117 protein-coding genes and 1 riboswitch (2 of these 118 running past the window's edge) are annotated in these 113,096 nt (G+C 68.0%); of the genes, 55 read left to right on the top strand and 62 right to left on the bottom strand.

Annotated features, from left to right (window positions below):
• A protein-coding gene (locus tag H7J06_RS05105) for a sugar phosphate isomerase/epimerase family protein (protein WP_264037528.1) crosses the window boundary here: on the bottom strand, positions 1-430 show its 5' portion. The gene continues 404 nt to the left of window position 1, outside the view; the window shows 430 of its 834 coding nt (coding positions 1-430); the start codon lies at positions 428-430; its stop codon lies off the left edge, out of view.
• Positions 431-627: 197 nt separating this feature from the next.
• Here H7J06_RS05105 and H7J06_RS05100 point away from each other — a divergent pair, with 197 nt between their 5' ends.
• From H7J06_RS05100 to H7J06_RS05085, 4 genes are read left to right on the top strand one after another with little or no spacing between them, the layout of a single operon-like run.
• Positions 628-1,962 carry an MFS transporter gene (locus H7J06_RS05100; protein WP_264037527.1) on the top strand — a complete coding sequence of 445 codons (1,335 nt, stop codon included), beginning with the start codon at positions 628-630 and terminating at the stop codon, positions 1,960-1,962.
• Complete coding sequence (locus H7J06_RS05095) at positions 1,962-2,804, top strand: transketolase (RefSeq protein ID WP_264037526.1); 843 nt, start codon at positions 1,962-1,964, stop codon at positions 2,802-2,804. The genes H7J06_RS05100 and H7J06_RS05095 overlap by 1 nt, the downstream gene beginning before the upstream one ends.
• Positions 2,801-3,784, top strand: coding sequence for a transketolase family protein (locus H7J06_RS05090; protein WP_264037525.1), 984 nt, complete (start codon positions 2,801-2,803; stop codon positions 3,782-3,784). Before H7J06_RS05095 ends, H7J06_RS05090 begins: the two co-directional genes overlap by 4 nt.
• 43 nt (positions 3,785-3,827) lie before the next feature.
• Entirely contained in the window at positions 3,828-4,493 is a 666-nt protein-coding gene (locus H7J06_RS05085; protein WP_264037524.1) for a GntR family transcriptional regulator, read from the top strand.
• 43 nt (positions 4,494-4,536) lie between these two features.
• On the opposite strand, the gene H7J06_RS05080 is transcribed toward H7J06_RS05085, so the two are convergent.
• Entirely contained in the window at positions 4,537-5,169 is a 633-nt protein-coding gene (locus H7J06_RS05080; protein WP_264037523.1) for a TetR/AcrR family transcriptional regulator, read from the bottom strand.
• Between the two features lie 130 nt (positions 5,170-5,299).
• Here H7J06_RS05080 and H7J06_RS05075 point away from each other — a divergent pair, with 130 nt between their 5' ends.
• Complete coding sequence (locus H7J06_RS05075) at positions 5,300-6,178, top strand: NAD(P)H-binding protein (protein ID WP_264037522.1); 879 nt, start codon at positions 5,300-5,302, stop codon at positions 6,176-6,178.
• A gap of 24 nt (positions 6,179-6,202) precedes the next feature.
• On the opposite strand, the gene H7J06_RS05070 is transcribed toward H7J06_RS05075, so the two are convergent.
• The 4 genes from H7J06_RS05070 to H7J06_RS05055 are packed head-to-tail and all read right to left on the bottom strand — an operon-like array spanning position 6,203 to position 8,880.
• Positions 6,203-6,715 (bottom strand): DUF8737 domain-containing protein, encoded by a 513-nt coding sequence (locus tag H7J06_RS05070; RefSeq protein WP_264037520.1) that lies wholly within the window; start codon positions 6,713-6,715, stop codon positions 6,203-6,205.
• An 8-nt stretch (positions 6,716-6,723) separates the two neighbouring features.
• On the bottom strand, positions 6,724-7,866 hold the full coding sequence (locus H7J06_RS05065) for an oxidoreductase (RefSeq protein WP_264037519.1): 1,143 nt from the start codon (positions 7,864-7,866) through the stop codon (positions 6,724-6,726).
• Complete coding sequence (locus H7J06_RS05060; protein WP_264037518.1) at positions 7,863-8,348, bottom strand: peroxiredoxin family protein; 486 nt, start codon at positions 8,346-8,348, stop codon at positions 7,863-7,865. The genes H7J06_RS05065 and H7J06_RS05060 overlap by 4 nt, the downstream gene beginning before the upstream one ends.
• A gap of 55 nt (positions 8,349-8,403) precedes the next feature.
• Positions 8,404-8,880: a DoxX family protein gene (locus tag H7J06_RS05055; protein ID WP_264037517.1), complete on the bottom strand. Its 477-nt coding sequence runs from the start codon at positions 8,878-8,880 to the stop codon at positions 8,404-8,406.
• A 132-nt stretch (positions 8,881-9,012) separates the two neighbouring features.
• Between H7J06_RS05055 and H7J06_RS05050 the strand changes: the two genes are divergently transcribed.
• Entirely contained in the window at positions 9,013-9,651 is a 639-nt protein-coding gene (locus H7J06_RS05050; protein WP_264037516.1) for a TetR/AcrR family transcriptional regulator, read from the top strand.
• 19 nt (positions 9,652-9,670) lie between these two features.
• On the opposite strand, the gene H7J06_RS05045 is transcribed toward H7J06_RS05050, so the two are convergent.
• The 7 genes from H7J06_RS05045 to thiD all read right to left on the bottom strand — a co-directional run bounded on the left by H7J06_RS05045 (position 9,671) and on the right by thiD (position 15,783).
• Positions 9,671-10,897, bottom strand: coding sequence for an APC family permease (locus H7J06_RS05045; RefSeq protein WP_264037515.1), 1,227 nt, complete (start codon positions 10,895-10,897; stop codon positions 9,671-9,673).
• A gap of 19 nt (positions 10,898-10,916) precedes the next feature.
• Positions 10,917-11,756, bottom strand: coding sequence for a polysaccharide deacetylase family protein (locus H7J06_RS05040; RefSeq protein ID WP_372515240.1), 840 nt, complete (start codon positions 11,754-11,756; stop codon positions 10,917-10,919).
• A gap of 129 nt (positions 11,757-11,885) precedes the next feature.
• Complete coding sequence (locus tag H7J06_RS05035) at positions 11,886-12,155, bottom strand: DoxX-related protein (RefSeq protein ID WP_264037514.1); 270 nt, start codon at positions 12,153-12,155, stop codon at positions 11,886-11,888.
• Between the two features lie 15 nt (positions 12,156-12,170).
• Complete coding sequence (locus tag H7J06_RS05030) at positions 12,171-13,658, bottom strand: flavin-containing monooxygenase (protein ID WP_264037512.1); 1,488 nt, start codon at positions 13,656-13,658, stop codon at positions 12,171-12,173.
• A gap of 42 nt (positions 13,659-13,700) precedes the next feature.
• Entirely contained in the window at positions 13,701-14,312 is a 612-nt protein-coding gene (locus tag H7J06_RS05025) for a septum formation family protein (RefSeq protein WP_264037511.1), read from the bottom strand.
• 18 nt (positions 14,313-14,330) lie between these two features.
• Complete coding sequence (locus H7J06_RS05020) at positions 14,331-14,948, bottom strand: alpha/beta hydrolase family protein (RefSeq protein ID WP_264037510.1); 618 nt, start codon at positions 14,946-14,948, stop codon at positions 14,331-14,333.
• Positions 14,938-15,783, bottom strand: coding sequence for a bifunctional hydroxymethylpyrimidine kinase/phosphomethylpyrimidine kinase (gene thiD, locus H7J06_RS05015; protein ID WP_264037509.1), 846 nt, complete (start codon positions 15,781-15,783; stop codon positions 14,938-14,940). Before thiD ends, H7J06_RS05020 begins: the two co-directional genes overlap by 11 nt.
• A gap of 41 nt (positions 15,784-15,824) precedes the next feature.
• Positions 15,825-15,935, bottom strand: a riboswitch (TPP riboswitch).
• A 141-nt stretch (positions 15,936-16,076) separates the two neighbouring features.
• Between thiD and H7J06_RS05010 the strand changes: the two genes are divergently transcribed.
• Positions 16,077-17,822 (top strand): MFS transporter, encoded by a 1,746-nt coding sequence (locus tag H7J06_RS05010; RefSeq protein ID WP_372515234.1) that lies wholly within the window; start codon positions 16,077-16,079, stop codon positions 17,820-17,822.
• 55 nt (positions 17,823-17,877) lie between these two features.
• Positions 17,878-18,813 carry a lysophospholipid acyltransferase family protein gene (locus H7J06_RS05005; protein WP_264037508.1) on the top strand — a complete coding sequence of 312 codons (936 nt, stop codon included), beginning with the start codon at positions 17,878-17,880 and terminating at the stop codon, positions 18,811-18,813.
• 4 nt (positions 18,814-18,817) lie between these two features.
• On the opposite strand, the gene H7J06_RS05000 is transcribed toward H7J06_RS05005, so the two are convergent.
• Genes H7J06_RS05000 through H7J06_RS04990 form a run of 3 tightly spaced genes read right to left on the bottom strand, consistent with a single transcriptional unit; the run spans position 18,818 to position 21,107 of the window.
• A complete protein-coding gene (locus H7J06_RS05000) occupies positions 18,818-19,612 on the bottom strand; it encodes an exodeoxyribonuclease III (protein ID WP_264037507.1) in 795 nt (264 codons plus the stop codon).
• A 4-nt stretch (positions 19,613-19,616) separates the two neighbouring features.
• The gene (locus H7J06_RS04995) at positions 19,617-20,504 is read right to left on the bottom strand and encodes an N-acetylglutamate synthase, CG3035 family (protein WP_264037505.1); all 888 of its coding nucleotides are present in this window, start codon (positions 20,502-20,504) and stop codon (positions 19,617-19,619) included.
• Positions 20,505-20,513: 9 nt separating this feature from the next.
• Complete coding sequence (locus tag H7J06_RS04990; RefSeq protein WP_264037504.1) at positions 20,514-21,107, bottom strand: peptide deformylase; 594 nt, start codon at positions 21,105-21,107, stop codon at positions 20,514-20,516.
• 134 nt (positions 21,108-21,241) lie between these two features.
• On the opposite strand from H7J06_RS04990, the gene napA reads away from it, so the two are divergent.
• From napA to H7J06_RS04965, 5 genes are read left to right on the top strand one after another with little or no spacing between them, the layout of a single operon-like run.
• The gene (gene napA / locus H7J06_RS04985) at positions 21,242-21,550 is read left to right on the top strand and encodes a nucleoid-associated protein NapA (protein WP_149477849.1); all 309 of its coding nucleotides are present in this window, start codon (positions 21,242-21,244) and stop codon (positions 21,548-21,550) included.
• A 52-nt stretch (positions 21,551-21,602) separates the two neighbouring features.
• On the top strand, positions 21,603-22,070 hold the full coding sequence (locus H7J06_RS04980) for a LytR C-terminal domain-containing protein (RefSeq protein ID WP_264037503.1): 468 nt from the start codon (positions 21,603-21,605) through the stop codon (positions 22,068-22,070).
• Between the two features lie 10 nt (positions 22,071-22,080).
• Entirely contained in the window at positions 22,081-22,788 is a 708-nt protein-coding gene (sodC, locus tag H7J06_RS04975) for a superoxide dismutase[Cu-Zn] (protein WP_264037502.1), read from the top strand.
• Entirely contained in the window at positions 22,769-23,920 is a 1,152-nt protein-coding gene (locus H7J06_RS04970) for a glutamate--cysteine ligase (RefSeq protein ID WP_264037501.1), read from the top strand. Before sodC ends, H7J06_RS04970 begins: the two co-directional genes overlap by 20 nt.
• A 40-nt stretch (positions 23,921-23,960) precedes the next feature.
• The gene (locus tag H7J06_RS04965) at positions 23,961-24,593 is read left to right on the top strand and encodes an LON peptidase substrate-binding domain-containing protein (RefSeq protein ID WP_264037577.1); all 633 of its coding nucleotides are present in this window, start codon (positions 23,961-23,963) and stop codon (positions 24,591-24,593) included.
• Between the two features lie 7 nt (positions 24,594-24,600).
• On the opposite strand, the gene H7J06_RS04960 is transcribed toward H7J06_RS04965, so the two are convergent.
• The 7 genes from H7J06_RS04960 to H7J06_RS04930 are packed head-to-tail and all read right to left on the bottom strand — an operon-like array spanning position 24,601 to position 32,198.
• Positions 24,601-26,052, bottom strand: a complete 1,452-nt coding sequence (locus H7J06_RS04960; protein ID WP_264037500.1) for a DUF222 domain-containing protein — start codon at positions 26,050-26,052, stop codon at positions 24,601-24,603.
• Positions 26,053-26,071: 19 nt separating this feature from the next.
• Positions 26,072-26,410 (bottom strand): monovalent cation/H(+) antiporter subunit G, encoded by a 339-nt coding sequence (mnhG, locus tag H7J06_RS04955; RefSeq protein ID WP_264037499.1) that lies wholly within the window; start codon positions 26,408-26,410, stop codon positions 26,072-26,074.
• Positions 26,407-26,688 carry a monovalent cation/H+ antiporter complex subunit F gene (locus H7J06_RS04950; RefSeq protein WP_264037497.1) on the bottom strand — a complete coding sequence of 94 codons (282 nt, stop codon included), beginning with the start codon at positions 26,686-26,688 and terminating at the stop codon, positions 26,407-26,409. Before H7J06_RS04950 ends, mnhG begins: the two co-directional genes overlap by 4 nt.
• Positions 26,685-27,224, bottom strand: coding sequence for a Na+/H+ antiporter subunit E (locus H7J06_RS04945; RefSeq protein WP_264037576.1), 540 nt, complete (start codon positions 27,222-27,224; stop codon positions 26,685-26,687). The genes H7J06_RS04950 and H7J06_RS04945 overlap by 4 nt, the downstream gene beginning before the upstream one ends.
• Before the next feature lie 32 nt (positions 27,225-27,256).
• Positions 27,257-28,852, bottom strand: a complete 1,596-nt coding sequence (locus tag H7J06_RS04940; protein WP_264037496.1) for a Na+/H+ antiporter subunit D — start codon at positions 28,850-28,852, stop codon at positions 27,257-27,259.
• Positions 28,849-29,316, bottom strand: a complete 468-nt coding sequence (locus tag H7J06_RS04935; protein ID WP_264037495.1) for a Na(+)/H(+) antiporter subunit C — start codon at positions 29,314-29,316, stop codon at positions 28,849-28,851. The genes H7J06_RS04940 and H7J06_RS04935 overlap by 4 nt, the downstream gene beginning before the upstream one ends.
• The gene (locus H7J06_RS04930; protein ID WP_264037494.1) at positions 29,313-32,198 is read right to left on the bottom strand and encodes a Na+/H+ antiporter subunit A; all 2,886 of its coding nucleotides are present in this window, start codon (positions 32,196-32,198) and stop codon (positions 29,313-29,315) included. The genes H7J06_RS04935 and H7J06_RS04930 overlap by 4 nt, the downstream gene beginning before the upstream one ends.
• Before the next feature lie 139 nt (positions 32,199-32,337).
• Here H7J06_RS04930 and H7J06_RS04925 point away from each other — a divergent pair, with 139 nt between their 5' ends.
• Entirely contained in the window at positions 32,338-32,787 is a 450-nt protein-coding gene (locus H7J06_RS04925) for an SRPBCC family protein (RefSeq protein ID WP_264037493.1), read from the top strand.
• A gap of 2 nt (positions 32,788-32,789) precedes the next feature.
• Here H7J06_RS04925 and H7J06_RS04920 read toward each other — a convergent pair whose 3' ends face one another.
• Genes H7J06_RS04920 through H7J06_RS04900 form a run of 5 tightly spaced genes read right to left on the bottom strand, consistent with a single transcriptional unit; the run spans position 32,790 to position 38,720 of the window.
• Positions 32,790-35,015: an AAA family ATPase gene (locus H7J06_RS04920; RefSeq protein ID WP_308205706.1), complete on the bottom strand. Its 2,226-nt coding sequence runs from the start codon at positions 35,013-35,015 to the stop codon at positions 32,790-32,792.
• A gap of 3 nt (positions 35,016-35,018) precedes the next feature.
• Positions 35,019-35,876 (bottom strand): CDP-alcohol phosphatidyltransferase family protein, encoded by an 858-nt coding sequence (locus tag H7J06_RS04915; RefSeq protein ID WP_264037492.1) that lies wholly within the window; start codon positions 35,874-35,876, stop codon positions 35,019-35,021.
• A complete protein-coding gene (locus H7J06_RS04910) occupies positions 35,873-36,586 on the bottom strand; it encodes a phosphatidylserine decarboxylase (RefSeq protein ID WP_264037490.1) in 714 nt (237 codons plus the stop codon). The genes H7J06_RS04915 and H7J06_RS04910 overlap by 4 nt, the downstream gene beginning before the upstream one ends.
• Positions 36,587-36,606: 20 nt before the next feature.
• Complete coding sequence (gene moeA / locus H7J06_RS04905) at positions 36,607-37,800, bottom strand: molybdopterin molybdotransferase MoeA (RefSeq protein WP_264037489.1); 1,194 nt, start codon at positions 37,798-37,800, stop codon at positions 36,607-36,609.
• The gene (locus H7J06_RS04900) at positions 37,797-38,720 is read right to left on the bottom strand and encodes an SDR family NAD(P)-dependent oxidoreductase (RefSeq protein WP_264037488.1); all 924 of its coding nucleotides are present in this window, start codon (positions 38,718-38,720) and stop codon (positions 37,797-37,799) included. The genes moeA and H7J06_RS04900 overlap by 4 nt, the downstream gene beginning before the upstream one ends.
• A 42-nt stretch (positions 38,721-38,762) precedes the next feature.
• Between H7J06_RS04900 and H7J06_RS04895 the strand changes: the two genes are divergently transcribed.
• The 4 genes from H7J06_RS04895 to H7J06_RS04880 all read left to right on the top strand — a co-directional run bounded on the left by H7J06_RS04895 (position 38,763) and on the right by H7J06_RS04880 (position 43,066).
• Complete coding sequence (locus H7J06_RS04895; protein ID WP_264037574.1) at positions 38,763-39,260, top strand: PH domain-containing protein; 498 nt, start codon at positions 38,763-38,765, stop codon at positions 39,258-39,260.
• Positions 39,261-39,298: 38 nt separating this feature from the next.
• Entirely contained in the window at positions 39,299-40,759 is a 1,461-nt protein-coding gene (locus H7J06_RS04890) for a PH domain-containing protein (RefSeq protein ID WP_264037573.1), read from the top strand.
• 10 nt (positions 40,760-40,769) lie between these two features.
• Positions 40,770-41,582, top strand: a complete 813-nt coding sequence (locus H7J06_RS04885) for an HAD-IIA family hydrolase (protein WP_264037487.1) — start codon at positions 40,770-40,772, stop codon at positions 41,580-41,582.
• A gap of 116 nt (positions 41,583-41,698) precedes the next feature.
• Entirely contained in the window at positions 41,699-43,066 is a 1,368-nt protein-coding gene (locus H7J06_RS04880) for an FAD-dependent oxidoreductase (RefSeq protein ID WP_264037486.1), read from the top strand.
• A gap of 1 nt (position 43,067) precedes the next feature.
• Here the strand turns inward: H7J06_RS04880 and H7J06_RS04875 are convergent, their stop codons facing one another.
• The 3 genes from H7J06_RS04875 to H7J06_RS04865 all read right to left on the bottom strand — a co-directional run bounded on the left by H7J06_RS04875 (position 43,068) and on the right by H7J06_RS04865 (position 46,719).
• Positions 43,068-44,174, bottom strand: a complete 1,107-nt coding sequence (locus tag H7J06_RS04875; RefSeq protein ID WP_264037485.1) for a helix-turn-helix transcriptional regulator — start codon at positions 44,172-44,174, stop codon at positions 43,068-43,070.
• Between the two features lie 110 nt (positions 44,175-44,284).
• The gene (locus H7J06_RS04870; protein WP_264037483.1) at positions 44,285-45,013 is read right to left on the bottom strand and encodes a Type 1 glutamine amidotransferase-like domain-containing protein; all 729 of its coding nucleotides are present in this window, start codon (positions 45,011-45,013) and stop codon (positions 44,285-44,287) included.
• Between the two features lie 11 nt (positions 45,014-45,024).
• Complete coding sequence (locus H7J06_RS04865) at positions 45,025-46,719, bottom strand: DEAD/DEAH box helicase (protein WP_264037481.1); 1,695 nt, start codon at positions 46,717-46,719, stop codon at positions 45,025-45,027.
• 180 nt (positions 46,720-46,899) lie between these two features.
• Between H7J06_RS04865 and H7J06_RS04860 the strand changes: the two genes are divergently transcribed.
• On the top strand, positions 46,900-47,679 hold the full coding sequence (locus tag H7J06_RS04860; protein WP_264037480.1) for a polysaccharide deacetylase family protein: 780 nt from the start codon (positions 46,900-46,902) through the stop codon (positions 47,677-47,679).
• Positions 47,680-47,683: 4 nt separating this feature from the next.
• Here the strand turns inward: H7J06_RS04860 and H7J06_RS04855 are convergent, their stop codons facing one another.
• The gene (locus H7J06_RS04855; protein WP_264037479.1) at positions 47,684-48,178 is read right to left on the bottom strand and encodes a cupin domain-containing protein; all 495 of its coding nucleotides are present in this window, start codon (positions 48,176-48,178) and stop codon (positions 47,684-47,686) included.
• A gap of 78 nt (positions 48,179-48,256) precedes the next feature.
• On the opposite strand from H7J06_RS04855, the gene H7J06_RS04850 reads away from it, so the two are divergent.
• Positions 48,257-49,003 carry an acyl-[acyl-carrier-protein] thioesterase gene (locus H7J06_RS04850; RefSeq protein WP_264037478.1) on the top strand — a complete coding sequence of 249 codons (747 nt, stop codon included), beginning with the start codon at positions 48,257-48,259 and terminating at the stop codon, positions 49,001-49,003.
• A 4-nt stretch (positions 49,004-49,007) separates the two neighbouring features.
• Here H7J06_RS04850 and H7J06_RS04845 read toward each other — a convergent pair whose 3' ends face one another.
• Both H7J06_RS04845 and H7J06_RS04840 read right to left on the bottom strand, forming a co-directional pair.
• Positions 49,008-49,904: an SDR family NAD(P)-dependent oxidoreductase gene (locus H7J06_RS04845; RefSeq protein ID WP_264037477.1), complete on the bottom strand. Its 897-nt coding sequence runs from the start codon at positions 49,902-49,904 to the stop codon at positions 49,008-49,010.
• Between the two features lie 2 nt (positions 49,905-49,906).
• Positions 49,907-50,836: an SDR family NAD(P)-dependent oxidoreductase gene (locus H7J06_RS04840; RefSeq protein ID WP_264037476.1), complete on the bottom strand. Its 930-nt coding sequence runs from the start codon at positions 50,834-50,836 to the stop codon at positions 49,907-49,909.
• Between the two features lie 96 nt (positions 50,837-50,932).
• Here H7J06_RS04840 and H7J06_RS04835 point away from each other — a divergent pair, with 96 nt between their 5' ends.
• The gene (locus H7J06_RS04835) at positions 50,933-51,490 is read left to right on the top strand and encodes a TetR/AcrR family transcriptional regulator (protein ID WP_264037475.1); all 558 of its coding nucleotides are present in this window, start codon (positions 50,933-50,935) and stop codon (positions 51,488-51,490) included.
• A 181-nt stretch (positions 51,491-51,671) separates the two neighbouring features.
• Complete coding sequence (gene groL / locus H7J06_RS04830; protein ID WP_264037473.1) at positions 51,672-53,297, top strand: chaperonin GroEL; 1,626 nt, start codon at positions 51,672-51,674, stop codon at positions 53,295-53,297.
• Between the two features lie 126 nt (positions 53,298-53,423).
• Here groL and H7J06_RS04825 read toward each other — a convergent pair whose 3' ends face one another.
• From H7J06_RS04825 to H7J06_RS32325, 3 genes are all read right to left on the bottom strand, one after another.
• Positions 53,424-54,278, bottom strand: coding sequence for a DUF559 domain-containing protein (locus tag H7J06_RS04825; protein ID WP_264037472.1), 855 nt, complete (start codon positions 54,276-54,278; stop codon positions 53,424-53,426).
• 131 nt (positions 54,279-54,409) lie between these two features.
• On the bottom strand, positions 54,410-55,717 hold the full coding sequence (locus H7J06_RS04820) for an MFS transporter (protein ID WP_264037572.1): 1,308 nt from the start codon (positions 55,715-55,717) through the stop codon (positions 54,410-54,412).
• Between the two features lie 191 nt (positions 55,718-55,908).
• Complete coding sequence (locus H7J06_RS32325; protein WP_264037471.1) at positions 55,909-56,499, bottom strand: TetR/AcrR family transcriptional regulator; 591 nt, start codon at positions 56,497-56,499, stop codon at positions 55,909-55,911.
• A gap of 120 nt (positions 56,500-56,619) precedes the next feature.
• Here H7J06_RS32325 and H7J06_RS04810 point away from each other — a divergent pair, with 120 nt between their 5' ends.
• Positions 56,620-58,122 carry an APC family permease gene (locus H7J06_RS04810; protein ID WP_264037470.1) on the top strand — a complete coding sequence of 501 codons (1,503 nt, stop codon included), beginning with the start codon at positions 56,620-56,622 and terminating at the stop codon, positions 58,120-58,122.
• A complete protein-coding gene (locus tag H7J06_RS04805; protein WP_264037469.1) occupies positions 58,122-59,084 on the top strand; it encodes a carbon-nitrogen hydrolase family protein in 963 nt (320 codons plus the stop codon). The genes H7J06_RS04810 and H7J06_RS04805 overlap by 1 nt, the downstream gene beginning before the upstream one ends.
• On the opposite strand, the gene H7J06_RS04800 is transcribed toward H7J06_RS04805, so the two are convergent.
• The gene (locus tag H7J06_RS04800; protein WP_264037468.1) at positions 58,979-60,712 is read right to left on the bottom strand and encodes an N-acyl-D-amino-acid deacylase family protein; all 1,734 of its coding nucleotides are present in this window, start codon (positions 60,710-60,712) and stop codon (positions 58,979-58,981) included. The two genes, H7J06_RS04805 and H7J06_RS04800, sit on opposite strands and share 106 nt — an antisense overlap.
• Positions 60,713-60,759: 47 nt before the next feature.
• On the opposite strand from H7J06_RS04800, the gene H7J06_RS04795 reads away from it, so the two are divergent.
• The 6 genes from H7J06_RS04795 (at position 60,760) to H7J06_RS04770 (ending at position 65,619) form a co-directional block, all read left to right on the top strand.
• Entirely contained in the window at positions 60,760-61,143 is a 384-nt protein-coding gene (locus tag H7J06_RS04795; protein ID WP_264037467.1) for a VOC family protein, read from the top strand.
• A gap of 30 nt (positions 61,144-61,173) precedes the next feature.
• Positions 61,174-61,698, top strand: a complete 525-nt coding sequence (locus tag H7J06_RS04790) for a mycothiol transferase (RefSeq protein ID WP_264037466.1) — start codon at positions 61,174-61,176, stop codon at positions 61,696-61,698.
• A gap of 8 nt (positions 61,699-61,706) precedes the next feature.
• On the top strand, positions 61,707-62,273 hold the full coding sequence (locus H7J06_RS04785) for a phosphatase PAP2 family protein (RefSeq protein WP_264037464.1): 567 nt from the start codon (positions 61,707-61,709) through the stop codon (positions 62,271-62,273).
• A gap of 9 nt (positions 62,274-62,282) precedes the next feature.
• On the top strand, positions 62,283-63,794 hold the full coding sequence (locus H7J06_RS04780; protein ID WP_264037462.1) for an aldehyde dehydrogenase family protein: 1,512 nt from the start codon (positions 62,283-62,285) through the stop codon (positions 63,792-63,794).
• 73 nt (positions 63,795-63,867) lie between these two features.
• Entirely contained in the window at positions 63,868-64,734 is an 867-nt protein-coding gene (gene ppk2, locus H7J06_RS04775; RefSeq protein ID WP_264037461.1) for a polyphosphate kinase 2, read from the top strand.
• 30 nt (positions 64,735-64,764) lie between these two features.
• The gene (locus H7J06_RS04770; RefSeq protein ID WP_264037460.1) at positions 64,765-65,619 is read left to right on the top strand and encodes a hypothetical protein; all 855 of its coding nucleotides are present in this window, start codon (positions 64,765-64,767) and stop codon (positions 65,617-65,619) included.
• Here H7J06_RS04770 and H7J06_RS04765 read toward each other — a convergent pair.
• The 4 genes from H7J06_RS04765 to H7J06_RS04750 form a co-directional block, all read right to left on the bottom strand.
• A complete protein-coding gene (locus H7J06_RS04765; protein WP_264037459.1) occupies positions 65,616-65,933 on the bottom strand; it encodes a hypothetical protein in 318 nt (105 codons plus the stop codon). The genes H7J06_RS04770 and H7J06_RS04765 overlap by 4 nt on opposite strands.
• A gap of 29 nt (positions 65,934-65,962) precedes the next feature.
• Positions 65,963-66,202, bottom strand: coding sequence for an anti-sigma factor family protein (locus H7J06_RS04760; RefSeq protein WP_264037458.1), 240 nt, complete (start codon positions 66,200-66,202; stop codon positions 65,963-65,965).
• A complete protein-coding gene (locus H7J06_RS04755) occupies positions 66,199-66,807 on the bottom strand; it encodes an RNA polymerase sigma factor (RefSeq protein WP_264037570.1) in 609 nt (202 codons plus the stop codon). The genes H7J06_RS04760 and H7J06_RS04755 overlap by 4 nt, the downstream gene beginning before the upstream one ends.
• A gap of 118 nt (positions 66,808-66,925) precedes the next feature.
• Positions 66,926-68,938, bottom strand: coding sequence for a prolyl oligopeptidase family serine peptidase (locus tag H7J06_RS04750; protein ID WP_264037457.1), 2,013 nt, complete (start codon positions 68,936-68,938; stop codon positions 66,926-66,928).
• Between the two features lie 73 nt (positions 68,939-69,011).
• On the opposite strand from H7J06_RS04750, the gene H7J06_RS04745 reads away from it, so the two are divergent.
• Genes H7J06_RS04745 through H7J06_RS04735 form a run of 3 tightly spaced genes read left to right on the top strand, consistent with a single transcriptional unit; the run spans position 69,012 to position 71,238 of the window.
• Positions 69,012-69,512 (top strand): DUF779 domain-containing protein, encoded by a 501-nt coding sequence (locus H7J06_RS04745; RefSeq protein ID WP_275078957.1) that lies wholly within the window; start codon positions 69,012-69,014, stop codon positions 69,510-69,512.
• A 45-nt stretch (positions 69,513-69,557) separates the two neighbouring features.
• Positions 69,558-70,952: a dihydrolipoyl dehydrogenase gene (gene lpdA, locus H7J06_RS04740; protein ID WP_264037455.1), complete on the top strand. Its 1,395-nt coding sequence runs from the start codon at positions 69,558-69,560 to the stop codon at positions 70,950-70,952.
• Between the two features lie 13 nt (positions 70,953-70,965).
• Complete coding sequence (locus H7J06_RS04735; protein ID WP_264037454.1) at positions 70,966-71,238, top strand: hypothetical protein; 273 nt, start codon at positions 70,966-70,968, stop codon at positions 71,236-71,238.
• 6 nt (positions 71,239-71,244) lie between these two features.
• Here H7J06_RS04735 and H7J06_RS04730 read toward each other — a convergent pair whose 3' ends face one another.
• Together H7J06_RS04730 and ramB are read right to left on the bottom strand one after the other, a co-directional pair.
• Positions 71,245-71,799 (bottom strand): carboxymuconolactone decarboxylase family protein, encoded by a 555-nt coding sequence (locus H7J06_RS04730; protein ID WP_264037453.1) that lies wholly within the window; start codon positions 71,797-71,799, stop codon positions 71,245-71,247.
• A gap of 20 nt (positions 71,800-71,819) precedes the next feature.
• Positions 71,820-73,247 carry an acetate metabolism transcriptional regulator RamB gene (ramB, locus tag H7J06_RS04725; protein ID WP_264037452.1) on the bottom strand — a complete coding sequence of 476 codons (1,428 nt, stop codon included), beginning with the start codon at positions 73,245-73,247 and terminating at the stop codon, positions 71,820-71,822.
• A 120-nt stretch (positions 73,248-73,367) separates the two neighbouring features.
• Here ramB and H7J06_RS04720 point away from each other — a divergent pair, with 120 nt between their 5' ends.
• From H7J06_RS04720 to H7J06_RS04710, 3 genes are all read left to right on the top strand, one after another.
• Positions 73,368-74,144 (top strand): acyl-[acyl-carrier-protein] thioesterase, encoded by a 777-nt coding sequence (locus H7J06_RS04720; RefSeq protein ID WP_264037568.1) that lies wholly within the window; start codon positions 73,368-73,370, stop codon positions 74,142-74,144.
• A 262-nt stretch (positions 74,145-74,406) separates the two neighbouring features.
• Positions 74,407-75,693, top strand: coding sequence for an isocitrate lyase (gene aceA, locus H7J06_RS04715; RefSeq protein ID WP_264037451.1), 1,287 nt, complete (start codon positions 74,407-74,409; stop codon positions 75,691-75,693).
• Positions 75,694-75,791: 98 nt separating this feature from the next.
• Positions 75,792-76,646, top strand: coding sequence for a 3-hydroxybutyryl-CoA dehydrogenase (locus H7J06_RS04710; RefSeq protein ID WP_264037450.1), 855 nt, complete (start codon positions 75,792-75,794; stop codon positions 76,644-76,646).
• Between the two features lie 15 nt (positions 76,647-76,661).
• On the opposite strand, the gene H7J06_RS04705 is transcribed toward H7J06_RS04710, so the two are convergent.
• Both H7J06_RS04705 and H7J06_RS04700 read right to left on the bottom strand, forming a co-directional pair.
• Positions 76,662-77,534, bottom strand: a complete 873-nt coding sequence (locus tag H7J06_RS04705) for a polyphosphate kinase 2 family protein (protein WP_264037448.1) — start codon at positions 77,532-77,534, stop codon at positions 76,662-76,664.
• A 4-nt stretch (positions 77,535-77,538) separates the two neighbouring features.
• Positions 77,539-78,255, bottom strand: a complete 717-nt coding sequence (locus H7J06_RS04700) for a TetR/AcrR family transcriptional regulator (protein WP_264037447.1) — start codon at positions 78,253-78,255, stop codon at positions 77,539-77,541.
• A gap of 98 nt (positions 78,256-78,353) precedes the next feature.
• On the opposite strand from H7J06_RS04700, the gene H7J06_RS04695 reads away from it, so the two are divergent.
• From H7J06_RS04695 to deoC, 6 genes are all read left to right on the top strand, one after another.
• Positions 78,354-79,655: a DUF445 domain-containing protein gene (locus H7J06_RS04695; protein WP_264037446.1), complete on the top strand. Its 1,302-nt coding sequence runs from the start codon at positions 78,354-78,356 to the stop codon at positions 79,653-79,655.
• Between the two features lie 97 nt (positions 79,656-79,752).
• Positions 79,753-80,163 carry a helix-turn-helix domain-containing protein gene (locus tag H7J06_RS04690; RefSeq protein ID WP_264037445.1) on the top strand — a complete coding sequence of 137 codons (411 nt, stop codon included), beginning with the start codon at positions 79,753-79,755 and terminating at the stop codon, positions 80,161-80,163.
• A gap of 58 nt (positions 80,164-80,221) precedes the next feature.
• Positions 80,222-80,845: a heparin-binding hemagglutinin gene (locus H7J06_RS04685; RefSeq protein ID WP_264037444.1), complete on the top strand. Its 624-nt coding sequence runs from the start codon at positions 80,222-80,224 to the stop codon at positions 80,843-80,845.
• 66 nt (positions 80,846-80,911) lie between these two features.
• Positions 80,912-81,193, top strand: a complete 282-nt coding sequence (locus H7J06_RS04680; protein WP_173007877.1) for a DUF2516 family protein — start codon at positions 80,912-80,914, stop codon at positions 81,191-81,193.
• 12 nt (positions 81,194-81,205) lie between these two features.
• Positions 81,206-81,619 (top strand): DUF2599 domain-containing protein, encoded by a 414-nt coding sequence (locus tag H7J06_RS04675; protein ID WP_372515238.1) that lies wholly within the window; start codon positions 81,206-81,208, stop codon positions 81,617-81,619.
• On the top strand, positions 81,619-82,302 hold the full coding sequence (deoC, locus tag H7J06_RS04670) for a deoxyribose-phosphate aldolase (RefSeq protein ID WP_264037441.1): 684 nt from the start codon (positions 81,619-81,621) through the stop codon (positions 82,300-82,302). The genes H7J06_RS04675 and deoC overlap by 1 nt, the downstream gene beginning before the upstream one ends.
• On the opposite strand, the gene H7J06_RS04665 is transcribed toward deoC, so the two are convergent.
• The 4 genes from H7J06_RS04665 to H7J06_RS04650 are packed head-to-tail and all read right to left on the bottom strand — an operon-like array spanning position 82,299 to position 85,333.
• Positions 82,299-83,222, bottom strand: a complete 924-nt coding sequence (locus H7J06_RS04665; protein WP_264037439.1) for an LmeA family phospholipid-binding protein — start codon at positions 83,220-83,222, stop codon at positions 82,299-82,301. The two genes, deoC and H7J06_RS04665, sit on opposite strands and share 4 nt — an antisense overlap.
• Positions 83,219-84,034: a carbon-nitrogen hydrolase family protein gene (locus H7J06_RS04660; RefSeq protein ID WP_264037438.1), complete on the bottom strand. Its 816-nt coding sequence runs from the start codon at positions 84,032-84,034 to the stop codon at positions 83,219-83,221. The genes H7J06_RS04665 and H7J06_RS04660 overlap by 4 nt, the downstream gene beginning before the upstream one ends.
• A 26-nt stretch (positions 84,035-84,060) precedes the next feature.
• Positions 84,061-84,825 (bottom strand): class I SAM-dependent methyltransferase, encoded by a 765-nt coding sequence (locus tag H7J06_RS04655; protein WP_264037437.1) that lies wholly within the window; start codon positions 84,823-84,825, stop codon positions 84,061-84,063.
• Between the two features lies 1 nt (position 84,826).
• Complete coding sequence (locus H7J06_RS04650; protein ID WP_264037435.1) at positions 84,827-85,333, bottom strand: DUF2505 domain-containing protein; 507 nt, start codon at positions 85,331-85,333, stop codon at positions 84,827-84,829.
• Positions 85,334-85,359: 26 nt separating this feature from the next.
• On the opposite strand from H7J06_RS04650, the gene H7J06_RS04645 reads away from it, so the two are divergent.
• A complete protein-coding gene (locus tag H7J06_RS04645; protein ID WP_264037434.1) occupies positions 85,360-86,424 on the top strand; it encodes a UDP-N-acetylmuramate dehydrogenase in 1,065 nt (354 codons plus the stop codon).
• 15 nt (positions 86,425-86,439) lie between these two features.
• Entirely contained in the window at positions 86,440-87,762 is a 1,323-nt protein-coding gene (locus tag H7J06_RS04640) for a L,D-transpeptidase (protein WP_264037433.1), read from the top strand.
• On the opposite strand, the gene H7J06_RS04635 is transcribed toward H7J06_RS04640, so the two are convergent.
• A complete protein-coding gene (locus H7J06_RS04635; RefSeq protein ID WP_264037431.1) occupies positions 87,746-88,498 on the bottom strand; it encodes an SDR family NAD(P)-dependent oxidoreductase in 753 nt (250 codons plus the stop codon). The two genes, H7J06_RS04640 and H7J06_RS04635, sit on opposite strands and share 17 nt — an antisense overlap.
• Positions 88,499-88,685: 187 nt before the next feature.
• Between H7J06_RS04635 and H7J06_RS04630 the strand changes: the two genes are divergently transcribed.
• The 8 genes from H7J06_RS04630 to H7J06_RS04595 all read left to right on the top strand — a co-directional run bounded on the left by H7J06_RS04630 (position 88,686) and on the right by H7J06_RS04595 (position 96,114).
• Positions 88,686-89,987 carry an ROK family protein gene (locus H7J06_RS04630; protein ID WP_264037430.1) on the top strand — a complete coding sequence of 434 codons (1,302 nt, stop codon included), beginning with the start codon at positions 88,686-88,688 and terminating at the stop codon, positions 89,985-89,987.
• A gap of 55 nt (positions 89,988-90,042) precedes the next feature.
• Positions 90,043-91,362: a D-inositol-3-phosphate glycosyltransferase gene (mshA, locus tag H7J06_RS04625; protein WP_264037428.1), complete on the top strand. Its 1,320-nt coding sequence runs from the start codon at positions 90,043-90,045 to the stop codon at positions 91,360-91,362.
• Positions 91,359-91,901, top strand: a complete 543-nt coding sequence (locus H7J06_RS04620) for a YbjN domain-containing protein (RefSeq protein WP_264037426.1) — start codon at positions 91,359-91,361, stop codon at positions 91,899-91,901. Before mshA ends, H7J06_RS04620 begins: the two co-directional genes overlap by 4 nt.
• A 76-nt stretch (positions 91,902-91,977) precedes the next feature.
• Positions 91,978-92,718 (top strand): phosphoglyceromutase, encoded by a 741-nt coding sequence (locus H7J06_RS04615; RefSeq protein WP_264037424.1) that lies wholly within the window; start codon positions 91,978-91,980, stop codon positions 92,716-92,718.
• A gap of 138 nt (positions 92,719-92,856) precedes the next feature.
• Entirely contained in the window at positions 92,857-94,047 is a 1,191-nt protein-coding gene (locus tag H7J06_RS04610) for a sensor histidine kinase (RefSeq protein WP_264037422.1), read from the top strand.
• A 49-nt stretch (positions 94,048-94,096) separates the two neighbouring features.
• Positions 94,097-94,783 carry a two-component sensory transduction protein RegX gene (regX, locus tag H7J06_RS04605; protein WP_264037420.1) on the top strand — a complete coding sequence of 229 codons (687 nt, stop codon included), beginning with the start codon at positions 94,097-94,099 and terminating at the stop codon, positions 94,781-94,783.
• Between the two features lie 111 nt (positions 94,784-94,894).
• Complete coding sequence (locus H7J06_RS04600; protein ID WP_264037418.1) at positions 94,895-95,089, top strand: hypothetical protein; 195 nt, start codon at positions 94,895-94,897, stop codon at positions 95,087-95,089.
• The gene (locus tag H7J06_RS04595) at positions 95,086-96,114 is read left to right on the top strand and encodes an NAD-dependent epimerase/dehydratase family protein (protein WP_264037417.1); all 1,029 of its coding nucleotides are present in this window, start codon (positions 95,086-95,088) and stop codon (positions 96,112-96,114) included. Before H7J06_RS04600 ends, H7J06_RS04595 begins: the two co-directional genes overlap by 4 nt.
• Positions 96,115-96,208: 94 nt before the next feature.
• Here the strand turns inward: H7J06_RS04595 and H7J06_RS04590 are convergent, their stop codons facing one another.
• The 5 genes from H7J06_RS04590 to H7J06_RS04570 all read right to left on the bottom strand — a co-directional run bounded on the left by H7J06_RS04590 (position 96,209) and on the right by H7J06_RS04570 (position 101,407).
• Entirely contained in the window at positions 96,209-96,988 is a 780-nt protein-coding gene (locus H7J06_RS04590) for a WecB/TagA/CpsF family glycosyltransferase (RefSeq protein ID WP_264037415.1), read from the bottom strand.
• Positions 96,989-97,352: 364 nt separating this feature from the next.
• Positions 97,353-97,742, bottom strand: a complete 390-nt coding sequence (gene acpS / locus H7J06_RS04585; protein ID WP_264037413.1) for a holo-ACP synthase — start codon at positions 97,740-97,742, stop codon at positions 97,353-97,355.
• A 38-nt stretch (positions 97,743-97,780) separates the two neighbouring features.
• Positions 97,781-100,192: a glycoside hydrolase family 2 protein gene (locus tag H7J06_RS04580; protein ID WP_264037411.1), complete on the bottom strand. Its 2,412-nt coding sequence runs from the start codon at positions 100,190-100,192 to the stop codon at positions 97,781-97,783.
• Complete coding sequence (locus H7J06_RS04575) at positions 100,179-101,150, bottom strand: DUF1839 family protein (protein WP_264037409.1); 972 nt, start codon at positions 101,148-101,150, stop codon at positions 100,179-100,181. Before H7J06_RS04575 ends, H7J06_RS04580 begins: the two co-directional genes overlap by 14 nt.
• 20 nt (positions 101,151-101,170) lie before the next feature.
• On the bottom strand, positions 101,171-101,407 hold the full coding sequence (locus H7J06_RS04570; RefSeq protein ID WP_264037407.1) for an acyl carrier protein: 237 nt from the start codon (positions 101,405-101,407) through the stop codon (positions 101,171-101,173).
• A gap of 107 nt (positions 101,408-101,514) precedes the next feature.
• On the opposite strand from H7J06_RS04570, the gene H7J06_RS04565 reads away from it, so the two are divergent.
• Positions 101,515-102,681: an acyl-CoA dehydrogenase family protein gene (locus tag H7J06_RS04565; protein ID WP_372515233.1), complete on the top strand. Its 1,167-nt coding sequence runs from the start codon at positions 101,515-101,517 to the stop codon at positions 102,679-102,681.
• A 33-nt stretch (positions 102,682-102,714) separates the two neighbouring features.
• A complete protein-coding gene (locus H7J06_RS04560; protein ID WP_372515237.1) occupies positions 102,715-103,641 on the top strand; it encodes an amino acid--[acyl-carrier-protein] ligase in 927 nt (308 codons plus the stop codon).
• Between the two features lie 32 nt (positions 103,642-103,673).
• On the opposite strand, the gene H7J06_RS04555 is transcribed toward H7J06_RS04560, so the two are convergent.
• The 6 genes from H7J06_RS04555 to H7J06_RS04530 are packed head-to-tail and all read right to left on the bottom strand — an operon-like array spanning position 103,674 to position 112,202.
• Entirely contained in the window at positions 103,674-104,882 is a 1,209-nt protein-coding gene (locus tag H7J06_RS04555; RefSeq protein WP_264037401.1) for a glycosyltransferase, read from the bottom strand.
• Positions 104,879-106,012: a glycosyltransferase family 4 protein gene (locus H7J06_RS04550; protein ID WP_264037400.1), complete on the bottom strand. Its 1,134-nt coding sequence runs from the start codon at positions 106,010-106,012 to the stop codon at positions 104,879-104,881. The genes H7J06_RS04555 and H7J06_RS04550 overlap by 4 nt, the downstream gene beginning before the upstream one ends.
• Before the next feature lie 11 nt (positions 106,013-106,023).
• A complete protein-coding gene (locus H7J06_RS04545) occupies positions 106,024-106,965 on the bottom strand; it encodes a hypothetical protein (protein ID WP_264037398.1) in 942 nt (313 codons plus the stop codon).
• 1 nt (position 106,966) lies between these two features.
• Positions 106,967-108,163 (bottom strand): glycosyltransferase family 4 protein, encoded by a 1,197-nt coding sequence (locus tag H7J06_RS04540; protein ID WP_264037396.1) that lies wholly within the window; start codon positions 108,161-108,163, stop codon positions 106,967-106,969.
• Positions 108,160-110,013, bottom strand: coding sequence for an O-antigen ligase family protein (locus H7J06_RS04535; RefSeq protein ID WP_264037394.1), 1,854 nt, complete (start codon positions 110,011-110,013; stop codon positions 108,160-108,162). The genes H7J06_RS04540 and H7J06_RS04535 overlap by 4 nt, the downstream gene beginning before the upstream one ends.
• Positions 110,010-112,202 (bottom strand): oligosaccharide flippase family protein, encoded by a 2,193-nt coding sequence (locus H7J06_RS04530; protein ID WP_264037392.1) that lies wholly within the window; start codon positions 112,200-112,202, stop codon positions 110,010-110,012. The genes H7J06_RS04535 and H7J06_RS04530 overlap by 4 nt, the downstream gene beginning before the upstream one ends.
• 228 nt (positions 112,203-112,430) lie before the next feature.
• On the opposite strand from H7J06_RS04530, the gene H7J06_RS04525 reads away from it, so the two are divergent.
• On the top strand, positions 112,431-113,096 hold the 5' portion of the coding sequence (locus H7J06_RS04525) for a glycosyltransferase family 4 protein (RefSeq protein WP_264037390.1). Its footprint extends 594 nt past the window's final position; 666 of the gene's 1,260 nt are visible here — the first part of the coding sequence; its start codon is at positions 112,431-112,433; its stop codon lies off the right edge, out of view.

Below are 113,096 nucleotides of genomic sequence, written 5' to 3'. Positions count from 1 at the left end.
CCGCCGCCGTCGCGAGTTCGTCGGCGACGAGGGCGATGTCGGCCTCGAGCGTCGTGATCGGCTCGTGGTCGAGTGCGCCACAGGGCAGCACCAGTGCGCGCGCCCCGACGGCGGCGGCCAGGGTGGACAACGTGTCGAGGTGTGCTCGGCGATCCGAACGACGCCGACCCATCGCGGGCGCGTTCAGATCGCCGACGTCGCCGTTGACCGACCGCACGCGCAGGCCGGAGGCCGCCACGGTACGGGCCACGTCGGCCACCGCAGTTGAGTCCAGCACGAACGGCACGTGGTCGCACACCCCGGGCAGGGCCCCGAGATCGATCTCGTCGAAGCCGAGGGAGGTGATCGTCGCGAGCGCCTCGGCGAGCGGCTGGTGCCGAAAGCTGATGGACGAGCACCCCAGACGGGCGGCGAAGCGGGTGTTCGGCACGGCGTACCTCGGAACGGTCGGGAGTGTGATGCCAGCCACACTAAGCGGTTGACTGTTAACAGTCAACCCCCGGCCGGCAGCGATGTTGACTGTTGACAATGGGTGTGGGCGGGGTCACACTGAGTGACCTAACGCACTGTTGACCGTCAACAGTGAGGTCGATTGCCCTGGTGGGACCGAATTGAGAGGATGAGCCCATGAGCGATGACGCTCTGGAGATGCGGGGTCCGGTGCGCGGCACCAAGGACGCCAGACGGGTCGCGATCGGTTCCGGCGTCGGCGCCGTCATCGAAACCTACGACTTCATCGGCTTCGGCACGGCCGCGGCCCTGTACTTCGGCACCGCCTTCTTTCCTGGTGCCAGTCCGGTCGCCGGCACCCTGGCGGCGTTCGCCACCCTCGGCGTCGGCTTCGCCGCCCGTCCGCTGGGCGGAATCATCGGCGGACACCTCGGCGACAAGGTCGGCCGCAAGCCGGTCCTGGTGGCGTCGCTCATTCTGATGGGCCTGGCCACCTTCGCCATCGGTCTGCTGCCCACCTACGAATCGGTCGGCATCGTCGCGCCGATCCTGCTGGTCACCGTCCGCATCGTCCAGGGCCTCGCGTTCGGCGCCGAATGGGGTGGCGCCATCCTCATGAGCTACGAGCACGCCCCCTGGAAGCAGAAGGGGCGCTACACCGGAATCGTGCAGGCCGGCTTCCCCGTCGGGCTGCTGCTGGCCAACCTCGTCTTCCTCGTCAGCGTGCACCTCGGCGGCGACTGGGCCTGGCGGGTGCCCTTCCTGGCGAGCATCTTCCTGGTCATCGTCGGCTTGATCATCCGGGCCAGGGTGCCGGAGTCGCCGGTCTTCGAAGAAGTCAAGGACAAGGGCGACATCGTGAGGTCGCCGATCGTCGAGGTCGTCAAGACGGACTGGCGAAACATCGTGCGCGGCATAGGTCTTCGCATCGCCGAGACCGCCGGCTACGCGGTGTCCATCACCTACATGATCTCCTACCTCAAGGGTGCGCAGCTGGCGACCAAGACCGAGACGTTGCTGGCGCTGTGCGTCGCCTCGGCACTCGGCATCGTCGCGACCATGGCCTGGGCCAGGCTGACCGACAAGATCGGAAGGCGGCCGGTCTACCTGTGGGTCACCGCGTTCGGCATCCCGTTCGGCGTCATCATGTTCATGCTGGTGAACACCGGCCTCGTGATCCTGATCGTCGCGACCTTCGTGATCGCCTACGGGGTGTGCCAGAACGCCCTGGCCGGCGCCCAGGGCGCGTGGTTCCCCGAGCTGTTCAACGCCAACACCCGTGCGTCGGGAGCCTCACTGGCATACCAGATCTCGGCCATGGTCTCCGGCTTCACGCCGTTCATCACCACCCTGCTCTTCGAGTGGATCGGCTGGATGGGCCCGGCGCTGCTGTTCAGCGGTTACATGGCCATCGGGCTGGTGGCTGCCGTCACCACCCGGGAGACGTGGGGACCGCGCGAACGTCGGCTGGCCGACAAGGCCACCTCTGAGTCGCACGAGCTGGCCGCCTGATGCGCCGCCAGACCGTCGAAGCCGCCGCGTACCGGGCCAGGCACCATGCCCTCGACATGGGCGAAGCGCAGGGGCAGGCCTACGTCGGGCAGGCCCTCGGCGCCGCCGACATGTTCGCCTGCGTGTACGCCGACCAGCTGCGGTACCGCGCCGACGACCCGCACTGGGCCGAACGTGACCGGTTCCTGCTGTCCACCGGCCATTACGCGATCGGGTTGTACGCCGCGCTCGCCGAGGCAGGCATCGTCGACGTTGGCGAGCTCGAGACCTACGGCAGTGACGACTCCAGATTGCCGATGTCCGGAATGGCAAGCTACACACCGGGAATGGAGATCTCCGGCGGTTCGCTCGGGCACGGGCTCACCGTCGCCGTCGGGATGGCCCTCGGACTGCGTCATCAGGGTTCGGCGTCGCGGGTGATCAACTTCCTGTCCGACGGCGAGCTCGACGAGGGCTCCACGTGGGAGGCGGCGATGGGGGCCAGCCATCATCGACTCGGTCACCTGGTCGCCATGGTCGACGTCAACGCCCTGCAGGCCGACGGCCCCACCGCCGGGGTGTTGCGCACCGAACCGGTGGGCGACAAGTGGGCCGCCTGCGGGTGGTTCACCCAACGCGTCGACGGCAACGACGTCGGGGCGCTTCTCGACGCGTTCGACGCGGTCGCGGAACGGTCGACGCCGACCGGTCAGCCCGCAGTCATCGTGTGCGACACCAGGGTTGGCCGCGGTGTGCCACTGCTGGAGAACAGGGAGAAGGCGCACTTCATGCGCATCGACGCCGACGAGTGGCAGGTCTGCCGTGAGCAGCTGACCCTCGGCTACGAAGGAGTACCCGCATGACCGCCCACGCCCCACTGCGGACCTCGGCGATGATCGCCTCGTTCGCCGAGCCCGGCCAACGCACCACCTCGGCGCCGTTCGGGCATGCCCTGGTCGCCGCGGCTCGCGCCGACGAGCGCATCGTCGGCCTGACCGCCGACCTCGGCAAGTACACCGACATGCACGTCTTCGCCCAGGCCATGCCGGACCGCTACTTTCAGATGGGGATGGCCGAGCAGCTGCTCTTCGGCGCCGCCGCGGGAATGGCCGAGACGGGCCTGATTCCGTTCGCGTCGACCTACTCCGTGTTCGCCACCCGGAGGGCCTACGACTTCATCTGCCTCGACATCGCCGAGCCGGGACTCAACGTCAACGTCGTCGGCGGGCTCCCCGGACTCACCACGGGGTACGGGCCGTCGCATCAGGCCACCGAGGACATGGCCATATTCCGCGGCATCCCCGGGTTGACGATCGTCGACCCCTGCGACTCGGTGGACATCGAGCAGGCCGTTCCGCAACTCGCGGAGACCCCCGGGCCCAGCTACCTGCGGCTGCTGCGCGGTCACGTGCCCACGGTGCTCGACGAGTACGACTACACCTTCGAACTCGGCAAGGCCAAGGTCGTGCGTCCCGGGGCCGACGTGGTCTTCGTCTCCAGCGGGTTGATGACGATGCGCGCGCTGCTCGCCGCCGAGGAGCTCGCCGCCCATCACGTGGACGCCGCGGTCGTGCACACGCCCACCATCAAGCCCTTCGACGAGGACACGGTGTTACGCGAGATCGACACCGACCGCCTGGCCGTGACGCTGGAGAACCACACCGTCGTCGGCGGCTTGTTCGAGACCGTCGCGTCGGCCGTGGTGCGCCGCGGGCTCGGCAAGCAGGTGACGCCGATCGCGCTGCCCGACGAGTTCCTTGCCGCGGGCGCACTGCCCACCCTGCACGACCGGTACGGCCTGTCGACGCGCCGGATCGTCGCCTCGGTCCTGGGCCGGCTGTAGCATCGATGTCGACATTCAGATGTCGACACTCGAGGGGCGGCGAATGACGGTGGAACCCGGCTTCCTGCGCCTGGAGAAGACCAGCCTGCGCGAGCAAGCGCTCTCGGCGCTGCGCAAGGCCATCACCACCGGTCAGATCAAGCCCGGCACGCATCTGGTCGAAACGGAGCTCTCCGAGGCGCTTCAGATCAGCCGCGGGACGTTGCGGGAGGCCATGCGACAACTCCAGCAGGAGGGCCTGATCTCCGCGGGGGCACGGGGCAGGTTGTCGGTCCGGCACCTCGACACCAAGGAGATCCGGGACATCTTCGGCGTGCGCGCCGCGTTGGAGGCCTTGGCCGCAAGCGAATTGGCGTCCCGACCCGACCGGGCCGACGTCGTCGCGAACCTCCGCGCCGCCGTCGAGGACATGGACCGCTGGGCGGCCTCCAACCTCGAGGACCGCATCGAGGCCGATCTGCGCTTCCACAGAATGATGTGTCAGCTCAGCGGCAACGAAACGCTGATGCACTCCTGGTCCTCGTTGGAGGGCAGCATCCGGATGTCGATCATGTACGCCGGGGTCGAGCGTGCGCTGAAGAACATGGACGCCAAACGCCACCTCGAGATCGTCGACGCGATCGAGTCGGGCGACGGCACCGCCGCGGCCGACGCGGTGCGCGAGCACATGGCGGGGGCCGCGTCGGTACTCGTCGACGGCGCTGCCTGACGGCGCACGCCGCCCGGTCGACCGACTGAAACGGAGGACGATCTCAGCGCACCGGTTCCCCATCGGCGTCGGTCACGCCGGCCATCGTCAGGATCGTCTGCAGCGTGGTCCGCAAGGGGCGGACGTCGCGATGAACTTGGGCGAGCAGTAGTCCGCCCTGCAGCGCTGCCAGCATGGTGACCGCGAGGTCGTCGGGATCGACGTCGGCAGCCAGGCGTCCCTGGTCGTGCAGGGCACGCAATCCCTCCTGAATCGCGGTGGCCCAGCGGCCGAATCCTGCGGCGACGAGCGCGCGTGCCTCCGGGTCGTACTCGGCCAGCTGGCTTCCCAACGCCCCCAGCGGGCAGCCGCCCTGGCCGTGGATGGCATCGGCGTGTGCGACGACCAGATCGCGCCACGCCGCGAGGTTTTCGGCGGTCCCGAGGTTGGCCTGTGCGGTGTTGTTCACCAGTGTGTCGGCTTGGTGCTCGACGACCGCGTTGACCAGCTGCTCCTTGTCGGCGAAGTAGTGGTAGAGCTGTGAGCTGCTGACTTCCGCGGCGAGTTTGACGTCTTCGAGCGTGGTGGCGGTCACGCCGCGCTCCCAGATCAATCGAGCCGCCACGTGGATGATGCGTGCGCGCGTCCGTTGCCCCTTGGGGGTCCACCTGACCGGGCCGTTCTTCGTGCTCGTCACCGCGTCACCCCAAGACCGTTTTGGTATTGATAATCCATTTTTGCTGCAGAACAGTGGATCGCATGATCCATTACACGGTACTCAGGCCACCCGCTCGGTTCCACGCACGCGGCCACGACGTGGGTGCGGCATGACCGACGGGCCGATCGTCGTCACAGGTGCCACCGGCAACGTCGGGCGTCCCCTGGTCGCTCTCCTCGTCGACGCCGGAGTCGAGGTTCGCGCAGTCACCCGCACCCCGGCGGGGGCCCACCTGCCCGACGGCGTGCAGGTCACCGATTCCGTCCGCGAGGCGCTGCGGGGAGCGTCGGCGGTCTTTCTCAATTCCCGTGCGCTCGCCGCGGATCTGGCGCAGGTGATCACGGACGCCAGGGACGCAGGAAGTGTCACCCGGCTCGTCGCGCTGTCGGCGGCCAATGCCGACGACGACGTCGCACGGCAGCCCTCGCGTTTTCGCGGTGACCGAAACAAGGAAGTCGAGCAGCTGGCAGTCGATTCGGGGCTCGCGTGGGTCAGCTTGCGGCCTGCGGTGTTCGCCTCGACGTCTGCGGACATGTGGTCGGCCCAGTTACGTGCCGGCGACGTGGTCAGCGGCCCCTTCGCCTGCGCGTCGTTCGCGCCAATCGTCGACGCCGACATCTCCGCCGTTGCCGTTCAGGCCATCCTTGGCGGGCACCTCGACGGCCGGCGAATTCCGCTGACCGGGCCGGAGGCGTTCACCGTGGCCGAGCAGGTCGCCGTCATCGGCGACGCCTTGGGCCGTGCGCTGCGCTACCAGGAAGTCGACCCCGCACTGGTACGCGACCGCCTCGTCGCCGCCGGGGCGGCACCGGAATTTGCCGACGCCTACATCGCTCTGCAGGCCGCCGCCGCGACACAACCCGCGGTCGTCACCAGGGACGTCGAGGAGATCTTGGGCCGGCCAGCCACCCCGTACGCCCGGTGGGTGGACGCACACCGCGAACTCTTCAGCAACCAGCCACGTCTCACGGAAAGGGACCAACCGTGAGATCTTCGGACAAGAACCTGTTCGTCACCGCGACGTCCGGGGTCGACCTTCATCGACTCTGTTATTCCATGACTTGGATCTGATCAATACCCAGAAGATCATCAGATGTGCAACGACGACCGTGGGAGCGTAAAAGGTATAGATGAAATAGGCGGGACCGAGGTTGAAACTGGGAAGATTTGTCTGCACGACACCTCGCAATGTATTCAACAGGTCAATGAATCCCCACGCGCTGAACACCCACACCAGCGGAATGGCGAAACGCCACCCGCCGCGCAGTGCGAAGATGGAAGCCAGGGCCAGCGCCGCCGCCAAGAGATCACCGTATGCAGCAGCGGAAAGTGCCTCTCTGGGCAGCTTCGGATCGACCATGCCCGTAACCAACAAGACCATTCCCACATAGCGGAAAACGTGCACGAAGATCAGTGGAATGAGAGCAGAATCAAGGGGTAGTTTAGTTAGTTTCGGCCATACGTACCACGTGGCGACGAGGGCGCAGACGACACAACTCAAAAGTAGCTGCAGCCAGAAGATCATGGTGTTATTCATCGCGGGGTCGTGCCCTTCATATCGATGACTTCCCAGTCCTTGACGGTCGCCAGCGGCCCGAACAGGTCGGCGGGCAGGTCCGCTGAAAGCGGCTGTCCCGTACGCACGCGATGTGGCCAATCGCGGTTGGCCAGAGCGGGTTTGGCCAGGGCGACGACGTCGGCTGCACCGGAGTCGATGATGGCGGCGGCGTCGTGTGGGTCGTCGAGGTGGCCGTTGGCGATGATCGACAGGCGGCTGTACTGCTTGGCCAGCTTCGACAATGGCTTGACGGTGTTGTCGAAAGCCGGTGCCAACGCGCGGTACTCGGTGGTGTGAATGTAGTCGATCCCGGTGTCGGCCAGAGCGGTGAAGATTTCGGCGGCGTCGTCTTCGCCTCCGGCCCAACGATGTTCGTTGTCGGAGACCTTGCCCTGAGAAATCCGGATACCGACGGCGATGTCGGCTCCGACAGCGGCTACGACGTCACCGCAGACCTCGGTCGCCAGCCGGACCCGGTTGGCGACGCCACCGCCGTATCCATCGGTGCGGGTGTTGAGGTAGTCGGTGAGGAAGGCGTCGAGCAGGTATCCGTTGGCGCCGTGGATCTCCACGCCGTCGAACCCGGCGTCGCGGGCCATGCGGGCGGCGGTGACGAACGCGGCCCGGACCTGCGTGATGTGTTCAGCGGTCATCGCTTTGGGAATCTGATACGGGCCGGACCCGCGGTACATCGCCAGCTGCTCGCCTTTGGGTCTCACGGCTGAGGGTCCCCAGGTGGTGGTGGTGTGCGGGTTGCCTTGTGACTGGCTGCCGGCATGCATCAACTGGGCGAAGAACTTCGACCCGGCCCCGTGGACACCGTCGACGACTCGAGCCCAGGCCGCGGCGTGGTCGGGGTTGGCGATGCCGGGTTGGAAGAAGTAGCCCTGGCTGGTCTTGTCATCGACGTAGAGGCCCTCGGTGATCAACAAGCCAAAGCCACCGTCGGCGAATACCCGGTAATAGGCGCCGATTCGATCGGCGGGCACGCCATCTGCCGCCGCACTGACTCGGGTCATCGGCGCCAGGGCGATGCGGTTGCGCAGTTCCACGTCACCGATGAACGTCGGGCTGAAGAGAGTGTCGTGATGGTCGTGGCGCGACCCGGATTTTGTCATTGTGCGTCCGGATGTGCGGAGACGTATTCGACGAAGCCGGCGACGTCGTCGGGAACGAGCCGTCCGATCGCCCCGCTCGAATACACGGCCAGGCATACCGTCCCGTCCGGTGCCAGGATGACCCCGGTCGACTGCAGATAGTGCGGATCGTCGTGGACGTAGGCACCGATCGCGGCGGCGATCTGGTCGGCGTCCGCGCCGTATCCGACCGGAAAGTTCAGCTTGCGCTTGGCAACCAGTTCCGCAGCAGTGTCCTCGTCGTCGACGGAGAGGGCGACGACCTTGACGTTGAGCTTGCTCAGGATGTCGAGTGCGCGCGAGAACGAGCCGAGTTGCGCGTGGCAATAGGGGCACCAGGACCCGCGATAGATCAAGATGACTCCATAGGAGCCGGCGAGGTCGCCCGGCAGGCTGATCGTGCCGCCCCCCACGGCGGGAACGGTGAGCGGGGGGAACGGTTGGCCATTGTCGAGGCGCGACATGGAGGTCCTTTCATCGTGATTCGTCGACGGACGGGCATCTCGCCGAGTCTGTCGGCTACGTCTGCAATCGGCCGAATCCCCTTGCGGTCTCGGCTTGTCCATGGATCTGGCGGCCATTGCCTCGGCAGGCTTGGTAGAGATTCACGACCGCCAACGACATGACGAACAGCGGGATGAATGGGGGTTTGACCCCGAGGGGCAGGACGTTCGCCGGAACCTCCGGCTGTACGTGCACATAGGTCGCAACTCCCATGTTGACCACGAGCCCAGCCGACGCGACGAACACGATCGGGCGATAGAGATGGGGAATCTCGCGCCTGAAGCTGGCCGGCAACAGTAGGCCCAAGCCGATGGCCAATTCGCCAACCTTGCCCAGGGGGATGCTGAGTCGCGGCATGCCACTTTCGGTGATCTGAGCCTCGAACATGGTGCGAAACGGCTCGAAGTACTTCAAGAACCCGAACATGAACATGAACACGCCGAGGAACATCGAGTTGTTTCTCAATGTCGTGTTGTCTTGCGGGCGATTCACGGGTTCCTCCCAGTTGGTCGGTGACGCTTCAGCGTGGAGTCGACGTCCCTCCGGGCAAGTCGCCGACCACACGTGGGAGATCATGCTGGCGGAAAAGTGGACCGACAATTCCAATTCGGATACTGTCCGTCCGTGGCGTCAAAGGGAAGTGGTTCTCCGCCGCGGCTGACGGCTCGCGGAGCGGTCACCAAGGCTCGCATCGTGGCTGAAGCTACGTCTCTGGTCCGTGAGCGTGGCGTGGCGGGAACGAGCCTCGACGCGGTGATGAATGCCAGTGATACGAGCAGGTCGCAGCTCTATCACTACTTCGCCGACAAGGACGCCCTCATCGGCGAGGTCATCAAGACTCAGCTCGGGCGGATCATCGCGGCGCAGGAGCCACGCCTACGTGAGGTGACGTCCTGGAGCGGTCTGCAGCGTTGGTGCGATCATCTCGTCGCCGCCACCCGCACGACACAGGGTATCGGCGGTTGCCCCCTCGGCTCCCTCGTCAGCGAGCTTGCCGACCGATCCGACTCCGCGCGCCTCGAGCTCGCGCGGTCGTTCGCCGAGTGGCAGTCCTATCTGTCCACTGGCTTTGCGGGCATGCGGGACGACGGCGAACTCAGCCCCGACGCCGACCCGGACGAACTCGCGTTGACGATGATGAGCGCACTGCAGGGCGGACTGCTCATGGCGCAGACCACCCGCAGCGCCCGTCCCCTCGAACTGGCCCTCAACATGGCACTTGGGCACATCGCCGGATACCGGACCATCCCGGCGCCCAAGTAGAGAAGTCGAGGAATCGCAGTCACACTCGACGGCCTACGGCGGCGTAGAGCGCCGCTCCGACCAGCAGGACCGCCATCCCGGTGAGTACCGACGTCACCGGCAGCGTGACCGCCAGCACCAGACACCCGACGAGGCCTGCGACCGGAATGAGCTTGGCGCCCAACGTGAATGCCGAGGCGTTGGCGATTGCGTAGTAGACCAGCACGGCGAACGACGAGAAGCCGATCGCGCCCCGCAGGTCCAGCACGCCGGCGAGCACGGCGACGACGGCTCCGACGACCAGCTCCGCGCGGTACGGCGTCTCGAACCGCGGATGCACGACCGCCAGCGCCGGCGGGAGGTGGCGATCGCGGGCCATGGCCAGCGCGGTGCGCGACACGCCGAGGATCAGGGCCAGCAGCGAACCGAGCGCGGCGATCGTCGCGCCGACCCGCACGACCGGCGTCAGCCCGGGGTGTCCCGCGGCAGTCACCGCGTCGGCCAGCGGTGCCGTTGCAGAAGCCATTGCCGCACTTCCCAATTCGGCCAGCACGGCGCTCGCGATCGCCGCGTAGACCACCAGCACGAGGGCCAGGGCGATGCGGATCGCGCGCGGGATCGTCGTCGTCGGGTCGCGCACTTCCTCGGCCAGCGTGGCGATCCGCGCATACCCGGCGAAGGCGAAGAAGCACAGGCCGGCCGCCTGCAGCACGCCGAGCACGCTCGCGTCGTGCAGCGCCAGGTGCGAGACGTCGGCGCCACCCGAGGTGGCGATCGCGACGACGACCGCGGCCAGCACCGCGAGGACGACGGCGACGATGATCTTGGTGAGCCACGCCGACTTCTGCACCCCGACGGTGTTGATTGCGGTCAAGAAGACCACGGCGGCAACCGCCACCGTGTGCGCGTGGGCGGGCCAGGCGTAGACACCGACGGTGAGTGCCATTGCCGCGCACGACGCGGTCTTGCCGACGACGAAGCTCCACCCGGCGAGGTAGCCCCAGAATGGGCCGAGCCGCTCCCGGCCGTAGACGTAGGTGCCGCCCGACTGCGGGTAGAGCACGGCGAGCCGGGCCGAGGACGTGGCGTTGCAGTAGGCGACGACGGCGGCGACGGCCAGTCCGATCAGCAGCGCCGAACCCGCGGCCGCGGCGGCGGGTGCGAGCGCGACGAAGACACCCGCACCCAGCATCGAGCCGAGTCCGATGGTGACCGCGTCCGCGGTGCCGAGGGTGCGGCGCAGGGCAGGCGGTTCTGGCGCGGCCACGCGTGACAGCGTAGAGCGCTCAGGCGGGATAGGCCGACGTGAGGCGGCTGGCCTCCGGCTTGGAGAAGACGTCGTTGAGCGTCACCGTGCGCAGGCGGCGATCGTGGATGATGTCGACCAGTTCGTGGTAGACACCCGTCACCGGCGGGTGGTTGAGGTGGCCGATGACGATCTTTTGCGGCACGTAGTACTGGTCGGCGTTGGCGACGATGTCCCGGGGCGCCAGGATCTGGTCGTCGCCGATGTTGCCGTCCCACAACGCGGTCTGGGTGTAGCCCAGGTCGGCGGCCACCGACTGGACCAGGTCGTTGTAGGCGCCGTAGGGCGGCCGGTAGTAGGGCGTGGCGTCCACGCCGAAGGTGTCGCGGATGAACTGGTCGGTGTGCCGCAATTCGTCGGCGATCCGGCTGCCGGTCAGCTTCGTCAGGTCGGGGTGCACCCAGGTGTGGTTGCCCAACTGAATCTGACCCGAGTCGACCAGCGGCTGCAGCAGGTCGCGGTTGTCGGCCCACGACGAGAACACCCCGGTGACGAACATCGTCAGCCGGATGCCGGTGTCCTTGGCGAGCTGGGCGTACGCCCGCACCACCCCGGTGTCGACGCCGTCGTCGAGCGTGAGCGACAACAGATCGCCGGGTCCCGGCAGCGCGCTCAGCACGCCCCCGCCGGGCAGGGGAATCCGCGCCTGCGGCGGTGGGGCGGGCAGGAGTTCGGGCCAGGCGGGCGGCTCAGGAAGCGCCGCTGGCGGTGCGGACGCGGGCGGCTGGGCGGCGTGGCTGGACGCGTCCGCGCCACAGCGCACCAGGGCGATGCCGGCGGCCGAGGCGATGGCGCCCGCGAGCAGGTTGCGCCGGGACAGCATTGTCCCATTGGTCACTCTGGTCACTCTGGTCACATCGGGCACAGTCAGAAGGTTAGCTGCCTAGTGGCCGATAGCCGGGGAAGCTGGGCTGGCAGTCGACTGAGCGCCGGTGCTAGCGGTGACCGATCACTGGTTGCGGATGACGTTCACCGCCAGGTAGCCGCCGTAGCCGAGCAGTCCGATCAACGCGAGCTTGCGGGTCTGCGGAATGGCCACGCCGAGGCCCAGCGCCGTCTCGAGCCCGCCGTTGATCTTCAGGAAGCGCGCCGTGTCGGTGGGAAACGCCGTCTTGGTGATGCCCTCGAACAGTTCCGGCCGGACGAAGTGCGCCACGCCGGTGCCGGCCAAGGCCAAGCCTGCGAACGTGGCTGACTTCGAACTCTTCTCCTGCGGCACGAATGGATCCTCTCGTCAGGCAATCTGGTAGTCGGTCAACGGAAACTCGGATGCTTCCTTGATCGCCGCTTCGGTCGACGACGGACGCAGCAGGGTGGGCTCACCCGCGGGGTTGAAGTAGTACGAATGGGCGCTGCCACAGTTGCCGTTGGTGAACAGCGAGTCGCCCAGCAGCTCGGTCATCCGGTTGAGGAACGCGGTGTTGGCTTCCTCGGTCACCTCGAAGGTCGTCGCACCGCGCCGCTTCACCTCGGTCAGCAGCCGGTCCATCAACTGCATCTGGTATTCCATGGTGTTGAAGAAGTTCAGTCCGAGGAACGCATACGGGCTCGCAAGACTCAGGTAGTTCGGGAAGTACGGCATCGACACCCCCTGATACGCCTGGAACCTGGTGTCGCGCCACCACTTTCCCAGATCGCGCCCGTCACGTCCGATGACCTCGATGGCGGGGAAGTTCGCCTCCCACAGGTCGAATCCCGTCGCGAGCACCAGGGTGTCGACCACGTTCTTGGTGCCGTCCTTGCCCACGATGCCGTCGGCGACGATGTGGTCGATGCCGGCGTCCTGCAGGTGCACGTGCGGTTTGGTGAACGCGCGGTAGTACCCGTTGGAGAACGTGGGCCGCTTGCAGCCGAAGTCGTAGTCCGGCGTCAGCCGTCGGCGCAGATCGGGATCGCGGATCACCGCGAAGCGATGCATGCGGGACAGGTCGGCGGCCGAGATGTTGAACCGGCCGCGGAACGTGCGGTAGTGCCGCACCCCGACCGACACCATCACCTCGTAGATCGAGGAGGTCAGCCAGCGAAGGACGCGTTGCGTCATGGGGATTCGCGCGAACATCCGCTTCGCACGCTCGCTGAAGCGCACGTCGATCTTGGGCACCACCCAGATCGGGGTGCGTTGATAGACCACGAGGTCGGCGGCCTGCTTGGCGAGTTCGGGGATCAGCTGCACCGCGGTGGCGCCGGTGCCGATCACCGCGATGCGACGGCCCGCGGGATCGAAGTCGTCCTCCCACTGGGTGGTGTGGACGACCTTGCCGGCGAAGTCGGCGATGCCCGGGATGTCGGGCACCGCGGGCTGGGACAGGAATCCCGTCGCGGTGATGAGATAGCGGGCCGTCATCGTGCCGCCGCCGGCCAGGGCGATCCGCCAGTGGCTGGCGTCCTCGTCCCAGCGCGCACCCTCGACGGTGGTGTTGAAGCGCATGTACCTGCGGACGTCGTACTTGTCGGCGACGTCGTCGGCGTACTGCTTGATCTCCGGGCCCGGGGTGAACAGGCGCGACCAGTTCGGGTTGGGCTCGAAGAAGTACGAATACGTCGTCGTGGGCACGTCCACGGCCAGGCCGGGGTAGTGGTTGACGTACCAGGTGCCGCCGAGGTCGTCCTCGCGATCCAGGATGACGAAGTCGTCGACGCCGTTGCGCTTGAGCTGGATGGCTGCGCCGATTCCCGCGAACCCGGCCCCGACGATGACCGCGTCGAAGTGCTCCGAAGTCATGGCAAGACGGTACCTCAGGTACCGGGAGGTCCGGTTCGGCCGTCAGCCCTTGAGCGATCCGGTGCGCTTGTCCTCGGTGGTGGCGATGCAGACGATCGCCCGGTCGCCCTGGCCCCACGTCTCGGCCGTGGGGTAGAGGACGAACACGCCGACCGAGGAGTCCTGCATGGCGTCCGGGGAGTAGGACTCCAATTCGGCGGGGCACTTGTTCTGCCACTCGGTGATCGTGGCTTCGCCGGGGTAGGCGCCGTCGGGCATGTTCAGCACCGCATAGGCCTCGCCGGCGTGCGGCTGGCTGCAGTCGGTCTTCGGAACCAGCTGGACCAACGAGGCGTCGGGGATCTCGGTGAGGCAGTCGCCGACGGCCAGGTCGGTCGCGACCACCTTGTCCTTCGTGACGACCAGGAAGAACACCGCGGCCCCCACCACACATGCGGCGAGCAGGAAGGCGCCCACCGAGAGCCCGATGATGAGGCCCTTGCGCGACTTCTTCTTCGGCGGCGGCGGGTACGGATACCCGGCCGGCGGCTGACCGTATTGCCCCGGCGGACCGTAGGGCCCCTGCTGATACGGCAGGGGTGGCGGCGGCGGGTACTGCGCACCCGGGTGCTGGTAGGCAGGTGGCTGGTTCGGGTCTCCCGACGGCCAGGTCATCACCGGAAGATAGCAGGATCAGGGCCGCAGTGACCGGACTGCGGCGTCGACGGCCAACGCGGGAACATCGAGCGTCTTGGAGCCCAGATCGTGGCGGGCGCCGGTCACCTCGACGACCTCGGTGGGACCCGAGACCAGGGCGGCCGCGGACCTCACTTCGTCGATGGTGCCGAAGGGGTCGGAGGTGCCGTGGGTGAACACGGTGGGAACCGTGATCCGGGGGAGGTGCTCGGTGCGGGCGCGTTCTGGCTTGCCCGGCGGATGCAGCGGATAGGAGAACAGCGTCAGGACGTCGACCGCGAGACCGTCGGCGACCGCCACCGACGTCATCCGGCCACCATAGGAGTGACCGCCGACGAGCACCGGCCCGGAGGTCAGGGAGCGGGCCAGCGCCACCGCGTGGACGACGCCCGCCTGGTCGGCGGCGGCCGAACCCGACGGCGGCCCCTTCGGACGGCGCCTGCGGTAGGGCAGGTCGTAGCGCACGGCCAGCCACCCGCGGCTCGCCCACTCGTCGCACAGCTTGACCAACATCGGCGATTCGCGGTTGCCGCCCGCGCCGTGGGTCAGCAGGACGATGCCGGTCGCCTCCTCGGCGGGCGCGTGGGCCACGCCCGCGATCGCGTCAAACTCCATCGGCCAACCGGAACAGGGGCGACACCGGGCCGTGGCCGGCGCCCAACGGATAGGCGCCGCGCAGACATTCGGTGACCCACGCCTTGCCGAAGGCCACCGCCTCGGGCATCGAACGGCCGTGCGCCAACGCCGACGCCGTCGCGGCCGCGAGCGTGTCTCCGGCGCCGTGGTCGTGGACCGTGTCGATGCGCTCGGCGACGAACTCGTGGAACTCCGTGCCGTCGAACAGCAGATCGGTGCTGCGCGTGGACGAACGCAGGTGACCGCCCTTCACCAGGGACCACGCCGGACCCATCGCGTGCAGCGCGCGGGCGGCGTCGCGCTGCGTCGCCTCGTCGACGACGTCGATCCCGGTGATCAGGCTGACCTCGTCGAGGTTCGGGGTGACCAGCGCGGCCAACGGGAACAACTCGACGCGCATCGCGTCCAGCGCCGAGGGGTGCAGCAGCGGGTCACCGTGCATGGAGGCGCACACCGGATCCACGACCAGCGGCGGCGCCAGACCCTCGGCGGACAGGTCGCGCCACGTGGCGGCGATGGCGCCGATGATCTCCGAGGACGCCAGCATGCCCGTCTTCGCGGCCTGGATGCCGATGTCCTCGGCGACGGCCCGGATCTGCCCGGCGACGACGTCGACCGGGATTTCGTGAAAAGCCCTGACGCCCAACGAGTTCTGCACGGTCACCGCGGGCACCGACACGCACCCGTGCACGCCGAGCAGGGCAAACGTTCGCAGGTCGGCCTGAATACCCGCGCCGCCACCGGAATCGGTGCCTGCGATGGTCATCACGCGCAGCGGGGTCTGCCCCGGCGGGGTGAGCGGTAGGTAGTTCACGTGCTCAAGGGTAGATAGACGCGGTTGCCACCCTCGGCGACATGGCTCATCTCAACACTCCCTACGCCGGCATTACCCGGTCAGGTTCATACGGTCGACGGCGCGCTAGCCGTCCTCTCAGCGCACTTGCGTGCACTCCCGCGCGGACGGAAGCGAACGTACCCCAGCGTCCGGTCGGCGCGCGAGGGGGAACGGGAATAGGAATTGCCACGAGATGTTTTGTATAGCTAACATATGTGTTTTGGGCAGCGTGGCCCGCGATGCTCCGATTGCCGATACGTGAAGCGAAGCCGATGACGACTGAGATGACGAAGACCGACGAAGCCCTCGCCGACACCGCCAAACGTCGGCGCCGGATGGACCACGACCACCCGCACTACAAGTGGGTCGTGTTGTCCAACACCACACTTGGCACGTTGCTGGCAACGATCAACGCGTCGATCGTGCTGATCTCGCTGCCCGCGATCTTCCGCGGCATCGGGCTCAACCCGCTGGCCCCCGGCAACGTCAGCTACCTGCTGTGGATGCTGATGGGCTACCTGGTGGTCACCGCCGTCCTGGTGGTCCCCTTCGGTCGGCTCGGCGACATGTTGGGCCGGGTCAGGATCTACAACTGGGGCTTCGTCGTGTTCACGGCCGCCGCGGTCGCGTTGTCGTTCGACCCGTTCCACCTTGGCGGTGGCGCCCTGTGGCTGATCGGCTGGCGCGTCGTCCAAGGCGTCGGCGGCGCGATGTTGATGGCGTCGTCGTCGGCCATCCTCACCGACGCGTTCCCCGCCAACCAGCGCGGCATGGCGCTCGGCGTCAACATGGTCTCGGCCGTCGCCGGCTCGTTCCTGGGCCTGCTGATCGGCGGCTTCCTGTCCGAATGGCACTGGAAGGCCATCTTCTGGGTCGGCGTGCCGATCGGCATCGCCGGCACTATCTGGAGCGTCCGGTCGCTGCGCGAGCTGGGCGCCCGCACCCCGGGCAAGCTGGACTGGCCCGGCACGTTGACCTTCGGGCTCGGGCTGACGGTGCTTCTTGCAGGCATCACCTACGGCATCCAGCCCTACGGTGACGCCACGACCGGCTGGACCAACCCGATGGTGCTGGGCGCCATCGGCATTGGCCTACTCCTGCTGGTGGCGTTTTGCCTCATCGAACTGCACGTCGACTCACCGATGGTGGACGTTCGGCTGTTCAAGTCCGCGTCGTTCGGCATGGGCAACCTCGCCGGGCTGATGTCGTCGATGGGCCGCGGCGGTCTGCAGTTCATGCTCATCATCTGGCTGCAGGGCATCTGGCTTCCGCTGCACGGCTACAGCTTCGAGTCCACCCCGCTGTGGGCGGGCATCTACCTGCTGCCCATCACCGTCGGCTTCCTGGTCGCCGGGCCGCTCGCGGGCTCCCTGTCGGACCGCTTCGGTGCCCGGCCGTTCACCGTCGGCGGCATGCTTCTGATGGCGGCGACGTTCATCGCACTGGTGCTCATCCCCGTCAACTTCGACTACTGGGTGTTCGCCCTCCTGGTATTCCTCAACGGTCTGGGCGGCGGCATCTTCACGGCGCCCAACACCGCGGCAATCATGTCGAGCGTGCCCGCCGCCCAGCGCGGCGCGGCATCGGGAGTGCGCGCGACGTTCTTCAACGCGGGCTCGTCGCTGTCGATCGGCGTCTTCTTCTCGCTGATGATCGTCGGCCTGGCCCACACCCTGCCCTCGGCGATGAGCACCGGCCTTCAGGCCCAAGGGGTTTCGGCCTCGGTCGCGAACGACGTGGCCAACCTGCCCCCGGTGGGCAGCCTGTTCGCGGCCTTCCTGGGCTACAACCCGATGGGCGAGTTGCTCGGACCCTCGGGCGCGTTAACCCAGCCCGGCGTCAACGCCGACCTGCTGACCGGCAAGACGTTCTTCCCGCAACTCATCACCGAACCGTTCCACTCCGGGCTGAGCGTGGTGTTCATCGCCGCCGCGGTGATGATGCTGCTCGGTGCGGCGGCGTCGCTGTTCAACCCGGGCCGCTACGGCTCCGAGGCGGGCGCCGACAACGTCGCGTGAGGTGAGTTGTCGCCCGCGGGTGTGACCCCGGGCACATTGGGGGTATGTGACCCCCATGACGACCAGCGACACCCGACCGCCCGAGGTCCGCGCCCAGTCCCGACGGCACGCCGAGGACGCCAGGCGGAAGGTGGCCGAGAGGCGAGCCGACTCCGGCGACGGGGTGGCCGGCTGGATCGCCGAGCGAGCGTCGGAGTGGGACCTGTCCGGCCAGGACGAGACGACCATGCAGCGCCAGAAGTTCCTGTGGAACGCTCTCGTCGACTACTGGTTCCGGATGGAGATGGACGGCTGGGAGAACCTGCCGGAGTCCCCGGTGCTGCTGGTGGGCATCCACTCGGGTGCACCGTTCGTCTGGGACGCCTGGACCGTGGGGGTTCAGTGGTGGCGCCGTTTCGGTCAGGAGCGCCCGTTGCACGGCACCGCCCACGACGCGTTGATGGCCATCCCGGTGATCGGCCCGTACTTCCGAGCGATGGGCGTGCTGCCCGCAGCGCCGGACTCGATCGCCACCGCGCTCGCCGAGGGCCGCGACGTGGCCCTGTGGCCCGGCGGCGAGGTCGACTCGCTGCGGCCGTGGCAGGAGCGCGACGTCGCGAACCTGGCCGGCCGCACGGGCTTCGTCAAGATGGCCATCCGCGCCGGGGTTCCGATCGTGCCGATCGCCACGGTCGGCGGCGCCGACGCCATGCCGGTCCTGATCCGCGGAGATCGGCTGTCGAAGGCGTTGCGACTCGACAAGTTGTTGCGGCTCAAGGTCTTTCCGCTGGCGATATCCCTGCCCTGGGGCATCGCTCCGGCGGCACTGCCGCAGCTCCCGCTGCCCGCGAAGATCAGGACCCGTTTCATGCCGGCCGTCGAGATCGACGCCGATCCGGCCCGAGCCGACGACGACGCCTACGTCGACCAGAAGTACGACGAGGTGCAGCGGAGCATCCAGCGCGGGATGGACGCATTGGCGCGCAAGCGAGCGCTTCCGCTGTTCGGCTGAACTTCTAGGAGAGATCCACGAAGACCGGCGCGTGGTCACTCGGCGCGGGCGTGCCCTTCTTGCCGGGTTTGCGTTCGTCGCGGGCGATCTCGGCATGCGTCACCCGGGCGGCCAGCGCCGCCGACCCGAGGATGAAGTCGATGCGCATGCCCTGGCGCTTGGGGAACCTCAGCTGCGTGTAGTCCCAGTACGTGAAGTTGCCCGGCGGCGGCGCGAACGGCCGGACCACGTCGGCGAACTGGGCCTCGATGGCCCGGAACGCCGCCCGCTCCGGCTCGGTGACGTGGGTGCTGCCCTTGAAGACCTCGACGTCCCACACGTCGTCGTCGGTCGGCGCGATGTTCCAGTCGCCGACCAATGCGATCGGCGCGGCGGGAGCGGCGGCCAGCCAGCCGGCGGCGGTGTTCTGCAGCGCCGCAAGCCATTCCAGCTTGTAGGTGTAGTGCGGGTCCTCGACGGTGCGGCCGTTGGGCACGTAGAGACTCCAGACCCGCACCCCGCCGCACGTGGCGCCGATCGCCCTGGCCTCGTCGGCCTCGTTGAACGCGGGCTGGCCCGCGAAGCCGAGCTCGACGTCGTCGAGCCCCACCCGGGAGGCGATCGCCACGCCGTTCCACTGGTTGTGCCCGACGTGCGCCACCTCGTAGCCCAGCGCGGCGAAGGGCATGGTCGGGAACTGCGCGTCGGTGCACTTGGTCTCCTGCATCGCCAGCACGTCGACGTCGGCGCGTTCCAGCCAGCTGGTCACCCGATCGATGCGGGAGCGGATCGAGTTGACGTTCCAGGTGGCCAGTCGCACGCGGTTACCCTAGCGACACGTACCGGGCGCGGTGATGCTCGCCGAACCCCGTCGACTCGTAGAGCTTCTTCGCGGGCGCGTTGTCGGCGAGAACCTGCACGTAGGCACGGGTGGCGCCCTGGTCGACGGCCCAGCCCAGCAGCGCCTCGCACAGCGACCGCGCCAGACCGCGACGGCGGGCGTTCTCCGCGACGTGGACCGACGACAGGCCGGCCCACCGGGTGCCGTCCGGAGCCACGGTGACCGCCACCCGGCCGACCGCGGCGTCCTCGGCTCGCCCGAACGCCACGACGCCGTCGACGACGGCGGTCAGCACGTCGACCGGCACCTGCCTCGGATGCAGGCGCAACCAGTCGTCGTCCGGCCGGGGCGCCACGTGCGCCGTCGCCGCGGCGACCCCCTCGGTCAATTGCCGTGCCATCACCACGTTCTCACCGTCGGTCGGGTGACCGGGCGGAATGCCGAACAGCCGATCCGGCACCGCGAGCAGCGCCGGTGCGCCGCGGGTGGCGTACCAGTCGGCAATCTCGTCGACGTGCTCGCCGGGCGTGGGCAGCAACGGCACCGCCGAGTTCGCCCGCCTGGTGCTGCCGTGCCCGAACCGCAGCAGCCAGCCGCCGACCCACTCCTGCTCGACGCCCGGCCAGCCGAGCGCCGCGGCGTGTTCGAGGTTGCGGATGTCGCGGTTGCGGACCGGCGCCGCCGACAGCGGCCTGACCGACACCACGTCGGCGGCCGAGACGGTCACCTCGTCGCCGAGCTTGGTCTGCACCCGCAGCGTGGGGCCGATCTCGCGCAGGTGCCCGACGACGTCGCTCATCGGTGGTACCGAGCCCGCGGGCAGGCGGTACCGCAGGCTGACCCTGGTGCCGACCTCGGGAAGCTCAACCACGATGGCTGGTCAGTGCCCGAACGGGTCGGGATCCTCGCCGGGTGTCCAGGTCAGCCCCGGAACGCCCCAGCCGTTGGACTTCACGGTCCGCTTCGCCGCGCGGGCATGCCTGCCGATCAACGTGTCGATGTAGAGGAACCCGTCGAGGTGGCCGGTCTCGTGCTGCAGCATCCGGGCGAACAGCCCGTTGCCCTCGAGGGTGATGGGCGTGCCGTCGGCGTCCAGACCCGTCACCCGTGCCCAACTGGCCCGGCCGGTCGGGAACGACTCACCGGGTACCGACAGGCAGCCCTCGTCGTCGTTGTCGGGATCCGGCATGGTCTCCGGCACCTCGGACGTCTCGAGCACCGGGTTGACGATCACGCCGCGACGGCGGCTCGACAGCCCGCGTTCGTCGGCGCAGTCGTAGACGAACACGCGCTGGGAGATCCCGATCTGGTTGGCGGCCAACCCGACACCGTTGGCGGCGTCCATCGTGTCGTATAGGTCTTGGATGAGATCGGCGAGCTCCGCGGGCAGCGAGCCGTCGTCACCGACGGGGATCGGACTGGTCGCGGTGTGCAGGACGGGATCTCCCACGATGCGGATGGGTACGACGGCCATGCGGAGAAGATTAGTGGGCGACCGCTCCGCCGCCGACTCGCGGGCAAGGGTCACGGCTCCAACCGGTCTGCCATGGTTGAATGTGGGCCGTCACCACCGGAATGTCATCAGTGTTGGAAGGGTCCACAGAGCAAATGGACGGCGCCATTGCGCGGACTGAAAAGTCCGGGGACGACGAGGCTCTCGCCGACGGCCTGACCCGCCGCGAACACGACATCCTGGCCTTCGAACGGCAGTGGTGGAAGTACGCGGGTTCCAAGGAAGACGCGATCAAGGAACTCTTCTCCATGTCGGCGACGCGCTACTACCAGGTGCTCAACGCCCTGGTCGACCGTCCGGAAGCCCTCGCCGTGGACCCCATGCTGGTGAAGCGTCTCCGGCGCGTGCGGGCCAGCCGCCAGAAGGCGCGGGCCGCCCGCCGCCTCGGCTTCGACGTGACGTGATCGGTACCTGAGGGTTTTCGCCCGAGGGCACCGGCTCGATACAGTGAGTGCGATGAATCAACGAGACTCCTCCGGGTTGCCGCTGCGCGCCATGGTCATGGTGCTGCTGTTCCTCGGTGTCGTGTTTCTGTTGGTCGGGTTCCAGGCCATGAATTCCGGGAACGACGACGACGCCGGCTCCTCGAGCGCCACCACCACCGCGACGAGCGCCGCGCCGTCGTCGTCGCAGACCTCCGCACCGGCCGCTGCGAAGCCGGACGTGCGGGTGTTCAACACCTCCGAGGTGGCGGGTCTGGCCGATCAGACCGCGACCCGACTGCGCGACGCCGAGTGGAACGTGACCGAGACCGGGAATCTCACCCTGGAGGGCCTCAACGGCACGACCGTGTACTTCGGCGAGGCGCCAGGGGAGAAGGAAGCCGCCGACGAGATCGGTGCCCTGCTCGGCGCGGCCGTGGAACCGAGGACACCCGCGGTCGCAGAGCAACCGCCCGGCGTGATCGTGGCGGTCACCGGTTAGGCTTTCCGACATGCCGATCCCTGCCCCGCTTCGCCTTCTCGCCGCCGCGGCACTCATCGTCCCCATCGCGGCCGCATGCTCCCCGTATGAGCCGGTCGCCACGCAGCCTGGCACCACTCCGCCCGTGTGGACCGGCTCGCCGCCGCCGTCGGCCGCCGGTGAGGCAGGCCAGGGCGCCGAGGCCACCACGACAGCGGCCGGCGAGACGCTCACCGCCGATTTGAAGACCGCCGACGGCACCTCGGTGGCGACCGCGCAGTTCGTGTTCTCCGGCGGGTTCGCGACGATCACCGTCAAGACCACCGCCTCGGGCCAGCTGACGCCGGGCTTCCACGGCATGCACATCCATTCGGTGGGCAAGTGCGAGCCGGCCTCGGTCGCTCCGACCGGCGGAGCGCCCGGCGACTTCAACTCTGCGGGCGCCCACTTCCAGGTCGGCGGCCACTCCGGGCACCCGGCCAGCGGTGACCTCTCGTCGCTGCAGGTGCGTGCCGACGGTTCGGCGATGTCGGTGACCACGACCGACGCCTTCACCGCGGCGGATCTGGAGGCCGGCACCAAGACGGCCATCATCATCCACGAGAAGGCCGACAACTTCGCCAACATCCCGCCGGAGCGCTACCAGCAGGTCAACGGCACTCCCGGCCCCGACGAGACGACGATGGCCACCGGCGACGCCGGTAAGCGGGTGGCGTGCGGTGTCATTTCCCCCGAGTGAGTCGACGGTCGGTCCGAGACCTCAACGGATCGACTTCAAGGGGTCGGCTCGGCCGACCATCGGGGTCGAGTGGGAGTTCGCGCTGGTCGACCCCGAGACGCGTGAGCTGAGCAACGAGGCTGCCGCGGTGATCGCCGAGATCGGCGAAAGTCCGCACGTGCACAAGGAATTGCTGCGCAACACCGTCGAAGTCGTCACCGGCATCTGCGACAACGCGAGCGAGGCGATGGACGATCTGCGGGCTACCCTCGCGCCGGCCCGCCGCATCGTCCGCGACCGCGGGATGGAACTGTTCTGCGCGGGCACCCATCCGTTCGCGAAGTGGTCGGCCGAGCAGTTGACCGACGCGCCGCGCTACGCCGAGCTGATCAAGCGCACCCAGTGGTGGGGCAGGCAGATGCTGATCTGGGGCGTGCACGTGCACGTCGGGGTCTCCTCGGCGCACAAGGTCATGCCGATCATCACCTCGCTGCTCAACCACTACCCGCACCTGCTGGCGCTGTCAGCCTCGTCGCCGTACTGGGACGGTGGTGACACCGGTTACGCCAGCAACCGGGCCATGATGTTCCAGCAGTTGCCGACGGCGGGCCTGCCCTTCCACTTCCAGGAGTGGTCCCAGTTCGAGCAGTTCGTCCATGACCAGAAGAAGACCGGCATCATCGACCACATGAACGAAATCCGTTGGGACATACGGCCTTCGCCTCATCTGGGCACCATCGAGGTGCGAATCTTCGACGGCATCTCCAACATCGACGAGCTCGGTGCATTGGTGGCGTTGACCCACTGCCTGATCGTCGACTTGGACCGGCGCCTCGACGCGGGCGAGCACCTGCCGACCATGCCCCCGTGGCACGTGCAGGAGAACAAGTGGCGGGCGGCGCGATACGGCCTCGACGCGGTGATCATCCTCGACGAGGACAGCAACGAGCGTCTGGTCACCGAGGACCTCGACGACTTGCTCAACAAACTGGAGCCGGTCGCGACGTCGCTGGGCTGCGCCGACGAGCTGGCACTGGTGTCGAGCATCTATCAGACGGGCGCCTCGTATCAGCGGCAGCGGCGGGTCGCCGAGGACAACGACGGCGATCTGCGGGCCGTCGTCGACGCGTTGATCGCCGAGTTGGTTCTCTAGGTCCTCGGGCGGGTAGGTGTCACCAGTGACCATCAGGCCGATGTTTCCGCTGGAGTCCGTCCGACTACCGGGTGAGGAACTGCCGCTGCGCATCTTCGAACCCCGCTACGGCGCGCTGGTCCGCGAGTGTCTCGGCGACGCGCGGGAATTCGGCGTCGTCCTGATCGCCGCGGGGCGCGAAGTCGGTGGCGAGGACGCCCGGTGCGACGTGGGTTCGATGGCGCACATCGTGGAGTACCAAGACCTGGGCGAGGGCCACTACCTGTTGGCATGCGAGATGCGCGAGCGGATTCGCGTGACGTCGTGGCTCGACGACGACCCGTACCCGCGCGCCGACGTCGAGCCGTGGCCAGACGAGCCGGGCTCGGCCGTCAGCGGAGACGACATCGCCGCCGTGGAGGATCGCCTGATGGAGACCTTCGAGCGGCTGGCGGCGGCGAAGAAGACGACGCTTCCGTCGCGTCTCGAACTGCTCGGCGAACCGGAACCCGGTGACGACGCCGGACGACGGTTGTACGCGTTGTCGTCCCGCGTGCCGATGGGCCAGGCCGACCGGTACGCGGTACTCGCCGCGCCGTCGGCGGCGGCGCGGTTGGACGCGTTGCGCGACGCCGTCGAAACCGTGGCCGCGATGATCGAGTTTCAGCTCGCGGGCGGCGGCACGCCAGACTAGCTCGCACTCACGCCACCTGGTCGGTGGGCGGCGCCGGTCCGCCAGGGTGGTCGGCATCGTCGTCGTGCCACAATGCTTCTGCGTCGTCTGCCGGGTGCAGCAGCCGTTCGGGGCGATGGTAGTGGTTGATCCGGGCCTGTCCGGTGTCCAACTGCGGCGGCGGTATCCACTCGACGTCGCCACTGGCGTTGACGGTGGTGGTCCACCCGTTCTCGGCGCCCACCAAGCGGTTGTCGGGCCCGCAGGCCAAGGCGAGATCGTCGACGTTGGTGAGTCCGCCGGCCGCCCAGTCGCGCCGAGCATGATGGATCTGCGAGCCATACGCGCCGACGGTGCAGCACGGTTTGGTGCACCCGCCGTCGCGGGCGATCAGCATGATCCGCTGCGCCGCCGACGCCACCCGCCGGGTCCGGAACAGATCCAGCGCCGACCCGGTGGCGCGGTCGAACACCGCCAGGTAGTGGTTGGCATGGCCGGCGAGCCGGACGACGTCGCGAATCGGCATGATCGTTCCACCGCCGGTCACGCCCACACCTGCGCGAGACTCCAAGTCCTGCAGGGTGGTTCGGATGATCACCGATACCGGTAACCCGTTTAGCTGACCGAGCCGCCCGCTCATCAGCGCGATGCGGCCGACGGCGACCATCGCATCATGCTGGCGTTGGGCCAGGCTGCGGTGGTCGTCGTCGATCTGCTGCTGGGTCGGTGTCCCGGAGGTGCAGGGTTCGTCGTCGGCGGGGTTGCACATCCCGGGTGCGGCGTACTTCGCGAAGATCGCCTCCCAGACGGACCACGCCTCGGGCGTGAGTTCTCCGGTGATCGGCGTCATCGCGTCGTGGCGTTGCTTGCCCTTCGAGACACCGCGCTTGCGGTCGCGCTCGGTGTCGTCGGGCGGGGGACCGTCCTGGTCGAGCAGGAACAGCGTCAGATCGGCGGAGTCCTTCAACTCCTTGGGGCCGACTCGGCTCGCCGTGCGGACCAGGTCCACTTCGATCTGCCCGCGCGTGTGCGGGTCGACGAAGCCCGGCATGCGCGCCATCGCCTTGCGGATCACCTTGACGTGCTCGCCGTTGAGCATTCCCAGCGCCTGGCCCTTGGCGGTCGCGGGGAGCTCCGGCTCGAGCGGCTCGCCGGATAGTGCTCCCCGCGGTGCCAGCAGCGCGGCGTCGGTCAGCCGGCGGCCGGCCTCGGCGCTCGAGATGCGCCACCGGATGGTGAGCACGTCCCGCCAGGACTTGGCGCCCAGTTCCTTCGCCGTCGTCTCGAGCTGGAGCCGGGCCAGCAGTCGGTGCAATTGGGTGGGCAGCTGACAGGTCAGCGCCTCGAGTTCGTCGAGGGTCGCCAACAATTCGGTGCGGGTCAGCAGGTCGACGTCGCAGGCCGCGAGCGCGTCGTGGGCGTCGCGCAGTGCCGCCATCGCCTCTCGTACTGCCACCCCGGACATGATTCGAACATACATTCGACCACCGACAAGCCCGTCAGTCCTCGGGGCGGTCCGCCATGTCGTCCTTGGTCAGCAGGTCGTCGCGGAAGCTCTGCTCCCGGTAGGCGAGTTGCCCGACCCGGTTGGCCACCACCGGCGCGGTGATCAGGGTGAAGAGGCCGGCCAGGATCAACATTCCGACGTCCGGATGGCCACGCAGCCGCAGGGCCGCGCCCACGAGCACCAGCAACAGCCCGAGCACCTGCGGCTTGGTGGCGGCGTGCATTCGCGACAGGGTGTCGGGGAACCGCACCACGCCGATCGCCGCGGTCAGGGCCAGCGTCGAACCGGCCAGCACCAGGACACCGGCGAGTACGTCCAGAATGCCGCTCACTGAGGCTCCCCGTCCGCCCGGTCGGTGTCTCGAACGCGGAAGCGCGCCACGCTGACCGAGCCCACGAAGCTGATCAGCGCCAGTGCGGTCAGGCTGTAGGTCACCGTGGTGTCGAGGCTGTAGGCCGCCCACGTGCCGATGGAGCACATCGTGACCGCGACGAAGGTGTCCAGCGCCACCAGCCGGTCCAGCGTGCCAGGGCCGGCGAGCAGTCGGAACATGGTGACGGCGATGGCGGCGATCAACATCACCGCCGAGATGGTCCACACGGCATTCACTCGGCGCTCGCCTCCCTCTCCGCGCTGGCCCGCCAGTCGGCGTCCTTCTCGAACGTCGCGATCATCAAGCGCTCGATGTCGGCGACCTGACGGTAGAAGCGCGCGACCGCCTTGTCGCTGCCCGCGTCGATCACGTGTACGTAGATCAAGCGTCGCGTCTGGTCGATCTCCAGCACGATGCCACCGGGGATGAGGTTGAGCGCGCTGACGGTCAACGCCAGCACCAGGTCGGACTTGATCGCCACGTGTGCGCGGAGCACGGCACTGCGCGGTGGCGGGCCCGGCTTGATCGCGAGCCAGGCCACCTGAACCGACGACAGCACCAGGTAGTAGGCGATCAGCGCGACCAACCGCACCAAAGACAGCGGATGCAGCTTGCCCTCGACGGGCACCGGCGGCAACGGCAACAGCAGTGTGATCACCAACGCGACGGCGACGCCACCCACCACGTTGGCCGCGGAGACGTTGCCCCACAACAGAATCCACACCAGCGTCAGCCAGCACACCACCCAGGCCCGTAGAAGGATGGTTCTCAACTGGATTGGTCGGTTCTTCGCGCGAGCGCTCATCACGGCCTCAACACCGCCGACACGTACTGACCCCGGTCGACGACCTCGGCCGCCGCGCGCTCGCTGAAGGCGAAGATCGGACCGGCGAACACCGTCAGCGCCAGTCCGACGGCGATGAGCGCCGTGGTCGGCACCAGCATGCCGACCGGCATGCGACCCACGTCGTCGCGATCGGCGTGGGCGATGTCCTCCTCGGAGTCGTCGATCAGAGACGACGGGGAGACGTCGGCGAGATTGCCCTCGGGGGCGTCGGCGCGGGCCCGCCAGAACGCCTTGGTCCACACCCTGGCCATCACGTAGAGCGTCAGCAAGCTCGTCACCACACTGCCCCCCACCAGTACCCATGCGAGCACCGAGGCGTCCTGGGTGCCGGCCTCCAGCAGGGCGACCTTGCCGATGAACCCGGAGAACGGCGGGATGCCACCGAGGTTGAGGGCGGGGATGAAGAACACCAGCGCCAGCAGCGGACTGGCGGCGGCCAGCCCTCCGAGACGCTGCAGCGTCGACGCACCGGCCTGCCGCTCGATCAGTCCGACCACGAGGAACAGCGTCGTCTGCACGACGATGTGGTGCGCGACGTAGTAGATGGCGCCCGACATGCCGAGTTCGCTGCCCAGCGCGATGCCGAACACCATGTACCCGATGTGGCTGACCAGCGTGAACGACAGCAGCCGCTTGATGTCGCTCTGCGCGATCGCACCGAAGATGCCGACCAGCATCGTCACCAGCGCCGCGACCATCAGCACGTTGTCGAGCGCGCCGCCGGGGAACAGCAGCGTGTGTGCCCGGATGATCGCGTAGACGCCCACCTTGGTCAGCAAGCCCGCGAAGACGGCGGTGACCGGTGCGGGGGCGGTCGGATACGAGTCGGGGAGCCAGGTCGACAGCGGGAACACCGCGGCCTTGATGCCGAACGCGACCATCAGGACGGCGAACATCGCACCGCGAGTGCCGGACGGAATGTCCTCCAGCCGCACCGACAACTCGGCCATGTTCAGGGTGCCGGTGGCCGCGTAGATCATGGCCAGGCCGATCAGGAAGATCAGCGACGACACCATCGAGACCATCACGTAGGCGATGCCGGCCCTGACCCGGTCGGTGCTGGCGCCGATGGTCAGCAGCACGAAGCTCGCGGACAACAGCACCTCGAAGCCGACGAACAGGTTGAACAGGTCACCGGCCAGGAACGCGGTGCACACGCCCGCCGACAGCACCAGGTAGGTCGGCAGGAAGATCGACACCGGTTGCCGCTCGTCGCCGTCGCGGATGCCCTGACCGATGGCGTAGAACACCACGGCCAGCAGCACGATCGCCGACACCAGCAGCATCATCGACGAGAGCCGGTCCACCACCAGGGTGATGCCCAACGGCCCCATGCCCGGAACCGACTGACCCCACCCGCCGACGTGCACCGCGATGGTGCCGTCACGGTCGGCCAGGTGGACCAGCGCCGCGCAGACCGCCACCACCGCGGACAACGCCGCCACCGCGATGGTGCGCTGCAGCCGCGGCGTGCGGCCCGCGAACAGCGTGACCGCCGCGGCCAGGGTGGGAATCAGAACGGGGAGCGGCGTGAGCACCGCGGACAGACTCATCGGGAGCCCTCGTGCCCGGGCAGTGCGTCCAGTTCGTCGGGGGCGTCGGTGTCGCGGTGCGGGTCGTGGGTGACGAGGTCCTCGTCGATGGCGACGGCGGACTTGTCGGACAGCTCGGAAACCCTGGTGTCCTCTGGGTCGTTGGCGACGTCCTCGTCCCGCGACAGCCGGTACGAGCGGTAGGTCAGGGCGAGCACGAACGCGGCGATCCCCATCGTGATGACGATGGCGGTGAGGATCATGCCCTGCGCCAACGGATCGGCGGTGGCGGTGTGACCGTCGGACACTCGGCCGCGGATGGGCGGATTTCCTGCGGGCCCGGCGACGGTCAGGATCAGGATGTTCACGGCGTTGCCGACGAGCAGCAGCCCCAACAGCATTCGCGTGAGGTTGCGCTCCAACAGGAGGTACACCCCGGCCGTGGTGAGTCCGCCGATGAGGATCAGGGGTACGAGGTCGGTCATCGGCGGGCCGCCTGATTCTGCTGGGCCATCTCCACATCGACGCGCGCGCCGAGGCTGCGCAGGACGTCGAGGACCAGGCCGACGACGATCAGGTAGACGCCGAGATCGAAGAAGAGGGCGGTGACGAGCTTGACGTGGCCGAGCACCGGTACGTCGAATTCGAAGACGGCAGACGACAACACCGGTGCGCCCAAGAACAGTGACGTGACCGCCGTGCCCGCCGACAGCGCCAGGCCGACCCCGAGCATCTTGCCCGCGTCGACGGGAAGCGCCTCACCGAGCTCGAATCGGCCTCCCGCCAAGTAGCGCAGCACCAGCGCGAGGCCGGCGGTCAACCCGCCGGCGAAACCGCCGCCGGGGGTGTTGTGGCCGGCGAAGAAGAAGTAGAACGACAGCACCATGATGAGCGGGAAGATGATTCGCGTGGCCACCTCGAGCACCAGCGATCGGTAGCGGGGGTCGCGAAGTTCGCTGCCCCGCAGCCAGGTGATGTCGCCGACGGCCGGGCTGGTCGGCAGCACCGGGATGCGGCCAATGTCGGGTTGGCCGGCGTCACGAACATCCCTCGGCACCCTGGGCGCGCTACCGAAGCGCCTGTTGCGGAACACCATTGACGCCACCCCGGTGGCCGCCACCAGGAGCACCGAGATCTCACCCATGGTGTCCCAGGCGCGGATGTCCACCAGCAGCACGTTGACCGTGTTGGAGCCCTGGCCGCGGTAATAGGCGGCGTCGGGAAGCAGGTCGGCGATCGGTCGGGTGGTCCGTGCCGCCATGGCGAACACCGCGAGCGCGCTGACGGTGGCGCCGACGGCGAGCGACAGCGCCAGCCGGGGTAGCCGGTGCCGGTTGATGTTGCCCTGGTCGGCCTCTGCGGGCAGGGTCCGCAGCACCAGGACGAAGATGACCAGCGTCAGCGTCTCCACCAGGAACTGGGTGAGGGCGAGATCGGGCGCGCCGTGGAAGACGAAGATCGCGCCGCAGCCGTATCCGGTCACGCCGACGACCAGGACGGCGGCGAGTCGGTTGCGGAGCACGGTCGCGCTGATGGCCGCGGCCAAGATGATGAGGCCGACGACCGCCTGCAACGGCGAATCCCACAGCGTCAACTCTGGACGGTTCCGCGTCCCGAGCACCAGCATGGCCGTCGGCAGCAGCACCAGTGTGGAGAGGATGACGGCCTGCGTGGCGGGAATCGAGCCGCGCTGAGTGAGCGCGGTGAGCCGGACCGCGAACACGTCGGTGCCGCGAATCACCGAGTCGTAGATGCGGTCGGCGTTGCCCAGCGGCAGGTATCCGAACCGGGCGCGGCGCAGGCGGTTCCGGCCGAAGAACGCGACCACGCCCGCGGCGAGTACCAGGATCGACAACAGCAGCGGCACGTTGACGCCGTGCCACAGCGCGAGGTGGTAGTCGGCCTCGCGGGACAGGTCGTCGGCGTATTCGGCCAGCACGTGGTCGAGGCCCGTCGGCCAGACGCCGAACACCAGTCCGGCCAGTGCCAGGATCGCCGGCGGGACCAGGAACGTGATTGGCGGACGATGCATTTCGGCGACGCGCGTACTTGGCTCGGGCCTGCCCTTGCGCGCGAACGCCCCATAGATGAAGCGCAGGCTGTAGATGGTGGTGAACACCGAACCGAACACCACACCGCCGAGCACCCACGGTGCGGCGGGGCCCAGCGACGCGCTGTCCGCCAACGTCCCGAGGTCGGCCTCCTTGGCGACGAAACCCAGGAACGGCGGCAGCGCGGCCATGCTCGCCGTCGCGCAGATGGCGACGATCAGCAAGGGGCGGTGTCGGTCGCCGAGCCAGGCCAGGCGGCGGATGTCACGCGTACCGGTGGCGTGGTCGACGATGCCGACGACCATGAACAGGGCCGCCTTGAACATGGCATGGGCACACAGCATCGCCAGGCCGGCGAGCATCACGTCGCGGCCGCCGATGCCGACCATCAGGGTGATGAGGCCGAGCTGGCTGACGGTGCCAAAGGCGAGGATCAGCTTCAGGTCGTACTCCCGCACGGCCCGCCAGCCCGCGAGCAGCATCGTGCCCAGGCCAAGGGTGACGACGATCGGCCGCCAGGCGGGCGAGTCGGCGAAGCCGGGCGTGAGGCGCGCGACGAGGTAGACGCCGGCCTTGACCATCGCCGCGGCGTGCAGGTACGCGCTGACCGGGGTGGGTGCGGCCATGGCGCCGGGCAGCCAGAAGTGGAACGGCACCAGGGCGGACTTCGACACCGCACCGACGAGGACCAGGACGATCGCGACGCTCGAGGCCAGCCCCGTGGGGGGCGCCGCGACGAGTTCGGACAGCCGGTAGGTGCCGGCCAACTCGCCGAGGATGACGATGCCGACGAGCATGGCCAAGCCCCCGGCGGTGGTGACCAGCAGGGCCTGCGTGGCCGCTCGCCGACTGGTGGCGCGCTCGGCGTAGTGACCGACCAGCAGGAACGACAGCACCGTCGTCAGCTCCCAGAACAGGTACAGCATCAGCATGTTGTCGCTGATGACGAGCCCGAACATGGCGCCGGAGAACGCGACCAGTTCGGCGGCGAAGCTGGGCAGCCGGCGTTCGGTGTGGCCGTCGTGGTGGTGGAAGTACTCCGCGCAGTAGAACAGGACCAGCGCGCCGACGCCGAGGACCAGCACGCTCATGATCGCCGCCAGCGCGTCGAAGCGGAACGTGATGTCCATCGACAGTTCGGGCACCCACTGCAGGTGAACCGTCTGCTCGCCGCGGCCCGGCCAGTTCATCGCGACCCATGGCAGTGAACCCAACGGCACCAGCGCCAGCGCGTAGAAGGCGTGTCGTCCCCAACGCTGCACGAGGACCGGCGCCACCAGGGCGGCCACCGCGTGGGCGTAGAGAATGGCGAGCATGGCACTCCGGTTCTGGTCGCGCCGTCGAGCGCGTTGACCAAGTGGGGTGTCAGCCGTCTAAGGCTATGTCTTCACCTAGTTTACGGGGGCCAGGTCGGACCCCGTGCCGGCGGTCGACGTGACCCGGTTCAATGGAGCCATGGGACAGGACGACAAAGTGGCCAGCGCGACCCTCGACGTCGCCGCGCCAGCGAACCGGATCTTCGAGTTGATCGCCGACCCGGCCCAGCAGCCGCGGTGGGACGGCAACGACAACCTCGCCGAGGCGGCCGAGGGGCAACGCGTGCACGGCGTCGGGGACGTGTTCCTGATGACCATCAGTCAGGGCGGCGTCCGGGAGAACCACGTCGAGGAGTTCGAGGAGGGCAGGCTCATCGCCTGGCGACCGTCGGAGCCTGGCTCGCCACCACCCGGGCACCTGTGGCGCTGGGAGCTGACGCCCGTGGACGACGCGCACACCCGCGTCACCCACACCTACGACTGGTCGCGGCTGAGCGACGAGAAGCGCATGGTGCGCGCCCGCGCCACCGGTGAGGACGCGCTGATGTCCTCGCTGAGGGGGCTGGCGACGCTCGCCGAAGGGGCCTGAGGTCAGCGGTTCGCCGCGAACGCGCGTAGCGCGTCGACCTGGGCGGGATCCAGCGACGGCCGCACGGTGGCCCTGGCCTTCGCGACGTCGTCGGCCGTGACGTCCGCCGCGTCGATCGACCGCCGCATCGCGGTCAGTGCCGACTCCCGAAGCAGCGCAACGCAATCGGCGGCACTGTAACCGTCGAGGGTGTCGGCGAGTTGGTCGAGGTTCACGTCGGCGCTCAACGGAATGTTCTTGCCGGCGGTGCGCAGGATGTCCCGCCGCGCGTCGGCGTTCGGCGGTTCGACGAACACCGACTTCTCCAGCCGGCCCGGCCGCAACAGGGCGGGGTCGATCAGGTCGGGTCGGTTGGTCGCCCCGAGGACGACGACCTCGCGCAGCGGATTGATGCCGTCGAGCTCGGTGAGCAGGGCGGCCACCACGCGGTCGGTGACGCCGGAGTCGAAGCTCTGCCCGCGCCGCGGCGCCAAGGCGTCGATTTCGTCGAGGAACACCAGCGACGGTGCGGAATCCCGTGCGCGCCGGAACAATTCACGGACCGCCTTCTCCGAGGACCCAACCCACTTGTCCATCAGCTCGGCGCCCTTGACCGCGTGTACCGACAGTCGGCCGCTGCTGGCCAGCGCCCGGACGACGAACGTCTTGCCGCATCCCGGCGGCCCGTAGAGCAGGACGCCGCGCGGCGGTTCGACGCCGAGACGTTCGAAGGTGTCGGGGTGCTGCAGCGGCCAGAGCACCGCCTCGGTGAGGGCCTGCTTGGTCTCGACCATGTCGCCGACGTCCTCGAGGGTGACCGAGCCGACCGCGACCTCCTCGGTGGCCGACCGCGACAGCGGCCGGATCACCGACAGTGCGCCGGTCAGGTCGTCCTGCGTCAGCGCCGGTGTCTGGCCGTCGGAACTGGCGCGGGCGGCCGCCCGCAGTGCGGCCTCGCGTACCACCGCGGCGAGGTCGACGACGACGAAACCCGGTGTGCGCTCGCCGATCTCGTCGAGCGCGAGATCCTTGGCCGGTACGCCGCGCAGGAGCACGTCGAGAAGCGCCTTGCGCGTCGCCCCGTCGGGCAGGCTCAGCCCCAGCTCGCGGTCGCACAGGTCGGGTGCCCGCAACCTGGCGTCCACGGCGTCCGGCACCGCCGACGTCGCGACGAACGCCACCCCCGGCGTGGCCACCGCGGCCCGCAGCTCGGTCAGGATCAGGGTCGCGACGGGCTCGGGCGGCCGGTCCGCCGAGCCGGGTAGCAGGGCGTCGACGTCGGTGACGAGCAGGACGCCGCCCCCGTCGCGAAGGGTGGCCACCGCCGACGACACCCGCGACAGCCGGTCCTCGGCGCGCAACGCCCCAACCTCGGGGCCGTCGAGTTCGACGAGGCGGCGTCCGGCGCAGACCGCACGCACCAGGGTGCTCTTGCCCACGCCGGCGGGACCGGAGACGAGGACCCCGAGATGAGGCTTTGCGCCCAGGCTTTGGAGCAGTTCCGGTTGGTCGAGGGAAAGCTTCAACCACTCCGCGAGCCGGCCGGCCTGCGTGTGCGCGCCCCGGAGATCGTCGACCGACACCGGGGGAGCGGCCGTCGGCTCGCGGGTGGCTTCGGCGACGGTGTGCGCGCCCGTGGGGGAGTCGGTCGTCAGCGTGGTGCCGTCACCCCAGGCCACCACCGAGTTCGGCTGCACGCTGACCGGGCCGGCGGGGTCGACGCCCGTCACCGTCAGCAGCTCCGAGGTCCAGGTGATGCCGACCGAGGACGTCAGGGCCGACGACGCCTGCGACGTCGACGTGCCGGGGCCGAGGTCGCGCGGCAGCAGCGAGACCGTGTCGCCGACCGTCATCACCTTGCCGAGCAACGCCAGCCGCAGGGTGGCCGACGAGATGGACTGGGTGGCCAGCTTGGATCCGCTCACGGTCACCGACCGCGCACCGTAGACCGTCGCAGGGGCGACCAGCACGATGCTGTTCTCGCGCAGCCCGGCGTTGGACAGCGTGACGTCGTCGAGGAGGGCGGTGCCCGCCGGGATGTCGGGCCCGGTCACGCCCACCACGGCCGAGGTGGTGCGCGCGCCGGTCAACGACACCGCGTCCCACTCCCGGATGCCCAGCGCGGCGAGCGCCTCGGGATGCAACCGGACGACACCGCGGCGCGAGTCGGTCGCCGAGGTGTTCAGTCGGGCCGTCAGGGAAAGGCGACCCCGTGGCTCGTCGAATGCGTCGGTCACGAGATCGGTCACCGGCTAACCCCGCGAGCCGGGCTTGCGCAGCCCGAGGCGAGCCACCGAGCGCCGATCCGGCGCTGCCCGCCGCGCCGCGCGGCGAACCGCCCTGCGCTGCTGTGGCTTGGCGTCCCAGGCTTCGGGGCGGGCGGCCACCCAGCGCTGGCTGCGGATGGTGAACGGCATGAGGCACACGTACCCGACGATGATCAGCAACACCAGCACGTACGGAAACAGCAGCAGCCCGGCGGCGCCGGCAGCCACCAGGATCAGCAGGATCGGCGCGGCGTTCTCGGGCACCGAGATGGCCTTCAACGCCAGCGTCGGGACCCTGCTGACCAGCAGTGCCGCGTTCGCGGCCAACCAGGCGCAGACGAACCAGTGCGACGTCCACCACCCGTGGCCGAACTGCATGTATGCAACCAACGGACCGATCGCCCCGACCGCGCCGCACGGCGCGGGCATGCCCGTGAAGAACTCGCGGGTGTACGCGGGGCGGGTGTCGTCGTCCAGCAGCGCGTTGAAGCGGGCCAGCCGCAACACCACGCAGACGGCGTACAGCAGCACGAAGATCCAGCCGAGCTGGGAGTTCGGCAGCAGCGTCAGGTACACGACCAACGCCGGTGCCACGCCGAAGTTCACCGCGTCGGCCAGGGAGTCGATCTCCGCGCCCATTCGCGACTGGGCGTTCAGCGCACGGGCGATGCCGCCGTCGATGCCGTCGAGGATGGCTGCGGCCCCGATCAGGGCCAGCGAGATCCACGGCTTCTCGTCGAGGGCGAACTTGATGGACGTCAGCCCCGCGCAGATCGCCAGAACCGTCGTCGCGCTGGGCAGGATGCGGAGACCGCGGGCGGGCTGGCCCTTGGGACGGCTCACACCAGCTCCGCGAGGACCGTTTCGCCGCCGATGGCCCGTTGGCCCAACTCGACCATCAGCCGGGAGCCCTCGGGGACGTAGGTGTCCAAGCGCGAGCCGAAGCGGATCAGACCGTAGGTCTCACCGAGGGCCACCTTGTCCCGCGGGTGGACCGAGCAGACGATGCGACGCGCGATGAGGCCGGCGATCTGGACGGCGGCCACGTCGACGCCCTCGGCGGTGCGGAACCACACCGCGTTGCACTCGTTGACCTCGCTCGCGGTGTCCTTGTCCGCCGACTGGAACTGACCGGGCCGGTACTTGACGGTGACCACCTCACCCGCGACAGGCGCCCGCTGCACGTGGGCGTCGAAGATCGACAGGAAGATGCTGATCCTGGTCATCGGCACGTCGGGCATGCCGAGCTCGGCGGGCGGACGGACCCCCTCGATCAGGGTGACCAGCCCGTCGGCGGGGGCGACGACCACGCCCGGCCGCGTGGGCGGCACGCGCGGCGGGTGCCGGAAGAACAGCGCACACGCGCCCGCGGTGGTCAGGCCCGCGTTGCGGAGCCACCGGTGCTTGAGACCGGCGGCGGCCACTCCCAACCCGCCTGCGATGAACGGCAGGCCGGCGGTGTGAATCGGGGGGACGGTGGATCTGACCAGCTCAACGAAACGGGAGATCTCGGACTCGTTGGCGGCATCGGCGGGTCGCGCGGGTCTGGCCATGGGCTTGCGATTCTACGGGGTCAGGTCAGGTCCCATACCTGCACCGGTGATCCGGCGGGCAGTTCGGCGACGTCCTCGCCGATCTCCAGCAGGCAGTCCGCCGAGGCCAGCCAGCGCAGATGATGAGACGCGGGTGGTCCGTAGGTGGTGACTTCTTCGCCGCCGGCCCCGAGCACGCCCCTGCGGAACTGCCGTCGTCCCGGCGGCGACGTCAGCGCCTCGGTCAGAGTCACCGAGAGGTGCGGCCGGTGCGGATGGGGCAACCCCATCGCCGCGCGCAACGGCGCGCGGATGAAGACCTCGAACGACACCAGGGCGCTGACGGGGTTGCCGGGCAGCGTGACGATCGGCGTGCCCCAGACGACGCCCGAGCCCTGCGGCATGCCCGGTTGCATCGCGACCTTCACGAACTCGACCTCGTCGGCCAGGGAATCCTTGACCACCTCGTAGGCCCCCGCGCTGACACCGCCGGTGGTGATCACCAGATCGGCGTCGCGCGCGTGCTTCCGTAGTTCGGCGCGGAACGCCTCGACGTCGTCCTCGGACATCGACGACGTCACCACGTCGGCTCCGGCGTCGCGGACCGCGGCCGCGAGCATGACGGCATTGGACTCGTAGATCTGGCCGGGCCGAAGCGGGGTGCCGGGAGCCACCAGCTCCGAACCCGTCGACATCACCAGGACGCGTTGGCGCGGAACGACTCTCAGCGAGCCCAACCCGAGTGCGGCGGCGAGCCCGAGGGCGGCCGGGCTGAGCACCTGGCCGGCGTGCAGCACCGTCGTGCCCGGGGTGACGTCCTCGCCCGCGTGCCGGACGTGCTGGCCCGGCCGCACGCTGGCGCGGATCGACACGGTCTCCGTGGAGCCGTCGGTGGCCTCGACCGGGACGACCGCCGTCGCCCCCGCGGGCAGCGGTGCACCCGTCATGATGCGGTGCGCGGTGCCGGGTTGCAGCGTCAACGAGTCGGTGCGGCCGGCCGGAATGTCCTCGGCGACAACCAATTTCACCGGTCGGTCCGCGGTGGCCTCGGCGACGTCCTCGGCGACGACGGCGTAGCCGTCCATCGCCGAGTTGTCGAAACCAGGAAGCGCGAGCGGCGCCACGACGTCCGCGGCCAGGACGAGGCCGAGCGCGTCACCGATGACGACGTCGACCGGGGCGCGCGGTGTGATCAGGCCTGCGACGACCCGCTGGTGCTCGTCGACGGACCTCATACGGGATACGTGACGCCGGTGAGCTGCTCGGACACCGTCCACAGGCGACCCTGGACGTCCTGGTCGTGGGACTGCTTGCTCGACTCGACGCGCTTCGGATGGCCGCGCAGTTCGCGGATGCCGTCGGGCCCGTAGTACTCGGCGCCCCGCACGCCGGGGTCGGTGGCCGCCCGCAGCGTGGCGAGCGCGCCGACCTCCGCGCTGTTGGTGACCAGACCGGCCAGCGCACTGAAGCCGGGCAGCCTGGAACCTGGGACGTGCCGCATCAGTTCGGTGTTGGAGATGCCGGGGTGCGCCGCCACGGCGATGGTGTGCTCGTCGCGCGCCGCCAGCCTGCGGTTGAGTTCGTAGGTGAACATCAGATTCGCCAGCTTCGACTGACCGTAGGCGGCAACGCGGTTGTACTTGCGCTCCCACTGCAGATCGTCGAAGTGGATGGCGGCCTGGATGGTGTGCGCGATGCTCGCGACCGCCACCACGCGGGACCCCTCGACGGGGAGCAGGTTCTCCAGCAGCAGGCCGGTCAGGGCGAACGGCCCGAGGTGGTTGGTGCCGAACTGAAGCTCGAAACCGTCGGCGGTCACCTGCTTCGGCGGGTACATCACCCCGGCGTTGTTGATCAGCAGGTCGATGCGCGGGTAGGCGCTCTTGAGCTCGTCGGCCGCCGTTCGCACCGAGGTCAGCGAGCCCACGTCGAGCGGCTGCACGGTGACGTCGGCCCGCGGCACCCGACCGTGCAGTCGGGCCGCCGCGGCCTTGCCCTTCTCGACGTCGCGGACCGCCATCACGACGTGCGCGCCGCGGGTCGCCAGGACCAGCGCCGTCTCATAGCCCAGCCCCGTGTTGGAGCCGGTGACGACGGCGACGCGGCCGCTCTGATCGGGTACGTCGGCGGCCGTCCACGTGCTGTTGGGGCTCATGGGCACGACCATACTGGGCGGCGGCGATACTCAAGGGTGATGGTGACACTCGCCGACCCCGCCAACCCGCCGAGCCGAAGGGCGCCACTGGTGTGGGCGCTCGCGGCGGCCATCCCGTGGGCGGTGCTCGCGGTGGCGCAGGTGGTGTGGTTCGTCCTCGACCGGCGGAGCCCGGGCTGGACGCACACCGTCGCGGCCGCCGTCACCGTGGTCGGCGTGGTGACGTTCGTGGTGGTGGCCCCGCTGTGGCGCTACCGCGTGCACCGGTGGGACGTCTCCGTGGACGTGCCGACGCCCGCGGTCTTCACCAGGACCGGCTGGCTGGTGCAGGAGCGCCGCATCGCGCCGATCTCCCGGGTGCAGACCGTCGACGTCCACCGCGGCCCCCTCGACCGAATCTTCGGACTGGCCAACGTCACCGTGACGACCGCGTCGTCGGCGGGGGCGGTGCGCATCGTCGCGCTGGACTCCGACGTCGCCGACCGGATCGTCGCGCAGTTGACCGACGTCGCCGCGATCGGGGACCGGGACGCCACGTGACGGCTCCGGAGATTCAGTGGCGCAGGCTCAGCCCGCGAATGCTTCTCGTCCACCCCGCGCACGAGCTGCTGCGACAACTACCCCTGTTGATCGGATCGGTGGTGCTCGGGTCGGCCACGGGCAACCAGACGTGGTCGGTCGCGGTGCTGGTGCTGCTGATCGTCTTCGGCCTGGCGCGCTGGTTCACCACCACCTACCGCATCGACGACGAGCAGATCCAGCGCCGGGAGGGCGTGTTGCAGCGCACGGTGACGTCGTTGCCGCGCAATAGGATTCGGTCGGTGTCGACCGACGCCCGGCTGCTGCACCGACTGCTCGGGTTGACGGTGGTCTCGGTGAGCACGGGCCGGGAGGTCACCGGGGACGCGGAGTTCACCCTCGACGCGATTAGGTCGAGCGACGTGCCAGGGTTGCGGGCGATCCTGCTGGCCGACTCGCTGGCCGTCGAGTCCGGGGAGCCACGCGACCGGGTGATCGCCCGGTGGCAGCCGTCGTGGCTGCGCTACAGCCCACTGAGCTTCACCGGCCTCGCGATGATCGTCGCCGGCGTCGGTCTGGTGTATCAGACGGGCGCGGCTGTGGCGCTTCAGGATTCGACACTGGCTCGCCAAGGGGTCGACGCCGCGGAGCGGTTCGGCGTGGTCGTCACCGTGGCGGTCGCCGTCGTGGTGGTGCTGCTGGGATCGGTGGTGCTGTCCGTCGCGCGGTCGCTGGTGACGTTCGGCAACCTGGTGTTGTCGCGGCGTGACGACCACGGCGGGGCGGGCGTCCTGCACCTGGAGCACGGATTGCTGCGAGCGCGCGAGAGCACCTTCGACATGCGCAGGCTGCGCGGCGGCACGATTCGCCAACCCCTGCTCGTGCGGGTGTTCGGCGGCGCTCGGCTGGACGCGGTGATGACCGGCGTCAACGGATCGGGCGAGGCGTCACTGCTGCTGCCGCCGTGTCCGGCGGACACGGTCCGGGGCGTGCTCACCGAGCTGATCGGGCGTCCCGACGTCGTCGGCGGTGAGCTGCACGGCCACGGCCCGACGGCGACTCGCAGACGCTGGACGCGGGCCCTGGCACTTCCGCTGGTGCTGGGCGTCGCACTGGCCGGGGCCACGTTCGTCGTCGCGATTCCACCGGTGGCGTGGTTGGGGTGGGTGGTCGCGACGGCGGTGGCCGCGCTGCTGGCCGCCGATCGTGCGCGAGCGCTGGGGCACCGCAGCGGCGACGGCTGGCTGGTCGCGCGGGCCGGCAGCCTCGAGCGACGCCGCGACTGCATCGCGGCCGACGGCATCATCGGCTGGACCGTGCGTCAGACGTTCTTTCAGCGGCGCGCGGGCGTGGCAACGTTGGTGGCGGCGACCGCCGCGGGGGTGAAGGGCTACCGGGTGCTCGACGTTCCCGCCGAGCTGGCGTGGTCGGTGGCGGCGTCGGCGTCACCATGGCTCGTCGAGAATGACTGGGCTCACCATGGACGGGGCCCGAGTTGCGCTGACACGTTTGCCGTTTAACCTCGGCACCATGGCTATCGGTGGAGTGCTCTTCGACATCGACGGCGTTCTGGTGACGTCCTGGGAGCCCATCGCCGGTGCGGCGGACACGCTGCGCGTGCTCGCCGACCACCAGATCGCCCGGACCTACCTCACCAACACCACCACCAAGACCCGCGCGCAGATCGCCACACTGCTGTCCGACGCCGGGATGGAGGTCAGCGCCGACGAGGTGATCACCGCGGCCGTGCTGACCGCCAACTACGTCCGGGACCGCTATCCGGGGGCGAGGTGCTTCCTGGTCAACAGCGGCCAGATCGCCGAGGACATGCACGGCGTGGACGTCGCCTACCCACACCAGGTGTCCGGGTCCGACGGCGACACCCCGGACGTGGTCCTGCTCGGTGGCGCGGGGTCGGAGTACGACCACGTCACGCTGAGTCGGGTCTACGACTGGATGGCCAAGGGCGTTCCCGTCGTGGCGATGCACCGCAGCACGGCGTGGAACACCACCGAGGGGTTGCGCGTCGACACCGGGATGTACCTCATCGGCATGGAGCAGACGTCGGGGCGCAAGGCCACCGCCGTCGGCAAGCCCGCGCCGGAGGGCTTCCTCGCCGCGGCCGGCAGGCTCGGTGTCGAACCGGAGGAGATGTACGTCGTCGGAGACGACCTCAACAACGACGTCCTCGCCGGGCAGGTCGTCGGCATGACCGGCGTGCTGGTGCGCACCGGCAAGTTCCGGCAGGACACGTTGGATCGTTGGGCCGCAGACGAATTCGCCATGCAGCCCAACCACGTCATCGACTCGATCGCCGATCTGCCGGAGCTGCTCGGCCTGTAGACGCGGGTGCCCACCGCGTCAAGATCAACCGTTTGGATGACGTTTCGCTCTCCCGTGGCTGGTTGGTTGAACGCAGGCCACCCGGGGGGTGTGGCCCCGACATGGGGAGCGGCGCGATGGGTAGACGTGGAGAACATGCGGTAGTCCTCGGCGCGAGCATGGGCGGGCTGCTTGCCGCGCGCGTGCTGAGCGACTTCTACGACCGGGTGTCGGTGGTGGAACGCGACGAGCTGACCGATCAGGCGGTGCCGAGACGCGGCGTTCCGCAGAGCCGGCAACCCCACGTGCTGATGTCTCGCTGCGGCGAGATCGTCGAGGAGTTGTTTCCGGGCCTGCTCGACGAACTCGTCGCCGACGGTGCGCACTGCTGGAACGACGGCGACCTGTCGCGATTCCACGTCTTCTTCGGCGGGCACCTGGTCACGCGCACCGGCTCTATTCCGTCGCCCGGCTCGTTGATCACCCACCACGCCAGCCGGCCGTTCATCGAATGTCACGTCCGGCGTCGGTTGCGGCGCATCCCGAACGTCGCGATTCTCGACCGTCACGACATCGTCGACCTCGCCGCGTCCGACGGCCGGGTCACGGGCGTCCTGCTGCACCGCCACGCGGACCGCCAGGCGGTGAACCTCGACGCGGACGTGACCGTCGACGCGACGGGTCGCGGATCTCGTACGCCCGTCGTTCTACAGCGGCTCGGCTACGGCCGACCCGAGGAACGGGAACTGCCCGTACACGTCACGTATTCCAGTGTGCCGGTTCGCATTCCGGACGGGGTACTGCGGGAACACACCTTCGCCCGGTTGTTCGAGCCGGGGCGTCCCCACGGATTCGTGATGTTCCGCGCGGAGGGCGAGAGGTGGATCCTCGGCGCCGGCACGCTCGGATCGGTCGACCCGCCGACCACCCAGGCCGAGATCGTGGACTTCGGCGCCGACTGGGCGCCCCCGCATGCGCTGGCAGCGGCCCGGGCGGCCGAGCCGCTGGGCGAGGTGTGCATGCACCGGTTCCCCGCCAACCGGTGGCGACGCTACGACAGGATGGCACGGACGCCCGAGGGCTTGCTGGTCCTCGGCGACGCGGTGAGCAGCTTCAACCCGATCTACGGGCAAGGCATGACGATGGCGTCGATGGAGGCGCTGGTCCTGCGCGACTGCCTACGTCACGGCGACGTGGACCTGCCGCGACGCTTTCACCGCGCGTCGGCGAAGAAGATCCGGGTGGCGTGGCAGACGGCGGTCGGCTCGGACCTCGCGTTGCCGGAGATCCCCGGTCCGCGAACGATGACGGCGCGAATCACCAATGCGTACGTGGGTCGGGTTCTCGCGGCCGCGGAATCGGATCCGTTCGTCGCCCAGGAGTTCTTGCGGGTGACCGGAATGCTGACCACGCCAGCGCGACTCCTGAGGCCGGACTTCGTCGCCCACGTCGCGCGGGCGTCCCGTCGGCAGCGGGTGCATCCGGTACTGGCGGCGACCCGATGACTCAGGGGGTGACCGTGAGCAACAACCTGACCAGCTCCGCCTGCCGGTGCGTGCCCGTCTTGGCGAAGACGCGCTGAAGATGGGTCTTGACCGTCGCGAGCGACAAGGTCAACTCGTCGGAGATGGGCCTGAGTCCGTCGCCGCGAAGGACGCGCAGCGCCACCTCGGCCTCTGCCCGGGTCAACCCGAACAGACGGATCAACATGTCCCGGTGTGGTTCGGCCTGCCGCTCCGGGTCGACGACGATCACCAGCGCCCGGGGTTGACGACGGTCGGGTGGCACCGACGTGAAGGGGACGACGTGGATGACGTAGGGGCGCAGTTCCGTGCGAGGGCACAGCAGGGAGTTGCCGTGACGAGCCTGGGAGTCGTTGCCGCCGAGCGCATCTGCGATGCAGCGCTGAAGACGTGCGTCGACCGAGGGCAGGCCCAGCCCGATGCGGCCCCACCGCACCACGGGCCCGTCTCCGACCGCGACAATGGCCTCGGCGGCACGGTTGGCGTAGGTGACGGCGGAGGACGGACCGACCACGAAGACCCCGTGCCGCATGCCGTCGACGGCCTCGGCGGCGTCCTGGGCGCTGTGCACCAACCCGGTGAGGTATTCCTGGGTGCGCAGCGCTTGCTGCAGGTGGGGGACGAGGGCGTTGACGAGGTCGACCCGTTCGGGGGAGGCGAAGGGATCATCCTGCTTTGGTGAGGCGACCAGGAAGCACGTCGGCTGCGGGCCGTCGGTGAGTCGCACGAAGAGACCGTCGTCCATGTGGTGCGGCCGCATCCAGTCGCAGTTGAACTCCGACCGTGGGTTGAGCGCGATGAGGGCAACGCCCGTGTGGGTCGCGCCCACGGGTCCGTGTTCGACGGCGTCGAGGACATAGTCGCACTCGCGGTAGTACTCGAGGTACGTGTCGCGGGCCTCGGGCGCCAGATTGGCGCTCTTGATGTCGCGACTTCCGTTCCCGGCAATGACCAGCGCAGCGGCGCTGACGCCACCCATGCTGGCCCGCACGGCCGCCATCGCGTCGTTCCAGTGGTCCGGCGTGACGGCGGCGTCGTGAATCGCCGAGACCAGGCGCGAGTACTCGTCGAGCGTCACCAAAGTGCCCATCGCAACCCCTTGCTGCGTGCGCCCAGCCGTCACCAACCCCATCCGGGGTCGGCTTCATGATCAAGTGAGACTCGTGCCGACCGGGCTGTCAAGGTGTTTATGGGTCCCGGCTACAGCCTCTCGACGTCCAGTCGGGTCTCGTGGACCCCGTCCGAGGACTTTCTGGTCACGAAGTAGGTTGCCGCGGAGTCGTTTTCGGCGAACGAGCCGGCGTATTCGGTGCCGCGGTACCACACGCCCGCCCCGTCGTCGGTCGCGTACCCGGCGTCGAGGATGCCGTCGGCGACCAACCTCTGAAATAGCGGGCGCCGCTGGGGTTCCGAGTCGTAGTGCACGCCATTGGCGAATGGCACCAACGCGAGGCCGTCGGTGACCGGACGCAGTTGGGGGCCAAAGGAGTCGGTGGTGCCGCCGGTGTGCCAGCAGATCGATCCGGCGGACACCCCGGTCAGCACGACTCCCGCCAGCCACGCCGCCCGCATCGCCCGATCCACGCCGTGCAGGCGCCACAGTGCCAGCAGTGCGGCGACGCTGCCGCCGTAGACCCACACGACGTCCTGCTGCAGCAGATGCCCCTCGACGTCGTCGACGTTCGGCATCGGCACCAGAGACACGTGGCTCGCGGTGAACCCGCGCACCTGGGCGGCGGCGTAGAGGTCGTGCAGCACCACGGGGTTGTCGCCCTGGGCGGTGGCGAGGAAGCAGATTCGGGGCGCGCGACCCGTCACCCCGGCCAGGTCGACCGCCTTCTCGGTGAGGGGGCTGAATTCGTAGCGCGTTCGCACGCCACCGCGGAGGCCGCCGCTGGTGGCCAGAATGGTCGGGCTGTCGGCTGCCATGTCGTCAGACCCTAGGCCCGAAGCGAACGGACCGCCTCGATGCGCGCCGTGATCTGGTCGGAGTTGGCCGCCGCCAACACCGGTCCGCCGCAGATCCGTCGCAGTTCGTTGTGAATCCAGCCGTGCGGCTTGCCGGTGCGGTGATGGGCGAGGGTCACGAGCGCGTTGAGTTCACGACGCAGATCGCGCAACTGGCCGTGGGTCGTGGACCGCACCGGGACGGTGCCGCCGGCGGCCGTCCGCTTGTCCAGTTGCTCTTCCTGCCTGCGCCGCAACAGATCTCGCATCTGCGCGGAGTCCAACAGGCCCGGGATGCCGAGGTAGTCGGCCTCCTCGTCGCTGCCCGAGGGCGTCGCCGTGCCGAACGACGAGCCGTCGAAGATGACCTGATCCAATTCGGCGTCGGCGCCGAGCATCTCGAAGCCGTTGTCCAGCTCGCTCGGCTCGTTCCTCTGCTTCTCTTCGTACTCCTCGTCCCACTCGTCGCCCTGGGACTCGCGGTGTGGCTTGCCGAGCACGTGGTTGCGCTGCGCTTCCATCTCGCTGGCCAGCTGCAACAGGTTGGGCACCGACGGCAGGAAGATGCTCGCGGTCTCGCCGGGGCGGCGGGAACGCACGAAGCGGCCGATGGCCTGGGCGAAGAACAGCGGAGTCGACGCGCTGGTGGCGTACACGCCGACCGTCAGCCGGGGCACATCGACGCCCTCCGACACCATGCGCACCGCGACCAGCCAGCGGCTGGTGCCTTGGGAGTACGCCGTGATGCGATCCGAGGAGCCGGGGTCGTCGGAGAGCACCACCGTCGGCGCCTCACCGGTGATCGTGGTGAGCAACGCGGCGTAGGCCCTGGCCGCCGTCTGGTCCGAGGCGATGATCATGCCGCCGGCGTCTGGCACGTGCTGGCGCTTCTGCTGGAGTCGCTTGTCGGCGGCGGCGATCACCGCGGGCATCCACTCGCCCGCCGGGTTCAAAACGGTGCGCCACGCGCGGGCGGTCTGTTCGGCGTTGAGCGGTTCGCCGAGCCGGGCGGAGTGTTCCTCGCCCGCGCTGTCGCGCCATCGCGATTCACCCGAGTAGGCCAGGAAGACCACCGGCCGCACCACGCCGTCGGCCAGCGCGTCGGCGTAGCCGTAGACGTGGTCGGCGCTCGAGCGCTCCAGCCCGTCGGGACCGCGCTCGTAGCTGACGAACGGGATGGGGCTGTCGTCGCTGCGGAACGGCGTGCCGGTCAGCGACAGCCTGCGCGTCGCGTCGTCGAACGCCTCGCGGATCGCCTCGCCCCAGCTCTTGGCGTCACCGCCGTGGTGGATCTCGTCGAACACGACGAGGGTCTTGCGGTTCTCGGTGCGCACCCGGTGGCGTCCCGGGTGGCTGGCCACCTGGGCATAGGTGACGACCACGCCGTGGTACTCGTCGGAGTTCTGCGCGGAGCTGTTGCTGAACTTCGGGTCCAGCGAGATGCCGAGCGCGGCGGCCGACTTCGCCCACTGGATCTTGAGGTGCTCGGTGGGCACCACGATCGTGATGCGTTCGACGGTGCCGTCGCCGAGCAGTTCCCCGGCAATGCGTAGCGCAAAGGTCGTCTTGCCTGCGCCAGGGGTCGCCACGGCCAGGAAGTCCCGCGGCGCGGCCGTCAGGTACTTCACCATGGCCCGACGTTGCCAGCCCCGCAACGCCTGGGTGCTGGGCGCTGCATAACCCTGCACCCGGAGCCTCCTCACTGATCGAAGGGCAGTCTAGGGCAAGGGGTTCCGCGTTCGCATTCCCGCAGGGCGTGTCCCTTGCTGGCGCCTGCGTGTCCCGGCCGCGCACGCGCCGGGCGGGCGTTCAGGGATTTGCCACCTCGCTGGCATCGACGGCCCAGGGTGCCCGCCTACGGTTCGCCCATGCCCACCCGCCGCGCGTTCCTGACGGCTCTGACCGGCGTCACGGTCGTCCTGGGCGCCGGCTCCCGGATGCCGACCGCGTCCGCTGCGTCCGGGGCGGTGCCCGCCGCCGACCTTGCCCGCCGACCCTCGCAGTGGGGCATGGCGCTGCCGGGGATCGCGTCGACCTTCGCGCCGTCGGGGCGGCAGCTCGCGCTGACCTTCGACGCCTGCGACCACGCCTGCGACGACGCATTGCTCGACACCCTGGAGCGCAACGGCGTCCCCGCCACCCTCTTCGTGTGTTCGAAGTGGATCGACGCCAACCCCGGCCGGACGGAGCAATTGGCGGCCAACCCGCTGTTCGACATCGGCAACCACGGCACCCGTCACGTCCCGCTGTCGGTGACGGGCCGGTCGGCCTACGGCATCGCGGGCACGAAGTCCGCGAGCGAGGTGGTCGACGAGGTGTCGGGCGAACAAGCCCGGCTGACGGCGCTGACGGGCAGGGCGCCGGCCTTCTTCCGCACCGGCACCGCGCACTACGACGACGTCGCCGTCCAGATCGTGCGCGACCTGGGTCTCACCCCGGTCGGCTTCTCGGTCAACGCCGACGCCGGCGCGACGGCACCGGCCGCCGCGGTGGGCACCGCCATCTCGCACGCGGCGCCGGGGTCGATCGTGCTGGCCCACATGAACCACCCCCGCTCGGGCACCGGCGCCGGTGTGGCCGCCGCGGTTCCGCCGATGCTGGCGGCCGGGTGGCAGTTCGTCCCGCTGGCCGGTCAGGCGCTTTCCTGATCGCTCAGACGAAGTGGTTGTCGTTGGCGAAGAACCACGCTGCGCGTTCCTCGTCGGTCAGCTCACCGAGGTGTGCCAGACCCTCGAAGTAGTGCTCCCGCGGTGCGCCAGGGGCGAACAACATCAGGATCGACGCCGGCTCGTCGGCCTCGTTGCGGAAGCCGTGAATCCCACCGGGTGGCACGTAGAGATAGTCGCCCTGGTGGCCGTCGACCCAGTCCGTGCCGTCGTGCAGGCGCATCCGGCCGGACAGGACGAAGAACGACTCCGACATGGCGCGGTGGAAGTGCGGGCCCGGTCCACCGGCGTTGGCGGCCAGGTTGACGCGGTACAGGCCGTAGTCGCCGTCGGTCTTCTTCTGGTCGGCCAGATAGTGGTATTGCACCAGCCCGAAGGCGTCGTAGTCCGCGGGTTGGTCGGCCCGCCGCAGCGACGCGGAGACCTCCGGTTGGTCGTCGGTGTAGCGGTCGGGCGGATAGGGCGGCACGATCAGCGACACGGCGTCCAGTCTGCTATCCGCCGGACCGGAAGCACCACCCCCGTGTGGTCGTCGGCGGCGGACCGGTAGACAGAACCGGTGAGCACCCCCGACCAGCCGCTGAGCCCGTTACCCACAACCGGCTACGTCTACGAGACGTCATGGCCGGTGGCGACCGGTGACGTCGACGACCGGTTGCGGCTGCGGCTGGACGGGGTGGCCCGCTACATCCAGGAGGCCGGCGCAGAGAACCTGGTCGACTCCGGCGAGGCCGAGGCTCACCCGCACTGGATCGTCAACCGGACCGTCGTCGACGTGCTCGAGCCGATCGAGTTGCCCACCGAGGTCACCCTGCGGCGGTGGTGCTCGGCACTGTCGTCGCGGTGGTGCACCATGCGCGTCGACCTGGTCGGGGCCGAGGGCGGGCGGATCGAGACCGAGGGGTTCTGGATCGCGGTCAACGCCAAGACGATGACGCCGTTGCGGGTGTCCGACACCCTGATCGAGAAGTTCGCCTCCACGACCACCGAGCACCGGCTCAAGTGGCGCAAGTGGCTGGCCGACCCCGACGGCGTCGACGTCACCACGGCGTTTCCGTTGCGCCGCACCGACGTCGACGTCTTCCAGCACGTCACCAACACCGCCTACTGGCACGCCGTCCACGAGGTGATGGCGATGGAGCCCGACGTCTGCGTCCCGCCGTACCGAGCGGTGGTCGAATACCGCCGACCGATCCAGTACGGGGAGGACGTGACCATCGGCTACGTACGGCGTGGCGGCGAGGTCCACATCGCGTTGAGCGTCGGCGACGACGTGCGCGCCGCGGCGCTCCTGCGCAAGCTGTAGGCCGCTAGACCGGGTACGTCACGCCCGTCAGCTCCTCGGACACCGACCACAGCCGGCGTTGCATGGCGAGGTCGTGGGACTTCTCGCTCGACGCCACCACCTTCGGGTAGCCGCGCTGCTCCCCGAGACCGTCGGGGCCGAAGTACTGTCCGCCGAGCACGCCGGGGTCGGTGGCGGCGCGCAGGGTGGGCAGCGCTCCCATCGCGGCGCTCTGGCCGAGCAGCGGACCGAACGCGTTCACCACGGGCTGCAGGGCGTCGGGGAGGTTCCGGCCGAGCTCGGTGCTCGAGAAGCCGGGGTGTGCGGCGACGGCGACCGCGGCGTGCCCGTCGGCCAGCCGGCGCTGCAGTTCGTAGGTGAACATCAGGTTGGCGAGCTTGGACTGGCTGTAGGCGCGCAGCCGGTTGTAGCCGCGCTCCCACTGCAGGTCGTCGAAGTGGATGTCGGCGAGCATCTTGTGTCCGTTGCTGCTGACCGTGACCACGCGGGCGCCGGGCACGTCGGCAATGTGGTCGACGAGCAACCCAGTGAAGGCGAAGTGGCCGAGGTGGTTGGTGCCGAACTGCAGCTCGAATCCGTCGGCGGTCGTCGACTTGGGCGTCGTCATCACCCCGGCGTTGTTGATCAGCAGGTCGAGGTGGTCGAACCGGGACGTCAGCTCGGCGGCGGCGGTGCGGACCGCGGCCAGTGACGTCAGGTCGAGTTCGACGACCGAGACGTCGCCGCCGATGCGTGCGGCGGCTTGCTTGCCCTTCTCGACGTTGCGCACGGCGAGTACGACGTGTGCGCCGTGGGCGGCGAGCGCGGCGGCGGTCTCGTAACCCAGGCCGGTGTTGGCGCCGGTGACGACCGCGATGCGGCCGGATTGGTCGGGGATGTCGGCGGTGGTCCAGTTACTCATGGCTACTCCTGTGTGGTCGACGGATGGGCTTGGGACGCGGGCTGCAGGTCGAACGCCACGCCGGTGAGCTCCTCGGACACCGTCCACAGCCGGCGCTGCACCGCGGTGTCGTGGGAGCGGCGGTTCGACGAGACCACCTTGGGGTTGCCGCGCATCTCCATGAACCCGCCGGGGCCGACGTACTGGCCGCCGGCGACGGCGGGGTCGGTCGCCGCGCGCAAGGACGGCAAGGCTCCCGTCTCGGTGTCCTGCTCCAGCGCCCCGAAGGCCACCTTCAGCGGGCGGGGGAGGTGGCGGCTCAATTCCGAGCTCGAGCCGCCGGGATGGGCGGCGACGGCGACGGTGTCGCGGCCGGCCAGCCTGCGCTGCAGCTCGTAGGTGAACAGGAGGTTGGCCAACTTGGACTGTCCGTAGGCGCTGAAGCGGTTGTATCCGCGCTCGGACTGCAGGTCGTCGAACGCGATGCGACCGAAGCGGTGGCCGATGCTGCTGACGGTGACGACCCGCGAGCCGGGCGTGGCCAGCAGCAGGTCGAGCAGCCGACCGGTGAGGGCGAAGTGGCCCAGGTGGTTCGTGCCGAACTGGAGCTCGAAGCCGTCCTTCGTCGTCGCCTGGGGAGTCATCATGACGCCCGCGTTGTTGATCAGCAGGTCGACGTCGTCGAGCGCGGCGTGCAGTTGGTCGGCCGCCTCGCGGACCGAGTCGAGCGAGGTGAGGTCGAGCTGCTGCAGCGTGACCTGGGCCCCCGGGGTGCGCCGGGCGATGAGGTCTGCCGCGGCCTTGCCCTTGTCGAGGTTGCGGACGGCGAGCACGACGTGGGCGCCCTTGGCGGCGAGCGCCGCTGCGGTCTCGTAACCCAGGCCGGTGTTGGCCCCGGTGACGACGGCGGTGCGGCCGGTCTGGTCGGGAATGTCGGTGATGGTCCAACGCATGACTGCCTCCTGGGTAGGATCGAAGCGGAACGTGCACTCCGGTTGCCGACAACTATACGGAACGCACACTCCGTTTTGTCAACCGAAGGAGGCATGATGACCGATTTGGTTCGGCCGTTGCGTGCCGACGCCGCCCGTAACCGGGCGAAGGTGTTGGAAGTGGCCTACGAGACCTTCGCCGCCGAAGGGGTGGCCGTCCCCATCGATGAGATCGCCCGTCGTGCGGGCGTCGGCGCGGGCACGGTGTACCGGCACTTCCCCACCAAGGAGGCCCTCTTCACGGCCGTCTTCGAGGACCGGGTGCGCCACATCGTCGACGACGCACGCGCGCTGGTGGCGTCCGAAGGGCCCGGCGAGGCGCTGTACGCCTTCATGCGGGGGATGTTGCGCACGGGCACTGCCGACCACGGCCTGTTCGACGCACTGGCCAGTTATGGGTTCGACGTCGAGGCCGCCACCACGGGTGCGGAGAAGGAATTCCTCGGCGTGCTCGGCGAGCTGTTGGCCGCTGCGCAGGGGGCGGGCACGGTGCGGGCGGACGTCGGCGTGCCGGAGGTCAAGGCGCTGCTGATGGTGTGCAAGTCCAACTACGAGTACGGCAACGGGGTAGCCGAGCGGGTCGTCGACGTCATCATCGACGGTCTGCGGGCGTGAGCGAACCTTGCACTCGCCATGGTCGAGTGCTAAAAATGACGTTGGCACTCGCGATCGGTGAGTGCTAGGTCGGGACGGTGAGACTGGGGCCGCAACTGCGGTCGCACACTCCAGTCGTCCGTCGCGGGCACTGAGCCCGACCGAAATACGTGCCATCCCCAATCCGGAGGAACACTTCGCAATGGCCAAGACAATTGCGTATGACGAAGAGGCCCGCCGCGGCCTCGAGCGGGGCCTCAACGCCCTCGCCGACGCGGTAAAGGTGACGCTGGGCCCCAAGGGTCGCAACGTCGTCCTCGAGAAGAAGTGGGGCGCCCCCACGATCACCAACGATGGTGTGTCCATCGCCAAGGAGATCGAGCTGGAGGACCCGTACGAGAAGATCGGCGCAGAGCTGGTCAAGGAAGTCGCCAAGAAGACCGACGACGTCGCGGGCGACGGCACCACCACCGCCACCGTGCTGGCCCAGGCGCTCGTGCGCGAGGGTCTGCGCAACGTTGCGGCCGGCGCCAACCCGCTCGGCCTCAAGCGCGGCATCGAGAAGGCCGTCGAGAAGGTCACCGAAACCCTGCTGGCTCAGGCCAAGGCCATCGAGACCAAGGAGCAAATCGCTGCCACCGCCGGCATCTCCGCCGGTGACCAGTCCATCGGTGATCTGATCGCCGAGGCCATGGACAAGGTCGGCAACGAGGGTGTCATCACCGTCGAGGAGTCCAACACCTTCGGCCTGCAGCTCGAGCTCACCGAGGGCATGCGCTTCGACAAGGGCTACATCTCGGGCTACTTCGTGACTGACGCCGAGCGTCAGGAAGCCGTCCTGGAAGAGCCGTACATCCTGCTCGTCAGCTCCAAGGTCTCGACCGTCAAGGACCTGCTGCCCCTGCTGGAGAAGATCATCCAGTCCGGCAAGCCGTTGCTGATCATCGCCGAGGACGTCGAGGGCGAAGCCCTTTCCACCCTGGTGGTCAACAAGATCCGTGGCACCTTCAAGTCCGTCGCCGTCAAGGCGCCCGGCTTCGGTGACCGCCGCAAGGCCATGCTGCAGGACATCGCCATCCTCACCGGTGGCCAGGTCATCAGCGAAGAGGTCGGACTGTCCCTCGAGACCGCCGACGTCGCGCTGCTCGGCAAGGCCGACAAGGTCGTCATCACCAAGGACGAGACCACCCTCGTCGGTGGCGCCGGCGACGCCGACGCGATCGCGGGCCGGGTCTCGCAGATCCGCGCCGAGATCGAGAACAGCGACTCCGACTACGACCGCGAGAAGCTGCAGGAGCGCCTGGCCAAGCTGGCCGGCGGTGTTGCGGTGATCAAGGCCGGAGCTGCCACCGAGGTGGAGCTCAAGGAGCGCAAGCACCGCATCGAGGACGCCGTTCGCAACGCGAAGGCTGCCGTCGAAGAGGGCATCGTCGCCGGTGGCGGCGTGGCCCTGCTGCAGGCGGCCCCGTCGCTCGACGAGCTCAAGCTCGAGGGTGACGAGGCGACCGGCGCCAACATCGTGCGCGTCGCGCTGTCGGCACCGCTCAAGCAGATCGCCTTCAACGGTGGTCTCGAGCCCGGTGTCGTGGCCGAGAAGGTCTCCAACCTGCCCGCGGGTCACGGCCTCAACGCCGCGACCAACGTGTACGAGGACCTGCTCAAGGCCGGCGTCGCAGACCCGGTCAAGGTGACGCGCTCTGCGCTGCAGAACGCGGCCTCGATCGCGGCGCTGTTCCTCACCACCGAGGCCGTCGTCGCCGACAAGCCGGAGAAGGCGTCCGCTCCCGCGGGCGACCCGACCGGTGGCATGGGCGGCATGGACTTCTAAGTCCCCGTACGAAGGGAGCCCGGCGTCGCGTGCGACGCCGGGCTCTTTCGTGTTCATCGGTCGCCGAGTGTGCAGGCTGCCGGTGGATCATCGACGATTCGGCGCCGACAACCTGCACGGTCGACGTCAGACCGGGCAGCCGGCGTCCCTTAGCTTGGCCCGTACCCGTTCAAGGATGACATCGGGGCGACGCAGCATTTCGGCACTCACGCGGATGACTGACCAGCCGAGGGCCTCCAGCATGGCGATGCGTTCAATGTCCCAGGACCGCTGCCTGCCATCGGACCAGTGCTGTACGCCGTCGTACTCGACGGCCACCTTCCACTGTCGCCACCCCATGTCGACGCGGATGACGACGTCGCCACGGCTGTCGCGGAATTCGATCTGAGTCTCGGGCCGCGGCAGCCCGGCAGCTGTCAACAACAGGCGAACCCGGCTTTCGCGAGGAGATTCCGCCCCACCGTCGACTAGTTCGGCGAGCGCCCGCCACGCGCGGACGCCGCGGGCACCCCGCCTGCGATCGGCAAGGCTCAGCACGTCTGCGACCTCGAGGCGCGTCGCGTTCAACAAGGCGTCGAGGATGGGAACCGCTCGAGGAAGAGGAAGTGACCGGCCGATGTCGAATGCAGTCCGAGCTGCCGTCGTCACGCGCATTCCTTGTCGTTCGCAGACCTCATCGGCGTCGAGGGCGTAGGACCGGACGATGATTCCGGCAGGACCGTGTCGATTGGCCCGCACCACCTCCGCGGGCGAATTGGGGTCCAGCCACTTGGTGCCGTGCACGGCCGCGGCCGACATCCCGGCCAGGACGGCGTTCGGTCCTGCAAAGAGCCAGGCCGCCCGCGCTCGCAACTCAGCCGTCAGCTCGACGTCGTTGGCCACGTAGACGTTGCGATGGACGGCGCGGTAGCGGGTGCGGAGACAGTGATCGGTGATCTGACCGCGGCGTACCGTCTGGATGCCGAGAATGGGATTCGTCATGACGGCGACGGTGGTAGACCCGGCCGACGATTTCCGCCAACGGCGATGAGTTATCCACAGCCGGTGCCGCCGAGTGTGCACGGTGTCGGTGCCAATGCGACGATCCGCCACCGGGTAACCGCACGCTCGCGCTAGATCTCCGCGAGCGGCGTCGGCTTGAGCAGAAGCGTCGCGACGACGGCGATCGCCGCGGTCGCGACGAGGTAGCCGCAGGCGAGCCACGGCGTACCGCCCGCCAGGCCGATCAACGCCGTCAGGATCAACGGCGTCAGCCCGGAGGCGTAGACGCCGGAGAGCTGGTAGACCGTCGACAGCCCGGTGTAGCGAATGCGGGCCGGGAACAGCGAGGCGTACAGCGTGCCCTGCGCTCCGTAGAACAGCGCGTGGACGATGCCGAACACCAGCACCATCCCCACTGCGTACAACCAGATGTCCCTGGTGTCGAAGAGGGCGAAGACCGGGAACACCGCGACCCCGTAGGCGGCGATTCCGATGGCGTACACGCGCTTCGGGCCGAATCGGTCGGTCAACAGCCCCGACACCGGAATGAGGACCGCCATCAGCAGGGCGGCGACGGTCACGGAGACCAGCACCGGGATCTTGTCGAGTTTGAGGGTGCCGGTTGCGTAGGAGATGGCGAACACGCCCCAGGTGTTGAAGGCGGCGCCCTCACCCCATCGCGACAGCATTCCCAGCACCGTCGAACGCAATGCCGGCGGCTTGAAGACCTCGCGCAGCGGCACCGCGACCCGATCGTCGCTGTCACGGACCTTCTCGAACGCGGGCGTCTCGGTGGCCTTCAACCGCACCACGATGCCGAAGACGACCAGCACGATGCTGAACAGGAACGCGATGCGCCAGCCATACTCCAGGAAGGCGTCGTCGGGCAGCGCGATCTGCAGGAGGGCGAAGACGCCCGTGCCCAAGGCCAATCCGACGGCCAGCCCGACCTGCGGGATGCTGCCGAACAGCCCACGCCGCCGCGGCGGCCCGTGCTCGACGGCCAGCAGGACCGCACCCGCCCATTCGCCGCCGAGGGCGAAGCCCTGCACGATCCGCAGCACGAGCAACAGAATCGGTGCGAGGACGCCGATCTGTGCGGCGGTGGGCAGCAGACCCATGAGTGCGGTCGCCCCACCCATCAGGAACATCGTGATTGCCAGCGTCTTCTTGCGCCCGATTCGGTCACCGACGTGGCCGAAGACGAAGCCTCCGATGGGGCGAACCAGGAAGCCGACCGCGAAGGTGGCAAAGGCCAGCAGGGTGCCCACGAACGTCGTCTGGTCAGGGAAGAACGCCTTGTTGAACACCAGGCTTGCGGCGGTGGCGTAGAGGAAGAAGTCGTACCACTCGATGGTGGTGCCGACCAGGCTGGCCCACAGCGCGGTACGAGCCTGCGGCGAGATGACGAGGGCTTCGTCGCCGGCGGGGGCGTTCATGACGGTCACGGGAGTCAATCACCTCGTGTCCAGAGGCCGATGACCACCGTTGCGCGCACGGTGATCCGAAATCGGGGTCGGAAGAACAAGATCAGTGAATTTGCGCGAACGTCAGTACTCGACTTTTGGGCGTCATATGATCCGGACGGCGACAGGGGGTCGCTGGGCTCCACGGGCACCGGTGCAGCGCGTCAGAGCTCGCAGCCCGTGACCGCGCGGGCATAAGAGTGCAGGCACGACTTGACCTCGTCGCGGGAGCGGCGCCCCGACAGCACCTCCATCTGGTAGCCGTCCTCCATCGCGACGACGTTGCCTGCGAGCAGGCGTGGGGGATCGCCCAGCGTGAAGTGCCCCTGCGTCTGGCCGAGGGTGAAGATTGCGCTGTAGACCGCGATCTGGCGTTCGGTGAGAGATGAGTCCAACACGGCGGCCTTGGGATCGCGCAACGAGCGCGGCCAGAACTCGAACAGCAGCCGCACCAGTTCGTCGTCGGGGCCGGTGGCCACCCCGTGGTCGATGCTGGCGCGCAGCCGGTCGCGGGCGTCGGGGAACCGTTCGGCGACGCGTTCGCGCTCCTGGCTGAAGCGTTCGATCGCCTGCTTGTAGGTGTCGTAGGTCAGCGCGTCCACGTCGCCGTAGTAGAGCACCGCCGCCGGAGTGACACCCGCCTGCTCCGCGATGTCGCGCAGGCGCACGCCCTCCAGGCCGCGTGTCAGCACGGCCCGCCGCACGGCCTCGCCGAGCTCGGTTCGACGGGCTTCCTGGTCCTTCTTCCGTGCCACTGGCAGTGTCCTTCGCCGCGGTAATCGTTACAACGAGATTCAAAGGATACCTGTGCAGCTATTGACACCTGGATCACCTATCCGTTAAATCAGTATTTAACGAATAGTCCAAGGAGCGTCATGTCCCTTCACCCGTCCGCCGCCCGCGCGGAATCCCCGTCGGATCCCCCCGGCAAGGGCCTGCGCACCAACTCGGTCGGATTGCTCGCCGTCGTCGCGCTGGGTCTGGCTTCCGTGGCCCCCGCCTACAGCATCGCGGTCACGCTCGGCTTCGTCGTCATGGTCGTCGGGCACCTCGCACCCGCCGCCCTGTTGGTCGGCTTCCTGCCGATCCTGTTGACGGCGTTCGCATTTCGCGAGCTGAACGCCGAGATGCCCGACTGCGGAACCACGTTCGTCTGGAACACCAGGGCCTTCGGTCCGTACGCGGGCTGGCTCTCCGGTGGTTGGGTCGTGCAGATCGCGACGCTCATCGCGATGGCCGCACTCGCCCGCGTCGGTGCCGGCTACCTCCTGACGTTGTTCGGCTTGGAGTCGTTGGCGGACAACGACGTTGCGGTGATCGCCACGGCCGTGCTGATTCTCGCCGCCGTCACCGCCACGGCCTACCGGGGTCTTCAGATCGCGGCCGAGGTCCAGTACGTGCTCCTTGGTCTGCAACTGGTCGCGCTGTTCTGCTTCGGAGCTGCGGCGTTCGTCCGTCCGGGAGCCGAGGCGCCCAGCCTGTCCTGGCTCAACCCGTTGGCGTTCGACGGTTTTGGTCCGTTCGCCGAAGCCGTGTTGCTGTGCCTGTTCATCTACTGGGGCTGGGATTCACTCATCACCGTCAACGAGGAAACGAAGGACAGCGATCGGACCCCCGGCCGGGCGGCGGTGCTCTCGACCGTGCTCCTGCTGGGCACCTACCTGTTCACCGCGTTTGCGGCGATCAGCTTCGCTGGCACGGGAACCGACGGTCTGGGTCTCGGCAACGCCGACAACGCAGCCGACGTGCTCAAGACCCTCGGACCACCGGTGCTCGGCGCCGCGCTGGCGAAGGTCGTCGAACTGGCCATCTGCGTGTCCGCTGTCTCGGCCCTGCTCACCTGTGTGATCAGCAGCCCGCGCACCACGCTGTCGATGGGAAGCCACGGAGCACTCCCCAAGGCGTTCAGTCGAATTCACCCCACGTTCCGCACCCCCGCCTTCGGCACGGTGTTCTTTGGGGTGGCCGCGGCGGTGCTGCTCGCGGTCTTGGCGACGGTGTCGGCCAACTTCCTCGGCGATGCCATCCTCTCGGTGGGGCTGCTCATCGCCTTCTACTACGGGGTCACCGGGCTCGCCTGTGTCTGGTACTTCCGCCGCCGGTTGACGGCATCCGTTCGCGACCTGTTCCTGCGGGGCATCCTGCCCGCCGTCGGCGGCCTGATCATGCTCGCGGCGTTCGCCCGCAGCGCGCATGACATGCTTGCTCCGACCTACGGAGCGACGTCGTTCCACGGAGTCGGCGGAGTCTTCCTTCTCGGCGTTGGCGCCATCGGCGTCGGGGTGGCGGCAATGCTCGTCGTGCGCACCCGGTTTCCAGACTTCTTCCACGGCGGCCACGAGGCCGTCGCCACTCCGACCGTCACCGAGGACAACTGATGCGAACACTCACCATCGCCGCCATCCAGACCACTCCGGTGCCCTACGACATCGCCGCCAGCTGGGAGCGGTTCAGCGACCAGGTCCACGCGGTGCGCGGCACCTTCCCCCACGTGCAACTGGTCGTGGTGCCCGAGCTGATGCTCTCTGCCGAGGCGCCGCTGCTGAAGGCGCGTGCGGGGTGGATGCGGGAGGTGGCCGAACCCATCCCCGGGCCCACCACCGACCGAATCTGCCAGCTGGCCAAGGACACCGGGCTGTGGCTGATCCCGGGCTCGCTGTACGAGCGTGGTGACGACGGCAAGGTCTACAACACCGCGGTCGCCGTGTCACCGGACGGCGAGATCGCCGCGACGTACCGCAAGGTGTTTCCCTGGCAGCCGTACGAGCAGACGACCCCCGGTGACGAGTTCGTGGTCTTCGACGTCCCGGGCGTGGGCCGCATCGGTCTCGCGATCTGTTACGACGGATCGTTCCCCGAATCCGCCAGGCAATTGGCCTGGCTCGGGGCCGAGGTGATCATCCAGCCGACCTTGACGACGACGCGCGACCGTGAGATGGAACTGGTCTGCGCCCGTGCCAACGCATGGACCAACCAGCTGTTCCTCGTGAACGTCAACGCCGCGGATCCGGCAGGTGTCGGGGGCAGTTGCATCGTCGATCCCGAGGGCACCGTGCGTCAGTTGGCCGGAAACGGTGAGGAGGTCCTGATCGATTGTCTGGATCTGGACACCGTGACTCGGGTGCGGACCCACGGCTCCTTCGGTCTGAACCGGCCGTGGGATCAGCTCGCCCGCTACGGTGCGGACGTTCACCTGCCGATGTATGGCGGGGCCATCTCGACCCCCGCTTGGCATCAGGCCGGGGCGGACTGCCTGCCGCGCACCAGCTTGCCGGGTAGCGCCGACGTCGGCACGCCGTTCTCGGCGATGACCTCACCGGATACCACGGTCGCGACGTAACCGTCGGCGGTCTGGTCGAGGCGGCGACCGCCGGCGGGCAAATCGCGGACGATCACGGGCGTGTGCAGCGTCAGAGCGGCATGGTCGACGACGTTGAGGTCGGCCTTGTATCCGACGGCGATGCGGCCCCGGTCGGCAAGGCCCGCGACCCGTGCCGGCGCCGACGTCAGTTCGCGGACCGCGTCGGCCACCGTAAGTCGGCCCGACGGACGGTCGCGAGCCCAGTGCGCCAGCATGTAGGTGGGAAAGCTTGCGTCGCAGATCATTCCGTAGTGCGCGCCGCCGTCGCCAAGGCCGAGTACGACGTCATCGCGCTTCATCAACTCGGCGACCGTGTCCAGCGAGCCGTCGCGGAAGTTGGCCAGGGTGACGAGCAGCATGGCGCGGCCCTCGTCGTCGAGTACCCGGTCGTAGGCCTCCTCGAGCGGGCTGACGCCCCGGGCACGCGCGCGAGACGCGATGCTGTCGGACCGGGCCGGCTCGTAGTTCGGTGGGTCGCCGATGGGGAACATCCACTCCCAGGCCTGGGCGGCGAACATCAGCGGATGCCCGTCGGACGCCGGCTGGTCGGCCAGGATGCGCTCTCGCACATGGGGTTTGCGCATCTCGGCGACACGTTCGGCCAGCGGTAGGTGGGCCAGTTCGCGGTAGCTCGGATAGAGGATGAACGGGTTGCCGGACAGCTCGAGGCCGATCATCAGCCCGATCGGTCGCGGGAAGATCTGCGCCGAGACCCGAGGATCATCTGGGCCGCGTTCCGCATTCGCCTTCTCGACGAGGTCGAGGCCGTCGAGGTAGAACGGGTCGCCCGCGTTGCCGATCGCGAGCGTGAACGTGACCGGGAGGCCGACGTCCGCCGCGACGGCGAACACCGTCTCGAGGGCTGGGCCGTAGTCTCCGGCGACGAGGTCGGGCACGAACTGGATCAGGCCGCCGCCGGCGTCCTTGACGCCACGGGCGATCGCCTCGATCTCGTCGCGGCCGGCGTTGAAACTCGGTATGGGCTGGCCACTTTCGCTCTTGTGCAACGTCAACCGCGACGACGCGAAGCCCAGCGCGCCCACCTCGACGGCCTCCGCGGCGAGCGTGCGCATCTGGGACAGGTCCTCGGCGGTGGCGGCCTCTCGGTCGACGCCGCGCTGGCCCATCACGTACACCCGCAACGGCGAGTGCGGAAGGAGCGCTGCGACGTCGATGTCCCTGCGACGGCCGTCCAGTGCGTCGAGGAACTCGGGGAACGTCTCCCACGTCCACGGCAGACCGTCGGTCATCACCACGCCCGGAATGTCCTCCACGCCCGCCATCAGGTCGACCAGGGTGTCGTGGTCCTCCGCGTGGCACGGTGCGAAGCCGACGCCGCAGTTGCCCATCACGGCGGTGGTGACGCCGTGTGCCGATGACGGCGTCATCCGGTCACTCCAGATGGCCTGACCGTCGTAGTGGGTGTGAAGGTCGACGAACCCGGGTGTGACGAGCAGGCCGGTCGCGTCGATTTCGCGCGTCGCGTCGCCGTCGACCGCGCCGACCGCGGCGATGACACCGCCGGCCACCGCGACGTCGCCCGTGAACGGCTCACCGCCGAGGCCGTCGACGATCGTGCCGTTGCGGATGATCAGGTCGTAGCTCATTGGCCGAATCTACGGCGGTGTCGGTGCTTCGTGCCACGATGAGTCTCGTGATCGACCACTTCGGAATCGTGTGTGCCGACTACGGCAAGTCGCAGCAGTTCTACGACGCGGTCCTCGGTGCGCTGGGGTACACCCGGCAGATGGAGTTCGGGCCCGCCATCGGTTACGGCAGCGGTGGCAAGCCGGACTTCTGGATCGAGGACGGTGCCGACCGCGAGGTTGGTGCGGCCATCCACTTCGCCTTCCAGTCCGCGGGGGTCCAGCAGGTCGAGGGCTTCTATGACGCCGCGATGGCGCTGGGCGCGGAGTCGCTGCACGCCCCGCGCCTCTGGCCCGAATACCACCCCGGTTACTTCGGCGCCTTCGTCAGGGATCCCGACGGCAACAACGTCGAGGCCGTGTTCCACGGGGCGTCGCCGGCTGACGGTTGAGGCCACCCGGCACCAGGTAGCGTCGCAACCATGTCCGACACCGACATCTCCGTTGCCCGTGAGCTGCTGCGCGATTCGTTCACCCGACTCGCCGAACACGTCGACGACCTCGTCGACGGCTTGACCGACGAGGTCGCCTACTACCGGGCCACCCCGAACGCCAACACCGTCGCCTGGCTGTTGTGGCACAGCGCCCGGGTGGTCGACGCTCAGCTCAGCGAGATCGCCGGCGCCGACCAGGTCTGGTTCCGCGACGACTGGGTGGGCAGGTTCGACCTCGACCTGCCGAAGGACTCGAGCGGCTACGGCCACGACGCCGAACAGGTCGCCAAGGTGCGTGCGTCGGCGGATCTGCTCGGCGGGTACTACCGCGCCGTGCACTCGATGGCGCTGTCCTACGTCGCCTCGGCCACCGCGCAGGACCTCGAGACGATCGTCGACAAGCGGTGGACGCCACCGGTGACTGCGAGTGCCCGCATCGTCAGCATCGTCGACGACTGCGCGCAGCACCTGGGTCAGGCGGCCTACGTCCGAGGGCTCGTCGGCGACGAATGACGCCGGCGGTGAAGTGGTGGCCGGCGGTCGGCCTGCCGCTGATGGTTGCGCTGGGACTGGCAGTCGGCAACGGGTCGACGCGACTCGACGACTGGTTCATCGAAAACGGTTCTGACGCTCATCCACGGTTTGGTTGGCTGTTGCTCTTCACGATGCCCTTGCTGCTCGTGATCATGCTCGGGACCGCTGCAGCGGTGGCGCTCTACCGGCGCCATTGGCGGCTGGCCGCAGTGGTGGTCGTGACGCCGTTGGCGGGCGTCGTCGCCGTGCGTCTGCTCAAGCGCCTGTTCGGCCGGGAGCGGGAGGGCGCGCTGGCCTACCCCAGCGGGCACGTCACGGTGCTGATGACGGTGCTCGGAATGGTCGTCCTCGTGTGGGGAACGCGGCGGTGGCTGTTGCTGGCGGTGACGGCGTTCGCCGTGCTCGGCACCGCGGGACAGGCGCTCACCTATCACTACTTCACCGACACGATCGGGGCAGTGCTCCTCGGCAGTTCACTTGTCGCGGCGGCCGCGGTCGCGGCCAAAGTTGACGGGTGTCAACCCCGCTGCGATCTAGATCACAGCAGCGGCTAGCATGAGGTCATGACAGCAACGCCTGAAGTCGACGCGGTCGCCAACGTCCTCAATCCGGCCACCGGGGCCGTCGCCGGAACCGTCCGTTGGTCCGACCCCGCCGACGTCGCCCGGGTCACCACCGGTCTACGTCACGCGCAGCGGGAATGGGAGGCGCGCGGCGCCGCCGGACGCGCCAAGGTGATCGCCCGGTACGCCGTGTGGCTCGGGGAGCACCGCGAGGAGATCGAGTCGCTCCTGATTGCCGAGACCGGCAAGTCGGCGACCGACGCGGCCCAAGAAGTGCCGCTGTTGATCATGATCGCGTCCTACTACATCAAGACGATGGAGAAGGCGCTGGCGCCCGAGAGCCGGCCGGCGTCGCTGCCGTTCCTGTCGATCAAGAAGATCGCCGTGCACTACCGGCCCCGACCCATCGTCGGGATCATCGCGCCGTGGAACTACCCGGTCGCCAACCTGCTGATGGACGGCATCGCCGCCCTCGCGGCGGGCTGCGCCGTGCTGCTCAAGCCCTCGGAGCGCACCCCGTTGACTGCCGAGCTGCTGCAGCGCGGGTGGCTCGACTCGGGCGCGCCCGAGGTGATGGCGATCGTCCAGGGTGCGCGCGAGGCCGTCGAGGCCGTCGTCGACAATTCCGACTACATCCAGTTCACCGGATCCAGCGCGACCGGCGCGAAGGTGATGGAACGTGCCGCCCGCCGGCTCACCCCGGTCAGCCTGGAACTCGGCGGCAAGGATCCGATGATCGTGCTGGAGGACGCCGACGTCGACCTCGCCGCGCACGCCGCGGTGTGGGGCGCCATGTTCAACGCCGGCCAGACGTGCGTGTCCGTCGAGCGGGTGTACGTGCTCGAGCAGGTCTACGACGCGTTCGTCGAGGCCGTCGTCCGCGACGTGAAGAACCTCAAGATGGGCGCGGGGGAGGGCTTCGACTTCGGCGCCCTGATCGACGAGAGCCAGGTCGCCGTCACCGCCCGCCACGTCGACGACGCCGTCGCCAAGGGGGCCAAGGCGCTGACCGGCGGCACGCGCCCGAGCGGGCCCGGCAGCTTCTACCCGCCGACCGTGCTGGTCGACGTCGACCACTCGATGGCGTGCATGACGGAGGAGACCTTCGGTCCGACGCTGCCCATCATGAAGGTGAAGTCGGTCGCCGAGGCGGTCCGGCTCGCCAACGACAGCCCCTACGGACTCAGCGCGTCGGTGTTCTCCCGTGACGTCGAGCGAGCCAACGACGTTGCGCTGGAACTGGATTGCGGCGCCGTCAACATCAACGACGTGATCTCCAATCTGATGTGCACCACCGCGCCGATGGGTGGGTGGAAGACGTCGGGCATCGGCGTGCGCTTCGGCGGCGCGGAGGGCCTGCGCAAGTTCTGTCGCCAGGAGGCCATCGTCGCCCCGCGGACCAGCGCCGGGGCGGGCGGCAATTACTACAACAACTCGCCCAAGGCGCTGAAGCGGATGAACGCGATGATGACGAAGTTCGCGTTGATTCGTCCCAAGCGCACGGCCAAGTAGGGCGCTGCCGCAGCGCACCGTCCGTTCACCTGGGCGTCACCCTAGATTCGGCAAGAGTCGTTACGTTTCGCCGGTGACCCTGGACGCCCATGCCCTCAACGGCTACACCGTGCGCGATGACGACGACGACGATCCCGAGCTGATCATCCAGCCCACCGGCGAGGTCGTGGACACCTGGCGGGAGAACTATCCGTACGAGGAGCGCATGAGGCGCGACGAGTACGAGGAGCAGAAGCGGCTGCTGCAGATCGAGCTGTTGAAGCTGCAGAAGTGGAGCCAGACCCACGGGCACCGGCACGTCATCGTGTTCGAGGGCCGCGACGCCGCCGGCAAGGGCGGCACCATCAAGCGGTTCATGGAACACCTGAACCCGCGCGGGGCCCGCGTGGTCGCGCTGGAGAAGCCCACCGAGCGCGAGCGCACGCAGTGGTACTTCCAGCGCTACGTCAACCACCTGCCCGCCGCGGGCGAGATCGTGCTGTTCGATCGGTCCTGGTACAACCGGGCCGGCGTCGAACGCGTGATGGGGTACTGCTCCGGCAAGCAGCACGCCGAGTTCATCCGGCAGGCCCCGCTGTTCGAGCAGATGTTGGTCAACGACGGCGTCAGCCTCACCAAGCTGTGGTTCTCCGTCACCCAGGCCGAGCAGCGCACGCGGTTCACCATCCGGCAGGTCGACCCGGTCCGGCAGTGGAAGCTCTCACCCACCGATCTGGCGTCGCTGGACAAGTGGGAGGCCTACACCGCGGCCAAGGAGGACATGTTCGCCTGGACGGACACCGAGATGGCGCCGTGGACCGTGGTCAAGAGCAACGACAAGAAACGCGCCCGCATCAACGCGATGCGCTACGTCCTGGGTAAGTTCGACTACGACAACAAGGACCACGACGTGGTCGGTCGAGCCGACCCGCTCATCGTGGGACGCGCGCTGGCCGACTGACCGGGTCCGCCCGGACGGAAGGACGCACGCATGCGGTTGCTCGCGGCCTTCCTGTTCTGGGTGCTCACCACCGTGACGCTGGCGGTCGCCGTGCCCGCGACCTGGGCCCAGCACAACCTCGTCGACCAGGACGGTTACTCCGCGCTCGCCACGTCGGCGGCGAAGGACCCCGCGGTGCAGCAGGCGATGGCCGCCGCGCTGACCTCGGAGCTGATGACGTTGTCCGCCAACGCCGGTTACTCGAGCGCGGACGTCAACGAGACCCTGCTGAACGGGGCGGCGCGGGCCTACACCGGCAGCGCGGCGTTCCCCGGCCAGTTCGCGCTTGCCAACCAGGTCGCGCACCGCTGGCTGTTCACCGATTCCGTCGGCCGGTCCGATGCGTCGGGGCGATGGGAGATCGACCTGTCACCGATGTTGGCGGACAGCTCGTTTCAGCAGACGCTCGCCGACTTCGGCATCAAGGCGCCCCAGACGTTGCAAATCCCACTCACCCAGAACATCTCCGAATCGCTGAGGCCGGGCAAGTTCCGCGACGTGGCGAAGTGGGGCCCGTGGGCGAGCGTCGGCGCCGCCGTCCTGGCCGGCGCGTTCGCGCTGTTGACGCTGGCCGTTGCCAGGCGGCGGGGCAAGGCGCTTGGCGCCCTTGGTGTTTCGGGACTCGTCGTGGGGGCCGCCGGCTGGGCCGGTATCGAGGTGGGTCGCCGCTACGTCGACGACGGGCTCGCCACCACCACCGACGAGGTCAGGAACGTCGCGGCCGCCATGGTGGACCATGCCATCGGCAGCCTGCATCTGTGGCTCAACTTGACCTTGGCGGCCGGCGCGGCGCTCGTGTTGCTCGGGGTGCTGGTGTCGATGGTCGGCGGCCTGCGACGCAATTAGCCGGCGGGGGGATCGACGTCGCGGTGCGACGGGTCGGCCGTCAGGATCCGACCGTTGAGCTTGATGTTCGGGGTGCGGAAGTAGGCCCAGCCGCCCATCAGGACACAGGCCATCGCGACGAACGCCAGTGAGCTCTGCAGATCCGGCCAACCCGCGGCGAACAAGACCGGCAGCGCGACGATCGTTGCGCCCCAATAGATGCGGCGCTTCACCGCGCGCTTCGGCAACGTCGCGGTGGACCAACCCGGCAGCAGGAGTCCGACGAGAAGGATCGCCAGGCCACCGTAGAACAGACTCGTGGACAGGGTGCTCACGCCGTCCAGCCTAGGGTGGCCCCGCACGGTTAGCGCCAATCGCGGAAGGCCTCCATCAGCCGGCGGCGGAAAGCCGGCTCGACGTCCTCGTCACGAATCCTGCCGAGGTTCTCGAGGGTGACGTGGAATTGCTGCAGATAGTTCTCGCAGCCGTCGCACTCCAGGAGGTGAAGGTCGAACCGGGCCCGGGTTTCGGGGTCGAGCGCGCCCTCGAGATAGGCCGTGACCAGCTCGACCAGGTCGCGGCAATCCATCGGTTCGGTATTCATCGGGCATCTCCCAGGTAGTCCTCGAGCTGGGCCCGGACCGCAGCTCTGCCGCGGTGCAGCAGCACCCGCTGGTTCGCGACGCTGATCTCGAGCAGTTCGCACACCTCTGCCGAATCGAAACCGAGCATGTCGCGCATGGTCACCACGACGCGTTGACGCTCGGGGAGATCCTCGAGCGCGCGTCTGGTCACGGCGATCAACTCCGCGCCGAGCAGGGAGCCCTCCGGGGTCTCCGGGAACGGCGAGGGTTCCTCGGCCTCGCGCCAATGCCCCGACCACTGCTGTCCGGCGGCCCGGAACCGGGCGGGGTCGACGGTGCCACCGGTAAAGGCCGTGATCGCCACGTCGGTGTCGCGGCGTTCCCGCATGCCGCGCCGCTTGGCGATGTTGATCATCACGGTGAAGAGCCACGTACGCAACGACGAGCGCCCCTCGAAGGCGTCGATCCCCTTGAACAACGCAATCCAGGTCTCCTGCACGACCTCCTCGGCGATCGCACCGTTGGGCACGTAGCCGCGCGCAATGCGCAACATCGACGGGGTGTGGAGATCCACCAGTGCGGCGAAAGCTGCCTCGTCACGGGCCCGCAATGCCGTGATGAGCATGGTCTCGTCGGGTGTCGCGCAGGTCACTAGCACGGATGGTAGCCGTTCACGGGCGACACCTCCCGTCGACGATTGTCAGGGGTTCGACGACGGGGAGTGTCAGGCCGCCCTGCGATCGTTACGGTGTCCGCTCGTCGCCCAGCATGCGGTGCAGGAACTCGTAGACCAGGGCCGAGCGGAACGCCGTCTGTGCGTTGTCCGCCGCCCCGGCGTGTCCGCCCTCCACGTTCTCGTAGTAGCGGACTCGATGGCCGGCCGCCTCCAGCGCCGCGGTCATCTTCCTGGCATGGCCGGGGTGGACGCGGTCGTCACGGGTGGACGTCGTCATCAAGAGCGCGGGATACTCGCGGTCGGCCGAGATGTTCTGGTAAGGCGAGTATTCGCTGATGAACGCCCAGTCGTCGGGATCGTCGGGGTTGCCGTATTCGGCGACCCAGGAGGCCCCGGCCAACAGCAGGTGGTAGCGCTTCATGTCGAGCAGCGGCACGCTGCACACCAACGCGCCGAACAGTTCCGGGTACTTGGTCAGCATGATGCCCATCAGCAGCCCGCCGTTGCTGCCACCCTGGGCGCCCAACTGGTCGACGGTGGTGATGCCGCGTGCCACCAGATCGGCTGCGACGGCTGCGAAGTCCTCGTGGACGAGGTGCCTGCCCTCGCGCATCGCCTGGGTGTGCCACGTCGGCCCGTACTCCCCGCCGCCGCGAATGTTGGCCAGTACGTAGGTGCCTCCCCTCGACAGCCACAGCTTGCCTAGGACGCCGGCATATCCGGGGGTGTTGGAGGACTCGAAGCCGCCGTACCCACCCAGCAGCGTCTTGCCCGGACCCGTCGAACCACGGTGGCCCACCACGAAGTACGGGATCATCGTGCCGTCGGCGGACGCGACGAAGTGCTGGTGTACCTCGACGTCCGAGGCGTCGAAGAACGCCGGCGCACTCTTGATCTCGGTGAGTTCCGAGCCGACGTGGGCCCACAGCAGTCGGGACGGGCTGTCGAAACCGCTGGAATCCAAGAAGATCTCGTCGCCGAGTTCATCGGCGTCGACGATCACCGTCGTCGCGTTGGCCGGCAGGCCGACGACGGGTTCGCGGTGCCACGAACCGGGGGTGACGACTTCGACGTGGGTGGCGACGTCGACCAAGGTGCCCAGCACCAGCCGGTCCCTGGTCCAGGTGTAGGTGTCGAGGCTGGTGTGTGCGTCCGGCTCGAAGACAACGTCCAATGCGATTGTGCCGGAGAGGAACTCGTCGTATTTGGCGGCCAGCAACGACCCGGCCGGGTAGGTCGTAGTCCCGACCGTCCATGCGGTGCGCGGCCGAATCAGCAGCCACTCCCGGTGAATCGAGATCCCCGCGTCGGTGGGGACGTCGATCCGCACCAATTCGTCGTCGCGGATCTCGAAGTATTCGCGGTTGAAGAAGTCGACCGACCGGGAGGCGATCAGTCGCTCGAACCCCGGGGTCGGGTCGAACCCCACCCCGACGCTGACGTCGGTTGCGACGCCCTCGAACACCGTCTGAGCCTCCGACAGCGACTGGTTCCGCCGCCACCGCTTCACGACGCGCGGGTAGCCGGACTCGGTCAGCGAACCGGGGCCGAAGTCCGTGCCGACGAGCACGGTGTCGTGGTCCTCCCAGGAGATGCTGGTCTTGGCCTCGTCCACCCTGAAGCCGCCATCGACGAATTCCCGTGTGGTCAGGTCGAATTCGCGAACCACCGTGGCGTCGGACCCGCCCCGGGACAACTCCACCAGGGCCAGGGAGTAGTCGGGTTCGATGACCTCGGCACCGGCCCACACCCAGTTCTCGTCGTCCGCCGCGGCCAAGGCGTCCAGGTCGACGAGGACGTCCCAGTCAGGATCGTCGGTGCGGTATTGGTCCAGCGTGGTGCGTCGCCAGAGTCCGCGGGGGTGGGCGCCGTCGCGCCAGTAGTTGTAGAGGTAACCGCCGCGCCGCCGCACGTAGGGGATCCGGGCGTCGGTGTCGAGGATTTCCAGCGCCTCGGCCCGCATCTGCTCGAAACGCTCGCCGCCGAGCTCGTCGAGTGTCGGCTCGTTGTGGCGTCGCACCCACTCGAGCGCGTCGTCACCGGTGATGTCCTCGAGCCACAGCTGGGGGTCGTCGTCCACCCGACCATTGTGACCGTCGGCGTACTGTGAGCTGAGTAACACCTGGTCGACGGACCAGGGGAGGGGATTGACGATGGTGGACGTACCGAACCGCGCACTGATCACCGAGGCCGCGGCCCAACTGCTCCGGACGTTGCAAAGTCGCCACGGAGCGTTGATGTTTCACCAGTCCGGCGGGTGCTGCGACGGGTCGTCGCCGATGTGTTATCCCGACGGCGAGTTCCTGGTGGGCGACCGTGACGTCCTGCTTGGCACCCTCGACGTGGGCGACGGCGTGCCGGTGTGGATCTCGGGCAGCCAGTTCGAGGCGTGGAAGCACACCCAGTTGGTCATCGACGTGGTGCCCGGCCGCGGTGGTGGCTTCAGCCTCGAGACGCCGGAGGGGATGCGGTTCCTCAGCCGCGGTCGCGCCTTCACCGAGGAGGAGAACCGGCTGCTCGACGCGGACCCGCCGGTCACCGGGTCGCGCTACGAACGCGGCGAGCGTCCGCGCGAGAACGGCACTCACGTCGTGGCCGAGGCGCAGGACGCCTGTCCCATCCCCGCGGCGCGGCCGGCGATCGCTCTCGGCTGACGGATCTACCGCGGGTGCCGTGGCCGCGACCATTAGGCTGGGGTCGTGACTCACTATGACGTCGTCGTACTCGGTGCCGGTCCCGGCGGTTACGTGGCCGCCATTCGCGCTGCCCAGCTCGGCCTCAACACTGCCATCGTCGAGCCCAAGTACTGGGGTGGTGTGTGCCTCAACGTGGGCTGCATCCCGTCCAAGTCGCTGCTGCGCAACGCCGAGCTGGCGCACATCTTCACCAAGGAAGCCAAGACGTTCGGCATCAGCGGTGACGTGTCGTTCGACTACGGTTCGGCGTTCGACCGCAGCCGCAAGGTCGCCGACGGCCGCGTCGCGGGCGTGCACTTCCTGATGAAGAAGAACAAGATCACCGAGATCCACGGCCGCGGTACGTTCACCGACGCCAACACGCTCTCGGTCGAGCTGAACGACGGTGGCACCGACTCGGTCACCTTCGACAACGCCATCATCGCCACCGGCAGCCGCACCCGGCTGGTTCCGGGGACTGAGCTGTCGGAGAACGTGGTCACCTACGAAGAACAGATCATGGAGGGTGAGCTCCCCAAGTCGATCGTCATCGCCGGCGCCGGTGCCATCGGCATGGAGTTCGGTTACGTGATGAGCAACTACGGCGTGGACGTCACCATCGTCGAGTTCTTGCCCCGTGCCTTGCCCAACGAGGACGCCGAGATCTCCAAGGAGATCGAGAAGCAGTTCAAGAAGCTGGGCGTGAAGATCCGCACCGGCACCAAGGTGGAGTCGATCACCGACGAGGGCTCGTCGGTGAAGGTCGTCGTCAGCAAGGACGGCAAGACCGAGGAACTCGTCGCCGACAAGGTCATGCAGTCGATCGGGTTCGTGCCCAACGTCGAGACGATCGGCCTGGACAAGGCCGGTGTCGAGCTGACCGACCGCAAGGCCATCGCCATCGACGACTACATGCGCACCAACGTGCCGCACATCTACGCCATCGGCGACGTCACGATGAAGCTGCAGCTGGCCCACGTCGCCGAAGCGATGGGTGTGGTCGCGGCCGAAACCATCGCCGGCGCAGAGACATTGCCGTTGGGTGACTACCGCATGCTGCCGCGGGCCACGTTCTGCCAGCCGCAGGTCGCCAGCTTCGGACTCACCGAACAGCAGGCCCGCGACGAGGGGTACGACGTCAAGGTCGCGAAGTTCCCGTTCACCGCGAACGGCAAGGCACACGGGCTGGGTGAGCCGGGCGGATTCGTCAAGATCATCGCCGACGCGAAGTACGGCGAACTGCTCGGCGGCCATCTGATCGGGCACGACGTGTCCGAGCTGCTGCCGGAGCTCACGCTCGCGCAGAAGTGGGACCTGACCGTCAACGAGCTCACCCGCAACGTGCACACCCATCCCACGCTGTCGGAGGCGCTGCAGGAGTGCTTCCACGGCTTGGCCGGCCACATGATCAACTTCTGATCGACGCGCCCGCGTGAAAGCAACGGTCGTCGTCGCCGGCGTCGGCGGACTGATCGTCGGCCACGTGTTGTGGCTGGCCGCGATCTCCCTCGCGACTCAGACCACCACCGTCGACGTGTGGGTGTTGGTGACCGCGGCGGCCACGCTGCTCATCGGCGTGGCATGCGTCTTCCTGGGTCGGCGGTTCCATCGCCGCAAGGACTTCGCGAAGGCCGCGTTCGCGTGGTGTCTGCCCGTGTCGCCGTTGCTGTTCTCGGTCAGCGTGCTTGCGGTGACCTACCTGTAGCGACGGTCAGTTCGGGAAGTCTAGCGGGATCTTCAGCGTCGCCATGGTGGCGGCCAGTCCGTCGTATTGGCTTGCCAGCATGCAGAATTCGATCAGCTGCTTCTTGGTCAGATGGGACGACAGCGCGGTCCACGTCTCGGCCGACATGGACCGGGTGATGACGAACTCGTCGGTCGCGGTGATGAGAACGCGTTGCCTGTCGGTGAGCCCCTCCGCGTCCGGGCCCTCGAAGATCCGCGCCTGGGTGTCGAGGTCGACGCCACGGCTGCGGGCGAGGCGCCGGTGCTGCTGCAGTTCGTACTCGCAGTCGCGAAGGTGCCCGACCCGAAGGATGACCAACTCGGCCTCCTGGCGGGGCAGTTTGCCAAGCCCGAGCAGCATCCCCGAATACGGAAGCCAGGCCAGGAACAGCAGTTGGTGCTGCCCGATCACGTTGAAGAGTGCGAAGCGGGGGGCGCGGATGGCCCTCGCGCCCAACTTGGCGATGATCCAGTTCAGGGGTCCGAGCTCGCGGAAGCCTCCTGGCCGGATACGTGCGGGAACAGTCTCGGGGGCGCTCACCTCTTGCAGTGTAGGTGGGGTCAGGTGCGCCTGACCGGGTATGGCGACACCGTGCTGCGGTGCTCGTCGAGATCCAGCGCCCGGCCGAGGGCGGGGAACGCGCGTTGCGGGCAGTTGTCGCGCTCGCATACCCGGCAGCCCGCCCCGATCGGCGTGCCCACCTCGCTGGAGAGGTCGAGCCCGTCGGAGTACACCAGTCGCTGCGCGTGGCGCAGCTCGCAGCCGAGGCCGATCGCGAACGTCTTACCCGGCTGGCCGTACCGCGACGCCCTGCGCTCGACGGTGCGCGCCACCCACATGTAGTGCCGTCCGTCGGGCATCTGGGCGATTTGCACCAGGATCTTTCCTGGGTTGGCGAACGTCTCGTAGACGTTCCACAGCGGGCAGGTGCCCCCGCTGGAGGAGAAGTGAAAACCGGTGGCGGACTGCCGTTTCGACATGTTGCCGGCCCGGTCGACGCGGACGAACGACAGGGGGACGCCCCGCATCGACGGTCGCTGCAACGTCGACAATCGGTGTGCGATGGTCTCGTAGCTGACGGAGTAGAACGCCGAGAGCCGCTCGACGTCGTAGCGGAAGTTCTCGGCCACGTCGTGGAACTGGCGGTACGGCAGGATGGTCGCCGCCGCGAAGTAGTTGGCCAACCCCAGGCGGGCCAGGGTGCGGGATTCGTCGCTGGTGAAGTTGCCGTCGTCGACCAGGCTGTCGATGAGGTCGCCGAACTCGAGGAAGGCCAACTCGGCGGCGAGCTTGAAGACCGTCTGTCCCGACGGCAGGTGCCCGCCGATCTCCAGGGTCTTGGTGGCGGGGTCGAAGCGGTGCAACACGGTGTCGCCCAGATCGATTCGCTTGACGATGTGCACGCCGTGCACCCGGACGAGGCGGTCGGACAGTTCGGCCGCCAGGTCGGCGCGGTTCATCCGCATGCGGACGGTGAGGTCCTCGGCTGCGGCGTCGAGTTCGTGCAGATAGTTCTGCCGCTGGTAGAAGTAGTCGCGCACTTCCTCGTGCGGCATCGTGATGGATCCCCAGCCCGAGCTGGAGCCGGTGCCATCGGAGAAGCGGCCCTCGGTGGCCGCCGCGAGTTGAGTGGTGGTCAGTCGGTACCGCCGGTGCAGGTTGACCATCGCCTGGGCCAGCGCGGGGTGCGCGTTGACGACGTCGGCCACCTCGGAGGGGGCCACGTCGACGCCGACGTCGCTGTCCATCGTCACCTCGCGCAGTTCGGCGACCAGGCGGGTGTCGTCCTGGGAGGCGAAGAACGTGGCGTCGACGCCGAACACCTCGGTGATGCGCAGCAGCACGGCGACGGTCAGGGGTCGGACGTCGCGTTCGATCTGGTTCAGGTAGCTGGGGGAGATGTCGAGCATCTGCGCCAGGGCGGCCTGGCTGAATCCGCGCTCGCTGCGGAGCTGGCGGACCCGTGATCCGACGAACGTCTTGGCCACGCCCACCAGCATAATCAGCCTGCGAAGGCACTCTTCGCAGGATTGGCACAGGGTGCTCTCGTGGCATTATCTGGACTCGTGAGCACCGAGGGTGGGCTGGGCACGGGTCTGGCGAAGTCGATGATGCCGGTCCCCGATCCGCATCCGGACGTCTTCGACGTCGAGTGGCCGCTGCGGGTGGCGGACGTCGACCGCACGGGCAGGTTGAAGTTCGACGCCGCCACCCGGCACATCCAGGACATCGGTTCCGATCAGCTGCGCGAGATGGGGTTCGAGGAGACGCATCCGCTCTGGATCGTCCGACGCACCATGATCGACATGATCGAGCCGATCGTGTTCAAGGACATGCTCCGGCTGCGGCGGTGGTGTTCGGGCACCTCCAACCGGTGGTGCGACATGCGGGTGCGCATCGACGGGCGCCGGGGCGGGCGGATCGAATCCGAGGCGTTCTGGATCAACATCAACCGCGAGACGCAGGGGCCGGCGCGCATCTCCGACGACTTCATCGCGGGCTTGCAGAAGACGACCCCGGTCAACCGATTGCGGTGGAAGGCCTACCTGAAGGCGGGCGCCCGCGGGGATGCGACCGACGTCCGCGCGTATCCCGTCCGCGTCAGCGACATCGACATCTTCGACCACATGAACAACTCGGTGTACTGGAGCGTCATCGAGGACTATCTCGTCGAGCGGCCGGACCTGGTGGCCAAGCCGCTGCGCGTCACCATCGAGCACGACCTGCCGGTCGCGTTGGGGGACCAGCTCGAGATCCTCCGCCACGAATATCCGGCCGGTTCGACCGACAGGTTCGGCGCGGACGTCGCCGACCGCAGTGTTACAACGCTCACATATGTGGTCGGCGACGAGGTCAAGGCCGTCGCCAGTCTCTTCTCGCTCTGAATCGATTGGGTTTAACAGTACGGGCGTACTGACCTGCGGCGTTGTGTTACTCCACGGTAACTTCTGAACCGGTTCAGTTCATCCGGTTCTTCGCAACCTTCGCAAATTACACGCAATGGTTGGCGAAAATTGGCAACCGAAACCGGTGGACCTGCGACTATGTGCTGTGCCATGGTCGTGTAAGCAGAAAAGCTAAATGCGCGGTGGCGTTAACAACGAAACGAAGGCAACGTCGCCGGCACTCGTACTCGAAGGAGCCCCGATGTCCACCGTTGGCACGCCGAAGTCACCCGAACAGATCCAGCACGACTGGGACAACAACCCTCGCTGGAAGGGCATCACCCGCACGTACACCCCGGAGGACGTCGTCGCTCTGCAGGGGCACGTGGTCGAGGAGAGCACGCTGGCCCGCCGCGGCGCCGAGGTGCTGTGGGAGCAGCTCCACGACATGGACTACGTCAACTCGCTGGGCGCCCTGACCGGCAACCAGGCCGTGCAGCAGGTCCGTGCCGGCCTCAAGGCCATCTACCTGTCCGGGTGGCAGGTCGCCGGCGACGCGAACCTCTCCGGCCACACCTACCCCGACCAGAGTCTCTACCCGGCCAACTCGGTCCCGCAGGTCGTGCGCCGCATCAACAACGCGCTGCTGCGCGCCGACCAGATCGCCAAGGTCGAGGGCGACCGCTCGGTCGAGAACTGGCTGGCCCCGATCGTCGCCGACGGCGAAGCCGGCTTCGGTGGCGCGCTCAACGTCTACGAGCTGCAGAAGGCCATGATCGCCGCCGGTGTCGCCGGTTCGCACTGGGAGGACCAGCTCGCGTCGGAGAAGAAGTGCGGCCACCTCGGTGGCAAGGTGCTCATCCCGACCCAGCAGCACATCCGCACCCTGACCTCGGCCCGCCTGGCGGCCGACGTCGCCGACGTCCCGACGGTCGTCATCGCCCGCACTGACGCCGAGGCAGCCACGCTGATCACCTCCGACGTCGACGAGCGCGACCAGCCGTTCATCACCGGCGAGCGCACGAAGGAAGGCTTCTACCGGGTCAAGAACGGCCTCGAGCCTTGCATCGCCCGCGCCAAGTCCTACGCGCCGTACTCCGACCTCATCTGGATGGAGACCGGCACCCCGGACCTGGAGCTGGCCAAGAAGTTTGCCGAGGGCGTCAAGAGCGAGTTCCCGGACCAGATGCTGGCCTACAACTGCTCGCCGTCGTTCAACTGGAAGCAGCACCTGGACGACGCGACCATCGCGAAGTTCCAGAACGAGCTCGGCGCAATGGGATTCAAGTTCCAGTTCATCACGCTGGCCGGCTTCCACGCCCTGAACTACTCGATGTTCGATCTGGCCCACGGCTACGCCCGCAATCAGATGAGCGCCTACGTCGAGCTGCAGGAGCGCGAGTTCGCCGCCGAGGAGCGGGGCTACACCGCGACGAAGCACCAGCGTGAGGTCGGCGCCGGCTACTTCGATCGGATCGCCACCACCGTGGACCCGACCTCGTCGACCACCGCACTCGCGGGCTCGACCGAAGAGGGCCAGTTCCACTAGGTCCCGTTTTCTGCGCGAGCAGACGCAAAGGGCCCTGAAACCGTGTGTTTCAGGGCCCTTTGCGTCTGTTCGCGGGGCATGAAGTAGAAAGTGACAACATGACCATTGAACGAGTGGGTGTCGTCGGCGCCGGGCAGATGGGCGCAGGCATCGCGGAGGTGTCGCTGCGCGCGGGTGTGGACGTCCGCATCTACGAGCCCACGGAGGCGCTGGCCGAGGCGGGCCGCGGCCGCATCGTCTCGTCGCTGGAGCGTGGCGTCAGCAGGGGCAAGCTGACCGAGACCGAGCGCGACGACGCGCTTGCGCGGTTGAGCGTCGCCACCGACATCGCCGACCTGGCCGACCGCCAGCTGGTGGTCGAGGCCATCGTCGAGGACGCGGCGGTCAAGGCGAAGGTCTTCGCGCAGCTCGACGAGGCCATCACCGATCCGGCCGCCGTGCTGGCGTCCAACACCTCCAGCATCCCGATCATGAAGATCGCCGCGGCGACGAAGAACCCGAGCCGCGTGCTGGGGCTGCACTTCTTCAACCCCGTGCCGGTGCTGCCGCTGGTGGAGCTGGTCCCGACGCTGGTCACCGACGACGATGCGTTGGAACGCGTCGCGGAATTCGCGGGCGTGACGCTCGGCAAGAAGGTGGTGCGATGCACCGACCGGTCCGGCTTCGTCGTCAACGCGCTGCTGGTGCCGTACCTTCTGGCGGCGATCCGGATGGCCGAGGCCGGTGTCGCCACCGTCGAGGACATCGACACGGCCGTCGTCGCGGGGTTGTCGCACCCGATGGGTCCGCTGAAGCTGAGCGATCTCGTCGGGCTGGACACGCTGAAGCTCATCGCGGATTCGATGTTCGAAGAGTTCAAGGAGCCGCTGTACGGGCCGCCCCCGCTGCTGCAGCGGATGGTCGAGGCCGGCCAGCTGGGCAAGAAGTCGGGCAAGGGTTTCTACACGTACTAAGGCGGCCAGGGAGGCCTAGGCGTCCTTCAGTCGCTTCTTCTCCGCCTCGACGTCGAAATCGGGTGGCGGCCAAGACAAGTCGAACCCGTCGAGCGCCTCGATCAGCAACTCGGTGATCGCCAGGCGCGAGTACCACTTGCGGTCGCATGGAATGACGTGCCATGGCGCGTACTCCGTCGAGGTCCGGTCCAGCACGGCCTGATAGGCCTCCTGGTACTTGGGCCACAGCTTGCGTTCGTCGATGTCCGCCGGGTTGAACTTCCAGAACTTGTCGGGCCTGTGCAGCCGTTTGGTGAGCCGTTTCTTCTGCTCGTCGAGTGAGACGAACATGGCGCACTTGACGATCGTCGTGCCGTCGTCGACGAGTTCCTTCTCGAAGGCGTTGATCTCGTCGTATCGCGCGCCCCACACGTCCGGCGGCACCAGATCGTGCACCCGCACGGCCAGAACGTCCTCGTAGTGCGAGCGATCGAACACGCCGATGTGGCCCGCCGGTGGGAGTGCCTTGCGGATCCGCCACAGATAGTCGTGGGCGAGTTCCTCCTCGGTCGGCTTGCCGAAGCTGGCATACCGGATACCCTGTGGATTGCCAGCTCCCACAACGTGTTTGACGATGCCGCCCTTGCCTGCGGTGTCCATGCCCTGCAGCACCAGGAGGATCTTGCGGGTGTCGCCGGACCGGCTGCCCGCGTAGAGCATTTCCTGCAATTCGGCGAACACCCCGTTGCGCTCGTCCTGCAGGTCGCCCGAGTCGCTCTTCTTGCCGGTGAACCCGGGTGTGGAGTTCGCGTCGATGTCGGAGACCTGACGGCCGGCCCGGAACTCCAGCAGATGATGCGGTTCGTGAGTCCAGAGCGAAGGGAGGTCGGCGTCGGGTGTTTTGGCCATCTGGTCAGTCAAGCAGGCGTGAGGGCAAAGTCGGGGACGGATGCGGTGCCGAGTTGAACTTCTCCAGTGAACCGTTGGCTTCGACGATGCCCCGCAGCGCGTTCCACGACAGCATCGTCAGGTAGTCGATCAGCTCGTCGGACGTCATCCGCGGGTGCGACATCCAGGAGTGGGTGGCCAACTGCACGCCGCCGACGATCATGAACGCCCACGGCTGCGCGCCGCGGGTGTCCATCCCGACCTCGGCCATCCGGCGACGCAGCATCACGCCGAGCATGCGCGCGATGATCTGTTCGGAGTCGGCGACGGCCTTGCTCTTGCTCGCCGAGCTGTTTGCCATCACGAAGGGGTAGATCTCGGGCTCGGCGGCCACGGTGGCGACGTAGACGCGGATGATCTCCCGGGTGAGGTCGTACCCGTCGAGATTCGCCGTGAGGGCGGCTGCCATGTTGGGGATCAGGGTGGTCTGCGCGAATCGCATCATGACGGCGGTGGTCAGGTCGTTCTTGTCGACGAAGTAGCGGTACAGCACCGTCTTGGAGACGCCGATCTCCGCGGCGATTTCGTCCATGCTGACGTTGCTGCCGCGCAGCCGGATGGCATCCAGCGTGCCGTCGACCAATTCGTTGCGCCGGTCGACTTTGTGCTGGTGCCAGCGCCTCTTGCGCCCGTCGGTCTTCACAGGTCCCGCCGGACCATCCCCGGTAACTTCCGCCGTCATTCCATTCCCTCGTCCGCAGTAGATGATACGGCCGAATTCGCCCGGTGCCCCGACGGGACGGAGCTGCCGCAGACGACATGCAGGATGATGGTGGTGTGGTGACCACGTCCGGCCAGCGGCCGAGCTTCGCAGAATCGATCGCAGGCGTCGACTCCGCCGCCGACGCCGAGCGTCGCCGCGGACTGCGCAGGATGAAGGCCGTGGCCCTGGGCTTTCTGCTCGGCGCGACGGTCGTCTTCCTGGTGTCCACCTGGGCGCAGTCCCGGGGTGCCGCCGGGTGGGTCGGCTACGTCCGGGCCGCGGCGGAGGCCGGCATGGTGGGCGCGCTCGCCGACTGGTTTGCCGTCACCGCGCTGTTCAAGCATCCGCTTGGCATTCCGATCCCGCACACGGCGATCATCAAGCGCAAGAAGGATCAGCTCGGCGAGGGCCTCGGCGACTTCGTGCGGGAGAACTTCATGTCGCCCGAGGTCGTCGCCACCAAGCTGCGCGACGCGCACGTCGCCGAGCGGACGGGCAAGTGGTTGGCCGACCCGAGGAACGCCGAGCGGGTGGCCGCCGAGGCCTCGACCGCGTTGCGGGTGCTGGTGGAGATGCTCCGCGACGAGGACGTGCAGCAGGTCCTCGACAAGATGATCGTCAAGCGCATCGGGCAGCCGCAGTGGGGGCCGCCGGTCGGCCGGGTGCTGTCGAGCATGTTGGCCGAGCACCGTCAGGAGGCGCTGTTGCAGCTGCTAGCCGACCGCGCCTTCGAGTGGTCGCTGAACGCCGACGAGATCATCGAGCGCGTCATCGAGCGTGACTCGCCGACGTGGACGCCACGGTGGGTCGACGGCCTGGTCGGTGACCGGATCCACCGCGAGCTGATGGACTTCACCGACAAGGTGCGCCGCAACCCGGACCACGAGCTGCGCAAGTCGGCGACGAAGTTCCTCTTCGAGTTCGCCGACGACCTGCAGAACGACGAGGCGACGATCGCCCGCGCGGAGAACATCAAGGACCAGATCATGGCTCGCGAGGAGGTGGCCAAGGCCGCCGAGACGGCGTGGAGCACGGCCAAGCGCATCTTCCTCGAATCCGTCGACGACCCCACCTCGACGTTGCGCACCCGGATCGCCGACTCGGTGGTGCACATCGGGGAGTCGCTGCGGGACGACGCGCAGCTCCGCGAGAAGGTCGACAAGTGGATCGTCCGGGCCGCGCAGCACCTCGTCTCGCAGTATGGGACGGAGATCACAGCGATCATCACCGAGACCATCGAGCGCTGGGATGCCGACGAGGCGAGCCGGCGAATCGAGTTGCACGTGGGGCGTGACCTGCAGTTCATCCGCATCAACGGCACCGTGGTGGGTTCGCTCGCGGGGTTGATCATCTACTCAGTGGCCCAGATTCTGTTCTGATTCGCCGTCAAGCGCTAACAAGTGCTTGCAATAGCTAGCACCCCGTCCTACCGTTGTGTTCGAAGCTTTTCCCAGGCCAACGCGAAGGGGGACGACCGTGCCGCAGGACGAAAATCTTGCCGCGGTCGTGTCCACCGCCGCGCAGGACATCGGAGGCTTCATCCGTAGCCAGCGCGAATTGGCGCAGGTTTCGGTGCGGCAGTTGGCCGAGAAGGCCGGCGTCAGCAATCCCTACCTCAGCCAGATCGAGCGGGGATTGCGGAAGCCATCCGCGGAGGTGCTCAACCAGATCGCCAAGGCGCTCCGGGTCTCCGCGGACGTGCTCTACGTCAGGGCAGGACTTCTCGAACCCAGCGAGCCGAGCGAGGTCCGCGACGCCATCGTCACGGACACCGCGATCACCGAGCGGCAGAAGCAGGTGCTGCTCGACATCTATGCCTCGTTCCGCGAGCAGAACGAAGCTCTCGACGAGGTGCGCGACATGGATGGGGAGCCAGCTACTGACTGACCTCCGATCAACTGCTGACCAGCCACACCGAACACGAATTTGGAAGGGACACACCATCATGGCCGAGAAGAACCAGCCCACCGTCGAAGACCTGAAGGCCCCGCTGCTCGCCGCCGTCGGCGCCGCGGACCTCGCGCTCGCCACCGTCAACGAGATCGTGGCCAGCCTCCGCGAGCGCGCCGAAGAGGCCCGCACCGACGCGACCAACCGCGTCGAGGAGCGCCGCGCGCAGCTGACCAAGCTGCAGGAAGAACTCCCGAGCCAGGTCGGCGAGCTGCGCGAGAAGCTGAGCTCCGAGGAACTGCGCAAGGCCGCCGAGGGATACGCCGAGGCTGCCACCGCCCAGTACAACAAGCTCGTCGAGCGTGGCGAGGAGGCGCTGACCCGCCTGCGTAGCCAGCCGGCCCTCGAAGAGGCCGCCAACCGCGTCGAGAGCGTCACCGACCAGGCCGTCGAGCTGACGCAGGACGCCCTGGGCACCGTGGCCACGCAGACCCGCGCCGTGGGCGAGCGGGCCGCCAAGCTGGTCGGCGTCGAGCTGCCGAGCAAGGCTGCGCAGGCTGCCACCCCGGTGCAGCGGGCCGCCAAGAACGCCCCCGTCAAGAAGGCGCCCGCCAAGAAGGCGCCCGCCAAGAAGGCTCCGGCCAAGAAGGCGCCCGCCAAGAAGGTGACCCAGAAGTAACGGTTCCGACCGCTTGCCAAGCGCAAGTCGACTGAGGGGACGTAACCCGCATAGGCTTGAAGCGTGATGCTTCAGGACCTTGCGAGTTACGTCCTCTTTGCGATTCAGGTGGGCGTACTCCTGATGGGGCTGTACGCGTTCGTCCACGCTGCGCTGCAGCGGACCGATGCCTATCCCGCCGCCGAGAAGCTCAGCAAGCCCATCTGGTTGGCCATCCTCGGTGGCACCACGTTGGTGGGGCTCTTCCTTCCACCGCCGGTCGGCTCGGCGATCGCGGCGTGCGCCGTCGGCGTCTACCTGGTCGACGTGCGACCGAAGATCCTCGAGGTCCAGGGAAAGTCGCGATAACCGATGTGCAGACTGCGTGCCGCCCTCGCGGCGGTTCTGGTGGCGTGCGCGGTGACGCCCACCCTGCTGGCGCCGACCGCCGCCGCGGCTCCGGTTGTCAGCCCGCCCTTCGTCGACCACGCGCGGTGGGTGCACTGGGGTGATCTGTCCAGCCTCCGCGTCTATCCCACTCCCGCCGGGCGCGAGGCTGCCGGCCAACTGAACAACGAGGCTCAGGGCGACGAGGCGTGGGGTGAGGTTCTCGCTCTCGCGCCGGATGCCGACATGCCGGGCATGCGCGACCAGTTCATGTGCCACTGGAGCTTCGCGGAGATCGCCGAGCCCGGCAAGACCAGCTGGAATCTGGAGCCGTGGCGGCCCGTGGTCGACGACGCCACGATGGTCGACACCCGCTGCAATCCCGGGGGAACCGAGGAGCCGTTCTGATGATCTGGACCCGGGACCTGGTCGCAGGCATGGTCGACCACACACTGCTCAAGCCGGAGGCCACCGAGGCCGACGTGGCCGCCCTCGTCGAGGAGGCCGCCGCCCTCGACGTGTACGCGGTGTGCGTGTCGCCGTCGATGGTGGCCGCCGCCAAGCGAGCTCGCTCCGCAGGAACGCTGATCGCGACGGTCGTCGGATTCCCGTCCGGCAAGCACGTGTCGGAGGTCAAGGCGCACGAGGCTGCGCTCGCCGTCGCAGCGGGCGCCGCCGAGGTCGACATGGTGATCGACGTCGGCGCGGCGATCAGCGGCAACCTCGACGCCATTCGCTCGGACATCGCGGCGGTGCGTGCGGCCGTGCCCGATTCGGTGCTGAAGGTGATCGTGGAGTCGGCGGCCCTGCTCGACCTCGCCGGTGAGCAGACGTTGGTCGACGTGTGCCTGGCGGCTGCCGAGGCGGACGTCGAATTCGTCAAGACCTCCACCGGGTTTCACCCCGCGGGTGGGGCGTCGGTGCGGGCCGTGGAGATCATGGTCGCCACCGTCGGACCGACCGTGGAGGTCAAGGCCAGCGGCGGCATCCGCACGGCCGAGGCCGCCGTGGCGATGCTGGAGGCCGGCGCGACCCGGTTGGGGCTGTCCGGGACGCGCGCGGTGCTCGACGGACTGGGCTCGGTCTCCTAGAACCCGGTGATGCAGGGCTGCCCATCGTTGCCGCCGGGAATCGACGCGTTGCGGGCCGAGAGCTTCGTGACGACACCGGTGTCGGTGACCTGGACGGCGTCCACCTTCAGCGCCAGCGGGGAGTTCTTCGTCAGCTGTGAGCTGACCGCGTCCAGCGCCGGCTGGACGGCCTCGCGCGGCAGGGTGAAGCCCAGACCCGTCAACTGCTGGACCTGAAGCGTCAGTTCGTCGTTGACGGCCTGTGGCTTGGTGACGATGCTGCCGAGCGGGCCCTGGATGTCGACCGTGCCGTCGGCGGCATTCGTGGTGACGCCGCTGACGAGACCGCCGAGCAGGGGAATGGCGTTCTGGATCGTCTGCTTCATGCCGTCGGTCGACCAGGTGGCCGTGACGTCGAGCGACTCGAGGGTGCCCTGGGAGTTGGGGTCACTCGCCGGACGTGCGCCGTCGATGTCGATCTGGACCTTCATGCCCTTCATGTCGCGGATCTGATTGCCCGCCGAGGTGATGGAGACGTGCGCGTAGTCCTTCGTCGCGTACTGCCAGAGGAACGGCGGGAAGGCCCCGAAGGACACGGAGACGTCGTCCTGCAGGACGCACTTCATGGTGGCCTCGACGATCGAGGCGCCGCGCTGACGGGCGTAGATCTCGCCGCCGACCAGGCCCGCTGCGGCGAGGGCGAGCACGATGACGAAGACCAGCACGATCGACAACGGGTCGCGGACGAAGCGCCCGAACCTGCCGCCCGACGGCTCCGAGGGCTCGGTGTCGTCCGGCGGTTGGCCCTGCGGCGGATACCCCGGCGGTGGGCCCTGCGGCGGTGGACCGGCCCACTGCGGTCCGCCCGGTCCCGGCGCAGGCTGGTACGGCTGAGGCGGCTGCTGGCCTTGGCGGGCCCAGGGATCGGATGGGTCGGTCACCTGAGCGATTGTGCCCTACCCGACTGAGCGAACTCGGTTCGGTTGCGCAGCACGGCGACGGTGTCGCGGGCCTGTTGGACGGAATCGAGGTCGACGTCGACCACCAGGAGGTGGGGGTCGGCGCCGGCCGCGGCCACCACGTCACCGGTCGGGGAGCAGACCATGCTGCCGCCGACTCCGGTCGGTCCTGCGGCGGCGACGTCGTCGCCCGGGTAGGCCTGGCCGACGGCGGCCACGATGCTGGTGGCGTCGATCGCCCGGGCCCTGGCGAGCAGGGTCCACTGCTCGAGCTTGCCCGGGCCCGAGCCCCACGACGCGTGCACGGTGAGGACCCGGGCGCCGCGTTGGGCGAGCTCGACGTACTGCTCGGGGAACCGGATGTCATAGCACGTGGTCAGGCCAACGGCGACACCGTCGACGTCGATCAGTACGGGATCGAAACCCGGTGCGACGGTGCGTGATTCGTTGAATCCGAACGCGTCGTAGAGGTGAATCTTGTGGTAGTGCGCCTCGACGCCGGGGCCCGTGGCCAGCAGCGTGTTGGTGACCCGACCGTCGTCGCCGGGGCAGAACATGCCCGCCACGACGACGATGCCGGCGCGCTCGGCGACGGACCGAACGCCCGACGCCCATCGACCGTCGAGCGGTTCGGCGACGCGCTTCAGCGACACCCCGAAGCGGCACATGGTCGCCTCGGGGAACAGCACCATCGCGGCGCCTGCCTCGGCGGCGCGGCGGCCGAAGTCCTCGACCACGCCGAGGTTGGCCGCCGGGTCGGTGCTGCTCTGGATCTGCGCAAGGGCAATCCGCATGGTGCCAGCGTAATGCGGGGCGCAGCTCACGGCGGCGCGACTGCCGACCACGGCACGGACAGCACGCCGTCGCGCAGCCGCCGGCGCGGCGGCTCGACCGGGTAACCGTCGGCGGCCAGCGCCTCCACCATCGCCCGCCAGCGCACGCGTGGCCCGAACACCCCGTGTCCCGCGGCCGCGGCCCAGGCGCGGTCCGCCGCCGCCAGAAGGGCGTGGACGGGTTGGCCGGGCACGTTGTGGTGGATCAGCACCTTGGGCAGCCGCTCGGCCAGATCCGAGGGCTTGTCGATCGCGAACGGATCACACGCCAGCGTCAGGCTCACCGGGCCGGCGTCGTCGAGAAGCACCCAGCAGCAACGTCTTCCGAGTTCGTCGCACGTTCCGTCGACGATCAGCCCGCCTGGCGCCAGCCGCGTCCGCATCTCGGTCCAGGCCTCGACCACGTCGTCCACGTGGTACTGGCGCAGCACGTTGAACGCCCGCACCAACACCGGTCGCAGCCCGGCCAATTCGAAGCCGCCCAACCCGAAGTCGACACCCTCCTGCGAGGGCACGACGCGATCGGGGTGGATCTCCAGTCCGACCACCCGCACGTCGGGCCGGACCGTTCGCAGTCGGGCCGCCAACTCCAGGGTCGTCACGGGCAGCGCCCCATATCCGAGGTCGACGACGACGGGCTGGGGCGCCGAGAGCAGCGCCGCCCGCACCCGCGGGGCGTGGACGAGCCAGCGGTCGCTGCGGCGCAGTCGGTTGTAGCCGGTCGTCCCCCGGGTTGGCTGCCCGATGGGCACGTCAGGCGTTGGCCTTGATCCACGCCGTGGTGAAGTCCTGCTCGGCGGTCAGCAGTCCGACGAGTTGGCTGCCGACGAAGTTCTCCACCTTGCCGCCGACGAGCGGGATGCGAACCTCGACGGTCGCGGTGAACTCCAGCCGGGAGCCGGTGCCGCTGGGCACGAGCACCGCGGTTCCGGACAGCGTCGCCGGGGCGCCGGGGATCGTTCCCTTGACGGTCGCGGTGGCCCGGCCGTCGCACACCGGGGTCCACGCCTCCTCGCGCACGAAGCTGAGGTCGCCGTGGTGAAACTGCCCGACGACGCCGGGCAGGCGGTCGGCTCGCATGGTCTGGGTGGTCACGACGTCGACGCCCCCGTCGGCGCCCGTGTCGATCGAATCCAGCGTCGCCTCGTCGGCACCCGACTGGGCGAGTCGTTCGAGCCAGTACCGCTCGTTGCCGAAGGCCTGGTGGATTTGCTCGACGGTGCCGTCATAGTCGGCTGCCATGTCGAAGGAACGCGGCATAGCCGACCACGCTACCGTTACGGCCCGTGGTCAGTTCGGATATCGGTGGCGTCGAGGTGGAGGTGTCCGTCCCCGTCGCGCCCATGACCACGTTGAGGATCGGACCAGTTGCCAGCAGGCTCCTCACCTGTGACACCACGGACAAGGTCGTCGACGTCCTGCGCGAATTGTCGCCCGGCGACGCGAGCGAGCGCACGTTGATCCTTGGCGGGGGCTCGAACGTCGTGATCGCCGACGACCTGACCGACCTGACCGTCGTGCGACTGGCCAACACCGAGATCACCGTCTACGGCGACGTCGTGCGCGCCGAGGCGGGCGCGTCGTGGGACGACGTCGTCGTGACGTCGCTGGCCCACGGTTTGGGCGGTCTGGAGTGTCTCTCCGGCATCCCCGGCTCGACCGGGGCGACCCCGGTGCAGAACGTCGGCGCCTATGGCGTCGAGGTGGCCGACGTCATCAGCCGGGTCCGGTTGCTGGATCGGCGCAGCGGTGAGGTGCGGTGGGTGACGCCCGACGCGTTGGGCTTCGGCTACCGCACCAGTATGCTGAAGAACTCCTCCGACGCGGTCGTGCTGGAAGTCGAGTTCGCGCTGGACGCCCGGGATCGCAGCGCACCGCTGCGGTATGGCGAGTTGGTCAAGACCCTCGGCGTCGAACCGGGTGCGCGTGCCAAGCCGACCCGGGTTCGCGAGGCGGTGCTGGCCCTGCGCACCGGCAAGGGCATGGTGCTCGACGACGGTGACGCCGACACGTGGAGCGTGGGTTCGTTCTTCACCAACCCGGTGGTCTCGGCCGCCGAATTCACCCGGCTGAGCGATCGGGTCGACGGCCCGGTGCCGAACTACCCGTCGCCGGACGGGGTCAAGCTGGCGGCCGGGTGGCTGGTGGAGCGGGCGGGGTTCGGCAAGGGGTACCCCGGCGAAGGCGCGCCTGCCCGCCTCTCGACCAAGCACGCGCTGGCTGTGACCAATCGTGGCGCTGCGACCACCGCGGAGCTGTTGGCGCTGGCCAGAGACGTGCGGGACGGGGTTCTTCGGGCATTCGGGATAGCGCTCGTGCCGGAACCGATTCTGGTTGGGTGCGAACTCTAGGTACCGTGTGTACACGTGACCCTCAATCGGCGCCAAGCGCTGACCGCCATCGCCGTGGGCGCCTCCGGCGTGCTCGCCGCATGTAGTGGCAGGACCACGACCAGCGCGCCGAACTCCACCGAGGCACCGGCCAAGGCCGAAGTCGCCTACAAGCCCGCCAAGAACGCCACCAACGTGGTGCCCACCGACCCCGTCGGCGTCGAGGTCAGCAACGGCTGGCTGCAGCGTGTCACGCTGACCAACGCCGAGGGCGGCGTCGTCGCAGGCGCGCTGAACCCCGACCGCACCGCGTTCAAGGTGACCGAACCCCTCGGGTACGGCGCCGAGTACACGTGGGGCGGCTCGGCCGTCGGCCGCGACGGCAAGGCCATCCCGTTAACGGGCAGCTTCACCACCGTCACCCCGCAGACCCGGGTCAACGGTCAGTTCCAGCTCGCCGACGGTCAGGTGGTCGGCGTCGCCGCCCCGATCATCATGCAGTTCGACGCGTCCATCGACGACGCCGCGAAGCCGGCCGTCGAACGGGCGCTGGTGGTCACCACCACCCCGCCCGTGGAGGGCAGCTGGGCGTGGCTGCCCGACGAGGTCGGCGGCTCACGGATGCACTGGCGTACCAAGGACTACTACCCGCCCGGCACCAAGGTGCACGTGGCGGCGAACACCTACGGCGTGCCGTTCGGTGACGGGGCGTTCGGCGCCGCCGACTCGACCCTCGACATCGAGATCGGTCGTCGGCAGGTGGTCAAGGCCGAGGCGTCGTCGCATCAGATCGAGGTGATCACCGACGCCGGCACGATCATGACCCTGCCCTGCAGCTACGGCGAGGCCGACCTGCCCCGCAACGTCACCCGCAGCGGCATCCATGTCGTCACCGAGAAGTACGAGGACTTCTACATGTCCAACCCGGCCGCGGGCTACACCAACGCCCACGAGCGGTGGGCCGTGCGGATCTCCAACAACGGTGAATTCATCCATGCCAACCCGTCCAGCGCGGGCGCCCAAGGCAACACCAACGTCACCAACGGCTGCATCAACCTGTCCACCTCCGACGCGGAGCAGTACTTCAACACCGCCATCTACGGGGACCCGGTCGAGGTGACCGGCACGTCGATCGAGCTGTCCTATTCCGACGGAGACATCTGGGACTGGGCCGTGGGTTGGGACGAATGGAAGTCGATGTCGGCGCTCAACGACGCCACGCCGCCGTCCAACGTTCCGAGCAGCGCGCCGGCCACCCCAACCGACGCTCCGACGCTGTCCGGCACGCCGACGACGACGCCGCCGTCGGCGGTGACCGTTTCTCCGACGGAGACGACGACGGTCACTCCGGGCGGGTGAACTTCCGCGTCGCGTTCGCCTGATCGCGCGGCCGGATGACGATCTGGTCGAGGTTGACGTGCGACGGTCGTGACGCGGCGAACCCGATCACCTCGGCGACGTCCGCGGCAGTCAGCGGCGTCAGGCCCTCGTACAGGGCGTCCGCGCGGGCCTTGTCGCCGCCGAAGCGCACGACGGAGAATTCGGTCTCGACCATTCCCGGCGCAATCTCGGTGAGCCGCACCGGCTTTCCCAGCAGCTCGCCGCGAAGCGTCTGGTGCAGCGCCGCCTGGGCGTGCTTGGCCGACGTGTAACCGGCGCCCCCGTCGTAGATCTCGAACGCCGCGATCGAGGTCACCGTGACCACCAGGCCGTCGCCGGAGGCGATCAGCTTGGGCAGCAGTGCCCTGGTCATGCGCAGCGTGCCCAGCACGTTGGTCTCCCACATCCAGCGCCAGTCGTCGAGGTCGGCGTCGAGAACGGTTTGGGTGCCCTTGGCCCCGCCGGCGTTGTTGACCAGCACGTCGACGCGGTCCAGACTGGCCGCCAGCTTCTCCACGGCGGCGCCGTCAGTGACGTCCGCCACACTCGCGGTGCCGCCGAGTTCCGCTGCCAGGGCCTCGACGCGGTCCTTGCGGCGGGCCACGCAGACCACGTGAAAGCCTTGTCCCGCAAGCGTTCTCGCCGTCGCCTCGCCGATGCCGGAACTGGCGCCGGTGACGACCGCGACGGGCTGGGGGGATTGGGGTGACGTCATTCGTCCAACTTTAGTCAGCGTGCTAAATTCGGCACGTGTCCGTCAGTGAGGGTTTCAACGCCGCCGCATCGTGTGCGTGTTGTTGTCGTCGCCATTTCCGCCGCGCCTGACTGAACCCGGACCACCGTCCTGCTGAGTCGCCAGGTGAGGCACCACCCCACCGGCCGATCTCCCGCAAGGACCCCCAATGAGCACTCCCACCGCCATCCGCAAGACCCCCGCCGTCATCGCGACCCCCCGCACCAAGCGGGCGTTGCTCGCCAGGCACCACATCGTCGCCCCGTCGCTGCGCGTCGCCGAAGCGGCCGCCGCCTCGGTGTTCGGCGCGGCCAGGCTCCGCGGGCCCATCGCCCGCGACGTCATCGCCCAGACCACCGGCCTGAGCATCGCCACGGTGAACCGCCAGGTCACGGCCCTGCTCGACGCCGGCGTGCTGCGGGAGCGAGCCGACCTCGCCGTCTCCGGGGCCATCGGCCGGCCGCGCGTGCCGGTCGAGGTCAACCACGAACCGTTCCTCACCCTCGGCATCCACGTCGGCGCCCGCACCGCGATCATCGTGGCCACCGACCTGTTCGGCCGCACGCTCGACGTGGTCGAGACGCCGACGCCGCGTGGTTCGCAGAATTCGGCGTTGGCAGCGCTCGCGGGCAGTGCCAGCCGGTACCTGAGCCGCTGGCACCGTCGCCGACCGCTGTGGGTCGGCGTGACCGCCGGCGGCGTGGTGGACAGCGCCACCGGCCACGTCGACCACGCCCGCCTGGGCTGGACGGACGCCCCGGTCGGTCCCGTGCTCGCCGAGACCCTCGGCCTCCCGGTGTCCTTGGCCTCCCACGTCGACGCGATGGCCGGGGCCGAGCTACTGCTGGGCGCGCGCCGCGTGAACGTCGCCGCTGGGCCCAATGTCGCAGCCGGGGCGACTCCGGTCACCAGCCTCTACGTCTATGCCAGGGAAACCGTCGGCTACGCCCTGTCCATCGGCGGCCGGGTGCATTCGCCGACCAGCGGACCCGGCACGATCGCGGCGCTGCCCGCCCAGTCCGAAATGCTCGGTGGCAGTGGTCAATTGGAGTCCACCGTGAGCGACGAGGCGGTGCTGACCGCGGCACGCCGGCTGCGGATCGTGCCCGCCGACGGCCCGTCGTCCACCATCGCCGCGGTCCTTCGGTCCGCGCGCCAAGGCAACCAGCCGGCCGTCGACCTGCTCGGCGAGCGCGCCAGGGTGCTCGGCGAGTCGGTCGCGCTGCTGCGGGACATGCTCAACCCCGACGACCTCGTCGTCGGCGGGCAGGCGTTCACGGAGTACCCGGAGGGCATGGCAGAGGTCGAGGCCGCCTACGCCCGGCGGTCGGTGCTCGCGCCCCGCGACCTCCGGCTGACGTCGTTCGGAAACCGCGTCCAGGAAGCGGGTGCCGGAGTGGTGTCCCTTGGCGGTCTCTACGCCGATCCGATCGCCGCGATGCGGCGAGCGGCCCGGGTCGAGACTGCCTGACGCCGTCGGACCAGGGCAAGGCAGGCGCCGCGGCGGCCCGGTGTAAGTATGAGTTGTGCGCGTAGCCGTTTTGTCGGTCCATACCTCCCCGTTGGCCCAGCCCGGGACGGGAGACGCGGGCGGCATGAACGTCTACGTCCTGCAGAGCGCACTCGAGCTGGCCAGGCGCGGCGTCGAGGTCGAGGTCTTCACCAGGGCGACGTCGTCGTCGGACGCCCCGATCGTGCGGGTGGCGCCCGGGGTACTGGTCCGCAACGTGGTGGCGGGTCCCTTCGAGGGTCTCGACAAGCATGACCTTCCGACCCAGCTGTGCGCCTTCACCGCGGGCGTCCTGCGGGCCGAGGCCACCCATGAACCCGGCTACTACGACGTCGTGCACTCGCACTACTGGCTCTCGGGTCAGGTCGGCTGGCTGGCGCGCGACCGGTGGGCGGTGCCGCTGGTGCACACGGCCCACACGCTCGCCGCGGTGAAGAACGCCTCCCTCGCCATCGGCGACCAGCCCGAGCCGCCCCTGCGGTCGGTCGGTGAGCAACAGGTCGTCGACGAGGCGGACCGGTTGATCGTCAACACCGAATACGAAGCGCGCGAACTCGTCTCGCTGCACCACGCCGACCCCGACCGCATCGACGTCGTGCACCCCGGCGTCGACCTCGCGACGTTCAGCCCGGGCGACCGGGCAGAGGCGCGGCGCGCGCTCGGCCTGGCCGCCGACGAGAAGGTCGTCGCGTTCGTCGGCCGCATCCAGCCGCTCAAGGCGCCCGACGTGCTGCTGCGGGCGGCGGCCAAGCTGGCTGCGGAGGGCAGGAGCGCAGCGACCGGGGATTCGAGGCCGTTGCGCGTCGTGATCGCGGGTGGGCCGTCGGGGAGCGGTCTGGCCAATCCGGACTCGCTGGTTCGGCTGGCCGAAGAGCTGGGTATCACCTCCCGGGTGACCTTCCTACCTCCCCAATCCCGCGAACAGCTCGTCGGCCTGTACCGGGCCGCCGACATGATGGCGGTGCCCAGCTACGCCGAGTCCTTCGGCCTCGTCGCCGTAGAAGCCCAAGCCTGCGGGACGCCGGTGGTGGCGGCCGCGGTCGGCGGGCTTCCCGTCGCCGTCCGGGACGGGGTCACCGGAGTCCTCGTCGACGGGCACGACCCCGACGACTGGGCGGCTGCCATCGGCGGGCTGTTCGACCGGGGCCCCGACACGATGCGCGCGGCCGCCGTCGAGCACGCCGCGACGTTCTCCTGGGCGCACACCGTCGACGCGCTGCAGGCGAGCTACGGCCGGGCGATCGACGATTACCACTCCCGCCACCAACCACCGGAGGTGCCGTCCCGGCGCACCGCGCGCCGCTTCTCCATCCGGCGCGGGATCCGCGCCTCGTGACCGCCGACCAGTCGCCATCGCGGCTCGCCGACAATCCGGCCCTCGAGGTCATCGAGGCCACCCTCAAGGAGTCCGAGCTCAACTACGCCTTCCACGAGGGCACCGACGGCAATCCGTCCGGGGTCGTGGTCGAGGTCCCCGGTGAGCGGAGGTTGATCACCAACACGATCCTGACCGTCGGCGATCACACCGTCCGCATCGAGGCGTTCATCTGCCGCAAGCCCGACGAGGACTTCGAGAAGGTCTACCGCTACCTGTTGCGGCGCAACCGCCGACTGTTCGGCCTGGCGTACACGCTCGACAACCTCGGTGACATCTACCTGGTCGGCAGGATCGCGCTGGAGTCGGTCACCTCCGAGGTGATCGACGGCATCCTGGGCCAGGTCGTGCAGGCCGTCGAATCCGACTTCAACATGCTGTTGGAATTGGGTTTCCACTCCTCGATCCAGAAGGAGTGGGAGTGGCGAGTGAAGCGGGGCGAGTCGCTGAAGAACCTCAAGGCGTTCGAGCATCTGATCGACGACCAGGACGACGACTAACGCGTCGACCGCCGGGGACCGGGGCCAACGGTCGCGAACGCCGCGCCCCGAATCCCGGCGGGATAGCATCGTCGCCATGGCGACACTGGTGCTACTGCGTCACGGCGAGAGCGAATGGAACGCGCTGAACCTCTTCACCGGCTGGGTCGACGTCGACCTCACCGACAAGGGTCGGGCCGAAGCAGTTCGCGGCGGCAAGCTCATGACCTCCGAGGGCGTGCTTCCCGACGTGCTCTACACGTCGCTGCTGCGGCGCGCGATCACCACCGCGAACCTGGCCCTGGACGCGGCCGACCGGCACTGGATCCCGGTGGTGCGGGATTGGCGGCTCAACGAACGGCACTACGGCGCGCTGCAGGGCCTCGACAAGGCCGAGACCAAGGCCAAGTACGGCGACGAGCAGTTCATGGCGTGGCGCCGCAGCTATGACACGCCGCCGCCGCCCATCGAGAAGGGCAGCCAGTACAGCCAGGACGCCGACCCCCGCTACGCCGACATCGGCGGCGGCCCGTTGACGGAGTGCCTGGCCGACGTGGTGGCCCGCTTCGTCCCGTACTTCACCGACACCATCGCGCCGGACCTCGCCGCGGGCAAGACGGTGCTGGTCGCCGCGCACGGCAACTCGTTGCGGGCGCTCGTCAAATACCTCGACGGGATGTCCGACGCCGACGTGGTGGGCCTGAACATTCCGACCGGGATTCCCCTGGTGTACGAATTGGACGAGAACCTCACGCCGACCGTCGCCGGCGGAAGGTATTTGGACCCCGATGCCGCCGCGGCGGGTGCCGCCGCCGTCGCCGCCCAGGGCGCCAAGTAACACTCGGGCGGCCGGCGGGCTGAACAATGGGTGAACTCCGGTGAACGGAGCCCGAACTCCTGTATTTGTCTCTGTGACGTGTCCCGATTTGGCCGCACGCTGCTGGGATGACGTTCACCCAGTGCGTACGATTTTCGCGTGAGTGGGGTAGCGGCGCTGCTGTTGGTGGCAGTCGTGTCCCTTCTCGCGTTGGCGGCGGGGGTGGCGATCGGGATGTCGTTGGCGCCGCGAGTCTCCGAGCGGCGACGGCGACGCTCGGAGGATCAGGACGGCCTCACCGTCTCGCAGATGCTGCAGCGCATCGTCTCGCTGTCTCCGGTGGGAACCGTGGTGGTCGACACCTATCGTGACGTCGTCTTCATGAACGACAAGGCACGCGAACTCGGCCTGGTCCGCGACCGCCTGCTCGACGACCGGGCCTGGGCGGCGGCGCAACGCACGCTGGCCACCGGCAACGACGTCGACTTCGACCTCGCCCCGGTGCGGCGCCCGATTCCGGGTCGGTCGGGGCTGTCCGTCGGCGGTCACGTCCGTCTGCTCAGCGAGGACGACCGGCGTTTTGCCGTGGTCTTCGTCGACGACCAGTCCGAGTACGCCCGGATGGAGGCCACCCGACGCGACTTCGTGGCCAACGTCAGCCACGAGCTCAAGACGCCCGTGGGCGCCATGGGCGTGCTGGCCGAGGCACTGCAGGCGTCCACCGACGATCCCGAGACCGTCGCCCGGTTCGCCGAGATGATGATCACCGAGTCGAACCGGCTGGCCAACATGGTCGGCGAACTCATCGAACTGTCCCGGTTGCAGGGCGCCGAGCGGCTGCCGAATCTCGACGCCGTCGACGTCGACTCCGTGGTCAGCGAGGCGTTGTCGAGGTACAAGGTGGCCGCCGACAACGCCGACATCGCGATCACCACCGACGCGCCGACCGGGTTCAGCGTCCGCGGCGATCAGGGCCTGCTGGTGACGGCGATCGCCAACCTGGTCGCCAATGCAATTGCGTACTCGCCCAAGGGTTCTCCGGTGTCGATCAGCCGGCGCAGCCGCGGTGACAACATCGAGATCGCGGTCACCGACCGCGGCATCGGCATCGCGCGCGACGACCAGGAGCGCGTCTTCGAACGATTCTTCCGCGTCGACACGGCGCGGTCCCGGGCCACCGGTGGCACGGGGCTCGGATTGGCCATCGTCAAGCACGTGGCGGCCAATCACAACGGATCCATCCGGCTGTGGAGTCAGCCCGGTACCGGTTCGACGTTTACCTTGTCGATCCCGGCCCATCCCGAAACCGACGACGAGTCGGATGAACGAGAGGACCACGCGCAGTCATGACGAGCGTATTGATCGTGGAAGATTCCCAGACGGAAGGCACGAGGACGTCGTGACGAGCGTATTGATCGTGGAAGATGAAGAGTCACTGGCTGATCCGCTGGCGTTCCTGCTCCGCAAGGAGGGCTTCGAGGCCACCGTCGTCACCGACGGCCCCTCGGCGTTGGCCGAGTTCGAGCGGTCGGGAGCCGACATCGTCCTGCTGGACCTCATGCTTCCCGGCATGAGCGGGACCGATGTCTGCAAACAACTGCGCTCGCGCTCGAGCGTGCCGGTGATCATGGTCACCGCCAGGGACAGCGAGATCGACAAGGTCGTCGGGCTGGAGTTGGGTGCCGACGACTACGTCACCAAGCCGTACTCGGCGCGGGAGCTCATCGCCCGCATTCGCGCGGTCCTGCGCCGCGGTGTCGACACCGACGATTCGGGGACCGACGACGGAGTGCTCGAGGCCGGCCCGGTGCGGATGGACGTCGAGCGGCACATCGTCTCGGTCAACGGCAGTTCGATCACGTTGCCGCTCAAGGAGTTCGACCTGCTCGAGTACCTCATGCGCAACAGCGGGCGGGTGCTGACCCGCGGTCAGTTGATCGACCGGGTGTGGGGTGCGGATTACGTGGGCGACACCAAGACCCTCGACGTGCACGTGAAGCGGCTTCGTTCCAAGATCGAGGGCGACCCCGCCAATCCGGTTCACCTGGTCACGGTGCGCGGCTTGGGCTACAAGCTCGAGGGCTAAATCTTCGACTCCGTCAGTTGCACGTCGGCGTGCACTTTCAGCAATTGCCCAGCGGTTAGCCAATCGTGTTAGGCTCGGCTCCGAATCGTACTTTCGGTATGGAGTCGCCACTTGTCCATCGTCCTGCGTAGCCAGGTCGGCGGTTCTCATCGCCAACCCAGGGTGCCGAATCGTGTCGGGACAGCGCTCGGTGAACGCGCCTCGGAAGGCGATCCGCTGAATCTGCCGGAGCAAACGGTTCCGCTCTACCTGGCGCGGCACACCGAGGCGCTCGTCATGCGCAGGATCGGACTCGCGTTCGTATGAAGGTGCTCGTCACGGGCCACCAGGGCTACCTCGGCACCGTCATGGTGCCGCTGTTGCACGCCGCGGGCCACGACGTGGTCGGATTGGACAACGGCTACTTCGCCGACTGCATTCTCGGTGCCGCGCCCACCGAACCGCCATGTCTGATGGTCGACGTGCGAGACGTCACCGTCGACCAGTTGCGGGGTTTCGACGCGGTCATCCACCTCGCGGCGCTGCCCGACGACCCGCGCGGTGCATCGGCTCCCGACATCACCTACGACGTCAACCACCACGCCTCGGTGCGTCTTGCGCTGCTGGCCAAGGAGGCTGGTGTCGGGCGATTCCTGTTTGCGTCGACCTGCGCCGAGTACGGCGCGGCAGGAACGGATCTGACGTCCGAGGATGCCGATCTGCACCCCGTCACGTCGTACGCGATCAGCAAGGTGCGCGTCGAGGCCGACGTCGCCGGGCTCGCCGATGCCGACTTCGTACCCGTATTTCTCCGAAACGCAACGGCTTTCGGATTCTCGCCGCGTTTCAGGTCCGACATCGTGTTGAACGGCCTGGTCGGGCACGCCGTCCTCACCGGGGTGGTGCGGGTGAGGTCCGACGGCGCGTCGTGGCGCTCACTCGTGCACGTACAGGACATCGCGCGCGCCTTCGAGACGTGCCTGACCGCGCCCGCCGAGATCGTCAACTGCCGCGCGTACAACGTGGGTGCCGAGGCCAATAACGTGACCGTCGCCGAAATCGCCAAGACCGTCGTGGCCACGGTGCCCGGCTCGACCCTGCTCATCACCGGGGAGGCCGAGTCCGAGCGGCATTCCTGCCGGGTGGACTTCAGCCGGGCGCGGGCGGAGCTGGACTTCGAGGCGACGTGGTCGGTGGCCGACGGTGTCGCAGAACTGTATGAGGCGTATCTGGCGAATGGCCTGACCCGCAACGACTTCGACGATTCGTTCACGCGACTCAAGAGGCTGGATTGGCTCATCGCCCAGGGTGTCCTCGACGACACGATGCGCCGGGTAAGCGCAACTGCGTGAGCAACTGGGCTCGGCTTCCCGCCGCCGGCACGACGCCAACGGCCAATAGCCATTTCGATTCGTAGGTCGAGGTCGTCGAGCGTGCTGCCCGGGGTCACTCCCCGCGAATGACGGCCAGGACGAACCGAGCGTTGCCAAGAAGCTGACTGCGCCGAATCCCCCTGAGAGCACACATCACTTGGTGGGCCCCTGCGAGACCGGAAGCGTCGATCCACGTCGGCTTGGGGCGTACCGAGCCGGCGACCGAGTCGAGATTGGCGCCGACGTCGACGAAGACACCGGGCAAGCGTTCCGCGAGCGCCGCGGCGGTGAATTCCCGCTGCGGGGAGTCCAGGCCGATCCACACGATGTCGGCGTTGGCTTCGGCGATGCGCTGCACGCACTCGTGGTCGACCGTGTTCTCGGCGGCGATGGAGGGTGATGCGTAGGCGCCGACGATGTTCACGCCCGGGTAGCGGCTGGTGGCGTCGTCGACGAGCGTGGTCAGGGTGTGATCGCTGGTGCCGATCATGAAGTGGCGCAGGTCTTCTTCGCGTCCGTGGTCGAGAACCTCGAGGAAGAACGACGGCCCCCGCACCCACGCGCCCTTCCGCGGATGGCGGGCACGGATGCCTATCGCCCATGTCACCAATGCTCCGCCGGGAAGTGTCACGCCGGGTCGGGCGAACAGCCGTCGATATTCACGGTCTCGGCTGGCCCGCGTCAGGCAGTACGCGTTGGACAGTCGCACGACCAGGCCCTGGTTCGACGACCCCGCTGCGATCGTGACGACGTCGCGGACAGCCGTGTGGAGGTCTGTCACCTCGAACGGCAGGCCACCGATCAGCACGGACTCTCGAGCGCTGCGCAGGTCTATCTCTTGGAAGTCGGTCACCTTGGGCCCCGTCGATGTTCGTCACTCGTTGTCTCCGCAAACATTTGACACGCTTGTCGTGCAATCGGGAGGCGCGGGGATGACGGCCTCACCGTCGCGGTAGCCCGGCGTATCGTGCGTCGGCCAGATGTGCCCAACTCTCCCCATGATGCGGATTTGCGACATGAGTAGTCATGAGTGTGCCTTCACCGTCGTTGCCCTCGCACCCGTGAGGATGCCCTGCGCGTCTACATACCAGAAGTATGAATCTCGAACTTAACGCCGTCCATCGAATATGGCAAACGCGACACCCAGTCAGAAGCATGGGTCGTCCCGGTGACCGACCCACCCAGCGAGGAGCTGGCCTGGGCTATGAACTCGACGACTAGAGATGCTCGGGCGCACTCCGCGCGGGCGCAATGCAGACGGCAACGAGGACCGCTGCAGCGTGGCAAGCCGTGTGCGACAGCGACAGTGACACGTCACTCCAACCCTGGAGGGCAGCCAGCCGTGCTGCCGCGCCGCTCAGCTGCAACCGTGGCACGGACTGGTTCGAGACGACTTCAATCTCCTTGGGGACGAACGCGGACTCGGGAACTGCGAAGGCCTTGACCGCCGCCTCCTTCGCCGCGAACCGCGCGGCGAGTCGGGCAATGTGCGTCGGCCCGCTGCACTCGTCCAATTCGGAGTCCGTGAAGATTCTGCGGAGATATCTCGTCCCGAAGGTGGCCACCGAGTTCTCCACCTCTGCCAGTTCGACGAGGTCGCACCCCACGCGAACGCGGTGGGATGGAATGCTGACCGGCGGCGGGATCACGGCGCCGTCACGACGGCCGCTGTTGACGAGAGATCGATCGAACCGACCGTCCCCCTGATTGGTGCACCGGTGGTAGCCCGGGTGAGCCCGACGGTGTAGGGCAGGTGCGCCGCCAGATGAAATACGTTGTCCGACAGCGTCCAGCCGGCGATGGACACGGATACGTAGCGTAGAGCCACCTTCGAAGAGATGAATAGGTCCCAGTGATCGTCGTCGCGTCGTCGTGCGACGGCGGTCAGGTCGGCGTGTGCTTGGCGGGGATGAGGATTGACGACGAGCACGTCACGAATCGGTTCCCGGCCGTCGTCGAAGCGAACGGTTGCCTCGACCGCATCCGCCGTCGGCCCGCCAAACCTGAAGGCATGGCTGAGGTCTCGGAATCGCCCCGACAACTGCGCATCGGTGAACGTCAGCGACGAGTGGGCGGGAACGTCGACGTCGCGGGTCGAATCGACGGCCCGGGTACCCGCGGAGTTGGTGGCGATCAGTGTCAATTGTCCGGAGACCGGCCGTGGGGTGTCGTTGTGGATGTCGAGTCGAACACCAGACAGACCGTCGTCGCTGAGGATCACCGCGACTGGCGCCCAGGCGCGGGCCAGTACGGCCAACGCCGCCTTGGGGGCACCGTCGACGTCGAGAAGACCCCACCCGGCGCCGGGGCGAGTGTCCTTGCCTGCCAGTACGAGAGCCCCCGAGCAACCGGAGTCACTGCGCCTCCAGAACCTGAAGCAATCGCCCATTGCCTGAGCAATGGCAAGCCTGCCCAGTTGAAGATAGCGCTCGGGGTCGACTCGCCGCACCGCGAGCAGATCCTCGCCGAAGACCTCGCGTGCATAGAAGTCGCGAACGTCCTCGAAATCCCATGATGAACCGCGATCGCGTGGTACCCCGGCCTTCCAGTCGGGATGATGACCGGCGACCGAGGCCGAACCGAAGTGGCGCTCCACGGCCTCCACGGAAGGAGGGTTGGCGAACGCCAAGCATTCGGCGGCAAAACCCACCGATGCCGAGCGAACGTCGGAGATGGGCCGTAGATAGCCGCCGACGCCGAACCAGTGGGCGATCCCGGTGTCGGGACGAATGGCCAGATCGTCGCTGGACGGTGGGGGTGACGGGCTGGCACGGACGTACTGGGCGTCGGAGTGTTGGGCCGTCACGTGCGGCAGAAGCGAGTCGACGACGTCGATCGTGATGGTTTCGCGCTCCACGCCCAGCATCTCGGGCTGTTGCAGCGTCTCGCTGCCGCCGCTGACGACGACCAACGCCGGATTGCCCGATACTTCGTCGAGCACGTACTCCAGTTCGCGCGCAATCGTGTCGGAGACCTCGGGGGGAGGGTCGAAGGTGGCCTGCATAGCGTCCTGCCAGACCATCACTCCCAGTTCCGCGCAGCACTCCCAGAACGCCGCTTGTTCGTAGACGAGGCCGCCGACGATTCGCACCATGTTGGCGCCCGCATCTGCAAGGGCCTTCACGTGCCGGCGCATCTCGTCGTGGTCGACGTTGAGGGTCTTGACGTTTGGCGGGGTCCACGTGGCGCCACGGCAGAAGATGCGAACGCCGTTGACGTGGAGCTCGAAGCCCGAGGGCTCGTAGGTTGAGGTCACCGTGCGAAAACCGAAGAGGCGCTCCGCGACTCGCTGTCCGTCGATGAAGGCCGCGGCGCGGTAGATCGGTTGTGATCCGTAACCACGCGGCCACCAAAGCCGTGGATCCTCCGCGCGTGCCGTCGCCGTGAAGCGGCCAGCCTGCACTACAGCGGTGTGCTGGGCGATCATGTTTCCCGTGGGGTCTGACACCACGAGTTCGACATGCGTCGCTTCTGGCGCAGTCGTCGAGCCCTCGATCGTGATGTCGCCGGTGGTGTCTGCTCTGAGGACGAACGTCGTACGAAGTCGCGTGGAGGTGACGACGACGGGGCGCCAAAATCCAACGTACGCAGGCTGATCGCCGTACACCGGCGCCCTGCCGAGAAGTGTGGTTCTTGCCCAACGGAGACCCTGGGAGGCGACGAGGCTCGAACGCCACCGCCCCCGGGGACGACGCCGAGTGAGCCAGTCGTTCAGTGATCCGAAGCGCACGCAGATCTCGTGCCGACCGCATTCGACCTCGACACGCACTGGAAGGAACATCGACGTGACGTCGGCGACGGGTTCACCGTCGACGAACACGGTGGCCGGGAACGTCAGCCCCTGAAACTCGATCGTCGTGTGCTCGCTCGCGTCGAATGCGCATCGTTGCCACCAGTCGAAGTCGTCGACGTCCGTCGCTTCGGAGAGCGACACGGGGCACGGAACGGACACGGTGGGAGCGTCGGTCCACTGGTCGGCGAGGTCGCCCGGCGCGGCGTACTGTCCGGGCCGGGTTTGTAGCAGTTGCCAGTCCTCGAGCACGTCACCCAGCCGCACGGGCGACGGTGTCCATACCCGACTGCCAGGAGGCCGCCATGGACTCCAGTGCTGGGGTGATCTCGACCGTTCGTCCCGACGCGACGCGGGCCATCTTGAATTGCACTGACTTCGCTGCGGCCGCGACGTCCCTGAAGTCCTGCTCGGCTTTCGCTGCCCCGGCGAAGTGCGGTTCGAGATGAACGCTCAAGTCGGCAGTCAATTCAGCCGTTGCGCCGCATTGGCGCAACGTCGCGAAGGCCCACGGATGAAAGAGTTCCATGCCTGCGCCAGGAAGCCATTCCGTCGCGCGCTGAACGCCGTTGATCAGCCGATCGATCGGGTTGCCCGTGGGGCGCCGCGCGAGGTGCTCCTTGACCATTCGAGGGAGTGCATCGGGTTCGGCCAGCCGGGGCGACAGGCGAATTCGTTCGACATAGGGCGGAAGTACCCCGTCGACGGGGTGGCCGAGATTGAAGACTCCGTCGAAGTCGTCGTCACGAAGCTCGAATAGTCCGGCATTGTGCAGATACCACATCGTGCGATTGGCGCGGTCCACGCGGGTCGGCACGATCGTGGTCTTGACGTGGTCGTTTCGATAGGCGGTTCCGCTGGTATCCGGTAGCCACCAACTGTCCACCTCGACGGTATGCAAGAGGCCTCGGTGGGGGCCCGACTCGATCATCTCGAGGACGGGCAGCCAGATGTTCTCCTCGGCGACCTCCACACCGTAGAGACGGCGCAGGTCTTCTGGCTGCGGCTTGATGAAGTCCCACTGCAACCCGTCGTGGTCGGCCGACAGCAGACTGGCAAAGGTGGGCACGGGATCGAGGCCGAGACAATGCAGTATCTCGATCCACAGATCGAAGTAGCAGTTGGTCTCGGGCCAGTTCCGGTCTGAGTGATGGGTGAAGTGCGGGCGGTGGTCGGCCGGGCTTGCGGCGATCTGCAAGGGTGGCGCCGACAGCCCGGCGGTCACTGCGGACAGGTTCACTCGCGCTATCCGGTCAAGCTCGCGACAACTCGTTCGATGTTGTCGATGGAGGCAAAGGTGGACTTCTTCAGGCTCTCGTCGGGAAACTCGACGTCGAACTCGTCCTCGAGCGCCAGCATGACGTTGACGGAGGCGTGCGAGGTGAGGCCGAGGTCGTAGAGATCGGCCCCGGAATCGACGCCTTCGGGGTCAACCGTCAGTCGGCCGTGCGCGTTCAGTACTTTGCGAATCAGTTCCTGCATGGTAGACATCGTAACGCCAAGTATGCATTTTCAGTTAGCTGAACGCAGAACAGCAACGTACACTCTTCTTGACGCTGCATCGGCGTCAATTCCTAGGGGGTCTCCGGATGAATGGTGGCGTGAACGCCTCGACGTCCGACGGTACGTCGATTCCCGGACTCGCCGAGGCGGTTCGGGCCGCCGCTGCCGCGGCTGGCGACGTCGACCGCATGGCCCGCTTTCCGCACGAGGCCGTGGAGGCCCTGAAGGACGCAAGGCTGCTGTCCAGCTCTCTCCCCGTCGGCATTGGGGGTCGCTCGTTCCGCGTGTCCGACCTCGCCAAGGTCGCGCGCGGTTTGGGATCCGCATGCAGCTCGGCCGGAATGGTGTTTGCAATGCATCACACCCAGGCGCTGACGTTGGCCCGGCACGGTGCGTCCGGGCCCATCGCCGACCTGACGGCGAGCATTGCAGCAAATGAATCCCTGCTTGCGTCGGCAACTACGGAGATCACTACCGGCGGCGACATCGGCTCGTCGTCCTGTGCCGTCCTGACCGACGGCGACGAGGTGACGTTGGAGAAGAACGCACCGGTCATCTCGTACGCCGAATACGCCGACTACATTTGTGCCACCGCTCGGCGCGGTCCTGACAGTGCCGCGAGCGATCAGGTCCTGCTGGTGTGCCCGGCGGGTTCCACGAGCCTGGAGAGAACCGGCACGTGGGACGTGCTCGGATTTCGTGGGACGTGCAGCCCGGGCTATCTGTTGTCGACGAAGACGTTGCGATCCCATGTTCTGCCCGTCGACTACGCGACCATCGCGGCTGGCACGATGCTGCCTGCCTCTCACACCCTGTGGGCTTCGGTCTGGCTCGGCATTGCGGACGCCGCAGTCACGAAGGCTCGGCAGGCAGTTCGGCAGGCCGCTCGCAAAGCCGACGGAAAGCCATTGCCGCAAGCGGCGAAGCTCGCCGACCTGACCGTCGTGCACCAGAACTTCGAGTCGACCGTAACCGCCGGGGTGATGCGGTACGAGGCCTTCATCGAGTCGGGTTCCGTCGAGCCCACGATTGGGTTCACCATTGCGATGAACAATCTCAAACTCGCCGCGTCGACCGCGGTGATCGAGGTCGTGGCCAATGCGCTCGCACTCATCGGCATCAACGGATACCGCGAGGATCACCAACTGTCCATGGGCCGTCTACTGCGCGATTCCTACGGCCCGCAGTTGATGGTGTCCAACGACCGAATCCGTCAAAACAATTCCCAGCTCGTATTGGCCTATCGTGGATGAGGGCGTCAATTGACCACCGTTGATGACAATCGAATCGAGTCGCTCGCGCTGCGGCGTAAGCAGTTTCGCGACGAGCTCGTGCAAGCGGGCCTACTCGTCCCCATGGGAATAGACGGGTTGTACGGACGTGGAGCCGTCTTCGAGGCTGTCATCGACGGCATCGACCACGTCGTGCGTCGGAAGGGCCGTTCGGTCCACGGCGACCAACCGAAGCTCTTGCGATTTCCGCCGGTCTACTCACGCGCAGCTTTCGAAAAGACCGACTACATAGCGTCGTTCCCAGATCTGACGGGAGCAATTTCGACCTTTACGGGGGACAACAAGGATCACCGCGCGCTGCTGGCGGACCGGGACGCGGGTGAGCCGTGGGACAGTCACCTGCATCCGGCAGGCACGATGTTGGTATCGGCCGCGTGCCACCCGGCATACTCGACGCTCGATTCGACACTGCCGGACTCCGGGCAACTGCTCGACGTCTACGGCTACTGTTTCCGGCACGAGCCGGCGATCGATCCGGCGCGGATGCAGGCCTTTAGGATGCACGAGTACGTGATCGTCGGAACTCCGGAACAAGCTGCGGAACATCGTGATTCGTGGGTGGGACGGGGATTGGACGTGCTCGGCGAGCTAGGGCTGGACGCCAAGCCCGTCGCGGCCAACGACCCGTTCTTCGGACGTGTCGGCAAGATGCTGGCGACCAATCAGCTGGATCAGGGACTCAAGACCGAGTTGGTGGTGCGGTTGTACGACGACCTCGACGAGGGTACGGCCGTGGTCTCGGCCAATTGTCACCAAGACCACTTCGGGGAGACCTTTGGCTTGACGACGTCCGATGGTGGCGTCGCCCACAGTGCCTGCGTCGGTTTCGGCATGGAACGGATCGCGTTGGCGATGCTGCGTACGCACGGAATCGACGCCCAATCGTGGGACAAGGATCTCTGGGCCGTTCTCGGTCGGTAGTCGCCGTCGACGACATCGCCCACCCGTTCGCGTCAGACGCTGTCGAACATCTCCTTCAGGGCCTTCGTCGTCGTGTCGATGTCGAACTCGCGCTCGACGAGGTCGCGGCCTGCGTGGGTGAAGTCGTCCAAGGCTGGACCCGATGCGATGAGCGCCTCCAAGGTGTCTCGGAGGTCCTCGGCGTCCGAAGGGGTTGCCAGCAGCCCAGTGCGATGAGGGATCACCAGCTCGGGAATACCCGACAGTCGGGTTGAGACCGTCGGGACGCCGGTTGCCAACGCCTCCACGAGTGCGACTGGAAGGCCTTCCATCTGCCCGTCCGCGGCGACGATGCTCGGCAAGACGAAGAGGTCGGTCTGGTCGAGTGCCTGTTTGACGGCCGTCTCGGGCTGGCCACCAAGGAATGTAATTCGTTGGTGGAGTCCGAGCTCTCTTGCCCTTTGGGCCAACTGGCCGGCGAGCGGGCCGCCGCCGATCAGATCGAGCTCGATACGGTCTACGCCGGGGCCGCCCAACGCCAGCGCCCGTAGCAGGACGTCGTGGCCCTTGTACTCCTGAAGAGACGCCACGCACAGCGCACGGATTGGGCCGCCAGCAGGAATTCGCCGCGGGCGAAACGAATAGGCCTTCGTGTCGATGCCGCAGTGGATCACCTTGGTGGGGGTCTTGGTGAAGCGGCTCAACAGGTTTCGGTTGTATTCGGAGATTGCCACGATGAACCGAGCCCCGTCCATCTTCGTGGCCAACATCGACTGGTCGACGTATAGGTCGTGTGCGTGGACCGTGACGCTATAGGTCACGTCGGCGAGGCGAGAACAAATCCAAGCAGCCAGAGCGGGGTAGGTGGCGAAGTGGGCATGAATGTGCCGCGACCCGCCCGCAGCGCTCAGGTCTCGTGCGTGGCTCGCTGCCAGGGGCACGGTGGCGAGGGCGCGGACCAGCAACGACGGACTGGCCGCGTAGCCCAGCGTCACCGTTCGCAGGACGGACAGCGTGGTCAACGGTTGTGTGGTGAGGGCCCACCACAGGCCGCGTAGGCCGGCGAGGGCGTTCGGTCGGATCAGCCGTGCCACCCAGGGGCGAGTGATCTCGTGGACGGGCGGATCCGGCGACGGAAACAACGAACGCAGGCCAACCTCGTACTCAGCCGTGCGGGCCAGTGCATCGAGCTCCCGGACGATGAACGTCTCCGACGTGATGGGGAATCGTGAGACCAGATAGTCGACTGGCTTGCCGCTCAACGGCTCTTCTCGGCGATCTCGCTGTAGAGGGCGTACAACCTACGTGCCCAGGAGGTCGCGGAGAACTCTGATCGCGCTCGCAGGGTGGCCGCTTCTCCAAGGTTCTCACGCAGTGATTCGTCGGCGAGCAGCTGGCACACGGTGGCAGCGAGAGCGACTGGGTCGTTTGGTTCGAACAGTCGGCCCGTGACTCCGTCGACGATGATGTCGGGAATGCCGCCGATCCGTGAGGCGGCGATCGCCTTACCCGCGGCCGACGCCTCGATGAGCACCGTGGGTAAATTCTCGCCGTAGGTGGAGGGGAGCAGCACCATGTCAGCGGTCCGGTAGACCGACGGCATGTCCGTTCGCACGCCGGCGAACACGATTGAATCGGTCATTCCCACATCCGCCGCCCGCTGGCGAAGCGCGCCTTCGTCGGGTCCGCCGCCGACGAGAACCAAGAGCGCCGTGGGATGCTGCCGCACGACGTGTGGCCATGCGTCGATGGCAACGGGAATCCCCTTGAAGTGTCGAAATGCCGCTGGTAACACGACGATTGGACGACGGCCGCCAGTAAGCTCACTCAACACGGCGGCGTCGGACGGCCCGGGGTGAAACTGGTCGATGTCGATTCCGTTGTGCAGTACGGTCCAATTCGCGGGTACCCGGCGCCGACGGTAGATGTCGCCGAACGACTTTCGGCTGGCCTCGGAGACGAACAGCACGCGATCCGACCGCGATGCGGCCTCCACGGCGGCCCGCTCCCGCCAGCCCGCTCGCCCCGACAGAGGCGACGTCACATGGTGGAACGTGCAGACGACCGGCCGTCGTGCCAGTCGAGCCGCTGGCACGGCCAACGTCATCGCCATCTCCAGATGCGCGTGGACGACGTCGTAGCCTCCATCGCGGATTTCGCGAGTAAGTCGGGGGATCCCGGACGGGTCCAACAGTCGACGGATGCCGAGCGACCGTGGCTGGATGCCAGCTTCGGCAAGAAGGGCGAGCGTCTTGTCGGCGTTGTTGGATTCCAATCCCACGCCAAGGATGTCCATGTCGATCTTCAGATCGGTGTCGCGGGCGGCCACTGCCAGGGGTACCAGTAGCGTCTCGGCGCCGCCCAGTCGAAATCCGTCGATGAGAGTGAGCACCCGAAGGGACCTCACCGAACTACTCGCAATCTCTGCCAAGGGATATCGCTCATTCCGTCGTAATCCCACCGCAGGCCGGCGTCGACGTAGGTGGGTCCGATGTAGCCGGGGTGGGCCTCGGGATCGAGTTCGAAACTCATGCTCAACGGGGACCCGCTCATGTCGATGACATAACCGCCGTAGGTCTGCATCGCGGCCGCCACCATATGCTCAGCGGGGGTCAGATGCAAGGAGTCGATGTCGAGGGAGGGATCGAGTTGCAGGCGCGCGCCTTCCGGAAGGCAGTCGGGTCGGGTCGAACGCCCATCCGTCTTCAGCGCAGGGGAGCGGAAGGTCTTCGCACAGACGTTGTTGCTTTGCAACGCGAGGGCATGCGGAATCCGACCCTGCTGGACTTCGGCAATCCGGATCACACCAGCTAGCCGTGACGCGCCAGAGCCAGTGCTCGCCCCGCCCCATCCGCTGCCGTTCAGGTCGTTGACCGCTGCGAATTGCGTCGTCCAGGTCCCGTTCTCCTTATGGGCGCGCCAAAACTCGTAGCTGGTGTGGGTGTCGGGATCTATCACCACCATCGCGCCGTCGCTGCCCGTGTGGGGATGAGCGTCATCCGGAATCGGTATCTTCAGGCCGTCGAACGGGCACGGGCCCCACTGGGAAATCAGACAGCGCACGTCGTAGCGCGGTGAGCGGGCGTCCGCGTAGAAGATCGGAATGCCGAACTCCAACAGTCCTGCGTGCACGTTGCCGTCGCTCGTCGCCGCGCCGATCATGGCCGCACTGTTCGGGTCGACGGCGGCGTCGGCGGGGATCGCGGCGCGGAACGGGCTCTGCTCGGCGAATGGTTCCACGAACTCGGCTGTCGGTGACGGAAAGCCCGTCACGCCCAACGTGGCCACGGCGGCGACGGCGACCGTCGCGCTGACGATCCTCCATCGGTGGAGTCGGAACTTCATGTCAATCCTCCGAAGACAGTTGGCGGGCGGCAGCTTCTACCGCAGTACTGATGGTCGACGCGGCGATCGCCCAGGACCGTTCTATCGCAACTCGTCCGGCTTGGCCGAAGGCGGAAGAGAGGTCCGGGTCGTCCAGCAATTCGAGCATCGCCGCGGCTAGCGCCGCGGGGTCGCCGGGCGGCACCAGGAATCCGGTGACACCGTCGACGATGGTTTCCGCCAGGTCGCCGACCGTCGTGCCGACCACGGGCCTGCCGAACGTGTATGCCAGGTGGGCAACCCCGCTCTGGCTGGCTCGAACGTACGGGGTGACGACGACCCGGGCGGACTCGACGAGATCGGGCACGTCCTCGATGTCGCAGTAACCGGGACGGGCGTCCACGTTGCCCGTCTCGGCCGCCCGTCGGAGCAACTCGTCGCCGTCGACGTCGGCGCCGATCGCGCCGGCAAGGATCAGTCGGGCCGTCGGCATCCGTGCGCGAACCAAGCCGAACGCGTCGATCAGCACGTGGATGCCCTTGTACGTCGTCCACGTGCCGAAGAACAACGCGACCGGCTCCGTCCGTTGGACCGGCGTCGGTTCGCGTCGACGCCACAGGGCGCCGGAATCGCCATGCGGTACGACGTGCACGTCACATCGTGGATGCCAGTGCTCGAGGACGAGTTCCCTGGTCTGCGGGCCCAGGACGAAGGCCGTGTCCATCTCGCCCCACGCTGCGGCGAACGAGGCCCGCAGCAGTCGTCCCTCCTTGGGGGTGCTGGTGTCCTTCGCATCGGACCGAGGGAGGGGCTCGTGAGCGAGGATGCCGAAGATGGTGTGCGGCAGCAATCTTCCGATGAGAACCACGAACCACGGTTCGAACGTGAACCGCCACTGCGAGTACAGAACGGCGCGGGGGGGTTGCCGACGCAAGTGGTAGGCCAAGACCAGCCACGCCAACACCAGACGGCCGGCACGCACGGCACGGCGCATGGTGGCCAGTGAATGCCCGAGATCGGCAGTGTCGTTGGGGTGCCAGGTGGGCAGAACCGAACGAACGGTGAAACCAGCCTCCGCCGAGTCGATCTCGGGCCGTGGTCCCGTCCACAGCTCAACGTGCTCGCCGCGTTCGGTGAGGGCGCCGCCGAGTTGCGTCGCGAACTGGAAGAGCCCTCCCGACGGGGAGAACTCGACGAGAATCATTCGATCGTCGGTCATGTCGCCGACTCGACGAGTTCCGAAGGTGCTTCGGGCGCCGACTTCTCGTGCTTCTTCCTCGTGCGCGACCACAGCACGAGGGCGAGTCGCGCGAGCAGCATCGTCCCCATTGCCCACCCAGCGGCGATCACGGGTGCGTACTTCGACCGGATCGACACGTTCTCGACGTCGACCGCGGTAACCGACTGAACGGTGTACTGCAACGGCCCGATGATGTCGTTCACCCGGGTGCGAGCCACCGCCATCGAGTTGGCCAGGCCGCGTGTCGCCTGTGCGGCGTCCGGTGCGACGACTGAAAAGGTGGCGATGCCGCGGATCGGATCAGCCGTGATGGTCGCGGGGGCCTCCGAGCTTCGCATCACCTCGACGAAGGTGGGCAGGAAACCCTCGCGGGTTCGGACGTTCATCGCATAGGAGGCCCATCCGTCGCGTGGGCCGACGGGGATCAGTGTGACACGCTGGCTGGCCTGTACGGCAGCGGTCTTCATCAGCGTCAAGCTGGCGGCACCCGCTGCGGCGCCGACGACGAGGATCATGGCCCACGTCGCCGTCACCCGAACAAGTCGGGCCGTCACTGCCGACGGCACGCGCGCGGCGGGTCCGAGTGCGCACGCCAACGCCAGCACGATGGCCAGCGAGCGAAAGTATGCCAAGTGAAGGAAGATGCTGGCGACCGACCATGTGACGATGGCGGTCAGGACGGCTGCCGCGAGGGCGTGGTCGGTCGACTTCGGCTCGACGGCGATGCGCGACACCACGATGGCGAGCACGCCGCCAAGCATCACGATCCACGTGAGCAGGCCGATCCAGCCACTCTCCGCCAGCAATTGTGCGTAGAGGTTGTGCGGTGCGACGAGTCCTTCGTTGACCACGGTGGAGACGCGATCGGTGTAGTACGGCACCAAGTCCGCGAAGGTTCCAGGGCCAAAGCCGAACGTCGGCCGCTGTTGGAACATCGCCCAGGCCACTTCCTGTGACGCTTCTCGCCCGAGCACGGAAGGATCGACCGAGTAGCTCTTCTGGTCGCGAAACAGGTCGTCGACCAACGCGAAGAGTCGGTCACCGATCCCCGGTACGACCAGGCTGATCAACAGTGCTGGCGGGAGGATCGCAAGCCGGGCCGGCCGTCCGGAGGCAATGAACCACACGACGACCGCCACGGCGGCGGCCAGCATGGTCCCGCGTGATTGCGTGAGATAGGCACCAATCATCAAGGCGCCGCCCGCCGCCAGCCACGCGGCCGCGCGCAGCGTGCGCCCGGCTCGTCGGCTCCGGTGGGCCAGCGCCCACGCCATCGGAAGTCCTAGAACCAGCAGCCGTCCCCAGAAGTTCGAGTCGCCGTAGGGTCCGCCGTATCGCTGCGTCGTGATCAGTTCTCCTTCGGCCGTGGAGATTTGCGCGAACCCGAAGAACTGTTGGCCGCCGGACATGACGCTCACCAAGGTGAGCAACGACAGGACGGTCAGCGTGGCGACGATCGCCTCGGCGACGATCCATGGTCGGTCGGTCACCTGGGTGAGCATGAGGATGACGAGAAGGAAGGCGAGGTCGACCACCGATCGCCACATCGTGTCGGCGGAGAGGCTCTGGTCGACGCTGCCCGTCATGGCGATCACTTGACCGGCCAGGTACACGGCGATCAGCCCCGTGCCGATGACCGTCCACCGATTCAGGCGCGCTCGGGCAGCCGGGTCGCGCAGTGCGAAGGCAAGCGTCACCAAGCCCAACAGCACGCTGCCCTTGAAGATCGGTGCCGACGTGTATGTCGTGGCGACCTCGGACACGTTGGCGACTTCGGCGACCACCATGAAGACCAGGACGCCGGCGGTCCATCGGTTGGACGCCGTCACGGTGCTGCGGCGGTGTGGTCAGTCTGGTGAGCCATGTCGGTTGCTCCGCTGTCCCCGCGCGTCGTCCTTCCACGCAACCACGCAAGGCCCAGCCCGACGACAGCGCCGAGCACCAGACCACCGAGGGCGCCGGCAAGTTCGATCTGAAGGCGTGGCACTGCGGTGGCGGTCACGCTGACGGGTTGAGACACGATCCGGACGGTGAACGGTGTGGATACCGCCGTCACCTCCGGCAACGCCTTGTCCAACAGATCGGACAGCGCCGCCTGCACGGCGTGCGCCGACGGTCCGTCCGCGGTGATCGACACCATCGTGGTGTTGGGGATCGCTCCTGCGGTCAACGTAATCTCCGACGCGTCCACCCCGGCCGCGGACACCGCGCTGGGCGTCCAGCGCGGGTCGCTGAAGACCGTTGCAGCGGTGTGGGATACCTGACCTTGGGTCAAGACTTCCCAGTACGCCGACGCGTCGGCGGTGGTCAGGTTGGCACCGGGGACCATGGCCACCTGCGCCGTCGCTCGATAGTGCGTCGTCAGCGGAACGAGCATGCCGACGGCACCGCCAATCAAGACTCCGATCACTGCGGCAATCGCAACAATGGGCCTCAGCCAAAGACGCGGCGTACGGTTCATCACAATCCTTCCAGGCTTCATCGATCGTGCGTGCACGTACCTGACGGCCGTGCGGGTGAGGTGTGGAGCGGTGAGGTGTAGGCCCACCGCGTAGACGAGCCCGCCCAGCGGTACTAGCACACAAATACGAAGCGTGCTGGGCACATGGGTGAGCAGAGTGTCGACCGCCACCAGCGCCAGGCCCATTGGTATTGCGGCGCCCAGCGGCCGCCCGATCAATGAACACAGTTCCATCCAGCCAAGCGGGATCACCCGGCGGACCAACGTCATGCGGATGCCGAAGTGAAGCACCTCGACCACGAGCAGCGCGACGGCGACGAGCGTCGCGCTGTGTCCGGCGGCCCACCAGATGGGGCCGACGAGGACGACGAGTTTCGCCCCGTTGATCGCCGTGAGCAGACCCGGTCGGCCGACCGCCTTGAGGACGTCCCCGGCATGGAACGACGCCGAGTACACCACCGTGTACACCGACAGGACGACGAGTATGTCGCCGGCGGCCGCGTATCGGGCGCCATACATGGTCTCCAGCAGTGGTTTGGCGATCGCAGCCAACCCGATGCCGATGGGTGCGGTCAGAGCCACCACCACGCCAAGTGTCTGTCGGTAGTGCGCCGACAGAGCCTTGCGGTCGTGTTGCAGCCGGGACAGTGAGCTGAACAGCACTTCGCTGATCACCGTGCAGAGATTGAGTACGACGAGTTCGGGAACGCGATATGCGAGGGTGTACAACCCGAGTTCGGTTGTGCCAAGGCGTGTTCCGACCGCAAGGTAGTCGACGTTGTAGATTCCGTAGGCCAGCAGGGTGACGCCGGTGACGGGAATGCCGAATCGCAAGAGCGCGCGCGCCTCGGCGCGGTCGAAGTGGGGCCGTACGGAAGCCGGAGCCGCGCGCCAATACAGCACGGTCGTCACGACGACACCAGCCAGCTGGCCGTACACCAAACTCCACACCCCGTGGTGGGTGGCCGCCAAGCCGATGGTGAGGGCGGTCTTGACGATCGCGCCAGAGAACTCGGGCAGCAGCCGGCTCTGGAAGCTGAGATCGCGGCGTAGCCGCGACAGGGGCACCACGCTGAATGCGGAAATCGTCAACGCGATTGCCAGTACGCGGATGAGCGGGCCGAGCTCGGGGTGATGCAGTAAGTCGGCGGTCGAATCTGCGGCAATTGCCAGTAACACGCCGAATGCCACGCCGAATGCGACGGAAAGCGTCAAGCCGGTCGGAGCAATGCGATTCCAGGGTCGCGGGCTCTGAACGAGCGCCGCCGCGACACCGAGATCCTTGACGTAATCGAAGAGGTTCACCAGAAGCAGAGCCAAGGCAAATATGCCGAATTCGGCCGGGTCCAACAGACGCGCCACCACGACCGTCATCAGCAACGTCGAACTCTTGCTGACCGCGAACACCGCGTAGTTCCATGCCGATTGCTTGCCGAAATTTGCTGACTTTGCAGCAGGACGTGCGTTCTCGCTGACGACAGGTGCCACGTCGGCCGCGGTCAGGGCTGAATCGCCCATGTCGGCGGCGTCGCACGTGCGTCGCGCCGAGGTCACCACGTCTGCACCTGAAACAACCCCTCGAATCTTTGCCAGTATTGCGTATCCATGTAAGGATGGTCAAAAGCAAGCATAGCTTGCCGGGCTGCACAGCAAGTCTGCTGGCGTACCGCGAGGTGGGCCTTTTGCTGAGCGGCGACACCACGAGCGTCGCGTTTGCGACGTGGACAACCGTTTACTGTCTCTGCGCTGAAACGGCACGACAGTGAGGAACTCCGAGGTAGAAAAGTGCCCGTAACCCTGCTCAGCGCCGTCGACCCATTTCCCACCGATGCTGGCAAGAAGGTCGTTCTCGCGGGTTTCCTCGACTATCTCGTCGACCGTCGAGGCCCCGACAAAGTGCATTACCTCCTCGTCGGTGGGCAGGCTCGGCCGAACTTCCCCGTGAAGATGCACCCGTTGCCGAAGCCAAGCCGGCGGGCTGCGCTCGGCGCGGTCGTGACGCGGACCGGGACGGGACGGGCAACGCTGCAGGAATCGCTCTTGTCGTCGCGGCCGTTGGATCGTGCCGTGCGCGACGCGTTGGACCGCATCGGACCAAGCCTCGAGATCTACGACACCATTCGGATGGCGCAGTACGCCGATCCCGCCCGATCCGGCCATCAGATTTGTTACCTCGACGACCTGTTCTCGGAGCGGTATCTCGGGATGCTGGCAGCGGGGGATCGTTACCCGGACGTGGAGATGCGGCCACTGGGCAATTTCGCCGAACACGTGCCGACCTCGCTGCGTCCACTCGCCGACAGCAGGGGGCCGCAGCGGGCGCTCCTTCGGCTGGAATCCGAGTTGGCCCGCCGAAGCGAGAACCGGGCAGCCCGCCAATTTGGACGCAGTCTGCTGGTCAACCAGGGAGAGGCAGATCGCCTGACTCGACGGGTGGCAAATGCGCCGCGT

Source organism: Mycolicibacterium hodleri, assembly GCF_025822245.1.
In the GTDB taxonomy this organism is placed as follows: domain Bacteria; phylum Actinomycetota; class Actinomycetes; order Mycobacteriales; family Mycobacteriaceae; genus Mycobacterium; species Mycobacterium hodleri.
This window is presented reverse-complemented; position numbering and strand designations above follow the sequence as displayed.

Excerpts from the sequence above, each read along its gene's own strand:
- H7J06_RS05075 (WP_264037522.1), top strand. The coding sequence starts at position 5,300 with ATGACCGACGGGCCGATCGTCGTCACAGGTGCCACCGGCAACGTCGGG.
- H7J06_RS04860 (WP_264037480.1), top strand. The coding sequence starts at position 46,900 with ATGCCCACCCGCCGCGCGTTCCTGACGGCTCTGACCGGCGTCACGGTC.
- H7J06_RS04745 (WP_275078957.1), top strand. The coding sequence starts at position 69,012 with ATGGTGGACGTACCGAACCGCGCACTGATCACCGAGGCCGCGGCCCAA.
- H7J06_RS04890 (WP_264037573.1), top strand. The coding sequence starts at position 39,299 with ATGCTTCTCGTCCACCCCGCGCACGAGCTGCTGCGACAACTACCCCTG.
- H7J06_RS04960 (WP_264037500.1), bottom strand. The coding sequence starts at position 26,052 with ATGTATGTTCGAATCATGTCCGGGGTGGCAGTACGAGAGGCGATGGCG.
- deoC (WP_264037441.1), top strand. The coding sequence starts at position 81,619 with ATGATCTGGACCCGGGACCTGGTCGCAGGCATGGTCGACCACACACTG.
- H7J06_RS05100 (WP_264037527.1), top strand. The coding sequence starts at position 628 with ATGAGCGATGACGCTCTGGAGATGCGGGGTCCGGTGCGCGGCACCAAG.
- H7J06_RS05030 (WP_264037512.1), bottom strand. The coding sequence starts at position 13,658 with ATGACTTCGGAGCACTTCGACGCGGTCATCGTCGGGGCCGGGTTCGCG.
- H7J06_RS04760 (WP_264037458.1), bottom strand. The coding sequence starts at position 66,202 with ATGAATACCGAACCGATGGATTGCCGCGACCTGGTCGAGCTGGTCACG.
- H7J06_RS04615 (WP_264037424.1), top strand. The coding sequence starts at position 91,978 with ATGGCGACACTGGTGCTACTGCGTCACGGCGAGAGCGAATGGAACGCG.
- sodC (WP_264037502.1), top strand. The coding sequence starts at position 22,081 with ATGCCGATCCCTGCCCCGCTTCGCCTTCTCGCCGCCGCGGCACTCATC.
- H7J06_RS04650 (WP_264037435.1), bottom strand. The coding sequence starts at position 85,333 with ATGCCGCGTTCCTTCGACATGGCAGCCGACTATGACGGCACCGTCGAG.
- H7J06_RS04720 (WP_264037568.1), top strand. The coding sequence starts at position 73,368 with ATGATGCCGGTCCCCGATCCGCATCCGGACGTCTTCGACGTCGAGTGG.
- H7J06_RS05005 (WP_264037508.1), top strand. The coding sequence starts at position 17,878 with ATGACGACCAGCGACACCCGACCGCCCGAGGTCCGCGCCCAGTCCCGA.
- H7J06_RS04565 (WP_372515233.1), top strand. The coding sequence starts at position 101,515 with ATGAATGGTGGCGTGAACGCCTCGACGTCCGACGGTACGTCGATTCCC.
- H7J06_RS04635 (WP_264037431.1), bottom strand. The coding sequence starts at position 88,498 with ATGACGTCACCCCAATCCCCCCAGCCCGTCGCGGTCGTCACCGGCGCC.
- H7J06_RS04910 (WP_264037490.1), bottom strand. The coding sequence starts at position 36,586 with ATGGCCAGACCCGCGCGACCCGCCGATGCCGCCAACGAGTCCGAGATC.
- H7J06_RS04990 (WP_264037504.1), bottom strand. The coding sequence starts at position 21,107 with ATGGCCGTCGTACCCATCCGCATCGTGGGAGATCCCGTCCTGCACACC.
- H7J06_RS05020 (WP_264037510.1), bottom strand. The coding sequence starts at position 14,948 with ATGGAGTTTGACGCGATCGCGGGCGTGGCCCACGCGCCCGCCGAGGAG.
- H7J06_RS04940 (WP_264037496.1), bottom strand. The coding sequence starts at position 28,852 with ATGAGTCTGTCCGCGGTGCTCACGCCGCTCCCCGTTCTGATTCCCACC.
- H7J06_RS04790 (WP_264037466.1), top strand. The coding sequence starts at position 61,174 with ATGTCCGACACCGACATCTCCGTTGCCCGTGAGCTGCTGCGCGATTCG.
- H7J06_RS04630 (WP_264037430.1), top strand. The coding sequence starts at position 88,686 with ATGAGCACTCCCACCGCCATCCGCAAGACCCCCGCCGTCATCGCGACC.
- H7J06_RS05090 (WP_264037525.1), top strand. The coding sequence starts at position 2,801 with ATGACCGCCCACGCCCCACTGCGGACCTCGGCGATGATCGCCTCGTTC.
- H7J06_RS04810 (WP_264037470.1), top strand. The coding sequence starts at position 56,620 with ATGTCCCTTCACCCGTCCGCCGCCCGCGCGGAATCCCCGTCGGATCCC.
- H7J06_RS04805 (WP_264037469.1), top strand. The coding sequence starts at position 58,122 with ATGCGAACACTCACCATCGCCGCCATCCAGACCACTCCGGTGCCCTAC.
- H7J06_RS04680 (WP_173007877.1), top strand. The coding sequence starts at position 80,912 with ATGCTTCAGGACCTTGCGAGTTACGTCCTCTTTGCGATTCAGGTGGGC.
- H7J06_RS04570 (WP_264037407.1), bottom strand. The coding sequence starts at position 101,407 with ATGCAGGAACTGATTCGCAAAGTACTGAACGCGCACGGCCGACTGACG.
- H7J06_RS04965 (WP_264037577.1), top strand. The coding sequence starts at position 23,961 with ATGTTTCCGCTGGAGTCCGTCCGACTACCGGGTGAGGAACTGCCGCTG.
- H7J06_RS04770 (WP_264037460.1), top strand. The coding sequence starts at position 64,765 with ATGCGGTTGCTCGCGGCCTTCCTGTTCTGGGTGCTCACCACCGTGACG.
- H7J06_RS04845 (WP_264037477.1), bottom strand. The coding sequence starts at position 49,904 with ATGAGTAACTGGACCACCGCCGACATCCCCGACCAATCCGGCCGCATC.
- H7J06_RS04595 (WP_264037417.1), top strand. The coding sequence starts at position 95,086 with ATGAAGGTGCTCGTCACGGGCCACCAGGGCTACCTCGGCACCGTCATG.
- H7J06_RS04545 (WP_264037398.1), bottom strand. The coding sequence starts at position 106,965 with ATGAAGTTCCGACTCCACCGATGGAGGATCGTCAGCGCGACGGTCGCC.
- H7J06_RS04700 (WP_264037447.1), bottom strand. The coding sequence starts at position 78,255 with ATGACGGCGGAAGTTACCGGGGATGGTCCGGCGGGACCTGTGAAGACC.
- H7J06_RS04885 (WP_264037487.1), top strand. The coding sequence starts at position 40,770 with ATGGCTATCGGTGGAGTGCTCTTCGACATCGACGGCGTTCTGGTGACG.
- H7J06_RS04925 (WP_264037493.1), top strand. The coding sequence starts at position 32,338 with ATGGGACAGGACGACAAAGTGGCCAGCGCGACCCTCGACGTCGCCGCG.
- H7J06_RS04875 (WP_264037485.1), bottom strand. The coding sequence starts at position 44,174 with ATGGGCACTTTGGTGACGCTCGACGAGTACTCGCGCCTGGTCTCGGCG.
- H7J06_RS04540 (WP_264037396.1), bottom strand. The coding sequence starts at position 108,163 with ATGACCGACGATCGAATGATTCTCGTCGAGTTCTCCCCGTCGGGAGGG.
- H7J06_RS04840 (WP_264037476.1), bottom strand. The coding sequence starts at position 50,836 with ATGCGTTGGACCATCACCGACATTCCCGACCAGACCGGCCGCACCGCC.
- H7J06_RS04780 (WP_264037462.1), top strand. The coding sequence starts at position 62,283 with ATGACAGCAACGCCTGAAGTCGACGCGGTCGCCAACGTCCTCAATCCG.
- H7J06_RS05010 (WP_372515234.1), top strand. The coding sequence starts at position 16,077 with ATGACGACTGAGATGACGAAGACCGACGAAGCCCTCGCCGACACCGCC.
- H7J06_RS05060 (WP_264037518.1), bottom strand. The coding sequence starts at position 8,348 with ATGTCGCGCCTCGACAATGGCCAACCGTTCCCCCCGCTCACCGTTCCC.
- H7J06_RS05095 (WP_264037526.1), top strand. The coding sequence starts at position 1,962 with ATGCGCCGCCAGACCGTCGAAGCCGCCGCGTACCGGGCCAGGCACCAT.
- H7J06_RS04900 (WP_264037488.1), bottom strand. The coding sequence starts at position 38,720 with ATGAGCCCCAACAGCACGTGGACGGCCGCCGACGTACCCGATCAGAGC.
- aceA (WP_264037451.1), top strand. The coding sequence starts at position 74,407 with ATGTCCACCGTTGGCACGCCGAAGTCACCCGAACAGATCCAGCACGAC.
- H7J06_RS04880 (WP_264037486.1), top strand. The coding sequence starts at position 41,699 with ATGGGTAGACGTGGAGAACATGCGGTAGTCCTCGGCGCGAGCATGGGC.
- H7J06_RS04870 (WP_264037483.1), bottom strand. The coding sequence starts at position 45,013 with ATGGCAGCCGACAGCCCGACCATTCTGGCCACCAGCGGCGGCCTCCGC.
- moeA (WP_264037489.1), bottom strand. The coding sequence starts at position 37,800 with ATGAGGTCCGTCGACGAGCACCAGCGGGTCGTCGCAGGCCTGATCACA.
- H7J06_RS04820 (WP_264037572.1), bottom strand. The coding sequence starts at position 55,717 with ATGAACGCCCCCGCCGGCGACGAAGCCCTCGTCATCTCGCCGCAGGCT.
- H7J06_RS04660 (WP_264037438.1), bottom strand. The coding sequence starts at position 84,034 with ATGCGGATTGCCCTTGCGCAGATCCAGAGCAGCACCGACCCGGCGGCC.
- H7J06_RS04755 (WP_264037570.1), bottom strand. The coding sequence starts at position 66,807 with ATGCTCATCACGGCATTGCGGGCCCGTGACGAGGCAGCTTTCGCCGCA.
- H7J06_RS04935 (WP_264037495.1), bottom strand. The coding sequence starts at position 29,316 with ATGACCGACCTCGTACCCCTGATCCTCATCGGCGGACTCACCACGGCC.
- groL (WP_264037473.1), top strand. The coding sequence starts at position 51,672 with ATGGCCAAGACAATTGCGTATGACGAAGAGGCCCGCCGCGGCCTCGAG.
- H7J06_RS04800 (WP_264037468.1), bottom strand. The coding sequence starts at position 60,712 with ATGAGCTACGACCTGATCATCCGCAACGGCACGATCGTCGACGGCCTC.
- napA (WP_149477849.1), top strand. The coding sequence starts at position 21,242 with ATGGACGGCGCCATTGCGCGGACTGAAAAGTCCGGGGACGACGAGGCT.
- H7J06_RS04825 (WP_264037472.1), bottom strand. The coding sequence starts at position 54,278 with ATGACGAATCCCATTCTCGGCATCCAGACGGTACGCCGCGGTCAGATC.
- H7J06_RS04930 (WP_264037494.1), bottom strand. The coding sequence starts at position 32,198 with ATGCTCGCCATTCTCTACGCCCACGCGGTGGCCGCCCTGGTGGCGCCG.
- H7J06_RS05065 (WP_264037519.1), bottom strand. The coding sequence starts at position 7,866 with ATGACAAAATCCGGGTCGCGCCACGACCATCACGACACTCTCTTCAGC.
- H7J06_RS05085 (WP_264037524.1), top strand. The coding sequence starts at position 3,828 with ATGACGGTGGAACCCGGCTTCCTGCGCCTGGAGAAGACCAGCCTGCGC.
- H7J06_RS04685 (WP_264037444.1), top strand. The coding sequence starts at position 80,222 with ATGGCCGAGAAGAACCAGCCCACCGTCGAAGACCTGAAGGCCCCGCTG.
- H7J06_RS04835 (WP_264037475.1), top strand. The coding sequence starts at position 50,933 with ATGACCGATTTGGTTCGGCCGTTGCGTGCCGACGCCGCCCGTAACCGG.
- H7J06_RS05070 (WP_264037520.1), bottom strand. The coding sequence starts at position 6,715 with ATGATCTTCTGGCTGCAGCTACTTTTGAGTTGTGTCGTCTGCGCCCTC.
- H7J06_RS04980 (WP_264037503.1), top strand. The coding sequence starts at position 21,603 with ATGAATCAACGAGACTCCTCCGGGTTGCCGCTGCGCGCCATGGTCATG.
- H7J06_RS04710 (WP_264037450.1), top strand. The coding sequence starts at position 75,792 with ATGACCATTGAACGAGTGGGTGTCGTCGGCGCCGGGCAGATGGGCGCA.
- H7J06_RS04705 (WP_264037448.1), bottom strand. The coding sequence starts at position 77,534 with ATGGCCAAAACACCCGACGCCGACCTCCCTTCGCTCTGGACTCACGAA.
- H7J06_RS05025 (WP_264037511.1), bottom strand. The coding sequence starts at position 14,312 with ATGACCTGGCCGTCGGGAGACCCGAACCAGCCACCTGCCTACCAGCAC.